This is a genomic window from Peristeroidobacter soli (genome assembly GCF_004138485.1).
Lineage (GTDB): Bacteria > Pseudomonadota > Gammaproteobacteria > Steroidobacterales > Steroidobacteraceae > Steroidobacter > Steroidobacter soli.
Genome location: NZ_RYEV01000010.1, coordinates 115,344 through 230,686 on the forward strand (window position 1 = coordinate 115,344; position 115,343 = coordinate 230,686).

At 63.3% G+C, this 115,343-nt stretch carries 91 protein-coding genes (2 of these 91 cut by a window edge); 36 read left to right on the forward strand and 55 right to left on the reverse strand.

Annotation, left to right across the window (positions count from 1 at the left end; all coding sequences use genetic code 11):
• The 4 genes from thrC to EKO19_RS35175 all read right to left on the reverse strand — a co-directional run.
• Positions 1-830, reverse strand: the 5' portion of a protein-coding gene (gene thrC, locus EKO19_RS35160; protein WP_129782104.1) for a threonine synthase. The gene continues 472 nt to the left of window position 1, outside the view; only the first 830 of its 1,302 coding nucleotides appear in the window; its start codon is at positions 828-830; its stop codon lies off the left edge, out of view.
• A gap of 43 nt (positions 831-873) precedes the next feature.
• Entirely contained in the window at positions 874-1,797 is a 924-nt protein-coding gene (locus tag EKO19_RS35165) for a homoserine kinase (protein WP_129782285.1), read from the reverse strand.
• Between the two features lie 14 nt (positions 1,798-1,811).
• Positions 1,812-4,295, reverse strand: coding sequence for a bifunctional aspartate kinase/homoserine dehydrogenase I (gene thrA / locus EKO19_RS35170; protein ID WP_129782105.1), 2,484 nt, complete (start codon positions 4,293-4,295; stop codon positions 1,812-1,814).
• 265 nt (positions 4,296-4,560) lie between these two features.
• Positions 4,561-5,874 carry an AAA family ATPase gene (locus tag EKO19_RS35175; RefSeq protein ID WP_129782106.1) on the reverse strand — a complete coding sequence of 438 codons (1,314 nt, stop codon included), beginning with the start codon at positions 5,872-5,874 and terminating at the stop codon, positions 4,561-4,563.
• Between the two features lie 163 nt (positions 5,875-6,037).
• On the opposite strand from EKO19_RS35175, the gene EKO19_RS35180 reads away from it, so the two are divergent.
• Positions 6,038-6,976, forward strand: coding sequence for a 2-hydroxyacid dehydrogenase (locus EKO19_RS35180; RefSeq protein ID WP_129782107.1), 939 nt, complete (start codon positions 6,038-6,040; stop codon positions 6,974-6,976).
• On the opposite strand, the gene EKO19_RS35185 is transcribed toward EKO19_RS35180, so the two are convergent.
• The 3 genes from EKO19_RS35185 to EKO19_RS35195 form a co-directional block, all read right to left on the reverse strand.
• Positions 6,977-7,222: a hypothetical protein gene (locus tag EKO19_RS35185; protein WP_129782108.1), complete on the reverse strand. Its 246-nt coding sequence runs from the start codon at positions 7,220-7,222 to the stop codon at positions 6,977-6,979. It abuts the gene before it with no gap.
• Positions 7,223-7,377: 155 nt separating this feature from the next.
• Entirely contained in the window at positions 7,378-8,184 is an 807-nt protein-coding gene (locus tag EKO19_RS35190; protein WP_129782109.1) for a metallophosphoesterase family protein, read from the reverse strand.
• Entirely contained in the window at positions 8,181-9,125 is a 945-nt protein-coding gene (locus tag EKO19_RS35195) for a diacylglycerol/lipid kinase family protein (protein ID WP_129782110.1), read from the reverse strand. The genes EKO19_RS35190 and EKO19_RS35195 overlap by 4 nt, the downstream gene beginning before the upstream one ends.
• A 147-nt stretch (positions 9,126-9,272) precedes the next feature.
• On the opposite strand from EKO19_RS35195, the gene ligD reads away from it, so the two are divergent.
• The 4 genes from ligD (at position 9,273) to EKO19_RS35215 (ending at position 14,130) form a co-directional block, all read left to right on the forward strand.
• Positions 9,273-12,002 (forward strand): DNA ligase D, encoded by a 2,730-nt coding sequence (ligD, locus tag EKO19_RS35200; protein WP_129782111.1) that lies wholly within the window; start codon positions 9,273-9,275, stop codon positions 12,000-12,002.
• Positions 12,003-12,042: 40 nt separating this feature from the next.
• Positions 12,043-12,915 carry a non-homologous end joining protein Ku gene (ku, locus tag EKO19_RS35205; RefSeq protein ID WP_129782112.1) on the forward strand — a complete coding sequence of 291 codons (873 nt, stop codon included), beginning with the start codon at positions 12,043-12,045 and terminating at the stop codon, positions 12,913-12,915.
• Positions 12,916-12,990: 75 nt separating this feature from the next.
• Positions 12,991-13,827, forward strand: coding sequence for a tetratricopeptide repeat protein (locus EKO19_RS35210; RefSeq protein WP_129782113.1), 837 nt, complete (start codon positions 12,991-12,993; stop codon positions 13,825-13,827).
• A gap of 90 nt (positions 13,828-13,917) precedes the next feature.
• Positions 13,918-14,130, forward strand: a complete 213-nt coding sequence (locus EKO19_RS35215) for a hypothetical protein (RefSeq protein WP_129782114.1) — start codon at positions 13,918-13,920, stop codon at positions 14,128-14,130.
• Between the two features lie 316 nt (positions 14,131-14,446).
• Here EKO19_RS35215 and EKO19_RS35220 read toward each other — a convergent pair whose 3' ends face one another.
• The 3 genes from EKO19_RS35220 to EKO19_RS35230 all read right to left on the reverse strand — a co-directional run bounded on the left by EKO19_RS35220 (position 14,447) and on the right by EKO19_RS35230 (position 18,852).
• The gene (locus EKO19_RS35220) at positions 14,447-16,081 is read right to left on the reverse strand and encodes a M28 family peptidase (RefSeq protein ID WP_129782115.1); all 1,635 of its coding nucleotides are present in this window, start codon (positions 16,079-16,081) and stop codon (positions 14,447-14,449) included.
• A gap of 88 nt (positions 16,082-16,169) precedes the next feature.
• Complete coding sequence (locus EKO19_RS39625) at positions 16,170-17,828, reverse strand: methyl-accepting chemotaxis protein (protein WP_281281151.1); 1,659 nt, start codon at positions 17,826-17,828, stop codon at positions 16,170-16,172.
• Positions 17,829-17,967: 139 nt separating this feature from the next.
• Positions 17,968-18,852, reverse strand: a complete 885-nt coding sequence (locus EKO19_RS35230) for an NAD(P)-dependent oxidoreductase (protein ID WP_129782116.1) — start codon at positions 18,850-18,852, stop codon at positions 17,968-17,970.
• 288 nt (positions 18,853-19,140) lie between these two features.
• On the opposite strand from EKO19_RS35230, the gene EKO19_RS35235 reads away from it, so the two are divergent.
• The 4 genes from EKO19_RS35235 to EKO19_RS35250 are packed head-to-tail and all read left to right on the forward strand — an operon-like array spanning position 19,141 to position 24,526.
• Complete coding sequence (locus EKO19_RS35235) at positions 19,141-21,138, forward strand: TonB-dependent receptor plug domain-containing protein (RefSeq protein ID WP_129782117.1); 1,998 nt, start codon at positions 19,141-19,143, stop codon at positions 21,136-21,138.
• Positions 21,139-21,162: 24 nt separating this feature from the next.
• On the forward strand, positions 21,163-21,723 hold the full coding sequence (locus tag EKO19_RS35240; RefSeq protein ID WP_157995586.1) for a YfiR family protein: 561 nt from the start codon (positions 21,163-21,165) through the stop codon (positions 21,721-21,723).
• On the forward strand, positions 21,720-24,005 hold the full coding sequence (locus EKO19_RS35245) for an ATP-binding protein (protein ID WP_129782119.1): 2,286 nt from the start codon (positions 21,720-21,722) through the stop codon (positions 24,003-24,005). Before EKO19_RS35240 ends, EKO19_RS35245 begins: the two co-directional genes overlap by 4 nt.
• A 14-nt stretch (positions 24,006-24,019) precedes the next feature.
• Positions 24,020-24,526: a low affinity iron permease family protein gene (locus tag EKO19_RS35250; RefSeq protein ID WP_129782120.1), complete on the forward strand. Its 507-nt coding sequence runs from the start codon at positions 24,020-24,022 to the stop codon at positions 24,524-24,526.
• A gap of 18 nt (positions 24,527-24,544) precedes the next feature.
• Here the strand turns inward: EKO19_RS35250 and EKO19_RS35255 are convergent, their stop codons facing one another.
• The 4 genes from EKO19_RS35255 to EKO19_RS35270 are packed head-to-tail and all read right to left on the reverse strand — an operon-like array spanning position 24,545 to position 26,800.
• Positions 24,545-25,831 carry a phospholipase D-like domain-containing protein gene (locus EKO19_RS35255; protein WP_129782121.1) on the reverse strand — a complete coding sequence of 429 codons (1,287 nt, stop codon included), beginning with the start codon at positions 25,829-25,831 and terminating at the stop codon, positions 24,545-24,547.
• 55 nt (positions 25,832-25,886) lie between these two features.
• Entirely contained in the window at positions 25,887-26,153 is a 267-nt protein-coding gene (locus EKO19_RS35260) for a DUF5985 family protein (RefSeq protein ID WP_129782122.1), read from the reverse strand.
• A 3-nt stretch (positions 26,154-26,156) separates the two neighbouring features.
• Complete coding sequence (locus EKO19_RS35265) at positions 26,157-26,426, reverse strand: DUF5985 family protein (protein ID WP_217705805.1); 270 nt, start codon at positions 26,424-26,426, stop codon at positions 26,157-26,159.
• A complete protein-coding gene (locus EKO19_RS35270) occupies positions 26,426-26,800 on the reverse strand; it encodes a hypothetical protein (protein ID WP_129782123.1) in 375 nt (124 codons plus the stop codon). The genes EKO19_RS35265 and EKO19_RS35270 overlap by 1 nt, the downstream gene beginning before the upstream one ends.
• Positions 26,801-27,179: 379 nt before the next feature.
• On the opposite strand from EKO19_RS35270, the gene EKO19_RS35275 reads away from it, so the two are divergent.
• From EKO19_RS35275 to EKO19_RS35285, 3 genes are read left to right on the forward strand one after another with little or no spacing between them, the layout of a single operon-like run.
• Complete coding sequence (locus EKO19_RS35275; RefSeq protein ID WP_456107280.1) at positions 27,180-33,968, forward strand: HAMP domain-containing protein; 6,789 nt, start codon at positions 27,180-27,182, stop codon at positions 33,966-33,968.
• 29 nt (positions 33,969-33,997) lie between these two features.
• Positions 33,998-35,662, forward strand: a complete 1,665-nt coding sequence (locus EKO19_RS35280; RefSeq protein ID WP_175597313.1) for a response regulator — start codon at positions 33,998-34,000, stop codon at positions 35,660-35,662.
• A gap of 36 nt (positions 35,663-35,698) precedes the next feature.
• Positions 35,699-36,349 carry a sensor histidine kinase gene (locus EKO19_RS35285; protein WP_129782126.1) on the forward strand — a complete coding sequence of 217 codons (651 nt, stop codon included), beginning with the start codon at positions 35,699-35,701 and terminating at the stop codon, positions 36,347-36,349.
• Positions 36,350-36,359: 10 nt separating this feature from the next.
• On the opposite strand, the gene EKO19_RS35290 is transcribed toward EKO19_RS35285, so the two are convergent.
• From EKO19_RS35290 to EKO19_RS35320, 7 genes are all read right to left on the reverse strand, one after another.
• On the reverse strand, positions 36,360-37,256 hold the full coding sequence (locus tag EKO19_RS35290) for a formylglycine-generating enzyme family protein (protein WP_129782288.1): 897 nt from the start codon (positions 37,254-37,256) through the stop codon (positions 36,360-36,362).
• Positions 37,257-37,290: 34 nt separating this feature from the next.
• The gene (locus tag EKO19_RS35295; protein ID WP_217705808.1) at positions 37,291-40,059 is read right to left on the reverse strand and encodes a TonB-dependent receptor; all 2,769 of its coding nucleotides are present in this window, start codon (positions 40,057-40,059) and stop codon (positions 37,291-37,293) included.
• 89 nt (positions 40,060-40,148) lie between these two features.
• The gene (locus EKO19_RS35300) at positions 40,149-41,261 is read right to left on the reverse strand and encodes a FecR family protein (protein ID WP_129782127.1); all 1,113 of its coding nucleotides are present in this window, start codon (positions 41,259-41,261) and stop codon (positions 40,149-40,151) included.
• Positions 41,258-41,755 carry an RNA polymerase sigma factor gene (locus EKO19_RS35305; RefSeq protein ID WP_157995587.1) on the reverse strand — a complete coding sequence of 166 codons (498 nt, stop codon included), beginning with the start codon at positions 41,753-41,755 and terminating at the stop codon, positions 41,258-41,260. The genes EKO19_RS35300 and EKO19_RS35305 overlap by 4 nt, the downstream gene beginning before the upstream one ends.
• A 64-nt stretch (positions 41,756-41,819) precedes the next feature.
• Positions 41,820-43,469: a sulfatase family protein gene (locus EKO19_RS35310; protein WP_407676680.1), complete on the reverse strand. Its 1,650-nt coding sequence runs from the start codon at positions 43,467-43,469 to the stop codon at positions 41,820-41,822.
• A 32-nt stretch (positions 43,470-43,501) separates the two neighbouring features.
• Positions 43,502-45,394 (reverse strand): sulfatase-like hydrolase/transferase, encoded by a 1,893-nt coding sequence (locus EKO19_RS35315; RefSeq protein ID WP_129782130.1) that lies wholly within the window; start codon positions 45,392-45,394, stop codon positions 43,502-43,504.
• Entirely contained in the window at positions 45,394-47,157 is a 1,764-nt protein-coding gene (locus EKO19_RS35320) for an arylsulfatase (RefSeq protein ID WP_129782131.1), read from the reverse strand. Before EKO19_RS35320 ends, EKO19_RS35315 begins: the two co-directional genes overlap by 1 nt.
• 178 nt (positions 47,158-47,335) lie before the next feature.
• Between EKO19_RS35320 and EKO19_RS35325 the strand changes: the two genes are divergently transcribed.
• Together EKO19_RS35325 and EKO19_RS35330 are read left to right on the forward strand one after the other, a co-directional pair.
• The gene (locus EKO19_RS35325; protein WP_129782132.1) at positions 47,336-49,546 is read left to right on the forward strand and encodes a beta-glucosidase family protein; all 2,211 of its coding nucleotides are present in this window, start codon (positions 47,336-47,338) and stop codon (positions 49,544-49,546) included.
• Positions 49,547-49,831: 285 nt separating this feature from the next.
• Entirely contained in the window at positions 49,832-50,290 is a 459-nt protein-coding gene (locus EKO19_RS35330) for a YybH family protein (protein ID WP_129782133.1), read from the forward strand.
• Positions 50,291-50,717: 427 nt separating this feature from the next.
• Here EKO19_RS35330 and EKO19_RS38985 read toward each other — a convergent pair whose 3' ends face one another.
• The 3 genes from EKO19_RS38985 to EKO19_RS35345 form a co-directional block, all read right to left on the reverse strand.
• Positions 50,718-51,143, reverse strand: a complete 426-nt coding sequence (locus EKO19_RS38985) for a glyoxalase superfamily protein (protein ID WP_129782134.1) — start codon at positions 51,141-51,143, stop codon at positions 50,718-50,720.
• A 206-nt stretch (positions 51,144-51,349) separates the two neighbouring features.
• The gene (locus EKO19_RS35340; RefSeq protein WP_129782135.1) at positions 51,350-51,577 is read right to left on the reverse strand and encodes a DUF3562 domain-containing protein; all 228 of its coding nucleotides are present in this window, start codon (positions 51,575-51,577) and stop codon (positions 51,350-51,352) included.
• A 107-nt stretch (positions 51,578-51,684) separates the two neighbouring features.
• A complete protein-coding gene (locus EKO19_RS35345) occupies positions 51,685-51,993 on the reverse strand; it encodes a hypothetical protein (protein WP_129782136.1) in 309 nt (102 codons plus the stop codon).
• Positions 51,994-53,099: 1,106 nt separating this feature from the next.
• On the opposite strand from EKO19_RS35345, the gene EKO19_RS35350 reads away from it, so the two are divergent.
• Both EKO19_RS35350 and EKO19_RS35355 read left to right on the forward strand, forming a co-directional pair.
• Positions 53,100-53,432, forward strand: coding sequence for a helix-turn-helix domain-containing protein (locus EKO19_RS35350; RefSeq protein ID WP_129782137.1), 333 nt, complete (start codon positions 53,100-53,102; stop codon positions 53,430-53,432).
• Positions 53,429-54,676 (forward strand): type II toxin-antitoxin system HipA family toxin, encoded by a 1,248-nt coding sequence (locus tag EKO19_RS35355; RefSeq protein WP_129782138.1) that lies wholly within the window; start codon positions 53,429-53,431, stop codon positions 54,674-54,676. The genes EKO19_RS35350 and EKO19_RS35355 overlap by 4 nt, the downstream gene beginning before the upstream one ends.
• Before the next feature lie 133 nt (positions 54,677-54,809).
• Here the strand turns inward: EKO19_RS35355 and EKO19_RS35360 are convergent, their stop codons facing one another.
• The 4 genes from EKO19_RS35360 to EKO19_RS35375 form a co-directional block, all read right to left on the reverse strand.
• Positions 54,810-56,285: a hypothetical protein gene (locus EKO19_RS35360; protein WP_129782139.1), complete on the reverse strand. Its 1,476-nt coding sequence runs from the start codon at positions 56,283-56,285 to the stop codon at positions 54,810-54,812.
• Between the two features lie 301 nt (positions 56,286-56,586).
• Positions 56,587-57,057 (reverse strand): hypothetical protein, encoded by a 471-nt coding sequence (locus EKO19_RS35365; RefSeq protein ID WP_129782140.1) that lies wholly within the window; start codon positions 57,055-57,057, stop codon positions 56,587-56,589.
• A 40-nt stretch (positions 57,058-57,097) separates the two neighbouring features.
• Positions 57,098-57,916, reverse strand: coding sequence for a DUF2182 domain-containing protein (locus tag EKO19_RS35370; protein ID WP_129782141.1), 819 nt, complete (start codon positions 57,914-57,916; stop codon positions 57,098-57,100).
• 20 nt (positions 57,917-57,936) lie between these two features.
• The gene (locus tag EKO19_RS35375) at positions 57,937-58,569 is read right to left on the reverse strand and encodes a DUF1326 domain-containing protein (protein ID WP_129782142.1); all 633 of its coding nucleotides are present in this window, start codon (positions 58,567-58,569) and stop codon (positions 57,937-57,939) included.
• A gap of 208 nt (positions 58,570-58,777) precedes the next feature.
• On the opposite strand from EKO19_RS35375, the gene EKO19_RS35380 reads away from it, so the two are divergent.
• Positions 58,778-59,587: an FkbM family methyltransferase gene (locus EKO19_RS35380; RefSeq protein WP_129782143.1), complete on the forward strand. Its 810-nt coding sequence runs from the start codon at positions 58,778-58,780 to the stop codon at positions 59,585-59,587.
• Here EKO19_RS35380 and EKO19_RS35385 read toward each other — a convergent pair.
• On the reverse strand, positions 59,584-60,168 hold the full coding sequence (locus EKO19_RS35385) for a HupE/UreJ family protein (protein WP_157995588.1): 585 nt from the start codon (positions 60,166-60,168) through the stop codon (positions 59,584-59,586). The two genes, EKO19_RS35380 and EKO19_RS35385, sit on opposite strands and share 4 nt — an antisense overlap.
• Before the next feature lie 100 nt (positions 60,169-60,268).
• Here EKO19_RS35385 and ureG point away from each other — a divergent pair, with 100 nt between their 5' ends.
• Entirely contained in the window at positions 60,269-60,892 is a 624-nt protein-coding gene (ureG, locus tag EKO19_RS35390) for an urease accessory protein UreG (protein ID WP_129782145.1), read from the forward strand.
• Between the two features lie 19 nt (positions 60,893-60,911).
• Here the strand turns inward: ureG and EKO19_RS35395 are convergent, their stop codons facing one another.
• On the reverse strand, positions 60,912-61,835 hold the full coding sequence (locus EKO19_RS35395; RefSeq protein ID WP_217705817.1) for a response regulator: 924 nt from the start codon (positions 61,833-61,835) through the stop codon (positions 60,912-60,914).
• On the reverse strand, positions 61,825-65,187 hold the full coding sequence (locus tag EKO19_RS35400) for a hybrid sensor histidine kinase/response regulator (RefSeq protein ID WP_129782147.1): 3,363 nt from the start codon (positions 65,185-65,187) through the stop codon (positions 61,825-61,827). Before EKO19_RS35400 ends, EKO19_RS35395 begins: the two co-directional genes overlap by 11 nt.
• Positions 65,188-65,514: 327 nt before the next feature.
• Between EKO19_RS35400 and EKO19_RS35405 the strand changes: the two genes are divergently transcribed.
• The 12 genes from EKO19_RS35405 (at position 65,515) to EKO19_RS35460 (ending at position 76,579) form a co-directional block, all read left to right on the forward strand.
• A complete protein-coding gene (locus EKO19_RS35405; RefSeq protein WP_129782148.1) occupies positions 65,515-66,609 on the forward strand; it encodes a porin in 1,095 nt (364 codons plus the stop codon).
• Between the two features lie 28 nt (positions 66,610-66,637).
• Positions 66,638-67,927, forward strand: a complete 1,290-nt coding sequence (gene urtA / locus EKO19_RS35410; protein ID WP_129782149.1) for an urea ABC transporter substrate-binding protein — start codon at positions 66,638-66,640, stop codon at positions 67,925-67,927.
• A 109-nt stretch (positions 67,928-68,036) separates the two neighbouring features.
• On the forward strand, positions 68,037-69,629 hold the full coding sequence (gene urtB / locus EKO19_RS35415; RefSeq protein ID WP_217705818.1) for an urea ABC transporter permease subunit UrtB: 1,593 nt from the start codon (positions 68,037-68,039) through the stop codon (positions 69,627-69,629).
• Positions 69,630-69,631: 2 nt separating this feature from the next.
• A complete protein-coding gene (gene urtC, locus EKO19_RS35420) occupies positions 69,632-70,759 on the forward strand; it encodes an urea ABC transporter permease subunit UrtC (RefSeq protein WP_129782150.1) in 1,128 nt (375 codons plus the stop codon).
• Entirely contained in the window at positions 70,756-71,583 is an 828-nt protein-coding gene (gene urtD / locus EKO19_RS35425) for an urea ABC transporter ATP-binding protein UrtD (RefSeq protein WP_129782151.1), read from the forward strand. Before urtC ends, urtD begins: the two co-directional genes overlap by 4 nt.
• Positions 71,584-71,597: 14 nt before the next feature.
• Positions 71,598-72,290 carry an urea ABC transporter ATP-binding subunit UrtE gene (urtE, locus tag EKO19_RS35430; protein ID WP_129782291.1) on the forward strand — a complete coding sequence of 231 codons (693 nt, stop codon included), beginning with the start codon at positions 71,598-71,600 and terminating at the stop codon, positions 72,288-72,290.
• On the forward strand, positions 72,287-73,108 hold the full coding sequence (locus EKO19_RS35435; RefSeq protein ID WP_129782152.1) for an urease accessory protein UreD: 822 nt from the start codon (positions 72,287-72,289) through the stop codon (positions 73,106-73,108). Before urtE ends, EKO19_RS35435 begins: the two co-directional genes overlap by 4 nt.
• 12 nt (positions 73,109-73,120) lie before the next feature.
• Positions 73,121-73,423, forward strand: coding sequence for an urease subunit gamma (locus EKO19_RS35440; RefSeq protein WP_129782153.1), 303 nt, complete (start codon positions 73,121-73,123; stop codon positions 73,421-73,423).
• A 20-nt stretch (positions 73,424-73,443) separates the two neighbouring features.
• Positions 73,444-73,749, forward strand: coding sequence for an urease subunit beta (locus EKO19_RS35445; protein WP_129782154.1), 306 nt, complete (start codon positions 73,444-73,446; stop codon positions 73,747-73,749).
• Positions 73,746-75,449 carry an urease subunit alpha gene (ureC, locus tag EKO19_RS35450; RefSeq protein WP_129782155.1) on the forward strand — a complete coding sequence of 568 codons (1,704 nt, stop codon included), beginning with the start codon at positions 73,746-73,748 and terminating at the stop codon, positions 75,447-75,449. Before EKO19_RS35445 ends, ureC begins: the two co-directional genes overlap by 4 nt.
• 13 nt (positions 75,450-75,462) lie before the next feature.
• Positions 75,463-75,924 (forward strand): urease accessory protein UreE, encoded by a 462-nt coding sequence (gene ureE / locus EKO19_RS35455; RefSeq protein WP_129782156.1) that lies wholly within the window; start codon positions 75,463-75,465, stop codon positions 75,922-75,924.
• On the forward strand, positions 75,911-76,579 hold the full coding sequence (locus EKO19_RS35460; protein WP_129782157.1) for an urease accessory protein UreF: 669 nt from the start codon (positions 75,911-75,913) through the stop codon (positions 76,577-76,579). The genes ureE and EKO19_RS35460 overlap by 14 nt, the downstream gene beginning before the upstream one ends.
• Positions 76,580-76,745: 166 nt before the next feature.
• Here the strand turns inward: EKO19_RS35460 and EKO19_RS35465 are convergent, their stop codons facing one another.
• Positions 76,746-77,690 carry a S1C family serine protease gene (locus EKO19_RS35465; protein ID WP_129782158.1) on the reverse strand — a complete coding sequence of 315 codons (945 nt, stop codon included), beginning with the start codon at positions 77,688-77,690 and terminating at the stop codon, positions 76,746-76,748.
• 130 nt (positions 77,691-77,820) lie between these two features.
• On the opposite strand from EKO19_RS35465, the gene EKO19_RS35470 reads away from it, so the two are divergent.
• Both EKO19_RS35470 and EKO19_RS35475 read left to right on the forward strand, forming a co-directional pair.
• Complete coding sequence (locus tag EKO19_RS35470; protein ID WP_129782159.1) at positions 77,821-78,714, forward strand: S1C family serine protease; 894 nt, start codon at positions 77,821-77,823, stop codon at positions 78,712-78,714.
• Positions 78,715-78,734: 20 nt separating this feature from the next.
• A complete protein-coding gene (locus EKO19_RS35475; RefSeq protein WP_129782160.1) occupies positions 78,735-79,262 on the forward strand; it encodes a helix-turn-helix transcriptional regulator in 528 nt (175 codons plus the stop codon).
• A 28-nt stretch (positions 79,263-79,290) separates the two neighbouring features.
• Here EKO19_RS35475 and EKO19_RS35480 read toward each other — a convergent pair whose 3' ends face one another.
• The 10 genes from EKO19_RS35480 to purU form a co-directional block, all read right to left on the reverse strand.
• Positions 79,291-80,166, reverse strand: coding sequence for an amidohydrolase family protein (locus EKO19_RS35480; protein ID WP_129782161.1), 876 nt, complete (start codon positions 80,164-80,166; stop codon positions 79,291-79,293).
• Positions 80,163-81,563, reverse strand: a complete 1,401-nt coding sequence (ligM, locus tag EKO19_RS35485; RefSeq protein ID WP_129782162.1) for a vanillate/3-O-methylgallate O-demethylase — start codon at positions 81,561-81,563, stop codon at positions 80,163-80,165. The genes EKO19_RS35480 and ligM overlap by 4 nt, the downstream gene beginning before the upstream one ends.
• Positions 81,560-82,864: a LysR family transcriptional regulator gene (locus tag EKO19_RS35490; RefSeq protein WP_129782163.1), complete on the reverse strand. Its 1,305-nt coding sequence runs from the start codon at positions 82,862-82,864 to the stop codon at positions 81,560-81,562. The genes ligM and EKO19_RS35490 overlap by 4 nt, the downstream gene beginning before the upstream one ends.
• 13 nt (positions 82,865-82,877) lie before the next feature.
• The gene (locus EKO19_RS35495) at positions 82,878-84,995 is read right to left on the reverse strand and encodes a 3-hydroxyacyl-CoA dehydrogenase NAD-binding domain-containing protein (protein WP_129782164.1); all 2,118 of its coding nucleotides are present in this window, start codon (positions 84,993-84,995) and stop codon (positions 82,878-82,880) included.
• Between the two features lie 15 nt (positions 84,996-85,010).
• Entirely contained in the window at positions 85,011-87,206 is a 2,196-nt protein-coding gene (locus tag EKO19_RS35500) for a TonB-dependent receptor (protein ID WP_129782165.1), read from the reverse strand.
• Between the two features lie 65 nt (positions 87,207-87,271).
• A complete protein-coding gene (locus EKO19_RS35505) occupies positions 87,272-88,600 on the reverse strand; it encodes an MFS transporter (RefSeq protein WP_157995589.1) in 1,329 nt (442 codons plus the stop codon).
• A 4-nt stretch (positions 88,601-88,604) separates the two neighbouring features.
• Positions 88,605-89,786, reverse strand: a complete 1,182-nt coding sequence (locus tag EKO19_RS38990; protein ID WP_129782167.1) for an alpha/beta fold hydrolase — start codon at positions 89,784-89,786, stop codon at positions 88,605-88,607.
• Positions 89,783-91,558, reverse strand: a complete 1,776-nt coding sequence (locus EKO19_RS35515; RefSeq protein WP_129782168.1) for a feruloyl-CoA synthase — start codon at positions 91,556-91,558, stop codon at positions 89,783-89,785. The genes EKO19_RS38990 and EKO19_RS35515 overlap by 4 nt, the downstream gene beginning before the upstream one ends.
• A gap of 118 nt (positions 91,559-91,676) precedes the next feature.
• Positions 91,677-92,594: a methylenetetrahydrofolate reductase gene (locus EKO19_RS35520; protein WP_129782169.1), complete on the reverse strand. Its 918-nt coding sequence runs from the start codon at positions 92,592-92,594 to the stop codon at positions 91,677-91,679.
• 15 nt (positions 92,595-92,609) lie between these two features.
• Positions 92,610-93,455, reverse strand: coding sequence for a formyltetrahydrofolate deformylase (gene purU, locus EKO19_RS35525; RefSeq protein WP_129782170.1), 846 nt, complete (start codon positions 93,453-93,455; stop codon positions 92,610-92,612).
• A gap of 95 nt (positions 93,456-93,550) precedes the next feature.
• On the opposite strand from purU, the gene EKO19_RS35530 reads away from it, so the two are divergent.
• The 3 genes from EKO19_RS35530 to EKO19_RS35540 all read left to right on the forward strand — a co-directional run bounded on the left by EKO19_RS35530 (position 93,551) and on the right by EKO19_RS35540 (position 97,799).
• Complete coding sequence (locus EKO19_RS35530) at positions 93,551-94,477, forward strand: LysR family transcriptional regulator (protein WP_129782171.1); 927 nt, start codon at positions 93,551-93,553, stop codon at positions 94,475-94,477.
• Positions 94,478-94,710: 233 nt separating this feature from the next.
• Positions 94,711-97,185 carry a catalase gene (locus tag EKO19_RS39630; protein ID WP_129782172.1) on the forward strand — a complete coding sequence of 825 codons (2,475 nt, stop codon included), beginning with the start codon at positions 94,711-94,713 and terminating at the stop codon, positions 97,183-97,185.
• 14 nt (positions 97,186-97,199) lie between these two features.
• Entirely contained in the window at positions 97,200-97,799 is a 600-nt protein-coding gene (locus EKO19_RS35540; RefSeq protein ID WP_217705810.1) for a hypothetical protein, read from the forward strand.
• Positions 97,800-97,869: 70 nt separating this feature from the next.
• Here EKO19_RS35540 and EKO19_RS35545 read toward each other — a convergent pair whose 3' ends face one another.
• The 11 genes from EKO19_RS35545 to EKO19_RS35595 form a co-directional block, all read right to left on the reverse strand.
• On the reverse strand, positions 97,870-98,670 hold the full coding sequence (locus tag EKO19_RS35545; RefSeq protein WP_129782174.1) for an enoyl-CoA hydratase-related protein: 801 nt from the start codon (positions 98,668-98,670) through the stop codon (positions 97,870-97,872).
• Positions 98,671-98,711: 41 nt separating this feature from the next.
• Positions 98,712-99,923, reverse strand: coding sequence for an acyl-CoA dehydrogenase family protein (locus tag EKO19_RS35550; RefSeq protein WP_129782175.1), 1,212 nt, complete (start codon positions 99,921-99,923; stop codon positions 98,712-98,714).
• A gap of 55 nt (positions 99,924-99,978) precedes the next feature.
• Positions 99,979-100,926: a hydroxymethylglutaryl-CoA lyase gene (locus EKO19_RS35555; protein ID WP_129782176.1), complete on the reverse strand. Its 948-nt coding sequence runs from the start codon at positions 100,924-100,926 to the stop codon at positions 99,979-99,981.
• A complete protein-coding gene (locus tag EKO19_RS35560; RefSeq protein WP_129782177.1) occupies positions 100,923-102,101 on the reverse strand; it encodes a CaiB/BaiF CoA transferase family protein in 1,179 nt (392 codons plus the stop codon). The genes EKO19_RS35555 and EKO19_RS35560 overlap by 4 nt, the downstream gene beginning before the upstream one ends.
• Before the next feature lie 12 nt (positions 102,102-102,113).
• Complete coding sequence (locus tag EKO19_RS35565; protein ID WP_129782178.1) at positions 102,114-102,491, reverse strand: nuclear transport factor 2 family protein; 378 nt, start codon at positions 102,489-102,491, stop codon at positions 102,114-102,116.
• 3 nt (positions 102,492-102,494) lie between these two features.
• Positions 102,495-103,505, reverse strand: a complete 1,011-nt coding sequence (locus tag EKO19_RS35570; RefSeq protein WP_129782179.1) for an NADPH:quinone oxidoreductase family protein — start codon at positions 103,503-103,505, stop codon at positions 102,495-102,497.
• Positions 103,502-104,662 carry an aromatic ring-hydroxylating oxygenase subunit alpha gene (locus EKO19_RS35575; RefSeq protein WP_175597315.1) on the reverse strand — a complete coding sequence of 387 codons (1,161 nt, stop codon included), beginning with the start codon at positions 104,660-104,662 and terminating at the stop codon, positions 103,502-103,504. Before EKO19_RS35575 ends, EKO19_RS35570 begins: the two co-directional genes overlap by 4 nt.
• A 43-nt stretch (positions 104,663-104,705) precedes the next feature.
• Complete coding sequence (locus EKO19_RS35580) at positions 104,706-105,851, reverse strand: acyl-CoA dehydrogenase family protein (protein ID WP_129782181.1); 1,146 nt, start codon at positions 105,849-105,851, stop codon at positions 104,706-104,708.
• A 15-nt stretch (positions 105,852-105,866) separates the two neighbouring features.
• Complete coding sequence (locus EKO19_RS35585; RefSeq protein WP_217705811.1) at positions 105,867-106,403, reverse strand: VOC family protein; 537 nt, start codon at positions 106,401-106,403, stop codon at positions 105,867-105,869.
• Entirely contained in the window at positions 106,400-107,611 is a 1,212-nt protein-coding gene (locus EKO19_RS35590; protein WP_129782182.1) for an alpha/beta hydrolase family protein, read from the reverse strand. The genes EKO19_RS35585 and EKO19_RS35590 overlap by 4 nt, the downstream gene beginning before the upstream one ends.
• Before the next feature lie 104 nt (positions 107,612-107,715).
• Positions 107,716-110,430, reverse strand: a complete 2,715-nt coding sequence (locus EKO19_RS35595) for a LuxR C-terminal-related transcriptional regulator (protein WP_129782183.1) — start codon at positions 110,428-110,430, stop codon at positions 107,716-107,718.
• Positions 110,431-110,598: 168 nt separating this feature from the next.
• On the opposite strand from EKO19_RS35595, the gene EKO19_RS35600 reads away from it, so the two are divergent.
• Entirely contained in the window at positions 110,599-112,437 is a 1,839-nt protein-coding gene (locus tag EKO19_RS35600) for an AMP-binding protein (RefSeq protein ID WP_129782184.1), read from the forward strand.
• A gap of 16 nt (positions 112,438-112,453) precedes the next feature.
• Here the strand turns inward: EKO19_RS35600 and EKO19_RS35605 are convergent, their stop codons facing one another.
• Positions 112,454-113,785, reverse strand: coding sequence for an MFS transporter (locus EKO19_RS35605; RefSeq protein WP_157995590.1), 1,332 nt, complete (start codon positions 113,783-113,785; stop codon positions 112,454-112,456).
• A 12-nt stretch (positions 113,786-113,797) separates the two neighbouring features.
• Positions 113,798-115,343, reverse strand: the 3' portion of a protein-coding gene (locus EKO19_RS35610) for a TonB-dependent receptor (protein WP_175597316.1). 740 nt of this gene lie beyond the right edge of the window; 1,546 of the gene's 2,286 nt are visible here — the last part of the coding sequence; the start codon falls outside the window, past its right edge; the stop codon is at positions 113,798-113,800.

Sequence of the window (115,343 nt, forward strand, 5' to 3'; positions counted from 1 at the left end):
TTGGTCGCGAGCACGATCTCTCCGATCGGCATTCCGACATGGCGCGCCCAGACGCAAGCCATGGCATTGCCGAGGTTGCCGGTCGGAATGATGTAGTTCGGACGCCGACCGAGGTCTCGCCACAGCTGCAGGCTGGAGGCGGCGTAGTACACCATCTGCGGCAGCAGGCGGCCGATGTTGATGCTGTTCGCCGAGGACAGCTGATGCGATTCCTTGAGGGACGCATCGAGGAACGCCTCTTTCACCATGCGCTGGCATTCGTCGAAGGTGCCGTTTACCGCGAAGGTGCGCACATTGCCGCCCCAGCAGGACAGCTGCTGCGCCTGGCGCTCGGAGACGAGCCCCTTCGGATAGAGCACGACGACATCGACCCACGGCTTGTTGTGGAACGCCGCGGCGACCGCGCCGCCCGTGTCACCCGAGGTCGCGACCAGAATGGTGAGCTTCTTCGGCTCGTTGCGACGAATCCGCTCCATGGTCGCAGCGAGGAAGCGCGCACCGAAATCCTTGAACGCGCAGGTCGGGCCATGGAACAGCTCCAGCACCGAGGCCGGCTGTGGCGCCTGCTCGAGGTTCACCAGCGGCGCCGGGAAGTTGAAGGCTTCGCGGCAGATCGCGCCAAGCTCGCTCGCAAGCGGATCGCCCTCGAAGAACGGTGCGAGCAAGCGCTCGGCAATGTCCGGCAACTCCGTCACGCCGTCGAATTGGCGTGTGTTGAAGTGAGGGAAATCGCCGGGAACATACAACCCGCCGTCGGGCGCGATGCCACGGGCGATCGCTTCGCTCAGCGAAGCGGTCAGTGAGGAATCTCTGGTGCTTATGTAATGCATGGAACGGAAAAGAATTCGTTGAGGCCCGCTACTTTCTGTTCCGTTAGTCCACTACTCTCGCACCCACGGCGTCGAGCGTGGAAATCCACGCATCGCTGTCCATTTGCTCGCCGCGGAAACCCGCCACCATCGCGTCGCGGACGCGCTCGGCATGCTCGTGCTCGCACCACGCGAAGACCGTGGGCCCCGCGCCCGAGATGGAGCAGCCCAGCGCGCCATTGCTCATGGCGCCCTGCTTCACCGCCTGGAAGCCGGGAATCAATACCTGGCGCTGCGGCTCGATGATCACGTCCTCGAGCGACTCGCGAATCAATTGCAGATCGCCGGTGAAACAGCCGGTGATGAAGCCGGAGATATTGGCGGTCTGCCAGATCACATCCGACAGCGACACCGTCTTGCTCAGAATCGAGCGCGCCTCGCGCGTATTCAGAACCATGTGCGGATGAACCAGTACGCAGCGCACCGTCGGCGGCACGGGAATCTGTTTGACGTTCGGATTGTCGATACCAACCGTCAGCACCAGTCCGCCAAACAACGACGGCGCGATGTTGTCGACGTGGCGTGAGCCGCTCGCCACCTGCTCGCCCTTGAGCGCGAACTTCAATTGTTCCAGCAGCGTGAGGGATTTCGGCAGCAACGCATTTGCCGCGACCACGCCCGCCACCGCCGAGGCGGCCGAGCCACCGAGGCCCGAGCCGAGCGGAATGCCCTTCTCGATGGTCAGCTCGATACCGAAATCGAGGTTCAGGTCCTGAACCATGCTCAACACCGCCATGCCGGCCGTGTTCTTCTCGGCATCGAGCGGCAAATTCACCGTCGTACCGGTGATCGCGGTGATCTTCACGCCAGGCATTGCGACGCGACGCGCGGTGACCTTATCGCCGATCGACTGGAAGCTGTGTCCGAGCACATCGAAGCCGACGGCCACATTGCCGATGCTCGCGGGCGCGAACGCCGTTGCCGCCATTCTCAACTGGCTGCTCAAAGCCGTGCTCCCAAATACGCGCACACGCGCAACAGATCGCCGAACACACCCCCCGCGGTCACTTCAGGACCGGCGCCAGGACCCTGCACCACCAGAGGATTCTGGTTGTAACGCGCGGTCAGGAAGCGCACCACGTTGTCGGTCAGATTGATGTTCGCGAAGGTGTGCGAACGCTCCAGCTCGACCAGGCCAACCGACGCCTTGCCGGTGGCCGCATCCAACGAGCCTACGTAACGCAGCACGCGGTCGCGGCTGCGTGCCGCCTTCAGACGCTCGGCCATCGGCGCGTCGAACTCGGGCAGACGATCCAGGAACTCCTGCGAGGAGCACTTCGTGAGCGCCGGCGGCACGAGGCCTTCGAGCTGCACGTCGCCCAGCTCCAGACGCAGCCCCATCTCGCGGCCGAGAATGATGAGCTTGCGCGCGAAGTCGAGACCAGACAGATCGTCGCGCGGATCCGGCTCCGTGTAACCCTTTGCCTTCGCCGTGCGCACGACGGATGAGAAGGGCTCGGAGCCGTCCCACACGTTGAACAGATACGCGAGCGTGCCGGAGAGAATGCCTTCGATCCGCCAGATCTGATCGCCGGTATCGCGCAGATCCCGCAGCGTCTGGATCACCGGCAGGCCGGCGCCGACGGTCGCTTCATACAAATAGTGAGCATTGCCCTGACGACGCGCCTCGTGCAGCCGCGCATACAGCTCGAGCTCCGAGCTGTTCGCCTTCTTGTTCGGCGTCACGATGTGGATGCCGCTTGCGAGCCACGCCGGATAACGCGCGGCAACTTCGGAGCTGGAAGAGCAATCGATGATGATGGCATGCGGCAAATGATGGGCGCGCACGTGCTCGGCGAAGCGCGTGAGATCCGCCTCCTCGCTCTTCGACTTGAACGCCTCGCGCCAGCCATTGAGCGGCACTTCCGCATCCGACAGATGCATCTGTTTGGAGCTCATGATGCCCCGCACGCGCAGATCCAGCTTCAGATCGCGCGACAGGCGCTCGACCTGCGAGGCCATCTGATCGAGCAGCACGCCACCCACGGTGCCCGGCCCAATCAGGCCGATCGAGACCGTGTGCGGCGAGAGATAGAAGCTAGAATGCACCGAGCGCAGCGCGCGCGATGAGTGCTTGCCATCGATGACCGCGGAAATGTTTCTCTCGGAGGCGCCCTGCGCGATCGCGCGCACGCTCACGCCCGCCGAGCCGAGCGCGCCGAATACCTTGGCGGCGACACCGTGCGAGCCGGCCATGCCATCGCCGACGACGGCGAGGATGCTGCAGCCCGTATCGACTTCGACGCTCTGAATCTGCCCTTCACGCAGCTCACGATCGAACGCCTGACGCACGACCGACTCCGCTCGCGCGGCCTCGGCCTCGGGGATCGCGAAGCAGATGGAATGTTCCGAGCTGCCCTGGGAGATCAGGATCACGGAGATGCCATGGTCACGCAGCGCGCCGAACAGGCGATGCGCGGTGCCCGGCACGCCGATCATGCCGGCGCCTTCCAGGTTGATCAGCGCGATCTTGTCGATGCAGGTGATGCCCTTCACCGCGATCTGAGAATTCGGCTTCTCGCAAATCAGCGAGCCGGCCTTCTCGGGGGCGAATGTGTTGCGGATCCAGATCGGGATGTTCTTGCTGACCGCCGGCGCCATGGTCTGCGGATGGATCACCTTGGCGCCGAAGTACGCCAGCTCCATCGCCTCGTTATAAGAGAGCGAGTCGATGACCTTGGCGTCGGGCACGAGGCGCGGATCGGCGGAGAGCACGCCGTCGACGTCGGTCCAGATGTGAATTTCTTCCGCGTTCAACAGCGCGCCGAAGATGGAACCGGAGAAGTCGCTGCCGTTGCGACCGAGGGTGGTCTGCAGACCGTTCGGGTCGCGGGCGACGAAGCCGGTGATGATCAGCGTCGCGGGATCGGCCGGCGTGATGCGGTCCATGTTCGCCTGCGAGACATCCCAGCGCACGGCGGGACCGAGCGGGCCCCACTCGACCGACACCACATCGCGCGCATCGACCCACTGCACCGAGCCGGGACGACGACCGCGATGACGCAGGTAGGCGCTGAACAGGCGCGTCGACCAGATCTCGCCGTAACCGGCGATCAGGTCGCGAACGGTTTGCGATGCCGAGCGGATCAGCTGCACGGTCTGCAGAATGCCGGCGATGTCGCGGCACTCCTGTTCGAGCTTGGCCATGTATTCGACGCGCGCGCCATCGGGCAGCAGCGTGTCGGCAATGACTTGATGCCGATGGCGCAGCTGTTCGATGCGCTCGGCCAGTGTTGTTTCCTGTTTCTCGGCGGCAATGACCAGATTCAGCAGCGCGTCTGTCACGCCGCGGCACGCCGAAAGAACCACGCCCAGTCGCGGATGCGGATCCTGTTCCAGGATCCGAGCCACGCGCTCCATGCAAACCGCATCGGCGACGCTCGAGCCGCCGAATTTATGTACGCGCCAGCGCTCCACTTGTCTCATCTCTTCTAGCTTGAGGATGCCAATCCCGCGCACGCACACCCTCCCGTCTGCCTGACCGGCACAGGATCAGTGGACTTCGAAGGGGCGGCGTATGGGAGGGCGACACTCTACTGACAGCAGAACAATGGCGCAAGCTGCCGTTTGGCCGGCATTTTTTGGCGTCAGGATAACCACTGAAGATCGCGCCGGGGGAGGCCGTAGTCCGGCAAGAGTCGCGCCTTTGCTGGACGTGTCGAAAGGGCCTCGGCCACTTTCGACCATTAAATCAGGTAGACGGGTCGGCGCGGCCGAAAGCCAGCAGCGTGGTGCCATCGTCCTCACCCGCGGCCGCCGGGAACCCTGGCCGCGCGAAGCACAGCGTCTCGCCTGGGTCGGGCTGCGCATTATTGGCTTGTTCGTTGACGTACATGACGCGGGCCGGGCCGACCTGAATGAGGTCGCGATGCCGCAGCGCCCGGCGCAGAATCCGCCGTGAATTGACCACCAGGCCGTTGGTGCTGCCCAGATCGAGCAGCAGGTCCCGGTTGCCATCGCGCACGATGAGCGCGTGATAGCGGCTGATGAACACCGAGTCGATGCGACAGTCGGCTTCCTCGCCGCGGCCCACCAGCACCCGGTCGGACTTCAACGGCACTTCGCGGTCCGGCTCACCCTGCATGGTGATGACCAGCTTGCCGGTGCTCACCGACGGAGCGAGCGATGCGACCTGCTCCAGCACCGTGTTCTCGGCGCGCAACCGGCGGCGGACCCAACCCAGGTCCTCGATGGCCTTATCGAGCGCCGAGGCCGTGACCTGCCCGGCTCCTTCCTCGCGCGCATGCACGAGCGCGCGCTGACACAGCTTATTGATGTTCGCGGGAATGCCGAGGCTGCAGGCGTGAATCTGAGGCAGCAGCGTGTACGGCATCAGCCCGTCGGGATTCGGCGCACCGGCAGCGCGCAGTCGATGCGCGACGTAGGCCGCCGTCTGGTCCTCGGAGAACGCGGCGAGCGAGAACCGGGAGACCGCGCCCGTCATCAGCTCCACCATGCGTGGGGACTCCAGCACCAGATTGAGCGAGGGTTGTCCCAACAACAGCATTTTCAGCACGCGCACGCCGTCATGCTCGATCGCCGCGAGACAGCGCAGCTCTTCGAGCACCGAGGGGTGCATGCTCTGCGCGTTTTCGACGATCAGCAGACACAACCGGCCGGTGCCGGCCTGGTGGGCCAGGAAGCGCTCGAGCAGGCGGCGACGATCCGTCTTGTCGTCATCGCCGAGTGAGAAACCGAACTGCCGCAGGATCTCCAGCAGGAATTCGCGCGGGCCGATGTGCTCGCGCTGGACCGTGGCGACGTTGACCCGCTCATCCAGATCCTTCAGCAAGCGCTTGATCAGCAGGCTCTTGCCGCAGCCGTTGTCGGCCGTGACCACGCCCAGGCGCGATTTGGTCCACAGCGAGTGGCCCATGAACTCCAGCGCCCGCAGGTGCTGGTCGCTCGGGAAGAAGAAGGTTTCGTCCGGGGTATCGACGAACGGCTCGGTCGCGAGACCGAATCCGGTGGAGATGGGCAATACGGCGACGTCGGATGCGGTCATGTATCGGGGCTAAAGTGTCCGTAACTCGCTGACTTAGTTAAAATTGGAGGCATGGCACGCATCCCTCGCGCCGGATCGGACAATAATCCCTGTGACGCTGCAGTACAAGCGATCCTACGGACCATGTATTGCAGAAGTGTGTTCAGCCCTGCCCAATACCCCCATGCGAATCGTCGTCGTTTACGGAAGTCACAAGGCGCAAGGCTGGCGTGACGCCCTCGGCGCGCAGTTGCGCGAGGCTCAGATCGATATCTGGCAGCCCGGATTCACCGAGCCTGCGGACTTCGCGGTCGGCTGGTCGCCGCCGCCGCGCTTCTTCATAGATCAGCCGAAGCTGCGCGCATTCTTCTCGACCGGCGCCGGTGTCGAGCATGTGCTGAACAATCCCAATCTCCCGGCCGAGCTGCCGATCATTCGGGTCGAGGATGCCGGCATGGGCGAGCAGATGGTCGACTACTGCCGGTTCGAGGTGCTGCGATGGATGCAGCGGCGAGACGAGTACGCCGCTCAACAGGCCGCCGGCGTCTGGAAGCCCTTGGATGAGTCGCATCGCGAGCAATGGCCGGTCGGCATCTTCGGGTTGGGCGTGCTCGGTCGTGAGGTGGCGAAGGCGTTCGCCGCGGACGGCTACCCGGTGAATGCCTTTACCCGCTCGAACACCACGCGCGATCCGAACGTGCGTTTGTTCTCCGCAGTGAATGGCGCGGATCAGTTCGCCGCGTTCATGCAGGCCACCCGTGTGCTCATGATTTTCGCGCCACTCACGCCTGCGACCCAGGACAAGTTCGATCGCCACACCCTGCGACTCCTGCCTCGGGGCGCCTATGTGATCAACGTGGCGCGCGGCGGACTCATCGTCGATGAGGGACTGCTCGAACTGCTGGACGACGGGCATCTAAATGGCGCCGCGCTGGACGTGTTTCGACAAGAGCCCCTGCCCGCTCAGCATCGCTACTGGACGCATCCGAAAGTCAGGATGACGCCGCATACCGCCGCCGTGACTCCGATGGGTCCGGCCGCAAAGCAGATGGCAGAGAAGCTGCGACGGTATGCGGCGAATCAGCCGGTCACGGGCCTCGTCGAGCGCGCCCGCGGTTATTGATCAAGTGTCGCCGCCGTCGGGAGGTTGCTGCTGATCATTCGCGTCATTCGCGTGCTGGATCGCAGCCACTTGATCGGGATTGGGCGGCAACACCGGCGCCGTGTTCTGTGGCTTGAACTTGTGATAGCCCACAGCACCCACGGGTGTGATCAACGCATGCGTGTTGCCGTAACTCACACAGCCGCTCATCGCGGCGGCGATGCCAACAATGCCCACGATACTCAACCATCGTACTTTCATCATCATGCGACCCTCGCGGGTGACCTGACTGCTAGTACAACGCATGAAGCTGACTCGGGGCTGACGTTCGCGGGCGTTTTTATGCTGAATCGTGGCTGAATTGTGGGCGACATCACCACGCGCGCTGTCTTCGTTGCCCCACAGGCGCGCAGAAGTTCCGTTCAGCGCGCGCCCCGATCCAAATTTAATCGCTCCACTTTTACACAATGGAACTTATTGCGGTCGGCGCTGTAATCCCAGCGTTCCGCGAGACAGGTCTGCGCATCCTCGCGCCTGATCAGATTCACTGAGTTGGGGTGTCGAGCGCGCACGCGTGTAGATACCGCCGTGCCCGCTTGCACCACCCAGCATCGTCGCTGCAGCTCGGGGTAATGCTCGTGCAGAGGCGCGACGTAGGGAAGATGAATGTGCCCGCCCATGATCACGTCCGCGCCCGCGTTCGACCACGCGGGGATCGCTTCGGCATGCCCGTGCAGCCGGTTGTGAATTTCGCTCCCCCGAATCACATGCACCGGTTGATGGGTGACCACGATTCGCAGCTGATGCGCAGTGGCGGTCGCGAGCCGTTTTGATACTCGAAGGATTTGCTCACGGGACACTTCGCCATCCTTATGCCGGGCAGGCCGCGTCGTGTTCACGGCGATCACCATGACTTCATCGCTCTGCCACTCGGGCTCCAGGTTCGTGCCGAACGCGCGCTCGAAGCCCGCGTACGGATGAAACATTCGCGCGGGAAGATTGAACAATGGAATGTCGTGGTTGCCGGGAATCGCGACGACGGCGGGCGGCGCCAGGCGTGATACGAAGTCACGCGCCGCCTCGAACTGTGCCCGCCTCGCCCGCTGAGTGATGTCGCCCGAGACCACCAGGACCGCTGGCCGAACCTCCTCCGAAAGACGCAACAGCGCCTCGACCACCGCCGGCTGCTCCGTGCCGAAGTGCGGATCGGAAATCTGCAGCAGGGTCATTCGTCAGCCGAGGGCGTCAGCAGCATCAGCGGATGATCCGCGACTCGAAACGTGAGCGGCGGTTTGCACCAGAAGATCTCACCATCCACGGCCACTTTGAGTTGCCGCTGCCGGCCATTCAACAGGCGCACCGTCATGCTCCGGAATGGGAAATCGCGGATGCGCTCATCGTCGCCGAGTCTGCCCAGCATGCCACGCACGCCCAGCCACACCAGCTGAGCGGTCCCCACCGGCTCGACGATCACGGCCGCGAGCCGATGACGCTGGATGTCTTTGGCTTCATCGAGGCCCACCTGCTCCAACTGCAGCGCGTTGTTGCCGACAAAGATGCTCGGCGTGAGCAGGTGCTCGCTGCCCTGCTCGTGCTCGACTTCGACCAGCAACTGCCGGTGCTCGCGTAACAGCGTCTTCAATCCGGCCCACATCGCGACCGAACGGTGCCGTCCGTACTGACGTTTGTAGACTTCCCGATCCTGGAGCAACTCCGGATACAGGCCCAGGCTGGCATTCACCAGGAACGCCCGATCGTTCACCAGCCCGACCTGCACGGGCTTGAGCCGGGCGGTGAGCAGCGCGCTGGTCGCCGCCGTGGCATCGAGCGGAATGTCGTGTGCCCGGCTCGAATAGTTGAAGGTGCCTTGCGGAATGATGCCCAACGGCCGCCTCGAGGGCAGCACCGCCTGCACGACCGCATTGATGGTGCCATCGCCGCCCGCCACCACGACCGCACCGTCACTGCGAACCGCCGCGTCCGCCGCCTGCTTCGCAACCCTGCTGAGCTCGCCTGGATTCTCGATCAGCATGAACTCGTGCGGCCGATGCGCGGCGCGCAGGATGGCCTCGATTTGTTGCCGGGCTTCGTGCGCGTCCTTGGAGCCCGAGCCTGCATTGCTGACGATGTGGAGCGGCGCGTCTGGGGCAAGATTGGGGGCGGCGGCCATGGGCGGTGAGGCAGTTGTTGCGGAAGATCGCCCCGGATCAATGCGCGATCCAGGCCCGAAGTTCACAGCGCTGCACGTTCTACGAGGCGAATGTCGGTCGTGGGCCTGCTTCCGCGTCTTCATCGAACAGGACAGAATCAGTGCAGCATGAAACGTTCCGCGGACAAGCCGCTCGAGAAGTACGGGCAGAAGCGCGCTTTTACCAAGACGCCCGAGCCCGCCCCCGCCGTGCCGACGAACCGGCAGGGCCCGCTGCTGTTCATCGTGCAGAAGCATGCGGCGCGTCGTCTGCACTACGATTTCCGGCTGGAGCTGGATGGCGTGCTGAAGTCCTGGGCCGTGCCCAAGGGGCCGTCGCTGCAGCCTGGCGAGCGACGCCTCGCGGTCGAGGTCGAGGATCATCCGTTCGACTATGCGTCGTTCGAAGGCGTCATTCCCGAGAAGAACTATGGCGCCGGCAACGTGATCGTCTGGGACTGTGGCGTGTACTCACCCGATGAAGGCAGCGAGTATTCGTTCGACGATCGTGCGCAGGCCGAAGAGCGCCTGCGCCGTGAATATAAACAAGGCAAGCTGAGCTTCTTCCTGCGCGGCATCAAGCTCAAAGGCTCGTTCGCACTGGTTCGCACCAGTACCGATCAGCAATGGCTGCTGATCAAACACAAGGATCGGTTCATTGGCGGCGACGATCTGCTCGCCCACAACACTTCGGTGCTCACCGGCGACACGCTGGATGATGTGGCCGGGAGCACCAATCGCGAGCGGTTGTCCGCCAAGGAGCTCGCGCCCTCGGGGCCGTTCGAGAAGCTGCCGAATGAAATCGAGCCCATGCTCGCCGAGCCCGGCGACAACCTGGCCTCCGACGATCGCTGGAGCTTCGAGCCGAAGCTGGATGGTTACCGCATCATCGCATTCATCGACGGTGAGTCGGTGCATCTGCAGTCACGCCGCGGTCAGGATTACACCGCGTTGTTTCCCGAGGTGGTCGCGGAACTGAAGGCTCAGTGCGTCGGCTCGATGATCCTGGACGGCGAGATCGTCGCACTCGACGCCGAGGGTCGCCCCTCCTTCAACGCCATCCAGAATCGCGCGCAGATCAAAGGCCCGAAGGAGCTGGCCGAGGCGCAGCGCCAGACCCCGGTCATCTTCATTTGTTTCGACCTGCTGCATTTCGCGGGCATGAATCTGCGTGGCTCGACCTACGAGCAGCGCCGACGCTATCTGTCCCAATGTTTGTTGCCCGGCAGGCATCTGCAACTCATCCACGCCTCCGACAATGGCGAGGAGCTGCACGAAGCCGCGCTCGCCGCGGGCTTCGAGGGTACGGTCGCCAAGCGCAAGGACAGTGCTTATCAAGCCGGCCGCCGCTCGCCGCATTGGTTGAAGTTCAAATCCTTCACGACCCATGAATTCGTCATCGGCGGCTTCACCGCCGGCAAAGGCCAGCGCCGCTCGCTCGGCGCCCTGCTCCTGGGCTTCTGGAACAAAGATCAGCTGCAGTACGTGGGACACGTCGGCTCGGGCTTCAACGACGCCTCGCTCGCAAGCGTCTACAAACAGGTGACGGCGCTCGCCACCAAGACCAATCCGTTCTCGACCCAACCGCCGTTGAATGGACCGGCGACCTGGATCGAGCCGAGGCTGGTGGCGGAAGTGAGTTTCGAAACCTGGACCGCAGAGGGTTACTTACGCGCGCCTGTGTTTCATCGGCTGCGCGATGACGTGGCAGTGGCCAGCGTCACGACGGGCCCGCCAAAGAAGAAAAAGACCAAAGCCAGGGCGACACCGCAGAACGACATCCAGCTGGTGCTCGAACAGCTCCAGAGCCCCTCGAACCGGCTCGATCTCGCCGTGCCTCACGGTAATGGCACGACGAAGATTCGTCTCACCAATCTGGATCGCGAATACTGGCCCGCCGATCCGGACACCAGATCAGCCGCGGTGACCAAGCGCGAATACCTGCGTTACCTCGCCGGCATCTCGCCCTATATGCTGCCGCATTTGCGCGACCGCCCGCTCACCCTGATCCGCATGCCCGAAGGCATCGGCGGCGAGCGATTTTTTCAGAAACATTGGGATCAGGAACGCCCCGAATTCGTCGAGGTCGTCACCACGTTCTCCGAGCATGTCGGTGGCGCGCACGACTACATCCTCGGACACAACCTCGCGACGCTGCTGTGGCTGGGACAGCTCGGCACGTTGGAATTCCATGTCTGGCACTCGCGCGCCAGGGTCGCCAGGGACTGCCTCAGCCAGAGCGATGACTACGCAACTTCGCTCGAATCCATGCAAGCCTCGGTGCTCAATTATCCCGACTATCTGGTGTTCGACATCGACCCCTACATCTATTCGGGGCTCGAAGCCAAAGGCGCGGAACCCGAATACAACAAGAAAGGATTTGCGATGGGCAAGCGCGTCGCGTTCTGGATCAATGACCTGCTCAAGGAGATGTCGTTGCGTGCGGTGGTGAAGACCTCCGGCAAGACCGGCCTGCACGTGTTCGTGCCCATCGAGCGCACCGTGACCTTCGATGGCGCCCGCGAGATTTGTGAAATGGTCGGACGACACATCCTGCAGCAGCATCCACGCGATGTGACGATGGAATGGGCCACCCAGAAACGCACCGGCAAAATTTTCATCGACTACAACATGAACGTGCGTGGTAAGACACTCAACGTGGCGTATTCGCCCCGGGGGGTAGCGGGGGCGCCGGTCTCGATGCCGCTCACCTGGGATGAACTGGAAGCCGCCGAGCCGGGCCACTTCACTTTGCGGAATGTGCTGTCGCGCTTGGAAAAAACCGGGGACCGGTGGCATGATGTTCTCTCGGCGAAACAGAGCCTTGCGAAAGCCTTCAGAAGTAAAGCCCGAAAGTGAGAATCGACCGAGGTTGAAGCCGGTCGAAAAGGTACCCCTCATGGCCATGCGCTCCATCGGTTCATTGACGATTTCGTTCGGTCTGGTCGCGATCCCGGTCAAGCTGTACACCGCGACCCAGACGGCGAATTCCATTTCCTTCAACCTGTTACACAAGGGTTGTGGCTCGCGGCTGAAACAGCAGTACGTCTGTCTCAAGGACGGCCAGACGGTCGAGCGCGACGACATGGTCAAGGGCTACGAGTTCGCCAAGGACCAGTACGTCCAGTTCTCGAACGAAGAAATCAAAGCGATGGAGGAAATCGGCACCCACTCCGTGGACATCGCCGAGTTCGTGCCCATCGAATCCATCGATCCGGTGTATTTCGACAAGACCTACTACCTCGCGCCCGACAAAGGCGGCGCGAAACCCTACGGCTTGTTGAACGAAGCGCTGAAGGACACCAAACGTTGTGCCGTCGCGCGCTGGGCCGCACGCGGCAAGTCCTATCTGGTGGCGCTCCGCCCTGTCGGCGATGTGCTCACGATGCAACAGTTGCACTTCGCGACCGAAGTGCGCGCTGCCACTGAAGTCGATGTGACCAAGCCCGACGTGAAAGCTCAGGAGCTGAAGCTCGCCAAACAATTGATCGAGCAGCAGACCACCGAGAAGTTCGATCCGACCGCGTACGTCGATGACGTGCGTGCCCGCGTCGAAGCGGCGATTCAGAAGAAGGTCGAGGGTCAGGAGATCTCCATTGCCGAAGGCCCGGTCGAGACGGGCGGCAAGGTCATCGATCTCATGGAAGCCCTGCGCGCCAGTCTCACCAAGACCGAAACCGCCAAGGCGAACGTCGCCAAGCTCGGACCACGGAAGGCGCCGAAGAGAGTCGAACAGGCGGAGAAGCCTGCGCGTAAGGCCAGCAAGCGCTGAGGGCTGAGGTGACGCGAACGGCCGGTCGTCCATGAGACGACCCCGTCGCAGTCATCGCCTTGGGCATGCTATCCCGTGCAGACATTCAGTCTCCAAGATGTAGAGCGGGTGCTGCGCCTGTCACCCAGCACCATTCGCGGCCTGATCAAAACCGGCTTCGTGCAGCCCGCGCGGGGCCCGAAGAGACAACTGCGCTTCTCCTTCCAGGACCTCATCGTGCTGCGTGCCGCCCGTGCGCTGCTCGAGGCGAAGATCTCCCGCCGTCGCATCAATCGCTCGCTCGAAGATCTGCGTCGTCACCTGCCGGAGCAAATGCCGCTCTCGGGCCTGAGCATCAGTGCCATCGGCGATCGGGTCGTGGTTCGCGACGGCAAGAACCATTTCCAGGTCGATGACGGTCAGTATGTGCTGGGGCTGGACGTGAGCGTCGAGAACGGCGTCATTCGCGTCGTCGAGCACAAGGAGCCTGCGCCCGAAGCACTGCCCGCCGAGACGGCCGATGATTGGTTCGACAAAGCGCTGCAACTCGAAGAAGCCGATGGTCGAGCCGCTCAGGCTGCGTACGAGCGAGCCGTGGAGCTCGAGCCGGATTACGTGGGCGCGTGGATCAACCTGGGCCGCCTGCTTCATGCGCGTCACGATGAGAAGAAGGCGGAGATCGTTTATCGCCGCGGCTTGCAGGAGTGCGGTGCCAATCCAGTGCTGATGTTCAATCTGGGCGTCGTGCTGGAAGACCTCGGCAAGATCGACGACGCCATCGAAGCGTATCAAGCCGCGATCAGTGAAGATCCAAACATGGCGGACGGACACTTCAACCTGGCGCGATTGTATGAAGCGCAAGGGAAGGAACAACACGCCATTCGTCACCTCGGGCAATACCGACGTCTGGTCAGCACTTCGGACAGTCGCTGACGTCCGAGCCGGTCTCGACGTATTGAGCTGCGTCGCTCAACGGACGAGACCGAGCGACTGCTGCGTGAGCATGGCGATCAACGCTTCCTGGTGCTGCTCGCCTCGCCGCGTTCAGCGCTGAGCGAACTGTTCCCGCATCTCGATCTGAGCCGGTTGCATGCCAAGCCACCGCGATCGGTCCAGCGTCTCACCGAGCTGCAGACGCTGGGCCTGCAACCGCTGACGCAGTGGTCAACGCCGGGCGGTCGGAAGTACGCGCGCTATGGTCGTGCGTCTACGGATGTCGAACCGTCCGCCGAATGAGTGCATGCAACTTACGTAGGTTGCTGGCCGACGTGACAATCCACGACCCCAGGCCAGCCGTTGAAACAAATCCTTCCCGGAACCTTCGCGCACGCTCACGCGTCACAGCATCGGAAGCAGATAAGTTATCGGTGGAATGAAGCTGAGCAACGGTGCTCTAACGCAGGAGCTGGCATCCGAGTCTCTTCCATCGCCGCGTCATCTCGTGAGCGCCATCCCGCAGCATGTGGGGTTGCCCTCCAAGTTCGATAGAGATGCCGGCACGAAGCCCCGCCCTGTGCGGGGCTTCGACTTTATGGCGCCCGCAATTTTCCCATCAGGGCGACGGCGTCTCGACCTCGTATTCAAACGGATCGGTCTGTAGCGGCTTGCTCGGCAGCGGACGCTTCGGCAGCGGCTGATCGCGTTCCGCCGACATCCACAGCATCGAGGCCATGATCACCGCGGCCTGTTTCAAATCTTCCATGCGCAGGTGATCGTAGCTGTCGATGCTGGTGTGATGAATGCGGCTGCTGTAGTCGAGAGGATCCTGCACGAACTGGAAGCCCGGGATGCCGACCGCCGACATTGGTACGTGATCGGTGCCGGACGTCGTCATCGCGACCACCGAGTCAGCGCCCATGCTCGCGAACGGCGCCAGCCAGGTCTTGAGTATCGGCGTGGCCGCGATGTTGCCTTCGGCGAAGATGCCGCGAATCTTTCCCGAGCCGTTGTCGAGATTGAAATAGGCGGCGAGCGCGTTGTAATCCGGACCAGGTGTGACGGGCCAGCGCAGATTCCAGGTCGAATACGCAGGCAGCGCGGCGCGCGCTGGATCCGTCAGCGGCGGACGCGACACCAGATGGCGCTCGGTGTAGTTGAACGAGCCGTACAGGCCCTGCTCTTCACCGTTCCACAACGCGAATCGAATGGTCCGCTTCGGCTTGAGGCCGAGCCTGGTCAGGATGCGAGCCGCTTCCATCACGACCGCGCTGCCCGCCGCGTTGTCCTGCGCGCCGTCGGAGGCGATCCAGCTGTCCAGATGCGCACCGGCCATCACATAACCGGCCTTGGCATCGCGACCGGGCAGATCAGCGAACACGTTATATGCATTCGAATCTTCGTCGTGATAGCGCACCTCGCTGATCAGCTCCAGCGTCGGCACCGCGTCCGTCTTCGCGAGACGCGCGAGCTGACGGTAGTGCTCGGCGGCGAGTTCGAAGCCCGGCAGTTTCGGCGACTGACCGCGACGATGCTGATAGCCCTCGCCGTGCACCAGTCCGCCTTCGCGATACGACTTGCGTACCCACGCGAGCGCGCCTTCGGCCGCGAGGAATTCATCGCGCCTGGCTTCGAAGCGACCACGCTCCAGACGCTTCTCCAGCTCCTCTTCCATCGAAACGACGGGCTGCTTGTACGTGTCGTAGCGGCCGATGTCGTCCCGGCTCAAACGCACGAACGGAGCGACCAGCGGCTCGCCCCCCGTGTCCGGCTGCGTCACGAGCACGATCTGCCCTTTGAGCTTGCCGCGCCATTTCTCGAAGTCGGCGACCTTGGTCATGGGCGCGACCACGATGGTCGCGGTAATTGCGCCATTGGTGGGCGCGGTCCAGGCAACGGGAATCGCGTTGTAAGTCGCGATACGCGGCTTCAGCAACCGCACGCTGGATCTTTCGATGGACCAGCCGCGACCGAACTCGAAGCCCTCGGTGCGCACGTTCTTCAAGCCCCAGGCGCGATATTGCTGCTGAGTCCAGCGCTCGGCCTCGCGCATCTGCGGGGAGTTGGTGAGCCGACCGCCGATACGATCGGTGAGATACGCCGCGGTCAGCGGCAACTCGCTACGATTGAAGCCTTCATCGGCGATCCGGTTGATGGTCGCCAGGTCGGCCTGATCCGCCCCCTGCGCCAACGCGGTCCCGAACACACAAACCAGCGACGCCGCACAGACGCGCCCCACTCTTGCCACCATGCCTTGCTCCGTTGTTGGAATCAGTCACGATCGCAGAGTGTAGCCGTCTCACCGACGCAGTGCGCTTATTACGCGTTAACACCGAGATCTAGAACTCCTCCCACTCGCCGCCACCACCGCCCGCGCGCTTCAGCGGCACGGACTTGGGCGCTGCGGCTCGCGCCGGAGCGGCGGGACGCGAGGGCATGGGGATGACGGGTGCCACGGAGCGGCCGGCGATACGGAAGAATGCGATGGAATCGATCAGCTCGCGAGCCTGCATCTGCATGGCCTTGCTGGCTGCGGCGGCCTCCTCGACGAGCGCGGCGTTCTGCTGAGTGGTCGTGTCCATCTGGGTGACGGCGTGGTTGACCTGCTGGATGCCCGAGGACTGCTCTTCGCTCGCGGCGGAAATTTCGGCAACGATGTCGCTGACACGCTTGATGGCGCCGGTGATCTGATGCAGCGTCTGGCCGGAGGCCTCGACGAGATCCGAGCCGGCTTTGACCTTGCTCACCGAGTCGTTGATGAGATCTTTGATTTCCTTCGCGGCCGTGGCGCTTCGCTGGGCGAGCGAGCGAACCTCGGAGGCGACGACGGCGAAACCACGGCCCTGCTCGCCCGCACGGGCGGCCTCGACGGCGGCGTTCAACGCGAGCAGGTTGGTCTGGAATGCGATCTCGTCGATGACGCCGATGATGTCGGCGATGCGACGGCTGGAGTCGTTGATCTCGGCCATTGCGGAAACCGCGCGAGTGACGACCGAGCCGCCCGACTCCGCCTGATTGCGCGCGCTCAGCGCGAGTGAGTTGGCCTGGCGTGCGCTATCCGCGTTACGGCGCACGGTCGCAGTCATCTGCTCCATGCTGGACGCCGTTTCTTCCAGCGCAGCGGCCTGCTCCTGCGTGCGCTGAGACAAGTCATCGTTACCTTGCGTGAGCTGATCGGCCGCCTCACCCACGGTATTGGCGGCGCTGCGCACGCCATGGACGATCTCACCCAGCTTGCCGTCCATCGACTTCAGCGACTCGAGCAACACGCCCAACTCGTCATGACGTTCGATGAGAACTTCACCGCCCAGCTCGCCCCCGGCGATCTTGCGCGACACCTTCACCGCCTCGGTCAACGAGCGCATGATCGATCTCACCAGCAGCGTCGATAGTACGATGGCTGCGAGAATGCCGAGGCTGGCGAGGCTGATCACCAGAATGCGGTTGCTCTCGTACATGGCCTGCGACTCGTCGCGCATCTTCGCGGCGTTGTCGAACTGAAATTGCAGAGAGCTCGCGATGTTTTCGCTGAACGCGGCAAATGCCGGCTCCAGCTGATCCATACGAAGCTGGTTGGCACGATCCATCTCGCCGGCACGCACCGCGCTGCGGATGGCCTCGATGGCGGTGAGCACGGGCGCCCGCAGATTCAATGTCTCATTGTGAAGCTTGCGGGCACCCTCGGTCGTGATGAGCGCCTCGCGGTCCTCGATGCGCTTGTCGATCTGCTTCATGTCCAGATCGATCTGCCGTTCGGCGGCGGCGAACGAGGCCGGCGTCCGCTGTGCCAGCGCGAGGTCCAGCACCTGCACGATATGCAGCTGCAGCGTGTGGATCTCACCGATCCAGGCCACCGGCTGGGTACGACGCTCGAACATGTAGTTGACGTTGTAATTGATCTTGCTCAAGGCCATCAGGCTCATGAGCGAGATGGCGACCAGCACGGCGACCAGGGCGCCGGTGGTGGCAATGAGGCGGGCTTTGACGCTGAGATTCATGGAGCACTACCGAGACAGAAACACTCGGTGGGCTATCGGCCGCGCGCTCCACTTACTGGAGTCGGCAGCGCCTCGATCAGGGTTTGCCTGCGCGCGCCCTACAGACATTCGAGGCAATCCGCATCGAAACAGTGCGGCGCTAGTCGGGCAGCCGGGTGCGCGCGACGGCAATGATTTTACTTTCGTTACTGTGCGCGTGACCGAGTTCGCACAACTTCGCGTACGCGGCGCTGGCCGTCGCTCCAAAGGGCACACCGATGCCGAGCTTGCGAGCGAGACGCAGCGCGTAGTCGACATCCTTCAGCCGAAGCTGCGGTGTGAACAGGATGTTTCGATCGTGATCGTCGGCGACGATGCGTCGAGCGGTGCGTACCACTTGGGGGCTCGCGGCCTGGCCGGTGGCGAGGGTCTCAGCGACGGAGTGCAGATTCAATCCGGCGCGCTCGGCGAGCGCCATGCCTTCGGCGATCGAGGCGATTTGAATCGCGCCTTGCAGATTGATCATCAGCTTGTAGACGGTGCCCGTGCCCACGGCGCCGAAATGAACCGTTTGTTTCGCCAGCGCATCGAGCACAGGTCGTGCCCGTGCGAGGTCTTCGGCCGCCGCCCCGACGAGCAGCGTCAATTCGCCGGCTGCCGCCATGTCCGGCAAGCCCGTCACCGGAGAATCGATGTAACGAAGCGAACGACGTTCAGCTTCCGCGGCAAGCTCGAGCACCCAGTCGTGCGACAAGGTGGAACACTCGATCACCATCGTGCCGGCCGCGAGCGCGGCGCTGAACGCACCGGTCGCACCCAACCACACCTCGCCAGACGCGGCATCGTCCGCGACCATCGAGAAAATCAGCTCCGCGCCCTGTGCAGCCTCTTTCGGTGAGGGGCAGAACCTCGCGCCCTGCGCTACCAATGACGTGGCACGCTCGGCCGTGCGGTTATAGACGCGCAGCCGGTGCCCGGCGGCGAGCAATCGGTGCGCCATGCCGAGTCCCATTCGGCCCAGGCCCAGGAAAGTTACATTCATCATGTCATCCGTGCGTGAGGCGAGCTGAGAACTCGCCGGCTGCGCCCGCCAGCTCATAGGCCGGCGGGCCGGGCTCGGCGCTGCCGACGACACAGATTTGTGGGGCTCTGGATTTCACGGGGGAAGCTGCCGCGTTCATGTGACGACACTAGCAGACCGCCGGCGCCTTGCTATAGAGCGCGCGACGATTGGCAGAATCGCCGACTCCGGTTTGTCCCTAATTCCGCGCCGTCAGGGGCAGGCGTACGGTCGCCTGTCAGCTCAGCGGCAGAATACGATGCGGGCCCGCGCGTGAACGCTCGAACGACAACCGTCGGTGTCGCGATCGCGATCCACTCGATCGCGGCGAGCGGCAGCGCGCAGGCGGCGGACAACGTCATCATTCGCAACCCGACCTTCGAGCAACTGGCCAGTCTGACGGTCACTTCGGTCACGGGCACGGCGCGCCCCCAATTCACCTCAGCCGCCGCCACCAGCGTCCTGACCGCCGAGGAAATGAACTACATCGGCGTCAGGAATATTCCAGACGCCTTGCGCTATGCCCCAGGCATGCAGGTGTCGCAATTCAACGCGCCCCGCTGGTCCATTTCCTCCCGAGGCTTCAACACCATCACCGTCGACAAACTGCTGGTGCTGGTCGATGGCCGCTCGGTGTACACGCCGCTGTGGTCGGGCACGTATTGGGAACAGCATGCGTGGCTCGATCAGGATCTGGATCGCATCGAGGTCATCAACGGGCCAGCCGGTTCCGTATGGGGCGCCAATGCAATGAACGGCGTCGTAAACATTCTGTCGCGGTCCGCGCGTGACACGCAGGGCATGACGCTGTGGGCGGGCACAGGAACGGAAGAAAAGGCGTTCGGCAGCTTCAGATACGGCGGCACGGCGGGACAGAACGCCTGGTACCGCGCGTACGTCGACTACGCCCAGCACGATGACACCGAGTTGGGCGACGGCAGTCCCACCGGCGACGCATGGGACATGACACGCATCGGTTTTCGATACGACCGTGACGACGAGCTGAATCGAATCTTTGTAAAAGCCGAAGCGCAGTCCGGCCATTTCGACGAGCCCGGCTTCATCCCCTCGCCCACACCGCCTTACCGGACACGCCCGCCCGATGGTTTCAATCGCGGTGGCTTCATCCAGGCGAGCTGGGCACGAAATCTGGCGGAAAGCTCGGAGCTCGCGGTCGGTGCGTGGTACGAACGACTCGAACGCCGGCTGCAGCCCACCGATGAGCAAAGCGACACGGTCGATATCGGCGTTCGTTACAGCCGGCAGGCGGCTCGCATTCACTCGATCATGGCGGGCGCGCTCTATCGTTATATTCAACACGACACCACATCGACGTTCCAGCTGACGTTCACGCCGCCCGATCGCACGCTGCATCAATGGTCGGTGTATCTGCAGGATGAAGTGCAGCTCGCCAGGCAAGTCGGGCTGACGCTCGGCGTACGCGCGGAAGACAACCCATTCACCGGAACCGAATGGCAGCCCGACGTACGCTTGGGCTGGAGTCTCACCGACTCACAGCTGCTCTGGGCCGCGGTGGGCCGCGCGGTGCGCACGCCGACGTTCGCCGATGAGTCGCGAACTTTTGTCAATCAAGTCTTGCCGCCAGGAACGCTCGGCCCGGGAACGCCGCCGGTCATTCGGGAAGTGTTGGGTGCCCGGGATCTCTTATCGGAAACGTTGATCGCCTACCAGGCAGGCTGGCGCGGTCGCTGGAGCAATGGCGCGATGCTGAGCGCCTCGGCGTTCTATAACGATTACGACCGCTTGATCCTCTATGTCCCGCTGCCGCTCGACACCGTGACGCGGGCGCCAGACTTCTGGACGCTCTCGTTGCTGCCAGTCAATAACGGTACTGCGCACGCGCATGGCGCGGAGCTGAGTGGCGCGTGGCAGTCCAGGCCGCGCTGGCGGCTGTTGGGCGAGCTCTCCTACGTGGATCTACAAGTGCTGCCCTCGGAGTCCCTGCTCGCGAAGAACATCACAGGATCGTCGGCACAACTGCAGGCGTCGCTGCGTTCCTACCTGGATCTGGGCAAGGACTGGCAGATCGGTGTCGGCCTGCGCTATGTGGATCAGTTGCCGGCGTTGAATGTCAGGGGCTACGTGGCAGCGGACGTGCGCGTGGCCAAGGCATTGGGTGGCGGTGTGCAGCTTGCGCTGGTGGGCCAGAATCTGTGGGACGACCGGCACGCGGAGTTTCGTACCGCGTCCTTTCCCATCGATCCCTACATCGAGCGCAGCGTATATCTCGCCTTGACGTGGCGCCGGTAGACCATGCGCTGGCTGCGATCGCTAATGTTTCTTTTCGCCGCGCTGCTCGCGGCGCCCGTCCATGCCGAGCCCGAGTACAGCATCAAGGCAGGTTACATTCTGCTGTTCACCCGGTATGTCGAGTGGCCATCGAGCGCCTTCGCCACACCGACCGCACCTATCGTGATCTGCGTGCTGGGTGCCGATCCCTTCGGCACGGTGCTCGATGAAACGATGGCCGGACAGGAGAGCCAGCAGCGGCCGTTGAGCGTGCGCCGTGTGTCTGACGCCGAAGATGCCGAGAACTGTCACGTCGTGTTCATCGCCACCTCGCCGAACGGCCAGCCGATGAGCGAGCGGACGACCCAGTGGCTGCAACTGCTCGCCCATCATCCGGTGCTGATCATCACCGAACATCTGGCCGCTCTGGATCGCGGCGCCATGCTGAGCTTCGTCAGCGAGTTCGAGGGGGGGCAGGCGCGCATTCGCTTCGAAGCGAGCCTGCCCCCGATGCATCGTGCGGGTTTGACCGCGAGCTCACAGATGCTGATCGCAGCTCGTAAGGTTCATCGCCGCCGGCTGCCCGGCGACGAGGAGCCGCAATGAAACTCCCCGTCTTCCGCCATCTGCCACTGCAGCGCCGGCTGCTGTTGCTGGTGGGTTTGGCCGCGGTGGTCTCGTTGTTGCTGGCAGTGGCTGCCGCAGCCATTTATGACTTCAGCACCTATCGGCCGCGAGCCATCGAGGATGCCCGTGCCCAGGCGCAGAGCATCGCCGCCATCGTGACCGCGGCGGTGGAATTTCAGGATGCTCGCACGGCGACGGAATACCTGAGCGCGCTCGGACGCGATCCAAACATCGAGGCACTCGCGATCGTGCTGGAGGACGGCTCCGTCTTCGCCGAATATCACCGTCCCAACACCCAGCGCGTGGATCTCTCGGATGCCAGGATCCAGCAGCGTCTGGTCGGCACGGGACGGATTCTCACTCAATATCACATCGATTCACGCGGTCCGCTCGATGCCGATCTGTGGATTGCCACCGCGTTGACGCCCTTCGCCGACCGCGTCTGGGAATATGCGCCGTTGCTCGGGGCGGTGGCCCTGTCGCTCTTCGCGCTCGCGATGATGCTGTCCATCACGCTTCGTCGTTCCATTTCCGAGCCGGTGCAGGCGCTCGCGGCGACTGCCCGCGACGTGACGCGCCTGCGGGACTATCGACGCCGCGTCGCAAGCGACAGCACCGACGAAGTCGGGCAGCTCGCGCGCGACTTCAACGCGATGCTCGAGACCGTCGAGGAGCGCGAGCGCGCCCTGCGGCACAGCGAGGAAACTGCGCGTCGACAGCTGATCGAGATCGAGGCGATCTATGCCAATGCGCAGGTGGGCCTGTGCGTGATCGATCGCGAGCTTCGCTACGTCCGCATCAACAAGCAGATGATGGAAATGAGTGGCCACGCGGCGGACGCTTTGATCGGCCGCACGATCGCGGCGGCGACACCGGAGCTTGCGACCGTGCTGGTGCCGATCTGCCAGCAGGTGCTGACCACCGGCAAGCCCATTGTCAATGTCGAATACAACAGCGTGGTGCCGTCGACGGAAGAGCCGCGCTATTGGGTCGGCAATCATCACGCCCTGCGCGATCAGGTGGGCAATATCATCGGCGTGAACGTCGCGATCCACGACATCACCGAGCGCAGGCGTGCCAACGAGGAGCGCGCGGCGCTGGAGGGACAGTTGCGTCAGTCGCAGAAGATGGAAGCACTGGGCACGCTCGCGGGCGGCATCGCGCACGATTTCAACAATGTGCTGACCGCGATCTCAGGCAACGCGCAGCTCGCCATCGAAGATCTCGCGCCGGACCATCCCGCGACCGCCTCGTTGTATGAAATCAAGCGGGCCACGGGGCGTGCCAGGGATCTGGTGCGCCGGATCCTGGCCTTCAGCCGTCCGGAACAGAACATTCAACATCTGATCGATCTGCGTCCGGTGGTCGAGGAGGCGCTGCGCCTGTTGCGGGCGACCGTCCCCAGAATGATCGACATTCGCCTGGAGGCCGACGCCCACCCGCCGCAGGTGATGGCCGATGCCACGCAAGTTCATCAAGTGCTGATGAATCTGGGCAAGAACGCCTGCGATGCCATGCTGAGTCATGGCGGCACACTGACGATTCGAGTGGCGGGCGAGCACATCGACTCGGTGCCGGACAGCCCCTCTCCCGATCTACATCCCGGCAGCTATCTGCGCATTTCGGTGGCGGACACCGGCACCGGCATTGCGCCGGAGCTGATCGAGCGCGTGTTCGAGCCGTTCTTCACCACCAAAGGACACGGCGAAGGCACCGGCCTCGGCCTCTCGGTCGTGCACGGCATCGTCCGAGGCCATCACGGCGCCATTCTGGTTCACAGCCAGCCCGGCGCCGGCACGGTATTCGACTTGTATTTCCCCGCCGCCGAACGCGAGGCCAGCGACGCCACCAAATCGTCCTTCGCTACCCCCTCGTCTACCGGCCAGGGCGAGCATGTGCTCTATGTCGACGACGAGGAACAGCTGGTGCACCTGGTCACTCGCATGATGGAGCGCATGGGCTACAGCGTCACCGGCATGACCCGCCCCACCGATGCGATCGATGCCGTGCGCGCCAATCCCCAGGGCTTCGATCTGGTGCTGTCCGATCTCGGCATGCCCGGTATGAGCGGCCTGGACCTGGCCGAAGAACTGCTGAAGCTGCGGCCCGATCTCCCCATCATCATTACTTCAGGCTACGTGCGCGCCGAGGATGCCAGGCGCGCGGAGCAAATCGGCGTGCGGGACGTTGTGATGAAGCCGAATACCGTCGCCGAGATCGGTCAGCTGATTCGTGACCGTCTGGACGCGCTGAAGAAATAGTGTTGGAGCTGAGCATGGCTGGAAGTACCGATCCCAAGCGCACCTGGTTCACGCGTTTCGCCAAATCGACGGCCCGCGCCGCCGGTCACCCCGCTACTTTCTGCGCGGCCCTCGCCATCATCGTGATCTGGGCGGTGAGTGGCCCGGTCTTCGGTTTCAGCGACACCTGGCAACTGGTCATCAACACCGGCACCACCATCATCACCTTCCTGATGGTGTTCCTGATCCAGAACACCCAGAACCGCGATTCGGAGGCCATCCAGGTAAAGCTCGATGAGCTGATCCGCTCCATCGATGGCGCGCACCTCGCGCTGCTCGATCTGGAGGAGCTCGAGGAAGAGGATCTGGCGCGCATCAGCAAGGGCTATCGCGAGCTCGCCCGCCAGGCCCGCAAGGAACTGGACGAAGGCAAATCCGATACCGACGTGCGCGAAGTGGGCGCAACCCGTCGCAAGGAGCTCAGCGAGCGACAACGCTCTCACTCGCGCAAGCGCCGCCACTCGCAACCTCCAAAGAATTAACTCATGTTAGCGGCGACGTCACAGCTGCGATGACAGCGCCGCCGCCGCGTTCTCCATGATCTTCTCGGTGAGCGGCCGATCCCGCCACGTTTGTAGCGTGATCCGCCGCGTTTGTTTCAAGTCCCGCTCGAAGACCTCGGTCAGCGCCTGCGCGAAGGCGGCGTCGTAGACGTTCAGGTTCGCTTCGTCATTCAGACGAAACGAGCGCGTATCGATGTTGGTGGAGCCCACCGAGACCAGCAGGCCGTCGACGATCACGGTCTTGCAATGAAACATCGTCGGCTGGTACTCATGAATCTGCGCCCCCGCCGCCAGCAATCCTCCCCACGAGGCGCGCGATGCTTTGCGCACGATCTCGGTATCGATGTCCTCGCCCGGCACGATGACCCGCACGCGCACGCCCCGCTTGAGCGCATCGATCAGCACCCGTAACGTCAACTCATCGGGCACGAAGTACGACGCCGACACGTCGATGGTCTTCACGGCCGAGGAGAACGCGAGCAGGTACATCAACAGCATGCTGTCGGCGCCGCCCGTCGGTGAGCTCGTGAACACCTGCCCGGCCGCTTCGCCCGCGGCCTCGAGCGATGGGAAATAATCCTCCCCGCGCAGAACGCCACCGGTCGCCTTGATCCAGTTGTCCATGAACGCCGCCTGCATCTGCGCGACCGCGGGGCCTTCGATACGATAGTGCGAGTCGCGCCAGTGCTCCTCGTCCTGGGCGTTCCCCGCCCACAGATCCGCGATGCCGACGCCGCCGGTGAAGCCAATCCTGCCATCGACCACCAGCAGCTTCCGGTGCGTGCGATTGTTCATGCGGACCAGGTGATACCACTCCAGCGGGTGATAGCGCTCGATGCGCACGCCCGCCTCGGCCATTTCGTGGACCAGCACTTCGTCCATCTTCTGGCTGCCCACCCAATCGACCAGCACGTGCACCGGTACCTTGGCATGGGCACGCTCGATCAGCGCATCGGCGAACTCGCGACCGATGTCGCCCGACCAATAGATATAGGTTTCGAAGTTGATGCTGTGGCGTGCGCCGCGGATGGCCGCCAGCATGGCCGGAAATATCTGATCGCCGTTCTCGAAGTGCGCGACCCGATTGCCCTCCAGGATGGGTGGCCCGAGCAGCGTGCTCAGCTCGTGCCGGAATCGTGGATCGTCGGTGCTGTAGCGATGCTCGACCTGCCGCTGGATGCGGCGTTCAGGCTGCACGAAGTTCAGCGCGATGATAGTGAGTGCAGCGGCGAGCAGCGCGCCAGTCACGCCCGCGGCAACGATCTGCCTTCGACTCCAGGTCATGACAACAGAAACGCCGTCGCACCGGCGCCCGGTTCCCCTGGACCGAGTCCGGCGTCTATTTCCGGGAGGTGTCCCGGTTCTTGGCCACGATGGCGCCGAGGAGTAGCAGGAAGGCCACGAGGCGCACCATGTAGATGATGGGGCTGCCCTCGCTTGGCTTGTCCACCAGCAGAAAGGCCATGCGATTGAAGCCTTCGATGGCGAAGGCGGCGGCGAAGGCGAGGAACAACTTGTCGCGCGTCTGGCGATAGAAGCGCCAGAAGAAGCCGGCGGCGGTCAGCGACGCCGTCACGATCACGCCCAGTAAGAAACCCTCGACCATGGGTCACTCGCTCTCGAAGACCAGCCCGTACACCAGCAGCAACATCGCGCCCGCGGCCGTGCTCAACCGCCACATATAGAGACTGTGATCGGCCGGCAGCAGCACCAGGTCCACGAACAACAACCCGTTCGACAGCGTGAGCCCCGCAAAGCACAGCCCGCTCCACAACAGCAGCCGGCTGCGCGAGCGCATGAAGCCTCTCAACAACAGCACTGCGCACATCGCGGTGACGATCGCACCCAGCAGGTATACGAGTTTGGGCAGCATGCTCATCAGTCCTTGTCCTTGAGCCGGAACGCCCGCGCGAAATCGCGCACCGAGCCCGACGCGTTGGAGTGAATGAATCTTGTCAGTTGCACCAGCTGCGTTCGATAGGTCTGTGCCACTCTGTCGAGCAGCGCGCTCTGCTCGGGCGAGCGCGGGAGGTATTGGTATTGCGGTGGGTTCTGCTCGTTACGCGCAATCAGCGAGCGGCGCGTGAGGTCTTCGAGAATGCCGTTGGCCTGCTTCTCCTGGACATAGATGCGGGCCGCCAGCGCCGCGACGGTCCACGCGGTCGTGGGCGACTGAAAGAGCAACAGCAGAGCCTCCAGATGAGGCACTGTGTCGATGCTGTCGAGAAGAAATCTCTCGACCGCTGGATCCATTGCTCCCGCCGTCATCTCCTGTACGTCGACCTTTGCTGCTCTTGCTCGTTATAATCGTGACCCGCTGAACCGGGTGAAATGACTACCTACACAAGAAAGTTCCGGCTGTCAGGAACTTTCTTTCAGGCGTAGGAGTATTCGACGTGTAAGGGTTGCACGTGCCGCATCGAATGGATAGCTTCCGTCCCGCCTCTGTAGCAACAACAACAGATACTTGGCCTTGCGTGCGCAGGTTCGCGATCCCTCGCCTGTCGATCAGGCCCGCCAGTAACTCGGAGCTTTAATGCAACCCCCCGCGAGAGTTCGTCGTCGGATCGCCAAAGCACCTGTGAAAAAAATACCTGCCGCCCGAGCGGCTGCCACTGCCAAGGTCAGCAAGCTGAGCCGGGCCAAAGCCCCGGTCCCGTTCGATCTGAAAAACCTGCTGCTGACTCTGCAGGCGGTTCGCGATGGCAACTTCTCGGTGCGGATCGCCGGCGACCACGAAGGCATCGAAGGCAAGATCGCCGAGACGCTCAACGACATCATTGCTTCGAATCAACGCCTCTCCGAAGAAATGTCCCGCGCCGGCCAGCTGGTCGGCAAGGAAGGCAAGACCCGCCATCGGGTGGGCATCGATCGCCGCTCCGGGGCCTGGGGCGACATGGAAGGCTCCATCAACACCCTGATCGACGACCTGCTCTGGCCGACCACCGAAGTCACCCGCACCATCACCGCGGTCGCCAAGGGCGATCTGTCCCAGACCGTGCGGCTGGAAACCGATGGCCGGCCCTTGAAAGGTGAATTCCTGCGCTCGGCGACCATCGTCAACACGATGATCGAGCAGATGGGCCTGTTCACGTCCGAAGTAACGCGCGTGGCCCGCGAGGTGGGCACCGAAGGCAAGCTCGGCGGCCAGGCCGTGGTGCCGGGCGCTGCCGGCACCTGGAAAGACCTCACTGAGAATGTGAACTCCATGGCCGGCAATCTCACCGGTCAGGTGCGAAACATCGCCGAAGTGGCGACCGCCATCGCAAGCGGCGACTTGTCCCGCAAGATTACCGCCAACGTCCGCGGCGAAATTCAACAGCTGAAGGAAGCCATCAACACGATGGTGGACCAGCTGCGCTCCTTCGCCTCCGAAGTGACGCGCGTGGCCCGGGAAGTGGGCTCCGAAGGCAAGCTCGGCGGTCAGGCGGTCGTGCCGGGCGTCGCCGGGACCTGGAAGGATCTCACCGACTCGGTGAACTCCATGGCCGCGAACCTCACTGGCCAGGTGCGTAACATCGCCGAAGTGACCACCGCCGTGGCGCGCGGTGACTTGTCCCGCAAGATCACGGTGGACGTGAAAGGCGAAATCCTGCAGCTGAAAGAAACCATCAACACGATGGTCGACCAGTTGAACGGCTTCGCCGCCGAAGTGACGCGCGTGGCGCGCGAAGTGGGTACCGAAGGCAAGCTCGGCGGTCAGGCGACCGTGCCCGGCGTCGCAGGCACCTGGAAGGACCTCACGGACTCCGTGAACTCCATGGCCTCGAACCTGACCGGTCAGGTGCGAAACATTTCCGAAGTGACCATCGCGGTCGCGAACGGCGACTTGTCGCGCAAGATCACGGTGGACGTGCGTGGAGAAATTCTGCAGCTGAAGGAAGCCATCAACACGATGGTGGATCAGCTGCGCTCCTTCGCCTCGGAAGTGACGCGCGTGGCTCGCGAGGTGGGCTCCGAAGGCGAGCTTGGCGGTCAGGCCATCGTGCCGGGCGTCGCAGGCACCTGGAAAGACTTGACCGACTCGGTCAACGCGATGGCCAAGAACCTGACCGGTCAGGTTCGTAACATCGCCGAAGTGACCACCGCCGTGGCTCGCGGTGACTTGTCCCGCAAGATCACCGTGGACGTGAAAGGCGAGATTCTTGAGCTCAAGGAAACCATCAATACGATGGTGGACCAGCTGAACGGCTTCGCCGCCGAAGTGACGCGCGTGGCGCGCGAAGTGGGTACCGAAGGCAAGCTCGGTGGCCAGGCCATCGTGCCCGGCATCAGCGGCGTGTGGAAGGATCTCACCGACAACGTGAACTCCATGGCCGGTAACCTGACCGGTCAGGTCCGAAACATTTCCGAAGTGACCATCGCGGTCGCGAACGGCGACTTGTCGCGCAAGATCACGGTGGACGTGCGCGGTGAAATTCTGCAGCTGAAGGAAGCCATCAACACGATGGTGGATCAGCTGCGCTCCTTCGCCTCGGAAGTGACGCGCGTGGCTCGCGAGGTGGGTTCCGAAGGCAAACTCGGCGGCCAGGCGCTCGTGCCGGGCGTCGCGGGCACGTGGAAAGACTTGACCGACTCGGTCAATGCCATGGCCACCAACTTGACCGGTCAGGTTCGTAACATCGCCGAAGTGACCACCGCCGTGGCGCGAGGCGACTTGTCTCGCAAAATCACGGTCGACGTGAAAGGCGAAATCCTGCAGCTGAAAGAAACCATCAACACGATGGTGGACCAGTTGAACGGCTTCGCGGCCGAAGTGACGCGCGTGGCGCGCGAAGTGGGTACCGAAGGCAAGCTCGGCGGTCAGGCCGAAGTGAAAGACGTGTCGGGCGTGTGGAAGGACCTCACCGATAACGTCAACGCGATGGCCTCCAACCTCACCGGCCAGGTCCGAAACATCGCCGACGTGGCGACCGCCATCGCAAGCGGCGACTTGTCGCGCAAGATCACGGTGGACGTGCGCGGCGAAATCCTGCAGCTGAAGGAAACCATCAACACGATGGTGGACCAGCTGCGCTCCTTCGCCTCGGAAGTGACGCGCGTGGCGCGCGAAGTGGGCTCCGAAGGCAAGCTCGGCGGTCAGGCGAACGTGACCGGCGCGGGCGGTACCTGGAAGGATCTCACCGACTCGGTGAACTCCATGGCCGAAAATCTCACCGGCCAGGTGAGAAACATCGCCGAGGTGACCACGGCCGTGGCGCGAGGCGACTTGTCACGCAAGATCACCGTGGACGTGAAAGGTGAAATTCTGCAGCTGAAGGAAACCATCAACACGATGGTCGACCAGCTGAACGGCTTCTCCGCCGAAGTGACGCGCGTGGCCCGCGAGGTGGGCACCGAAGGCAAGCTCGGCGGTCAGGCTGAGGTGAAAGGCATCAGCGGTGTGTGGAAGGACCTCACCGACAACGTGAATTCCATGGCCGGCAACCTGACCGGTCAGGTGCGTAACATCGCGGAAGTCGCGACCGCCATCGCGAACGGCGACTTGTCGCGCAAGATCACCGCCGACGTGAAAGGCGAAATTCTGCAGCTGAAGGAAACCATCAACACGATGGTGGATCAGCTGAACGGCTTCGCCGCCGAAGTGACGCGCGTGGCGCGCGAGGTCGGTACCGAAGGCAAGCTCGGCGGTCAGGCCGAAGTGAAAGACGTGTCGGGCGTGTGGAAGGACCTCACCGATAACGTGAACTCGATGGCCTCGAACCTCACCGGCCAGGTGAGAAACATCGCCGAGGTCGCAACCGCCATCGCGCGTGGCGACTTGTCGCGCAAGATCACGGTCGACGTGCGCGGCGAAATCCTGCAGCTGAAAGAGACCATCAACACGATGGTCGACCAGTTGAACGGCTTCGCCGCCGAAGTGACGCGCGTGGCGCGAGAAGTCGGCACCGAAGGCAAGCTCGGCGGTCAGGCCATCGTGCCGGGCGTCGCGGGCACGTGGAAAGATCTCACGGACAATGTGAATTCCATGGCCTCCAACCTGACCGGCCAGGTGAGAAACATTGCCGAAGTGACGACCGCCGTGGCGCGAGGCGACTTGTCTCGCAAGATCACGGTCGACGTGAAAGGTGAAATCCTGCAGCTGAAAGAAACCATCAACACGATGGTCGACCAGCTGAACTCCTTCTCCGCCGAAGTGACGCGCGTGGCGCGTGAGGTGGGCACCGAAGGCAAGCTCGGCGGTCAGGCCGGCGTGCCGGGCGTGGCCGGCACCTGGAAGGACCTCACCGACAACGTCAACACGATGGCGAACAACCTCACCAACCAGGTGCGCGGCATCGTGAAGGTGGTGACGGCCGTGGCGAACGGCGATCTGCGTCAGCGGCTCACCGTGGAATCCAAGGGTGAAGTCGCGGCGCTCGCCGAAACCATCAACAGCATGACGACCACGCTTGCGACCTTCGCCGATCAGGTGACGAGCGTGGCGCGTGAAGTGGGCGTCGAAGGCCGGCTTGGCGGTCAGGCGAACGTGCCGGGCGCCGCGGGTACCTGGCGAGACCTCACGGCGAACGTGAACCTGCTCGCCGCCAATCTCACCACCCAGGTGCGCGCCATCGCCGAAGTCGCGACCGCGGTGACCAAGGGCGACCTCACCCGCTCCATTCAGGTCGACGCGCGTGGCGAAGTGTCCGAGCTCAAGGACAACATCAACGCCATGATCGGCAACCTGCGCGGCACCACCGAGCGCAACACCGAACAGGACTGGCTCAAGACCAACCTCGCGAAGTTCAGCCGCATGATGCAAGGTCAACGCGACCTCGTGACCATGGGCGAGATTCTGCTGGCGGAGCTCGCGCCGCTGGTCGGCGCGCAGCAGGCCATTCTGTACATCGCCGAGATCGACAACGACGAGAAGGTGCTGAAGGAGTTCGCGACCTACGCCGACGCGAATCGCGGCGAGCGACGCCAGTACGCCCTGCGCGAAGGCTTGGTGGGTCAGTGTGCCGCCGACGGCCGACGCATCCTGCTCGAGAACGTCCCGATCGATTCCATCCACGTGCGCAGCGGCCTGCTCACCGCGCGTGCCCGCAACATCATCGCCCTGCCCATTCTGTACGAAGGCCAGGCGAAGGCCGTCATCGAGCTCGCCTCGCTGCACGAGTACACCGCCTCGCAGCTCGCGTTCCTCGAGCAGCTCGCCGGCTCCGTCGGCGTGGTGCTCAACACCATCGAAGCGACGATGCGTACCGAGGGCCTGCTCAAACAATCGCAAGAGCTCGCCGGCGAATTGCAGACTCAGCAGAAAGAGCTGCAACAGACCAACGAGGAGCTGGCCAACAAGGCGCAACTGCTCGCCGAGCAGAACGCCGAGGTGGAGCGCAAGAACGAGGAAATCGAGCTGGCCCGTCGCGCGCTCGAGGAAAAGGCGACCGAGCTGGCGCTCACGTCGCGTTACAAGTCCGAGTTCCTCGCGAACATGTCGCATGAGCTGCGCACGCCGCTCAACAGCATTCTGATCCTGGGTCAGCAGCTGGCCGAGAACGCCGATCAGAACCTGTCGCCGCGACAGATCGAGTTCGCGAAGACCATTCACGGCGCCGGCACCGACCTGTTGAATCTGATCAGCGACATTCTGGACTTGTCGAAGATCGAGTCCGGCACGGTGACGGTGGAGTCCGAGGATCTGTTGTTCTCGCACCTGCGCGAGACCGTCGAGCGCAACTTCCGTCACGAGGCCGAAGCGCGCGCTCTGCAGTTCACGGCGGATTTCGATCCGGCGCTGGGCCGGCAGATCTCGACCGATCCGAAGCGACTCTTGCAGGTGTTGAAGAACCTGCTGTCGAACGCGTTCAAGTTCACCGCTCAAGGCAGCGTGACCCTGCGCGTGCGCACGGCGCAGTCGGGCTGGAATCCCGATCATCCCGTGCTCAGCCAGGTACAAACGGTCGTCGCGTTCTCGGTCACCGATACCGGCATCGGTATCGCGCCCGAGAAACAACGAATCATTTTCGAGGCGTTCCAACAGGCCGACGCCGGTACCTCGCGCAAGTACGGCGGCACGGGCCTGGGTCTTGCGATCAGCCGCGAGCTGGCGCACCTGCTCGGCGGCGAGCTGCGACTGGTCAGCGCACCGGGCCAGGGCAGCACCTTCACGTTGTATCTGCCGCTGACGTTCGTGGGCTCCGCCTATCGGCAGGCGAAGGCCCTGCCCGGCAGCAGCTCGACCCCAAATACTCCGTTCCAGCCGCTGCCCCTGCCGCTGCGGGCCGAGGAGCTGGTCGACGATCGCAACGATCTGGAATCGAACGATCGGGTGCTGCTGATCATCGAGGACGATCCTCACTACGGCAAGGTGCTGCTCAACCTGGCACGTGACAATGGCTTCAAGGTCATCGTCGCGAAGACCGGCGCCGACGGCCTCGCCCTGGCGCGCAAATATCATCCGACGGCGATCTCGCTCGATGTGTTCCTGCCCGACATGCTGGGCTGGACGGTGCTCAATCAGCTGAAACAAAGCCCGGGCACCCGCCACATCCCGGTACAGATCCTGACCGTCGAGGAGGAGCGTCAGTACAGCCTGGAGCGCGGCGCGTATGCCTTCATGAACAAGCCCGCCACCACGGATGAGCTCGCGGCAGCGCTGCAACGGATTCGTAACTTCGCGGCCGCCAACGTTCGTGAGCTGCTGGTGGTCGAAGACGATCCGGCCGAACAGCTCAGTATCGCCGAGCTCATCGGCTTCGACGATGTGACCATCACGGCGGTCGACAGCGGTGAGCAGGCGCTGCAGGCGATGCGCACCAAGCAATTCGACTGCGTGGTGCTCGACCTGCGCCTGCCCGATGTTTCCGGCTTCGAGCTGCTGGCCGAGATTCAGACCGACGCGAAACTGCGAGAAACCCCGATCGTCGTGTTCACCGGCCGCGACCTGTCGCAGGCCGAGGAACAGGAGCTGCGCACCAAGGCCAAGAGCATCGTGTTGAAGGGCGTGCGCTCCCCGGAGCGGCTGCTCGATGAGACCGCGCTGTTCCTGCATCGGGTGGTCACCAACCTGCCGCCGGCCAAGCAAAAGATGATCGAAGCCCTGCACGAGGGCGATGAGCCGTTGCACGGGCGCAAGGTGCTGGTGGTGGACGATGACGTGCGTAACATCTTCGCGCTGAACAGCGTGCTGGAACGGCGCGGCATGCAGGTGATCAACGCCAGCAATGGCATGGACGCGATCAAACTGGTGGAATCCACCGACGACCTGTCGCTGGTCCTGATGGACGTCATGATGCCCGAGATGGACGGCTATGAGACCATGCGGCGGATCCGCGAGAACACCAAATTCCGGCTGCTGCCCATCATCGCTTTGACCGCCAAGGCCATGAAGGGCGACCGGGAAAAATGCCTGGAAGCGGGGGCATCCGACTATGTTGCGAAACCCGTCGATACAGCACAGCTATTGTCTCTGGTAAGAATGTGGCTGCAGCCGTAGGCGATAAACCCGCCACCGGGCGAACTAATGTGAACGGCATCCCCTTCAACGAACGAGTCAACATCCTGCTGGTCGACGACCAGCCGAGCCGGTTGCTCTCGTATGAATCGGTGCTGGCCGACCTGGGTCAGAACCTGATCAGCGCCCGTTCCGGCGAGGAGGCCCTGCAGCGGCTGCTCGATGACGACTTCGCCGTCATCCTGCTGGACGTGAGCATGCCGGGCATGGACGGCTTCGAAACCGCGGCCATGATCCACGATCACCCGCGCTTCGAGAGCATCCCCATCATCTTCGTCACCGGCGTGCACGACTCGGAGTTCGATGCCTTGAAAGGCTATCGGCTCGGCGCGGTCGATTATGTCTCGATCCCGATCGTGCCCGAGATCCTGCGCAGCAAGGTCTCGGTGCTGGTCGAGCTGTACATGCAGCGCCGGGAACTGCAGCGCCTGAACCGCAGCCTCGCCGAGGCCAACGCCACGTTGCAGGCCGAGAAAGCTCGGGAGCTGGAGCGCGCCAATCACAACCTGGAACAAGCCAACGCCGCCTTGCGCGATGCCGACCGTCACAAGGACGAGTTCATCGCCATCCTGGCGCACGAGCTGAGAAATCCCCTCGCCCCGATCCGGGCGGCGGTCGATGTGATGTCGCTGATGCCGCTGGAACATACCCAGTTGCGCTGGGCCCGCGAGGTGATCGATCGCCAGACGACGCATCTGAGCCGGCTGGTCGATGACCTGCTGGATGTGTCGCGGATCTCTCGTGGCACGATCAAGCTCAACAAGGAGCTGCTCTCCTTGCGCACCATCCTGGATCGCTCGGTGGAAGCGGCGCAGCCCATCATCTCCGCGCATCATCATGAACTGCAGATCGAATGCCTGGCCGAGACCGCGACCGTCCAGGGCGACCCGACGCGCCTGGTCCAGATCCTGAGCAATCTGCTGAACAACGCCGCCAAATATATGCAGGCGAGCGGCACCATCCTGCTTCGTGCCAGCGTCGACGGCGGGCACGCGGTGTTCGCCGTGAAAGACTCAGGCATCGGCCTCACCTCCGAGGCGCTGCCCAAGCTGTTCAATCTGTTCTCGCGCGTGCACGAGGATGAGGGACACTTGCCCAGCGGTCTGGGCATCGGCCTCGCCCTGGTTCGTCAGCTCGTCGAGCTCCATGGTGGCGCGGTCAGCGCCACCAGCCCCGGTCCCAATCGCGGCAGTGAATTCACGGTGCGTCTGCCGTTGTCCGACACCCTCGCCCCGATCGCCACCCTCGGCGAGGCGCCGCCGGCTCAAGCTCAGATGCAGGCCCTGCGAGTGCTGGTCGCGGACGACAATGCCGATGCGTTGGAAAGCCTCGCGCTGCTGCTCGAGGTCTGCGGCCATGAAGTGCGCAAGGCCTCCGACGGACAGGAGACATTGCAGGCCGTGACCGCCTGGCGTCCCGACGTGGCGCTGCTCGACATCGGCATGCCCCTCCTGGATGGCTACGAAGTCGCGCGGCGAATTCGCGGCGAACCTTGGGGCGCGCAATTGTTCCTGGTCGCCGTCAGCGGTTGGGGTCAGAGCGAGGACCGCCAGCGCGCCACCGACGCCGGCTTCGACCTGCACTTCCGCAAGCCCATCGGTTTACCTACCTTGGAAGGGATTCTGGAAAAAGCGCAGCGACTGAATGCCGAAACAGTCGTAAAGTCCGACACCTGAGTCACGCCCCTGCTACTGTCGGCACAGACCTTACACGTGAACGATCTCTCTTTGCTGGAGGACGCGCTGCGTGCGTACCTCAATCGTCGCTGTCGTCGTGCCTATGCGCATGACCTCCGCAACGGCCTGCAAGGCATCTTTGGCGGTGTCGATGCGCTGACCCGGGCGGCGCGCACGACGCTGACCGGCAAGCCCCTTCACGTTCCGCTCGAACAGCTGACCACCTTCGTTCAGCAGGCCATCACCAATCACGAGCGCGGACTGGAACGCGTGATGGAGAGCCTCGCCCCGGAGGCGCAGCCACCCTCGGCCGTTTCGGGCCGCGAACTCCTGATCGAGCTGGCCCGCTTTCTGACCAACGACGCGGCTCGTAACAGCATTCGCATCCGCCACGACTTCTCGGACGATCTGAAGACCACGACGGTGGTCGCACGACTGCGCCTGATCGCACTCGCCCTGCTGACCGACAGCATCGATGCTCTCGCCGGCGGCGGTGAGATTCGGATCGGCGGACAAACCCGCGACGGCCGCGTGCAATTGGATATCACCGACACGCGCATGCAGCCTCCGGAGGTGTCCTTCATGACCAATACGATCGAGCGGCTCGCAGCCGAACTCTCCGGCCACATCGAGAGCAAGCGAGGCGATGGCGGGCACAGGGTGCGGATCGACCTGCCGGCGGTTTGATCACGACGCATCAGGTTCGATCGCCATCCCGCAGGATGCAACGAAATCCGATGTGACTCGTCGAGGTGTCGATCGGGTGCGGGTAGCGCGCCGCCGGTCGATAGCGCTGACAGTAGTTGGCTGCGCACAAATGCGAGCCGCCCTTCAATACTTTGAAGCCGATGCCCGGCACGGCCGGCGTTGAATCGTCGCGCTGCCGGACACAGCAGCTTCCTGAACGTTTCTTTTCGGTGACCGGCGGCGCATGCCAATCGCACGTCCATTCCCAGACGTTGCCGATCATGTCGTACAGCCCGAAGGCATTGGCGGGGAAGCTGCGCACCGGCGAGGTCCGTTCCCAACCATCCAGCATGCGATTCTCATGTGGAAACTCCCCCTGCCAATAGTTCGCCAGCATGCGCCCCTCGGGCGCCAGCTCATCGCCCCACGCAAATTCCGTCTCGAGCCCGCCACGCGCTGCATATTCCCATTCGGCCTCGGTCGGCAGCGACTTGCCGGCCCACGCTGCGTAGGCTTGCGCATCCGCGTAGGCGATGTGCACGACCGGGTGATCTTCCAGTGCCGCGATGGAGCTGCCCTCGCCCAGCGGCTGCAACCAGCTCGCACCCAGAACAAAAGGCCACCACTGTCCGAAATCATCGAGGTCCAGGGCGCCTCGCGGACGCTGGAACACGAATGAACCGGCCCGCGCCATTGACGCAGGCAGGCCGGGATAGTCAGCGGGATCGGGCGGTGTCTGCGCGACCGTGCGATAGCCAGTCGCGGCCACGAATACCGCGAACTCGCGATTGGTCACCGGCGTCTCGTCGATCCAAAAACCCTCGACCCGCCTGCAGCGACGCGGTCGCTCCTCGGCATAGAACCGATCCGAGCCCATGACGAAGTCGCCGCCGGGCAACCGGCGCATGCCAGAAGTGCGTGCGCCGGCCCGGTTCACGTCGTCAGAACGACACACCGAAAGTCGCACCGAAGTAGCGGTTCGCTTCCTTGGGAACCGTCGCCTGCAGATTGTTGGGCGTGACCAGCGCCGTGGTGAGCGTCGCCATGCGTCCCATCGACGTGACGTAATGCTCGTCGAACAGGTTCTTGACGAAAAACGTAACGCGGTAACGCTCACTCGGATCGCGCAGACCAATGCTGGCATCGACGATGGTGTAGCTGTCGTGCACCGTGAGCGGATCCTGCTCGATGACGAAGTTCATCTTCGACTGCGCATTGCCCGCCAGCTGCACGAAGCTGGTCCAACTCGTGCCAGGCACATCGAAGTCATAGCGCGCCGTGAGATTGCCGCGCCACTGCGGTGAGCTTGGCAAGTCGCCGCCGCGGACGTTTTGAATCGGATTCGCGCCCGTCGCCGGACGATAGCAAACATTGATCGGCCGCGAGCCGGTGATGACCGGGGCCGCCGCCTGTGCGGACAGCGGGCAGTTCAGTCCGTCGATATCGACGCTGCTGTCGAGATACGTCACTCCGCCGCTCAGAGACAGGCCGCCGAGAGGACGGAACGCAAACTCCACTTCCACGCCCTGCGTGGTCGAGCTGCCGGCATTGGTGGTCGCGAATCTCACGATGCCGAGGTCCGGATTGCCGCGATTGGCCTGCACCTGCAGGTCTTCATATTCGGCATGAAACAACGCAGTGTTGAGCGAGAGCAGGCCGTCGAACAGCTGCGACTTGAAGCCCAGCTCCCATGACGTGGCTTCCTCGGGCTTGATGGGCTCCTGGTTCTCGAAAATCGTCGCGAACTCCACTTCGTAGCCGGCGCCCTTGTAGCCGGTGGACCAGGTCACATAGGCCTGCGCGGCGTCGCTGAATTCATATTTCAAACCGAGCTTGCCGGTGATCGCCGTGTCGTCGGACTTGCCGGTGCCCGCTGACGGCGTGAACCCCGGCAACGGTAGATCGCCTGCGACCACGCGCTCCGCCGTGCGCCGCCCGTCATAGGTGATCTCTTCATACTGGACGCGCGCGCCGGCGAGCGCGGATAGATTGCCCACGATGTTGAAATCCGCCTGACCGAACAGCGCGACGTTGCGCGTCGTCGTGTTCGCGAGGAAGCCGGCTTGCGAACGATACAAAGAGACGTTGCATGGCTGGCCGAATGCCGCCGGCTCGCCGCCCGGCGCGCAATTGCCGACCCGGCGCTCGAACCTGCGATCCAGATTCAGGTCCAGGAAATACAGGCCTGCCACGTAGTTGAAGCGCTGGTGGCCGGGCGAAGTGAGCCGGAACTCCTGCGTGAACTGCTGAATGTCGATGCTGCCGTCGTTGATGTCGAACCAGCCGTTGGTCACCGGCAGATACAGCGGCACCGGCGTATTGATACGGTCGACCGGCTGATCGTTCTCGACGAAAAAATCCTGGTAGGCGCTCAACGACGTGAGCGTGACTGCGTCCAGCTCATAGTTCGCTTCGAGCGACAGCGTGGTCTGGTCGGTGCTGGAGGTGGCGATGCGATTGTCGGTTTCGAGCCGGTTGTTGAAGCTTGCGACCGTCGGCAACATCAGTTGCGCGAGCAGCGGATTCTCCACCGCGATGATCTGGCTGGAGCAGCACGTGGTTTCGTTCTCGCGATAGTCCGCCATGAACAGCAGATTCAGCCGGTCGGTCGGATCCCATTCCAGCTTGCCGCGAAAGCCCAGATCCTCGTGGCCGTTCACGTCGCGGCCCACGGTGATATTGCGAATGTGGCCGCCCACGTCGTTGTAGTAACCGGTGAGCCTCGCGCCCACGGTGTCGCTGAGCGGCCCGGAAACCGAGCCTCGCACGCGGTATTCATCATCCTCGGCCACCGTCACGTCCATGTTTGCTTCGAACGAGCTGGACGGCCGCTTGGTGACGACGTTCACCACGCCACCGATCGAGTTCTTGCCGAACAGCGTGCCCTGCGGCCCACGCAGCACCTCCACGCGCTCGATGTCGGCGAGATCGGAGAAGCCCTGCGCAGCGCGCGCGAGCACGATGCCATCGACGACCACCGAGACCGAGGGCTCCAGGCCCTGGCCGAACACGGCCGTGCCGATACCACGAATACGAAAGTTTTTATTGGCCGGATGCGCGCCTTCGGTAAACGTGAGCGATGGCGTCATGTTGGTCAGACTCGCGGTGTCGTTGACGCCGGCGCTTGCGAGCTGCTCGCCGGACAACGCGGTAACCGCCACCGGCACGTCCTGAAGACGCTCCTCGCGCTTCTGCGCCGTGACCACAACTTCTTCCAGAGCCGGCTTGTCTTGTGCCGCCGCCGTCATCGCCGCCGCGGACATGAGCGCGCTCGAGAGCGTCCTCATGCGCCGTAACCTGCGACCGTTCCCCGCCAGGTACACGCTCGAATGCTGTTTCATTTCTGTCTCCGGATTGGGTTGAGCTCCCGAGCACAGCGGCGAGCTCCGCAGACAGATCTCGATGGTGTTGGCACTGATCTGGCGGAACGTGAGCTGCGAATCGATGAGCATCTGCTCGAGCGCTGCCGCGATCGTGAACCGCCCGACCAGAGGCGATGCCTCGCGGCCGTCGGCGACATCCGAAAAGAAAATGATCTGGATACCGGACTGTTTGGCGAATGCCTGCAGCGCGCGCGCCAGCGGCTGGCGCTCGATCTGCAGGTCGTGCTCGCGACTGGTGGCATCGTTCGTCGCGGCTGTCGCCACGGGCTGCAGCCAGGCAGCCACGCAAGCCACCGCACCGACCGTGAAACTGGTCTGTCGCGGCATATCCCCCTACCGTCTGTTATCGATCATTCTTCGTCGTCGCCTGTCGTGTCCGGTGAACCCGACTGTTGCGCTCTCCAACCCGTAGAGCGCTACCGTAAAACTTTGGGCCCCTCCCCCGCGTCGGCCAGCGACACCACGTGATGTCCCGCCGCGTTGGTCGTTACCCGCACGCCCGGAATGTTGCTGATGAATATCAGAAACGACGCCGAGTCGTTGGCTTGAAACACGCCAGTGACCGATTGCGCGCGCAGGCGCGGCGACTCGATCAGGATGTGCTGGCGATTGTAACGATTGAACTCCTCGGCGACCTCGCCCAAGCTGCGACTCTCGAATACCAGCTGACGCTGGGTCCACGCAGTCACCGGCGCGATATCCGCAATGTGCTCAGGTTCGCTCATGCCGGCCTCCGTGACCACCAGCCGCTGCGCTTCGATCAGGACTTCCATCGGCGGTGCGGCCGGCGCGGCGGCGGCACGACCTGGCGCTCGATCGCCCTGCGGCGGCTGCTCGGTCATGACCTGCACCTTGCCTTGCACGACCGACACCGTCGTGTGATCGGCGCGCCGGTCGATGTTGAATCGTGTGCCGACCGCACGCACCACGGCCTTGCCGGTGTCGACATCGAAGGGCCGCTGCGGGTCGTGGGCCACCTCGAACAGAGCCTCGCCGCGCGCCAGACGAACGAAGCGGCGCCCATCGGTATATTTCACTTCGATCTCCGAGGCGGTATTCAACGTGATCAGCGAGCCATCGTCCAACAGCACCGAACGCTGCTCGCCGATGTCGGTCCGGAAGCGTTCGGGCAACCACAGCAGCCAGGCCACGACGAGAACGCAGCCGATCGCCGCCATGCTGGCGTACGTGAACATGCGGGTACCTACGAGGCGATTCGGTGCAGGCGCAGGCGCCACCGGCACAGCACGCGGCAAGGGAATGATCTCTGCCGAAGACGCACGCGCCCTGCGGATCAACTCATCGGCCGGTATGTCCGACCACGTGCGCTGTTTCGATTGCAGCGTGCCCATCAGCATGTTCACGCGCAGATAGGCTTCGACGCGCTCGGGCGAGCGACGCACCCAGGCGGAGAAAGCGTCGCGATCCTCTTTCGTGCAGGCCTCTTCATGCAGCACGATCCACCAGTGTGCTGCCTGCTCCGGCATCGTGGCCGCTTCGATCGCATCCGCGGAGGGCAGGCGCTTCATGACGGCACGTCCTGTAGCGCCCGACGAAGGATTTCGTAACCGTGCGCCAGCTGCCGCTTCACCTGCCGCTCGCTGAGGCCGAGGTCACGCGCGATATCCTTGCAGCTGCGGTCATCGCGAAGTCGCAGTAACAAGACAGCGTGCATCATCGGCGCGACGCCGGCCAGTGCCTCGTCGATACGACGCTGCGAGGTGCGCGCGTCCGCCTCCGCTTCCAGATCGATCCGTTCGGCGGCCAGGCTCGTTTCATCGAAGCTCGCGCTGTCGAAGGGCTGCTGCCGCTGTTTCCATTCCGAGATCACATGGCTCGCGACGCTGATCAGATAGGCCTCGGGGTTGTGCACGTCATCCAGATCCCGGGCCCGCAACAGCCGCAGGTAGGTTTCCTGGGCCAGGTCCTCGACGTCCTGTTTGCGGGCGCGGCTGCCCAGGAACCGCAACAAGTTGCGATTCCAGCGCGTCCGCCAGGTCATTAGTAAGGTGCCGTTGCCCATAGTGTCCCGCCCTTGCCTACTGTAGAGCGGAAATCGCGAATTTTGGGCCCCGGCGCTCGACTTGTCAGCGTTTCGGTGCGGCGTCCACCGCGTTCGTGCCCCGCCCGACGACAGGCAGCGGCATGAAGGGCTGGCCCCGATCATGCGCCGACTGCTTGGCGCGGCTGTCGGGCAGAACGTCATCGAGCCGATCGAGTCGATTGGGCTCCACTCGCCATGCCTCCGGATACGGCGCGGCACCGGTGCCTTCCCTATTGCGACGAACGCTGCCGATCGACAGACGCTGCGTGTAGGGGATGGCGTGACGGCCATTGCGGTCGGCCAGTTGCTCGTACAGCGCCTTGCGCAGTTCGATCCTGGCGTCCAGGTACGCCGGATCGTTGATCAGGTTGCGCATCTCCTCCGGATCCTTGCCGACATCGTACAGTTCATCGGTGTCGTAGATGCCGTAGTACTGGATGTACTTGAGGTCGCCGCGCTGGATCGCGAACGTGCCGGGCGTCATGGGGAACGTCCATTCCCAATAGTATTCGTAGACGAAGTCCTGCGGCTGCCAGCGCGCCGCTGGCACGCTGCCGTTGATCAGCGGCCAGGCGCTGCGCCCCTCGAACTGCGGCGGACTCGCGACACCCGCGATGTCGAGGAACGTCGGCGCGAAATCGAGATTGCGGATGCGCCCTTCGTTGGTGACGCCGGCCGGCACCGTGCCCGGTCGATACATGATCATCGGCACGCGCACCGAGGGCTGATAGGCGTTGCGCTTGTCGATGAGGCCATGCTCGCCGATCAGAAAGCCGTTGTCGGCGGTGAACACCACCAGCGTGTCCTGCTCCAGCCGGTTTTTCTTCAGCCACCCGAGCAGCCGACCGACGCCGTCGTCCACTGCCGAGAGCGTCGAATAGTAATAGCGCAGGTACTCCGTCATCTTCATGTCGGAGTTGTAGAAGAAATCGATGCCGTGCCAGGTGTTGCGCTGGTTGTAGACCCACATCGGCTTGCCGGCGTAGTTCTCCGGCGTGTTGGCGGCGCTCGCCGGGATCTTGAACTCGACGTCATCGTACTGATGCGCATGGCGCGGCGCCGGCAGCGGATCGGAATGCACCGCCTTGTGACTCAGATACAGGAAGAACGGTTTGCTCCGGTCGCGCTCCTTGTCGAGCCATTGCAGCGCATAGTCGGTCAGCTCGTCGGTGATATACCCTTTCTGCGGCACTTCCCGACCGTCGACATTGAGCATGTGCGTGCGCCCGGCTTGCACCGCCTCCGGCGACAGACCCGTGGTCGGATAGTACGAGCCCTGGCCCTTGAAGCTGATCCATTTGTCGAAGCCCGGGCGCGGCGCATCCGAGCTCTGCCCCATGTGCCATTTGCCCATGAAGGCGGTTTGATAGCCGGCCTTCTGCAAATAGCTCGGAAAGAAAGTCAGCCCCGCCTCGGAGGCGTCGTTGTTGTCCACGATCGTGTGATTGCGCGCCGTCTGCCCGGTGAGGATGGTGGCGCGACTCGGTGAGCACAGCGCGGAGGTGACGACGGTGTTCGGGAAGTAACTGCCACCGCGCGCCAGTTGGTCGATATTCGGCGTCTTCAGGCCCGGCTGCAGGAATCCCATGCCATCGTAGCGCAGGTCGTCGACCAGGATGAAAATGACATTGGCCGGTGGCGCAGGCTGCGCCGCGTGCGCATTGAAGCTCAGCATGGCGGTAACGCCGAGCATCGCGCCCAGCAGGGTGGTCTTCGTGGATCTGTTCATCGCGTGCCTCGTAACAGCCGCGCCAGATCGAAGATCGGCCGGCGCGGATCGTAGCTGCCTTCGAGCGTCTGGATCAGATACGTCGCGGCATTGTTGAGATATTCATTTCTGTCATCCCCCGCCGTCATCCTGCGCAGGCCGGGCAAGGCGGCGCGTGCGGCGGGACCGATTCGAGTCAGTGCGTTCACTGCCTGCAGTCGCACCGGAATGCTTTCAGTCGGCTCCAGCAGCGACGCAAGCACCGCGACGCTCTCCTCCTTGTCACTCAGCACGGCGCTCGCCTCCGCCGCGACGATGCGCACCTGCTTGGAAGGATCCGAACGCATCGTCGCATCGAGTGCTCCCGCCGCAGGCGCCGCTGTCTCTCCCAGCATGAGCAGTCCCATGGCGGCCCAGTAACGAACGACTTCGTCGCGATCTGCCAGTGCTTTTCGCAGGCTCGCAAGCTTGCGGGGATCGCGACGCGCAGCCGCCTGTGCCACGCGCATCACGCGCCGAATCGGATACGCGCCTTTGACGCGACTGGCCTCGTAGCCTTCGAGCGCCGAGCCTTCGGGAATGAAACCGTTGTCGTTGATGTGGATCATGTGCGCATCGAGCGCCGCGCGCAGGGCCGCGATGCAACCGGCCAGTGCGACATCGCCGATGCGATTGTCGATCTCATCGGGATCCGCGCTCAGATCGTAGAGCTCTTCGTATGCGCGTGCCACGAACGCTCTGCGCTGAACCGGCGTCAGCTCGTCCGCGCGTTCGAGCGCGTCCCAGTCCTGATAACCGCGCGCCAGCCACGCGAAGGCCTGATTCTGCACCGCCGGCAGAAATGGCAAGTAGTTGCGGATGTAGCGATAGCGACCGTCCGTCACGGTGCGCACGAAGTCATAACGCTCATCCATTCGATTGCGCATGCCAAAGGCATAGTGCTGAGGTTGAGTCGCCGCTGGCCCGAGGAACGCCCGCCCGTGCATGGTGGGTGGAATGGCGAGCCCCGCGAGGGAAAGTAACGTCGGCGCGAGATCGACGAAGGTCACCGGCGCATCCAGCGCGGTGCCTGGCGCGGCGGGTGCGAGATGTGCCCACCTGGCCGGCACATGCACGACCAGCGCACAACGCAGCCCCTCCTCGTAACAATAACGCTTGGACCTCGGCAATACGCCGCCGTTATCGGAGTAGTAGAAAACAATGGTGTCCTCCGCATGCCCGGCTGTAGCGAGTTCGGCGAGTTTCTCGCCGACCTGCGCGTCCATCCGCTCCATCAAGTTGTAGTAGCTCGCGTAGTTCTCTCGCAGGCCCGGCGTGTCCGGCAGATACGCGGGAATGCGCACATCCTCGGGCTTGATTCGGCCTGGCGTCGGCTTGAACACCTGCGACTCGTGCGTGGTCTCGAAATTGAACACCGCCATGAACGGTCGCCCTTCCGGACGGTGCCGCCAATGCGCATCACGACTGCTTACATCCCACAGCGTGATGGGATCAGCATCGCAGTTATAGTCGGTCTTGGCGTTATTGGTGCAGTAATACCCGGCCGAGCGTAACAACTCTGGATAGGTCCGCAGCATGGCGGGCAGCTTCGCGACCGCGCGCATGTGATTGGCAGGCGCGCACGCCTCCGAATACAGGCCCGTGAGTATGGTGAAGCGCGATGGCGCGCACACCGGTGCATTCGAATAGACGTTCCGATACAACAATCCCCGGCTCGCCAGCGCATCGATGTTCGGGGTGTGGGCCAGCCGATCGCCGTACGCGTGAATGAACGGGTTGTTGTCTTCGCTCACCAGCCACAGGAAATTGGGGAACGCGCGCTCTCGATCGTCGGCAAAAGAAATATTCGACGCCAGCGCGGCCGCGCCCAGCGCTCCTCGCTTCAGGAACTCCCGACGCGAGGCGGGCATCAATTCGTCCCCTTTGTCGCGGTGGGTTCGGGCGGCGGCACCAGATGGGGCGGCATCGGTGCGCGATCGGCGCTGTCATCGAACCGCTCGCGCACGCGAAAGCGCTCCGGTGCTTCGGCGAGCGGCGGCGTGCTGTATTTGCGCGCCTCGCTCCACCACAGCGCTTTCAGCTCTTCGAGTTTTTCGGGATGACGAGCGGCGAGATCGGTCGTCTCCGAGAAATCGGCTTCGGTGTCATACAGTTCCCATCGGTCGGTCGCGAAGTCCGCAAGCTGCTTATGGACCGCTAGCGCACGCCACCGCCCCGAGGTAATCGCGCGATTGCCACGCAGCTCGAAATACTGCACTGAGCGCGCACTTGGCGCATCGGCCGATTTGAAGCTGGCCTGAATCGACTTGCCAGCGACCGGAATCTCGGCGCGCCCCTCGAGCGACGTTGGAAAACTCGTGCCCGCCGCTTGCGCAAGCGTCGGAGCGATGTCGACGACATCCACATACTGCTTGCGAATCGCGCCACCGTCATGAATGACCTCGGGCCAGGACACGATCAACGGCGTACGCACGCCACCGAGATGCGGCCAGAGTTTGTAGCGCCGGAACGGCGTCACGCCGGCCATCGCCCAGGGCCGCTGATATTCCGACTGTGTCTTGACCGTGCCCAGCTCATCCAGACGCGCCAGCATCTGCTCGGGGCTGAGCGTATTGGGTCGATACAGCTGTTCGAAAGATCCCTTCTGACCCGCTTCGGAGGCCGCGCCATTGTCGGAGAAGAACACGATGAGCGTGTTGTCGTATTGTCCGGCCTTCTTCAGGTGCGCGACCAGGCGGCCGATCTGCTCGTCGGTGTGCGTGATGAATCCCGCGTAGACCGCCATGAAACGGGCGAAGACTTTTTTCTCGGTGTCGGTCAGATCGCTCCAGGCACGATCTCCCGGATTGCGCGGCGGCAGTACGGTAGTTGCCGGCACGATGCCCATTTGTTTCATACGCGCGAGCCGCTCCTCACGCAGCGCATCCCAGCCCTTCTCGTAGACCCCCGCGTACGCATCGGCGTATTGCCTCGGCGCCTGGATGGGCGCGTGCCCGGCGCCATACGCAAGATAAACGAACATCGGCTGTCGCGACTGGCCCGGCCTGGGCGTCAGCGCGGCAATCGCGTGATCGGTGATATCGGTCGAGAAGTGATAGCCGGCGGTCTCCGGCGCGGCGATGCGCCGATTGCCGTCGATGAGATTGGGACGATATTGATCGGTCCAGCCCAGAAAAAATCCATAGAACTCATCGAAGCCGCGCTGCAGAGGCCACGACGCATTGTTGCCAGGCGAGCCGTCCTCGCTTTCAGGGGCGAGATGCCACTTGCCGTAGCCGCGCGTCGCGTAGCCCGCGCGCTGTAACACTTGCGCGATGGTCTGCGCGTTCTGCGGCAACTCACCTCGATCGCGCGTCAGATCGCTCGCGTCGAGTCTGGTGGCTGGCAGATCGGCCATGCGCACGGTTTGCGGATTGCGCCCCGTCATCAGTGCCGCGCGCGTCGGTGAGCACACCGCTTTGGTATCGAACCGGTTGTAACGCAGCCCACTCGCTGCGATGGCGTCGATCGCGGGCGTACGAATTTCCGAGCCGAACGAGCCGATGTCCGAGTAACCCACGTCATCGAGCAGAATGACGATGATGTTCGGCCGTCGATCCTCGGCAGCCGGCGCGGCCGCCGGACACAGTTGGATGAGGAACAGCAAGGCCAGCGATACCACGGCATGACGCATCGATCCCCCGAGCAAACATTCGTTGGTCGGCGCAAATTCGTGCGAGCGGCGTTGGAAGTCAACCCCGGGGGCCCAAAGTTCTCGCACCGGCACTCTTCCCCGTTTGGCCCTGCCGGTTACGCAGGCACGAACAAATATTCCTCGATCCATTTCGGGTCAGCTCAGGGGCAGAACACACATGCAATTCAAGCCGTTTCCGGTACTGATTGCCGCGCTCGGCCTGTCGACCGCGACATCGACGCAGGCCGACGGCCCCTCGATCGAGGCGCGCTGGGCGGAGGCGTCACGACGCGCCGCTGCCACGGTCAAGCAAATGACCGCTGCAGAGAAGACCGTGCTTACTCACGGCATCATGCCGCTGCCGGTTGGACCCAACCCGCCGCCGATTCCTGCCGATGCCATTGCAGGCGCCGGTTATGTATCTGGCATCGATCGACTCGGCGTGCCGGCGCTCAAGGAGTCGGATGCAAGTCTCGGCGTGGCCTACGTGTTCGGGCTGCGCAAGGACGGCGCGACTGCCCTGCCCTCGGGGCTCGCGATGGCCTCGACGTGGAATCCGGAGCTGCTGCGCGAAGGCGGTCGCATGATCGGCTCGGAGGCGCGCGCCAAGGGCTTCAACGTGCTGCTCGCAGGTGGCGTCAACCTGATGCGCGATCCGCGCAATGGTCGCAACTTCGAATACTTCGGCGAAGACCCGTTGCTCGCCGGCACGTTGGCGGGCGCATCGATCGCGGGCATCCAGTCGAACAACATCATTTCCACGATCAAACATTTCGCCCTCAACGGCCAGGAGACCGGCCGCAAGTTCGTGGACGTGAAAATCAGTGAAGGCGCGGCCCGCGAAAGCGACCTGCTCGCTTTTCAGCTCGCCATCGAGCTCGGCCAGCCCGGCTCGGTCATGTGCGCCTACAACCGCGTGCACGGCCAGCAGGCCTGCGGCAGCGACTGGCTGCTCAACAAGGTCTTGAAACGGGACTGGGGGTATCGGGGCTTTGTGATGTCCGATTGGGGCGCGGTCGCGGACCTTCAGGCGGCGCTGCACGGTCTGGATCAACAGTCGGGTGCGCAACTCGATCCGCAGGTGTTCTTCGCAGCGCCGCTTGCCGAAGCGATGAAGCGCGATCCGGCGTACGCCGAACGTGTCGATGACATGAATCAGCGCGTGCTCACGGCGATCTATGCAAATGGTCTGGATTCCAATCCGGCCACTCGCGGCGGCGCCATCGATCTGCAGGCCAATGCGGCCATCGCCGAGACCGTGGCGAAACAAGGCATCGTGTTACTTCGCAATCAGCGCAATGTATTGCCGCTTCGCTCCGCCACCCAGCGGATCGCCGTGATCGGTGGCTATGCCGACGCCGGAGTGATGTCGGGTGCGGGCTCCAGCCAGGTGCAGGGTGAAGGCGGACCGGCGGTCTCGATACCGCTCGGCGGCAGCGGCCCCTTTGCCGCTTTCCTGACTCAGTCCTACCACCGATCGGTGCCTCTCGCCGCAATCAAAGCGTCCGCGAAGCAGGCCGACGTGCGCTTCCGCGATGGGCGCTATGTTTCTGAAGCGGTCATGCAGGCCAAGCAGGCCGACGTCGCCATCGTGTTCGCGACACAGTGGTCGGCCGAAGGCTTCGATCAGCCGGATCTGACGTTGCCCGACGGGCAGGACGCCTTGATCAGCGCCGTGGCCGAAGCAAACCCCAACACCATCGTCGTGCTGGAAACCGGTGGGCCCATTCTGATGCCCTGGCTGGAGCGCACCGCCGCCGTCGTGCAGGCCTGGTATCCCGGCGCGCGTGGCGCTGAAGCGATTGCCGCCGTGTTGTTTGGCGAGGTGAATCCATCGGGTCGACTGCCCGTCACGTTCCCGGCGAGTGAGCGGGATCTGCCGCGCCCGCAACTCGATGGCTTCGACAGTCTCGAGCCGAACTTCATGGGCAGCGCCCCGGATCCGCAGGCCCGCCTCACCGCCGACTATGACATCGAGGGTTCGGACCTCGGCTATCGCTGGAACGCGCGCCGGCACCACGTCGCGCTATTCCCATTCGGCTTTGGGCTCTCGTACACGAGCTTTGTGACATCGGGCTTGAAGACGAACGGCGTGACCGCGAGCTTCGATGTGAAAAACACCGGCGACCGTGCCGGGGCGACCGTGGCGCAGCTCTATCTGGTCTCGCGCGGTGGTGAAGCCAAGCAACGACTGGTCGGCTTCCAGCGCGTCGAGCTCGCCCCGGGTCGGTCTCGCAAAGTCTCGCTCACGATCGATCCTCGTCTGCTCGCCGACTGGCTCGATGGTTCGTGGCAGATCCCGGCGGGCGAGTATCAGTTTGCGCTCGGTGAACACGCCGAAGCCCTGGGCACACAGGTGACGGTGAAAATGAAGCCGTCGCGCTGGTAAGACTGAACCCATGCAGCACCTTTTCGTGCTCGATCAGGGTTGCGGTCGGCGACAGCTTGCCGGAGCACGCGCTTTTCCCGGACTGGAGCATGGCGGGAGTGTCGATCTCCCGGCTTCCTGATCCAGATCAGTTGTCCACCGACTCCCCGCCACGGATCGCTCGCGAATTCCCCCCGGGGAAGGTCGGGGTTGTTTCCTGGACGGACGATGGCACACCGACTTCGGTCTATTTGATCGCAACGACGTTGCAGGTATCGTTCACCCGCATCGCTCCAGGAACCTCGCATGACTCTCAAGAAGCTCCTCACCTCCTTCATCGCCCTCCTCGCATTCGCCGGTGTGGCTGCCGCCGATCAGGCGACACTCACTCAACAAGTGCGCGAGGCAGAGCAGGCCTTCGCCGCTACCATGGCCGCCCGCGATCACGACGCCTTCACACGCCATCTCGCGCAGGACGCCATCTTCTTCGACGGTGAGAAAGCAGCGCGCGGTAAAGCGGCGGTCGCGGCCGCGTGGAAGGCCTACTTCGATGGCCCGAATCCGCCCTTCTCCTGGACACCCGAGAACGTAGAGGTTCTCGACTCCGGCGCGCTTGCTTACAGCAGCGGCCCGGTGTTCGATCCCAAAGGCAAACGGGTTGGAACGTTCAACTCCGTCTGGCGTCGCGAAGCGGACGGCACCTGGCGCGTCGTATTCGACAAGGGCTGCAGTGCCTGTGAGTGTAAGAAGTCGCAGAGCCAGTAGAGGCGCCAGAGACCCGCCGCCTTTCGAGTTCTACCTGTAGCAAGCCTTGAAATCCCCGCTCGCGCCGCCATTCCGCTCGTTATAAAGTAACGACAATGAGCGCGCGGCTTCGGTGGGCGGCACGCGCAGTCGAGAAGCCCACGGCAACTGAAGGAGGTGATCCAAGTGGCACATACATACGTTGGCTCGGCCGCGTCTCTAAAGGCGCTGGTTGGTAGCGAGGCTCATCGGCGTTAGTCGGTACCTCTTGCTGGCCAGGAGGCCCTGGAGAATGCGCGCAGGCTTTCGTCACGCGCGCGACCGAGTCCAATGGATGGACGCTCCGATGCAGTTGCCTCGTGGATGCCCTGGATCCACAGGTGGTTTTGCTCGAGCAGGGATGGCGGAGCTCGCAAGGGCTCCGCCATTTTCTTTGGACCCGCCCTATCTAGTCGCTCGTGACATGAGCAGACTCCGTGGCGTTACCGAGCGCATCGACATTGATCTGCGCACCGAAGGCAACGCATTCATCGCAGATGAAAACGCACGGTGATGTTCCGCGGTTGGCGCATGCGCCTTCAATGAGGCTTCGCACTTCGTCTTGGGATTTACCGCAGAACGTACAAGACAATGGCTCCGGCGCGGCGATTGGAGATGGCTGGCGGGTTCGGCGGGCGGCTTGCCTCGGTTCCCTGGCGAGCTTCGCCGAGAGCGTGTTCCAGTCAGCGAAGCCAAGCTGCTTCGCCACGACTTCGAGACACTCGCCATACGACAGTAAAACGCTTCTGGCAGCGAGCGAGACGCGCAGAGACTTCGCCATTGCTTTGGCGTCTTTGCAGGTAGACATGACTGATCCTCCGTTCGAGACGAACATGATTGATCAGCGCTTGCATTGCTGATCCATTCGCCGTTCGATCAGGGATCAGAGATCGATCTGAGCGCATTCACCGTACTTCCAGGGGAAGCGCAAGCGGCAGGCTGCACCGAGCCCGGACACAACGTACTGCGAGCGAGTCTTCGGTGTCAAATGTCGTCTGCCTGCTCGCTGACCGGATCGAAAGCCAGCGCACCTTCAACGTATCAGGCGTGGTGCTGATGGCGGTACTGTTGCAACTTCATGCGTGCTCGCCGACTCGCCAGCACATTGACGAATTGCGTGATGCGCGCGTCGCGCACCAGAATTCGCAGCTCTTCTCCGTAGATGCGCGATGCCAGCTCGACTGAGGCGCCCGTCTCGCGCGCGATGGTTTCGGCGACCTGCTCGTCGAATACCCTGGCATGGACTGGAGCAAGTGAAAGGGGTTGCATGATCGGGCTTTGCTATGACGACGTCCATAACGTAGCTCCAGGGTCGGTACGATCATATCGGGAACGCCGCTTAAGCCCTCTCGGGAAGACCTCGCGCTACTTCTGGATCAAGGCTCTGTGGTAGCGCCTGGGTGGACCTTGCCCGGTGCATTCCCGCCGAGCAACGCATCTATGGACCGCCCCGAGCCGCGGCCCGCGTCGGTCCATTTCCGAACGAGCGCCAGGCATTCGTCGCTGTTGCGAGCCTCGTCAAACTGCACCAGCCATTCCGGCGATGAGCGGGTCTCGCTGTTCTGGCCGATCAACTTGATCGTCAGGGGCGCCGCGAGCATGCAGGCGACATAGCGGATCTGACTGCCGTACTGAGTGTCTTCCTCGTCGGTGACAGACCGCTGCGCCTTGCCCGGCAGAATCATCCCGTCAGTTCGATACTCCCATGACACGGATGCGCGGCTACTGCATTCCGAGGGACTGGTCGAGCAGGACGCGAACACCAGGCCCACCGGGCCACCGCACTCATTTTCTATTCTCCACCGGGTGAGATCTGCCGGATCGGGATTGAAGGCGACAACGCAGTTTGTAGCGGCCCAGGGATCCGCTGCCGTGAATATGAGACCGGCACTATCGGACGTCGCCGCATCTCTCTTGGCCTCCAATGATGCTCGAGAGGGCTGCGAACTCAGCGCCGACGCCATCTCGATCCCACCGCGATGCTCGGAGTAGCCGTGCGCATCGGATCGGCCCGACGCAGGACTGACGTCACGTTCTGTCCGTGCACGTGATCTGCTCGTTGCCGCCGATGTTTCTTCCCGATCGCGCACCTCCTCTGCTGCTCCGCTGCCCGGTTGCGCAGATGTTCGTATCGGCTCCGACTCGATGCCTGGCAACAGCCCCAGCTTGGGCAGCAACCCCACCGCAAGCACGACTATCGATGCCGCTGCCAGCAGCAGGGTGATACCTATGCTGGTTGCAACCCAGCCGATGCCTCTGTTGCTGTTGCGAATGGAGCTCCACTGGCTGAATAGATAACTGGCCAGGGAGGTCGCGCTGAGGAGCAGAAAAACGACGACCAACGTAGCAGCGTCCACGGGCTCTCCGAGCTGTGACACCGGACTGTGAAGGGGAATATCAAACGCTCCTGCAGTCGCTGCACGCGTACCCGCGCGGATAGCGCAGGAACAACGCAATTCTTCCTGCGACTGGGAACTTGCGAACAACCGGGAGCAATACTGGCATTACCAGTTCGTCACCTCTGTGTTGCTTGTCATGACTCGCGATCGAGGCCAGGTCGAGGCGGAGTTGACCGATATCCTCATGATCGCCGAGCCCCTTTGTCGACCGCTGAAGCGAACGGTGCTGCCCGAGAAATGGGGGCGCTCGATGCGGCGCGGCTAACTCATTGACTACGCGCGCGTTTTTCAGAGCATGAGGCGGGGTGGCGCCGTGTGTCGATTGCCTGGCAATTAGAAAAATGTAAGCTTCATGCTACATATTGAGCAAATCTGTAGCACGAAGCTTTCAAATGCCCACCCCACATCAGCCCCCTGCCAGCACGCGGCGCGCGCTACGAAAGCTCGGGGCCGACATCCACGACGCCCGGCGACGCCGGCGCCTGCCGATGGCGGTCATAGCCGAGCGCGCCTTTACATCGCGATCGACATTGCAACGGGTCGAAGCTGGCGACACGAACGTCAGCATCGGCATCTACGCCAGCGTCCTTCAGGCGCTCGGCCTGCTCGACGGCTTGAGCAAAGTTGCGGACATCGTCAACGACCCGCTCGGCCAGGCTCTCGCCAAAGCTGAGTTGCCCAAGCACGTTCACCTCAAACGTTCGACGCGGAACCTCTCGCGATGACAGACATCGAGGTGCATATCGATGTCGACGGCTGCACATGCTCGGTTGGGCTGGCGAGAAGCAATCGCGTCCGTGGCACAGAGACCATCCTGTTCGAATACGACCAGTCTTGGCTAGAGGCCCCGGACCGGTTCTCATTGGAGCCCGCTCTCGCCTTGACTCGCGGCGCTTTCGCGCCGCCTGCCGGTCGGGCAACTTTCGGATCGATTGGCGATTCTGCACCAGAGGCCTGGGGACGCCGCCTCATGCAGCGAGCGGAGCGCCGTCTCGCCGCACGCGAAGGCCGCGCAGTTCGCACTCTCACAGAAAGTGACTATCTGCTGGGTGTCGCCGACGAGACGCGACTCGGCGCACTTCGATTCCGGAGATTCGGCGAAGAAACATTCCAGGCACCGACCCGTGCTGGCGTGCCCGCATTGATCGAACTCGGCAGGCTGCTGCAGATCACCGAGCGCATTCTCCGCGATGAGGAAACCGACGAAGATCTCCAACTCATTTTCGCTCCCGGATCCTCCCTGGGCGGTGCGCGTCCGAAAGCATCGGTCATCGATCAGCATGGCCGACTTGCCATTGCAAAGTTCCCGAAAGAGACCGACGACTACAGCATGGAGACCTGGGAAGAGATCGCCCTGACATTGGCTGGGCGGGCCGGCATCGTTACTCCTGAACACAGGCTGATCGACGTCGGCGGTAAGGCGGTCATGTTATCGCGGCGTTTCGATCGTCGCGGCGCGATCCGCATTCCCTTTCTATCGGCGATGGCAATGATGAGCATGGAAGATGGGGAGCGTGGTAGCTACCCGGAAATCGTCGATGCACTCGTCCAGCATGGCGCGCGGGGACGAACGGACGCCCATGCTCTGTATCGACGTGTCGTCTTTAACGTGCTGATTTCGAATGTCGACGACCATCTGCGCAATCACGGCTTCCTCTGGGATGGGAAAGCAGGATGGTCGCTCTCCCCGGCCTATGACCTCAATCCCGTGCCGACCGATCTCAAAGCGCGGGTGTTGACGACCAACATCGATCTCGATGAAGGCACCTGTTCGCTCGACCTGTTGGAATCCGCCTCGCAGCTCTTCGGACTCACCTTGCCAGGCGCACGTGCCATCATCAAGGAAGTCGCAACGGCGACCGCGGCTTGGCGCGATACCGCCAAGGCGTGCGGCGCCCGATCGGCCGAGATCCATCGCATGGCCAGCGCTTTCGAGCACGACGATCTCAAACGCGCGCTCGCGCTGTGATGGGAAACACATGAATGAGCACTCGATTGAGAGATTCAGCGTCATGCGTTCCATTGAACACCGAGCACTCCACTGACATCGTCGTGATCGACTCGCCGGCGCGAGCCCGGACGCTGTTCGTCGTGCCGCCTGCTCACTCGAACAAACTGACGATGCTCTGATACTTTTCGATGTACCAGCGGTTTTCGTTGTTGTATCTCGGGATCGCCACCGGATGAACCTCCGTGCCGACGATTTTCCAGACACAGGGACAGGCCACTGACGTGCTGGCGAGCTGCACGGTTGCCGGGCGGCTCAGTTCATCGAGCCGCACCTTCATTCGAGTCAGCGAGCGATAGAGCTTGGTGACATTGCGGGGGCCGCCGTTGTACGCGGCGACCGGGAAGATGCCGAGCACGGCCGGGTTGGTTCGATACGCCTGGCGAATGTCCGAGCGCATGCCGGCCAGTTCCAGATCCAGCAGGCACACAGCCGCTTTCATGGCGTTCAGCAGATTGGTCGCGCCTCGTTCGAAGACCGGGTCGATCTTCGCCCCCGGGCAGCGCCTGACCACCAGCGAATACGTGCCGTTGCCCCGGCGGTTGGTGAATTGCATGGGACCGAGCGCATTCGCGCTGGAGACGCTGTATCGATAGGCCTCCTCCTGCTTCAGTCCGTACTGACTCAGGACCTCATCGAACGCACCGGTCTGCTTTGCCACGTAATCGGCGTCGTCGGTCTGCTCGATGACCGCGAGCGTCGTGACGACCTCCAGAGGAATGGAGTCGGCGAGCAGCGTTCCAGGAAAGGCCGCGCTCGGCACGCGCGCGTGACGCAGCTCCTCGATCGCCTGGCGTGCGGTGGCGGTGAGGAACTCCTTGCCGCCGTTGACGAACGCCGCGTCGAACGTGTCCTCGGTGAATGGCAGATACACGATGGGTTTCGCCGTCTGGGCGACAGCGCGCCACTGCCTGCGTTTGATCAGGTTGTTGTCGAACACAGGGAACTTGCGGCCGTAGACTTTCAGGGGAGCGCCGTCCTGCGAGAAGGCGAACATCAACCGTTCGGCACCGGTGCCTTTCACGTGCTTGGCCTGGATGCCGGGCGTGAGCGATCGAAAAGGCAGGGGCTTGCGCCCAGGCGACCACTTGATCGGCGGCCGCGGCAGCTCGATGTGCGCGACGGACCACTCCTCCTTCGCTTCGTTCCACAGCGCAAAGGCGACGGGGCGACCGCGCAGCACCTGATTCTTACCCTTGCCGGTGAAGAAGTATTGGAGCTCGACGTCGCGAAGCACGGTCTGCGCTTCGGCCACGAGATCGTGGATCACCTGATGACGGTTCAGATTGCGGCCCTGGACGATGACCTCCTCGGGCTTCTCGCCGGGCTGCTCGGGGGCCGGCGCCGTCTCGGCAACGGCGAGCGGGACTTCGCCCTCTTCTTCCTTCGACTCCCCTTTCGAGGTGGGCTCCGCCAGCTCGAGCGACGCCGCCACCTCCGCCGGAGCGATCTGCCCCGCGTCGATCAGCGTCGGTTCCTCTTCACCCGCGGCGCCCCCGGTCATCGCGCATCCCGAACAGATCAGGGACACCAGCACCAGGGCCAGCGCCCCCGTTTTCCTCATGCTCATCGTCCAGTTTCTCGATTCTCGATCGTTGCCTAGCCTCCGATAGTGAATTGGTCGGTGGCCTGAGCGCAATCGGCACTCGGCCGTAACTGTGAACGGGCCGACCTGCCCAACGACGCAATCGAGTTCCTACGCCCTCTGCAGTGGGGCCGGCCTCGAGGCCCGGCCCCACTGCTGCCGCCGGAATTTCAGAAACAGGCCCTCCACGATTTGGGCTTGCCGTCGCTGCCCGGCTCGATCCGGCCGGCCCTGACGAATGCGGCATTCAGATTGATCGTGGCTCGACCGGCAGAAAGCCCCTGGCCTAATGCGTACGCATGACCTTGATCATTCGCGACGCGCCCTCGACATACATTCTGTAGCCGCCGAGCTTGCCGCGCTCGATACGGGCGGAGTAGCTCTTGCCCGACTCGAGGCGCTGCGTGTTCGGCGTGCTCTCGGTCGCCTTCCAGACCTGACCGTCAGCCATGCGAAACAGTCCCATGCCATCGAATCCATAGCTGACATTCTCGATCTTGACGGTCACGTCCTCGATCGTTTCCTGCGGGCGTTTCGTCTTGACCTGCTCGGCGCCGAGACCGGGGGGCGCGACTTCCGGACGCGCGCCACTCACCGCACGCAACTCGCGTTCCAGGCAGGCGATATGCTCGGGTGGGTTGTCAGCATGCTTCGCGCGACAATCGGCGATGGCAGCGCTGGGATCTGCCGCGGCGTGCGCGAGGATGGCAAACAGAAACATGCCCTGAGCCAGGACACAGCGAATCACAGTATTCATCGACTCGATGATGCCCCGTGACCCTGCGACACTCAACATGTCAGGCTGGCACGAGCGCCATCCAGGCTCCCGCCGCGATACATGCGACGCCGGCGATGCGGGCCACCCATCGACCCCACGGCGTCAGCTTCTCCAGCAGAACGAGCAGCGATAGCAGCGCAATCCAGAGCACGTTCATCACGCCGACCACGAACAGCAGTGCCATCAGGATCCAGCAACAGCCGACACAATAGATGCCATGGAGCAGTCCGAGGTGGATGCAGCCGCGACGATTGTTGCGAAACCCGCCGTGACTCATCAGGAATCGAAACGGCGACTGACACTGGGCGAGGCAGGCATCCTTGAGCGGCGTCCATTGGTAGAGGCCCGCGGCAATCAGAACGACCGCTCCCAGCGCGAGACTGGTGCTTGCCATGCGTGCATTCAGCAGCGCCTGCCGCTCCAACAGCCATTGCACCAGCGTCGCCGCCAGAGAAAAGCCGCTCCAGGCCAGCAGATAACCCGCGACGAACCAACCGGTCGCGGCGAACGGCTGGCCCACGAGCGTCTTCTGCCGGGCCACACGGGCATACATCAGAATCATCGGCGCGGCTGAAGGCGCCATCATGCCGATCATCATCACCGCCCACATCAGGAACACGAAGGCGAACTCGACTGCCCTCCAGGGCGCGAGGATCGGCGTCATCATCCCCACGCCGGCGGGCACCATGCGAAACCCGCTCATATCCATGGACTCCATGTCCATGTCCGCGGCGAGCCAGAGCAGATACAGCCAGGCCAGCACGGCGATGCCGACGAGGGCACTCGCAACGACGCGCCGATCCCGTCGCAGCACCCCATCCAGGACGTCGTCGCTCATGTCGCGTTTCGCGACGGCGCTCAGGAAACGTTCGACCAGCGAATGGGCGCGTAGAGACCGTTCCTGCCGGAATTATCCCAATGCATGCCCTGATCGTTGAACGTATTGCCGGGCGCCCCGACGGCCATCGCCATCCGGTCGGCACTCACCGGATGGCCGAGATTTACCCACATTTCCCCGCTCGGATGCATGGTTGGCAGCGGCTCGACCGACATGTGCAAAATGTTTGGAATGTCCGCCGAGCGTGTCTTGCCAGTGATCGCAAAGCTGATGGGGACCTTGGTGACCCCGAGGTTCCTGCTGATCAGCGGCGTGAACGCCGCCATGGGACCGCCGGCCGCGCCGGTGAAGATCGCGGTCAGAGCATCGGTCTGCGCATCGCTGGCGCGCTCATCGATATACGTGGCCTGCGACCAGTCTCCGTCCGCCATGACGCCCGGTGCGTGGAGGATGACCAGAACATTGAGTCCATCGAGCTCAACCTCGCCGTAGCGGCCCCGGTCGATGTGAAAGATCAGCGGGACATTACAAAATCCCTCGGTCGGTCGCGCCGTCAATGGGGCGGCGGCCGACACCAGGCACGGACACACCACGCTGCAACTGCAATTCTCGAAATAATCACCGGAAAGCTGCCATGCGACTGAGTCTGCCATCACTCTCTCCCAGGTCGCCTCTGAATCCGCCTCATCCTACCGCGACTCGGGCTCAAACGACCGTTCCGCGCCCGAGTTACGTATTCTTAAGGTGCCGCAGGAAATACGCCTTCATATAATGCGTTGCACTGTCCCTGCGTGTCACCGTGGGGTCATCGACCGCTGGCATTCTGTCTACTGTTAGTAATGTGGTCAGGGCGCGAACTCCATGGTTCTCGTGCTCAAGCGCATCGCTCGAAGACTGGTGAGCCCATCGCAGTGGTCCTGGCTGAGCTGGTACCGCGGTCGATTCGGAATCCTGCGCGCGCTCACCGGCTATTTCGCCCTGCTGTTGCACCCGGACATTTGTTTCATTTCGGCGGCCGAGGCCGATACGCGCCATCCGATCGCCATTCGCCCGGGCACGGCGGACCAGAGCGTGTTCGATGAAGTGTTCCTGAAACGCGAATACGACATTGATGTCGATTCGCCGACCGTCATCATCGATGCGGGCGCTCACATCGGCCTCGCCACGGTGTTCTTCGCCGAGCGCTTTCGAGACGCAGTGGTGATCGCGATCGAGCCGGAGGCGACCAACTTCGCCGTCCTGTGCAGGAACGTCAGCGCCTATCCACAGGTCCGTGCGATTCGCGCCGGGCTCTGGAGCCGCAGCACGTGGCTGCGAATCGAGAACCCCGACGCCGCGACCTGGAGTTTTCGCGTGCTCGAATCGGAGCAGCCCACGGACCTCCGGGCCGTGTCGATTGCCGATGTGATGCAGCTGCATGGCATCGATCACATCGACATTCTCAAGATGGACATCGAAGGCGCGGAGCTGGAAGTGTTGACTCACAACGCCGGCTGGCTGAGCACGGTGAGCAATCTGTTGATCGAGCTGCACGACCGCTATCGTCCAGGCTGCACGGCGGCGCTCGAAGCGGCCTTGAGCGACTACGACTACGAGCGCTCCAAACACGGCAGTACCGTCATTCTGCAGAACATTCGCCGCAGGTCCGCCGCCATGCTCGCGCTCTCCTAGCTTTGGAGCAGCGTGCCGAGCACCACGATCCCAAGAAGAGAAATCGCGCGACCACTCCATTTGAGTAGGGTCGGGCGCGCAAGCACGACACCGATGGCATGCAAGGTTGCGGTGGTCAGAATCAACCCGAAGATGAAGGGCAGCGTTGAAACGTCGCCGGCCCTCTCCGTCCCGTGCGCGAGACCGTGCACGAGTGCAAACACCGCGGTCGACACGATGAGAGGCGTCGCTCGCAGTGACCGCTTCGAATGCAGCGCCAGTCCGAACGCGATCAGAGATAACGCAAGCCCGATCTCAGTGAACGGCTGAGCCGCGCTGCCCGCGCCGAATGTCGCCCCTGCTGCCATCGCCGTCACAAAACAGGTCGGCAGCCAAAGGCGCATCGCTCCACCGTAGTGCCCTGCCAGCAGGCCGACCGCCAGGATCGCGACGAGATGATCGAGCCCCAAGAGCGGATGCAGTACGCCCGCCATGAAGCTATGCGCTTCACCGCCCGCGTGCGCCATTACCGTGGCCGGCATCAAAGCGCACAGAGAGGACAAGATCAGGCGCGGTGTGCGAGGTGACATGCGTGCCAGCATGCCCGCGATTTCATTGGTCTGCCCTGGGGTAAATGACGTAGGCGGCATCCGTGAGCGGAACCGTATGATGGATAACCAACGGCGTGCGCGAGGAGAACAGATGGCCAAGGCTGAAGTACTGAGGCTGGGCGTTGGCGGCCCGGTCGGCTCGGGTAAGACGGCGCTGGTCGACAGCCTGTGCAAGCGCATGCGCGAGCGCTTCAACATCGCGGTCGTCACCAACGATATCTACACGCGCGAGGATGCCGAATTCCTGATTCGCAGCCAGGCACTGTCGCCGGATCGTATTCGGGGCGTCGAAACCGGGGGGTGCCCGCATACCGCCATCCGCGAAGATGCCTCAATGAACCTCGCGGCCATCGACGATCTGATGCAACAATTCGCCGGGCTGGACATGATCATCGTCGAAAGCGGCGGCGACAATCTCGCGGCCACGTTCAGCCCGGAGCTGTCGGACCTCACGCTCTACGTGATCGACGTGGCCGCCGGCGACAAGATTCCCCGTAAAGGCGGCCCCGGCATCATCCGCTCGGACCTGTTGATCATCAACAAGATCGATCTGGCGCCGCACGTGGGCGCATCGCTCGAAGTGATGGATCGGGACGCACGCAGGATGCGCGGCGAACGTCCCTTCGTCTTTACGAATCTGAAGACGGCCGAAGGATTGGATCGGGTGATCGCGTTCATCGAACGCGAGGGAATGCTGAAGAGCCAGCTCGCTTGAGACCCGAGGCCGATCGTTCTTAGCGAGCCAACGTACGCACCGCCCGAGCGGCGGCGGCCGCGCGATTCTCCACGCCCAGTTTGATGAACACCTGCTCGAGATGCTTGTTCACCGTGCGTGGACTGATGCTCAGGATCTCGCCGATCTCGCGATTCGATTTGCCACGGCTGATCCATAGCAGGACTTCGGCCTCCCGCGTGGTCAGCGATAGTGCCCGTTGCAACAGTTGTTCTTCGCCGCGAGAGCCGACTTCGGCCAACCGAAACAACAATTCATCCGGACCGATATGACTCAGCACGGATATCTCCAGGTGTCGCGAGCCGATAGCCATGGTGACACTGCCGGACGCCTTCGCCCCCTCGCCCCGCAGCTGCATGAGTTGTTCGACCACCGCCGCCGGCAGGCTCGCCGCCTGATCGTTCTGCGCGGGAAACAGCTCAGCGAGCAGTTCTCTGGCCTTGGGCGTCGACCACAACAGGCGGCCGCTGAGATCGGTCGCAAGCAGGAATCGTCCGGTGGCGTCCAGGGCGGCATGCGTGCCATGCGCCATCCTTGCATTGGCCAGATGCACCCGGATACGAGCCAGTAGTTCATCCACGACGAGCGGCTTGGTGACGTAATCGACGCCGCCCGCCGCGAGTCCCTCGACCACGTGCTCGGTATCGCTCAAGCCCGTCATGAAGATGACCGGCAGGTGTGACAACAACTTTTCGCGCTTCAGACGCCGACACGCTTCGAACCCGCCGATCCCCGGCATCACCGCGTCCATCAGCACCAGATCGGGGGTGACCTGATCCACCAGCTCCAGCGCACTGTCGCCGTCGGTGGCGATCAGCACGGTGAATCCGGCCTGATCGAGCGTGTCGGTCAGAAAGCTCAGCGTCTCCGGCGTGTCGTCCACGACCAGCACGGTATCGCGACGCGTGCTTGCATCAGAGGTCATCATTGCGCAGGGTTTCCAGCACGTTCATGTAGCGCTTGAGGTCGAAGTTGGCCACCAGCGCCTGCAGGCGGGCAGTAAACGCTTTGCTCGCGGGATCATCCGCCTCGATCTGGCGCAGCTTCGCCTGAATGCCACGCACGTGTCCGATGCGGCCGAGCTGATACAGATCGTTGATGTGATGTCGCGACTGCAGTGACAGTTCACAGGCTGCGCCAACCTCCTCTTCGGCCTCGCCATCAGCCTGGTAGGTCCATTGCACGCCGAGCAGCGTGCCGAAGCACTCCAGCAGCAGGCGCATATCGACGGGCTTCATCACGAAGCCATCGTGCGTGTAGTCGATGCCCCCGGGGCTGTACTCGTGGGCATTGGCCGACACCATGACGATCTTCATCGATCGCAACGAGGCCGTTTCGCGCAGCTGCTTCGCGACCTCCCATCCCGACAGATCCGGCATCGAGATATCGATCATGGCGAGCGATGGCCGCTGTTCGATGGCTGCGGCGAGACCCGCTCTGCCATTCGACGCCGTGACAATATCGAACCGCAACGGCTGCAGCAGTCGCTGGACCATGTCGAGATGCGCCGGATCATCGTCGATGAGCAGCAGCTTCAAACGCGGTCCCTCGTAGCCCGCGATGTGTCCAGGCACGGTGGATTGATGAACGGCGTGCATGGCCTCGGACAACAGCATCCGCACGGTGAACGTGGTGCCCTCGCCCAGCGTGCTTCGCGCGAGCAGCTCACCACCCATGATCTGCGTCAGCAGCTTGGTGATCGTGAGCCCGAGGCCAATGCCCGGAATCGCGCGCACGGTCGGCGTCTCGCCACGCTCGAAGGGGCGAAACACACGCTCGAGATCGGCCTCGGCGATCCCCACGCCGGTATCGGAGATCTCGAACTCGGCAACCTGATTTCGATAGCGCACCACCAGACTCGCCTGCCCCCGCTCGGTGTACTTGATCGCATTCGAGAGCAGATTGATCAGAATCTGCCGCAGCCGCTTCTGATCGGTATGGACATGCGCCGGCAGGTGCGGCGGGCGCTGGTAGCGAAACTCGATGCCACGATCGGCCGCCTGCAGCCGGAACATATCGACGATCTGATCCAGAAACTCCACCAGCTGCACCTTGTCACGGGTGAGTCGCAGCATTCCGTTTTCGATCCGGGAGATGTCGAGCAGGCCATCGATCAGATTGGTGAGATGCTCGGCGCTGCGACGGATCACACGTGCCGCGTTGTCGGTCGGCCCCGCGGTGCCCCGCTCGAGCAACTGCGCATAGCCGAAGATCGCATTCAGCGGCGAGCGGATCTCGTGACTGATGCCGACGATGTATCGGGTCTTGGCGACGTTGGCGGCTTCGGCGACTTCCTTGGCCTTCTGAAGCGCGGCGTCGGTGCGCTTGTGAGCTTCGATCTCATCCATGAGCATCGCGGTCTGCCGCTGCGACTCCGCCTCCGCGCTGCGCCGGCTTTCGTGCGCCAGCACGATCAGCCATGCGGCCACGCCGGTCAGCATGAACAGGCTCACGAACACCAGCCACAGCGAAGTACCGATCGCCTCGCGATCCGCGCTCGCGACGCCGCTGTACTGATGATAAATGAGGGACAGCAGCAGCCCGATGGCGAGATTGAATACCAGTAGCAGCCCGAAGAAATGTCCGGCGCGCGTGTTCAGCGCCAGTGCGACGCGCTTGGGCAGGATGCTCGCAAAGAAGCCGTACAGCTGATCAGTGAAGCGGCTGTCGGTCTTGCACAGATCGTGACAGCGCGCCTCCAGCGTACAGCACAGCGAACAGATCGGGCCGGAATATGCCGGGCACATCGCCATGTCGTTGCGCCCGAACACGTTCTCGCAGATCGTGCAGCGAATCTCCGGCTCGTCAGGCAATCCTTCGGGTTGACGCGCCAGGTAGTAGCGGCCCTTGGTGCCCCACGCAATCAGGGGGGCCGCGACGAAGGCCACCACCAGCGCGACCAGCGGCGAGAGAATCTGGGGCAGCTGGCCGAACATGCCGAGAAACGCACAGCTCGATGCGACGATCGACAGCAGCAGCGCGCCCACGCCGACGGGATTGATGTCGTAGAGATGAGCGCGCTTGAACTCGATGTACGGCGGGCTGTAGCCCAGCGGCTTGTTGATGACCAGATCGGCGGTCAAGGCACCGATCCAGCCGGCGGCAAAATTGGCATAGATGACCAGAATGCTTTCGATGGCATTGAAGATGCCGGTCTCCATCAGCAACAACGCCAGCAGCACGTTGAAGACCAGCCACACGACCCGGCCCGGATGGCTGTGAGTCAGGCGCGAGAAAAAGTTCGACCACGCAATCGAACCCGCATAGGCATTGGTCACGTTGATCTTCAGCTGACAGACGATGACGAACAGTCCGGTCAGCACCAGCGCGACGGTCGGCGACTGGAACGTCTCGCGAAACGCGAGAAAGTACATGCCGGTGGGCTCATCGGCCTGCGCCGGTGCGACGCCATGGCGAATGGCGAGGAACGCGAGCAACGAGCCCGCGAGCAGCTTGAACCCGCCCATGAACACCCATCCCGGCCCCGACGCGATCAGCGCGGTCCACCACGCCACGCGGTTGCGTCGATCGCGGTTCGGCAGGAACCGCAGATAGTCCACCTGTTCGCCGATCTGTGGCAGCAGCGACAACAGCATGGAGAGCGCCATCCCGAACAACAGCAGGTCCACCGAGCCATCGGCGGAGCCGTGCGTGCCGGGATAGCCCGTCCAGGCTTCAACCTCGGCGGGACTGCGCCAGGCGATGTAGACGATGGGCAGAAACTGCAGCACCAGCCACACCGGCTGGGTCGCCAGCTGCATCTTGCTGATCAGGCTGAATCCATAGATGGCGATGGGAATCACGATCAGCGAGCTGATCAGATGTCCCAGGGCGAGCGGAATGCCGAACAGCATCTGTAACGCGAGCGACATGATGCTCGCTTCGATCGCGAACAGCAGGAACGTGAAAGATGCGTAGATCAGCGAGGTGATCGTCGAGCCCATGTAGCCGAAGCCCGCGCCGCGCGTGAGCAGATCGATGTCCACGCCATAACGGGCCGCGTAGGAGCAGATCGGCAGTCCGATGAGAAACATCAGCACGCAGAACGCCACGACCGCCCAGGCCGTATTGGGAAAGCCATAAGCGATCGTGAGCGCGCCGCCGATTGCCTCGCAGGCCAGAAACGCGATCGGACCGAACGCGGTATTGCCGACGCGGAACGCGGACTTGCGCGCGCGATCTGCCGTGTAGCGCAGCGCATAGTCCTCGAGCGTCTGACTCGCCACCCATTGATTGTATTGACGGCGCTCGCGAACGATCCGTTGTCGTGCAGCCATTGTTTGCTGTTCTGAAATCGATTTCCCCTCGCCGCCGTACCAGCAGAAGCAAGCGATATGCCAGCGACGCTCCGCAGCTGCGATGAGTTCGCGGCGTCGGGTCGGTGCCACTTCGAGGTGCAACGCGCCTCCGCGCCTGCACAGGGTTGGATCATGCCTGGCTCACGCCGGCTGTCTCTACGTCAAACGCCCCAGGGGGAGCGGCACGAGTACGTCAAATGACGCGTACCCCCATCAGCCGAGCGCGCATAGCGTTGGTTGCAAGGAAGTCGACCCCCAGCCCTCTGGCCAGGGCAAACAATCAACCAACGAAGCAGGGAACCGTCCATGCGACTGACATCGATCCACTACCAAACCGCTGCGAGCTTGCGTGCCGCCGCCATCGGCGCCGCGCTGACAGCGGTACCTGTGAGCAGCGCGCTCGCGGCGGAGGTGAATTTACCGCCCGTCTCCGTCGGCGCCGGGGTGCGCTCGAGCTTCACCTACACCAATCCGGATGTCGGCGAGGACATCAGCGATTTCGAGCTGAACAGCGCGCGCATCTACATCAGCGGCAAGGTGACCGAGAACATCAGCCTGATGTTCAACACCGACTACAACGCCGGCGGCGCGACGCCGGAATCCATGCGTGTCATCGACGCCGTCGCGCAGTTCTCGTTCTCGGATCAATTCAACATCTGGGCCGGCCGCTTCCTGCCACCGAGCGACCGCGCCAACCTCTATGGCCCCTACTACGCCAGTCATTGGGGCGTGTACCGCGACGGCGTGCAGGATGGCTATCCCTTCGAGACCGAAGGCCGCGACGACGGCGTGATGTACTGGGGTCAGTTCGGCATCGCCAAGGTCTCCGCCGGCGCCTTCGACGTCCAGGGTCTCACCAAGGGCAGCTCGGATGTGTTGTATGCCGGACGCGTGCAACTGGATTTCTGGGATCCGGAGTCAGGGTATTACCTGAACGGTACTTACTACGGCGAGAAGGATCTGCTCGCGGTCGGTGTCGCCGCTCAGACCGCCGCGGGCGACAACGCCTACTCCGTCGACTTCCTGCTCGAGAAGAAGCTCGGCAACAGTGGCGTCGTCACGGTCGAGGCGGAGTACGCCAGGTACGACGGCCTGGGCGGTTATCCCAGCCCGCTTGCGACCGCCTATGAGTCGAGCGACGGCTACTACCTGCTCGGCGCGTATCTGTTTCCACAGACCGTGGGCATCGGCAAGTTCCAGGTGCTGGCCAAGGTTGGCGAGTCGACCTACGACTACCAGTTCGGCAGCGACGTGGATCAGACCACCACCGAGCTGAACCTGAACTATCTGATCAAGGACTTCAACGCGCGCGTCAGCCTGTTCTACATCGACTCCAGCTTCGATCCCAACCTGGGGCGCGACAACACCCAGATCGGCGTCGGCCTGCAGGTCCAGCTCTAATCGCATCGCTCTCGCGGAGAAAATATTCATGAACAAATTCAAAGTGGGCGGACTGGCGAGCATCGCTGCCGCCGTGGCTCTCCTGGCTGCAACGGCCGCGCAAGCCGCCGACACCATCAAAGTCGGCGTGCTTCATTCGCTGTCGGGCACGATGGCGATCTCGGAAACCACCCTCAAGGACACCGTGCTGATGCTCATCGAGGAGCAGAACAAGAAAGGCGGCATCCTCGGCAAGAAGCTCGAAGCGGTCGTGGTCGACCCCGCCTCCAACTGGCCGCTGTTCGCCGAGAAGGCCGAGCAGTTGCTGGTGAAGGACAAAGTGTCGGTCGTGTTCGGCTGCTGGACGTCCGTCTCGCGCAAGTCGGTGCTGCCGGTGTTCGAGAAGAACAACGGCCTGCTGTTCTATCCGGTGCAGTACGAGGGCGAGGAATCCTCGAAGAATGTGTTCTACACCGGCGCCGCGCCCAATCAACAGGCCATTCCCGCGGTCGACTATCTGATGAACGACGTGGGCGTGAAACGCTGGGTGCTGGCCGGCACCGACTATGTCTATCCGCGCACCACCAACAAGATCCTCGAAGCGTACCTGAAGGCCAAGGGCGTGAAGTCCGAGGACATCATGATCAACTACACGCCCTTCGGTCATTCCGACTGGCAGCGCATCGTCGCGGACATCAAGAAATTCGGCTCAGCGGGGAAAAAGACCGGCGTGGTCTCCACCATCAACGGCGACGCCAACGTGCCTTTCTACAAGGAGCTCGGCAATCAAAAAATATCCGCCGAGGACATTCCGGTGGTGGCCTTCTCGGTCGGCGAAGAAGAGCTCTCGGGCATCGACACCAAGCCGCTGGTCGGACACCTCGCGGCCTGGAACTACTTCATGAGCGTCGACACGCCGGCCAACGCCGAGTTCATCAAGAAGTGGCGCGCCTTCATCAAGAACAACAAGCGCGTCACCAACGATCCGATGGAAGCGCACGTGATCGGTTTCAACATGTGGGTCAAGGCCGTGGAGAAGGCCAAGACCACCGACGTGAACAAGGTCATCGACACCATGGTCGGCATCGAGGTGCCGAACCTGACCGGCGGGGTCGCGAAGATGCTGCCGAATCATCACCTCACCAAGCCGGTGCTGATCGGCGAAGTGCGCGCCGACGGTCAGTTCGACACCGTGTGGCAGACCCAGGGCCTGGTACCGGGCGACGCCTGGTCGGACTTCCTGCCGGGCAGCAAGGACATCGAGGCCGACTGGGTCACGCTCAAGTGCGGCAACTACAACACCAAGACCAAGAAGTGCTCCGGGCAGAACTACGAGTGACGAGTTGGCAGTGACATTCTCGAGTCGCACGATGCAGGCGGTCCCGGGCACACGTCCGGGACCGCGCTTTGTTCCCCCTTCCGGCCTGGGATGGCTGGTTCTCGTCTTGATGATGGGAATGCTCTGGCGGCCGGCGGCGGCTGCTGAAACGCCGAGCTTCGAGCAGGCGCTCAGCGGCCTCGCCACCAGCAACTTCAAGGAGAAGGAGCGCGCCGTGGGCGACGTCATCGCCGTTCGTCACGCGAACACGCGCGTCGTGTTGAACGCACTGCTCGAAGGCAATCTGTACTATCGAAAGTCCGATCGACGCGTGTTCATCGGCACCGCGCAGGACGCGAATCTGCAGCTGCAGGATCCCGTCACGCTGTCTCCGGCCGGTACGACGGAGCCGTCGGAATATTCCAAGATCACGACCAACAATCAGTTGCGCAAGACCTTGAAGAGCGCGCTGGCGAGCTTCGATCTCGCCGACGCCGACCCGCAGGTTCGCCTGGCTGCGGTGAGCGAGATGCTGCGCTCCCTGGACGCGGATGGCGTCTCCATCCTGCGCGCTCGTGAAGGCACCGAGCCGGATGAGGCCGTTCGAGAGGCCATCCGCACCGGCCTTGCCATTGCGGATCTGGACGGCGAGGACGCTGCGATCCGGCTCGCGGCGGTCGAACACCTCAAGGGCAGCTTGAACCCAGAAGTGTTCAACCGGCTGACCGCCATCGTCACGCCGACCGACGCCGGCAGCTATGCGGAACCCGATGAGAAAGTACGCAGCGCTGCGCGGGTCGCGCTTGCCAGCATCGAGCGCTGGCGCAGCTTGTTTGGAACGCTCGAAACATTGTTCTTCGGCATGAGCCTGGGATCGGTGCTCGTGCTCTCCGCCATCGGCCTTGCCATCACGTTCGGCGTCATGGGCGTCATCAACATGGCGCACGGCGAGCTGATGATGCTCGGCGCCTACACCACGTACGTCGTGCAGCTGCTGATGCCTCAGCACATCGGGGCGTCGGTCCTCGTGGCCATTCCTGTCGCGTTCGTCGTGGCCGGCGGCGTCGGCGTCGCGATCGAGCGCGGCATCGTCCGCTTCCTGTACGGGCGCCCGCTGGAAACATTGCTCGCGACGTTCGGCGTGAGCCTGGTGCTCCAGCAGCTCGTGCGCGACATCTTCACCGCCAACAACCGCCCCGTGGAAACACCGCAGTGGATGGCGGGATCGCTGCAAGTCAACGAGGCGCTGTCGATCACTTACAACCGTCTGTATGTCGTGCTGTTCATGGTGATCGTGTTCGTGATCCTGCAGCTGGTGCTGAAGAGGACCTCGCTGGGCCTGAAAGTCCGTGCCGTCGCTCAGAACCGCGCGATGGCGAAATCCATGGGCGTGCGCACCGAATGGGTGGACGCCCTCACCTTCGGGCTCGGCTCGGGCATCGCCGGAGTCGCGGGCGTGGCCTTGAGCCAGCTCACCAACGTCGGTCCCAATCTCGGCCAGAGCTACATCATCGACTCCTTCATGGTCGTCGTGTTCGGCGGTGTGGGCAATCTGTGGGGCACGCTCATCGGTGGCATGTCGCTCGGCGTGGTGAATCAGGTGCTCGAACCCTACGCGGGGGCGGTGCTCGCCAAGATCCTCGTGCTGATCGCGCTGATCCTGTTCATTCAGCGACGCCCACGCGGCCTGTTTCCGCAGAAAGGCCGGGCGGCCGAGGGTTGAGCATGCGGATATCACAGAATCCGGGGACTGCGCTCATCGCCGGCGATCGCGGCACGCAATTGTTTCTTGCGTTGCTGCTCACCGTTGGCGTGGCCGCGCCCATCATGCATCTGGCCTTTCCCGAAGACTCGGCGCTGCATCTGTCCACCTACACGATGACTCTGCTCGGCAAGTACATGACCTATGCCCTGCTCGCCATCGCCGTCGATCTGGTGTGGGGATACTGCGGCATCTTGAGCCTCGGACATGCGGCGTTCTTCGCGCTGGGCGGTTACGCCATGGGCATGTATCTGATGCGACAGATCGGCACACGCGGCGTCTACGGCGATCCGGTGCTGCCGGACTTCATGGTGTTCCTGAACTGGAAAGCGCTGCCCTGGTTCTGGCACGGCTTCGACCTGTTCTGGTTCACCGCCGCCATGATCATCCTCGTGCCGGGACTGCTGGCACTGGCCTTCGGCTGGCTGGCGTTCCGCTCGCGCGTGACCGGCGTGTATCTGTCCATCATCACGCAGGCGCTGACCTATGCGCTGATGCTCGCCTTCTTCCGCAACGACATGGGCTTCGGCGGCAACAACGGTCTGACGGATTTCAAAGAAATCCTCGGTGCCGACATCAACGCCCCGGCAACGCGAGTCGCCCTGTTCGTGGCGTCGGCAATGGCACTTGGCCTCGGCTATCTTTGCTGTCGTTACCTCGTCCTGTCGCGTGCCGGGCGTGTCGTGCAGGCCATTCGGGATGCCGAAAGTCGAACGCGATTCATCGGCTATCGCGTCGAGACGTACAAATTGTGGGTGTTCGCATTCTCCGCGGTGCTCGCGGGCATCGCCGGCGCCTTGTATGTCCCTCAGGTCGGCATCATCAACCCCAGCGAATTCCAGCCGATCAATTCGATCGAGGTTGTGATCTGGGTGGCGGTAGGCGGCCGCGGCACGTTGTATGGCGCGGTGGCCGGTGCACTGATCGTCAACTACGCGAAAACCTACTTCACCGCGGCCATCCCGGAACTGTGGCTGTATGCCTTGGGTGCGATGTTCGTGATCGTCACGTTGTTTCTACCCGGAGGCGTCGTGGGACTCGCCGATCGATTCTCGCTGCGTCGACGCGACGCGCGCACGGTGACCGCATGAACGCCAGCGCCGTGCTTCGTAACGGCTGGCAGAAAGTGTTTGGCGCCGGCGCCCGCAGCGCCCGTCCCATTCCGGGCGACGCCTCGCACGGCACGATCCTGTACCTGGAAGACATCAGCGTCAGCTTCGATGGCTTCAAAGCCCTGAATGCGCTGACGCTGTACATCGATGCGGGCGAGCTTCGCTGCATCATCGGACCGAACGGCGCCGGCAAGACCACGCTGATGGACGTGATCACCGGCAAGACGCGTCCCGATGCAGGCTCGGCCTGGTTCGGCCAGACCACCGATCTGCTGACGCTGACGGAGCCGCAGATCGCCGAAGCCGGGATCGGTCGCAAGTTTCAAAAGCCCACAGTGTTCGAGCAGCACTCCGTCCTGGAGAACCTGGCCCTCGCGGTGGCGGGCAACAAGACGATCTGGACGACGCTCGTCTCCCCGCTCAGTCGCGTGCAACACGAGCGTATCGAAGCGGCGCTCGAGACGATTCATTTGCAGGATCGTCGCGACATGCGCGCCGGCATGCTCTCCCACGGTCAGAAGCAGTGGCTGGAGATCGGCATGTTGCTGGCACAGCAGCCGCAGCTGTTGCTCGTCGATGAGCCCGTCGCCGGGATGACGCCGCAGGAGGTGGAGCGCACGGCCGAGCTGCTGCTGTCCCTGGCAGGCAAACATTCGGTCATGGTGGTCGAGCACGACATGGACTTCGTTCGCTCCATCGCCCGCAAGGTCACGGTGCTGCACGAGGGACACGTGCTCGCGGAGGGCACGATCGATGAGGTCCAGAGCGATCCGCGCGTCGTGGAAGTGTATCTGGGCGAGTGAGATCAATGCAGACCCTGTTGGAAATCCGGCGCCTCAATCAGTTCTATGGCGGCAGTCACATCCTCTGGGACGTGGATTTGAGCATCCACGCAGGCTCGCGCCTGTGTCTCATGGGGCGCAACGGCATGGGCAAGACCACCCTCCTTCGTTGCATCATGGGACTGCTGCCGGCCAGCGGCGAGTTGCTGTACGAAGGTCAAAACATCACCCGCCTCGCCGCCGACCGTCGTGCCACGCTCGGCATCGGCTATGTTCCTCAGGGCCGCGAGATCTTCTCTCAACTCACGGTGGAGGAGAATCTGCGCATCGGTCTGTCCGCGCGTCGTCACAGGCTTCGCGATATTCCGGAGCAGATCTTCGAGCTGTTTCCGGTGCTGAAGAAGATGTTGCGCCGGCGCGGCGGCGACTTGTCGGGCGGCCAGCAACAGCAGCTCGCCATCGGCCGCGCACTGGTCCTCGAGCCGCAGTTGCTGATCCTGGATGAGCCCACCGAAGGCATTCAGCCGAACATCGTGCACGAGATCGGCGACATCATTCTTCGTCTCAACCAAGAGGCGAAACTCACGGTGTTACTGGTCGAGCAGAAACTGCCGTTTGCCCGACGCGTCGCCAGTGAGTTTCGTATTCTCGACAAAGGTCGGGTCGTCGCAGGCGGTGACATCCCGCAGCTGACCGACGATCTCGTGCGACAACACCTCACCGTATGAGCGCCGAGCAAGAAGCGCTCAGCACGCCGGGATGGCGCGCGCACCTCCAACTCACCTTCGCTCGGCCCGCGCAGCGCACCTGCCTCATCGAGCGACAGCATCGAGGCCCGCTGCTCGTGCAGCGGCCGTTCTATCCCGAGGGTGAGGTGTGCCATGCCTACATCGTCCATCCGCCCGGCGGCATCGTCGGCGGCGATGAGCTGCAGCTGGACGTAGACGCACGCGATGCGGCTCACGTCCTGCTGACCACCCCTTCGGCCGCAAAGTTTTATCGCAGCGACGGCCGCACGGCCCGGCAACGGCAAACATTGCGAGCGGACGAGGCGACGCTGGAGTGGCTGCCACAGGAGAGCATCTTCTATCCACAGGCCCGGGTTCGCAGCACGACACGCATCGAACTGGGAGCGCACGCGAGGTTCATCGGTTGGGAGATCGCCTGCCTGGGCCTGCCGGCACGGCATCAACCGTTCGATGCCGGCGAGCTGCGGCTGACGCTGGAACTGTGGAGAAATCGAGCGCCACTGCTGATCGACAGGCTGCGCATCGACGCCGGCAGCCATCGGTGGGGCCTGGGCGGTCACGAGGCAATCGGAACGCTGCTTGCCTGCCCGGCGACGCGCGCGATGGCGGATGCCGTCCGATGTTTACAACCATCCGGGGTCGAGTTGGGCGTCACGCTCGTAGACCAGGCGCTGGTCTGCCGCGCGCTCGCCGCGCAGGCGGAGCCAATCAAACGCGCCTTCGTCGAAAGCTGGCAGCGCCTGCGACCGCCACTGCTCGATCGCCCGGCGGTGCTGCCGAGAATCTGGGCGACCTGAACGAGACACGACATGGAACTGACGCCGAGAGAAAAAGACAAACTGCTGATCTTCACCGCCGCGCTGCTCGCCGAACGGCGCCGGGCCCGTGGCTTGAAATTGAACTACCCCGAGGCCGTGGCGCTGATATCGGCGGCGATTCTGGAAGGCGCCCGTGACGGCAAGAGCGTCGCCGAGCTCATGAGCCATGGCGCGACCCTGCTCACGCGTGAGGATGTGATGGAAGGCATTCCCGAAATGATTCCCGACGTGCAGATCGAGGCCACATTCCCCGACGGCACCAAGCTCGTGACCGTTCATCAGCCCATCCCCTGAAGCTTCCGAGGCGAGCGCGCATGACACCCGGTGAGATGTTTCCTGAGGCGGGCGAGATCGAGCTCAATCGCGGCCGCGCCACGGTCACGGTCAACGTGGCCAACGCCGGCGACCGACCGATCCAGGTCGGCTCGCACTATCACTTCTTCGAGACCAATTCGGCATTGCACTTCGATCGCGCAGCGACACGCGGCTATCGTCTGAACATCGCCTCGGGCACCGCGGTCCGTTTCGAGCCCGGTCAGGAGCGTGAAGTCGAGCTCGTGGCGTACGACGGCGAGCGCGTGGTCTACGGATTCAATCAACGGGTGATGGGAAAGTTATGACCTCCATCAGCCGCTCTGCTTACGCCGAGATGTACGGCCCCACCACCGGGGACCGCGTGCGCCTCGGCGATACCGAATTGATCGTCGAGGTCGAGCGCGATCACACGATCTATGGCGAAGAAGTGAAATTCGGCGGCGGTAAGGTCATTCGCGACGGCATGGGACAGAGCCAGCGCACTGCCGCCGACGTGGTCGACACCATCATCACCAACGCGCTGATCCTCGATCACTGGGGCATCGTCAAAGCCGACATCGGCATCAAGGAGGGCCGCATCGTCCGCATCGGCAAGGGCGGCAATCCGGACGTGCAGCCTGGCGTGGACATCGTGATCGGCGCCGGCACGGAAGTGATCGCGGGCGAAGGGCTCATCGCCACCCCCGGCGCCATCGATTCGCACATCCACTTCATCTGCCCGCAGCAGGTCGAAGACGCCATGATGTCCGGCGTCACCACCATGATCGGCGGCGGCACGGGGCCCGCGACCGGCACCAACGCCACCACCTGCACCTCCGGTCCCTGGCACATCGAGCGCATGTATCAGGCCGTCGAAGCGCTGCCCATCAACTTCGGCCTGCTCGGCAAAGGCAACGCCAGCCTGCCCCGAGCGCTCGAGGAACAGATCGAAGCGGGCGTGATGGGACTGAAGCTGCACGAAGACTGGGGCACGACGCCCGCCGCCATCGACAACTGTCTGGCGGTCGCCGATCGCTACGACGTGCAGGTCGCGATTCATACCGACACGCTGAACGAATCCGGCTTCATCGAGGACACCCTCGCCGCCTTCAAGGGCCGTGCGATTCACACCTATCACACCGAAGGCGCCGGCGGTGGCCACGCACCGGACATCATCAAGGCCTGCGGTGAAGCCAACGTGCTGCCCTCCTCCACCAATCCGACGCGGCCGTATACGGTGAATACCATCGATGAGCATCTGGATATGCTGATGGTGTGCCATCACCTCGACCCGGGCATCGCCGAAGACGTGGCGTTCGCGGAGTCGCGGATCCGACGCGAGACCATTGCCGCTGAAGACATCCTGCACGACCTCGGCGCCTTCTCGATGATCTCCTCGGACTCCCAGGCCATGGGCCGCGTGGGCGAAGTGATAACGCGCACCTGGCAGACCGCGCACAAGATGAAGATACAGCGTGGATCGCTCGCGCCGGACACCGCGCGCAACGACAACTTCCGCGTGCGTCGCTATCTCGCCAAATACACGATCAACCCGGCGCTGACACACGGCGTCGCGCACGAGGTCGGCTCCATCGAAGCGGGCAAGCTGGCCGACATCGTCCTGTGGCGACCGGCCTTCTTCGGCGCCAAGCCTGCGATGATCATCAAGGGCGGCATGATCGTCGCTGCGCCCATGGGTGATCCGAATGCGTCGATTCCCACGCCGCAACCGGTGCACTACCGGCCGATGTTCGGGGCGCTCGGTCGGGCGCGCACGGCCACCTCCGTGAGCTTCGTATCGAGCGTGGCGCTCGAGAACGGCATGGCCGCGCGCCTCAAGCTCGACAAGAGACTGGTCGCCGTCCGTGGCACGCGCACCGTTCGCAAGCGCGACCTGATCCTCAACGACTACCAGCCGAGGATCGACGTGGACTCACAAACCTATGAAGTGCGCGCCGACGGCCTATTGCTGACCTGCGAGCCCGCCACGGTGCTGCCGCTGGCGCAGCGCTATTTTCTTTTCTGATTCGAAGCCGCCTGTGCTCACTATCACCCGCAAACTGTCCGATGCCAGTATCGCCGCCGACCTCGAGCTCGTGCTGCCCTTTCAGCTGCGGACCAAGAGTCGCCTGCGAACCGCGCTCGGCAGTGGTGAAGAAGTCGGATTGATCCTCGAACGTGGCTCGATCCTCCGCGGTGGCGAATTGTTGCTTGCCGACGATGGCCGTATTGTCAAAGTCGTTGCGGAGCCGGAGATCGTTTCGACGGTCCATGCACCCGATCCTTTGGCCTTGTGCCGGGCGAGCTACCACCTGGGCAATCGTCACGTCGCCTTGCAGATTGGCGAGGGCTGGCTTCGTTATCAGCACGATCACGTGCTGGATGAAATGGTCCGCGGCCTCGGCCTCGTCGTCACGGTGGAAGAAGCGCCGTTCGAGCCGGAGGCTGGCGCCTACGGCGGACACTCGCACGCCCCGCTCGCCCCGCATGCGCACGGATAGCACGCGCCTGCTTCGCATCCTGCATCTGGCCAGCCCGGCCTTACCCATCGGCGCATTTCATTTCTCGCAAGGCCTGGAATACGCGGTCGAAGCAGGCTGGGTGCAAGACGAGCACGGCGCGCTCAGCTGGATCTCAGGCGTGGCGCGAAATGCGATTGGCACGCTCGATCTGCCTGTACTACTTCGTCTGTATCGTGCCGCCACCGCAGGCGATGACGACGGCCTGCAACGTTGGGATCAATTTCTCCTGGCGGCACGAGAAACCGAAGAGCTGCGCGCGGAGGACCGCCACATGGGCTCGGCACTCGCGCGCATTCTCAAAGAGCTTGGCGCCTTGAGCTCGAGCCCGAACGCGCCGCCTGGCTATGCTCGGATGTTCGCCGTCGCCTGCGCTCACTGGCAGATCGCTGAGAGCGAAACGTTGCAGGCTTACGCATGGACGTGGACCGAGAATCAGGTACTCGCTGCCGTCAAACTCGTGCCACTCGGCCAGAATGCCGGACAGCGCCTGCTACATGCCCTCGTGCCGCTACTGGAGCAGATTGCGATCCAGGCGCTCGCCATCGACGATGAAGACATCGGCGCCTGCGCGCTCCTGCAAGGGCTCGCGAGTGCTCGCCACGAGCATCAGTACACGCGGCTGTTCAAATCCTGAACCCGCGTTGGATTCGCGCGCGAGAGCTCCTACAGCTCCTGCGCGGATAAGCTCAAACTCTGCCCGCGTCCTCAGCACGGCGTGTTTGATGACCGGCTCGCGCGAATAGAAATCGATCCCGCGCGCATCCGTCAATATCACACCTCAACGAGCGCAGTCCGCGCGCTCAACCGAGATTCGGCCTGATTGCCAGATCGAGCAATTTCCCGCGCCGAAGTACACGGATGCGGATCTCGCGCGCGGCAAGCTCCGCCGTCAGTAACCGATGCAGATGGTCGAGGCCTGCAATCGACGCGCCATCGAAGTCGAGCAGCACATCGCCGCGTTCGAGCTTGGCACTCGCGGCGGCTCCGTCCGACTGAACCTCGAGCACGAGAATGGCCGTCTGCACCTGTCGTTGCAGCGTGCGTTGAATGCGTCGATCGAGTGTGATTGTCTGGCCTGCGAGCCCGAGACGACTCCTGCGCACGCGCCCCTCGCGCATCAGCGTCGCCGCGACGTTCGCTGCGATGTCGATGCCGATCGCGAAACAGATTCCCTGCGCTCCACCGGCGATGGCGGTGTTGATACCGACCACCCGGCAAGCGCCGTCGACCAGCGGACCGCCGGAGTTTCCTGGATTCAGCGGCGCATCGGTTTGAATCACGCTTTCGACGAGTCGCCCCGAGCCGGTTCGCAAGCTGCGACCGAGCGCGCTGACGATTCCAGCAGTTACCGTGGCCTGATAGCCCAGCGGATTGCCGATCGCGACCACGAGTTGCCCGACACGCAATGTCGACGAGGTGCCGAGCGTTGCATATGCGAATCCGCTGCCCGTCAGACGCAGCACCGCGATGTCGGTTTCAGGATCGTCGCCGACGAGCGTGGCACTGACTTCCCGGCCGTCCGTGAGCGTGGCGGTGAGTTGGCTTGCGCTGCCGGCCACGTGACTGTTCGTCAGCAAATATCCATCGGGCGTGTAGAGCACGCCAGAGCCCACACCGAGCGGACGGCCATTCGATGCGCGAGCCGTGATGCTCGCAACGGCCGGGCTCACGCAGTCAAACGCCTGCGCGACGAGCTCAGAGTAGGGATCGAGCGCTTCCGGCTCGATGCGAGGTGCGGGAATCATGGTCCGATGTTCGCGCGCCTCGTGGAGGCAAGCACCTGGCCAGATGACCGGTCTCCCCGGTCATCCGACCGATGGGCACGACCGCTCACTCGCGCGCAGGCTTCTACCCTGATCTCCCGAAGGCCGCGCCATGAACCTAGAACCAAACAGTCTGCAGCTACACTCACAGGCCATCGAAGCGATCGTCGCGGCGGCGAAGACTCGCGTGGTCGCGATTCGAAATGCCAGCCATCGACACGTCACCGGCCTCCTCTGGCAGCCGGATGTGATCGTTGCATCCGAGCAGGCCATCGGCGAGCGCGACGAGTATGAGGTCGTGGCCACCGGCCATTCCTCACGCGCGCAGATCATCGGGCGCGACGCCGGCACGAACATTCTCATCCTGCGAACGAGCGAGCGCATCGACGTGAGCCCGTGGAGCCCGGCAGTACCGGCAATCGGCGGCGTGGCGCTGGCGCTGGCAGCGAACAGTGACGGCACACCGGCCGTGCGCGCCGGCATCGTGCGTAGTGTCGGCGATCGCTGGTTCAGTCGCGCTGGCGGGCGCATCGATCAACGGATCACCCTTGATATTCGGCTCCATCGCACCGAAGAAGGAGGACCTGTCGTCGATGCATCGGGTGCCTTGATCGGCATGTCGACGCTCGGCCGCCCCGGCGAGGTACTCGCAATTCCGACGGCGACGCTGAACCGCGTCGTGCCTCAATTGCTGACGAACGGACGAGTCGCGCGCGGCTGGCTCGGCGTTGCCCTCCAACCGATTGCCGTGCCCGATGCGCTCGTCGACCAGGCCGGCCAACGAGTCGGCATGATGGTCATGTCAGTCGCGGAGCGAGGGCCCGCCGCGACAGCGGGCGTGACCGCGGGCGATATTCTATTGACGGTCGATGGCATCGCCCTGCGAGGCATGCGCCCGCTCGCGGCACGACTGAGTGAGGAAAACATCGGCCAATCCGTAGAGGTCAGACTCATACGCGGCGGACACATCCAAAACCTGGCAACGCAGATCGGAACTCGGCCATAAGCGTCCCGGCGAGCGACGCAATGCCGCTTCTCGTCGGCGTGCTGGCCACGGACGAGACGCGGCGCGCGGTGCTCACAAAGCTCGTCGAAGGCGCTGGTCATCGCGTCGTCGCGACTGCTCAACCGGACGTGCTTGTCTGCGATACGAAACAAGCATCGGCCCCGCGACCGACTCTGCTGTTCAGCGACCAAAGCTCACCCACCGAAAATCGGCTGCCGTGGGATGCCTCCCCGCGCCAGATCGATGCGGCGCTTCGTGCTCTCGCCGCCGGCCTCTCGATCCGACTCGCCCGGTCAGCGTCACGCCGCGGCTTCGAGGAACTCACAGAGTCCGCGGTTCAAAGCATCCTCACGCCGCGCGAGCTCGACGTGATCGACGCCATCGGCGCGGGCCTCAGCAACAAGGCCATTGCGCGCGAGCTCGCGATCTCGCTTCACACCGTCAAATTTCATATCGAGTCGCTGTTACGCAAGCTCGGCGCACGCACCCGGGCAGAGGCCGTCGCCAAGGCGCTGGAACGGCGCAGGAAAGAGACCGTCGAGCTGTGAGCGGCCGCCTGCGCCGGCGAGCCGGCGCTCACCTCAGGCGCAGCGCCTGAATCGCGTTCTCTTTCAGGATCAGCGGCCGCACCTCCGGCTTGAAGCCGGCCTCCGCGAAATCTTTCATCCATCGATCCGGCGTAATCAACGGGTAGTCCGAGCCGAACAGCATCTTGTGCTTGAGCTGGCCATTGGCGTACTGGATCAGCTGCGGCGGAAAATACTTGGGCGACCAGCCCGACAGATCGATATAGACGTTCGGCTTGTGCAGACAGACCGACAGTGCCTCGTCCTGCCACGGCCAGGAGGGATGCGCGATGATGACGTTCATCTCGGGGAAATCCGCCGCGACGTCGTCGAGATGGATCGGGTTGGAATATTTCAGCCGCAGTCCGCCGCCGCCCGGCATTCCGGTGCCGATGCCCGAGTGGCCGCTGTGAAAGATCGCCGGCAGCCGGTGCTCGGCGATCACCTCGTATAGCGGATATGCCAGGCGATCGTTCGGAAAGAAGCCCTGCGCGGTCGGATGGAATTTGAAGCCGCGTATGACACCGTCCTTCAACAGCGCCCTGGCCTCGCGCACGCCCATCTTGCCCTTGTGAGGATCGATGCTGGCGAACGCGATCATCATGTCGGCATTCTCGCGAGCGGCGTCCGCCACTTCTTCGTTGGGAATGCGACGCGCGCCGATCTGATGTTCGGAATCGACCGTGAACATCACCAGTCCGATCTTGCGCTCACGATAGTAGGACACGGTCTCGGCGATGGTCGGCCGGCGGCTGCCGGCCTTGAAATAGACGCTGGCGGCTTTCTCGTACTCCTGCCACACCTCATCTACCGGACAGCGACAGGACACCTCGGCGTGGGTGTGCACGTCGATCGCAATCAGTTCATCGATGTTGAAGGACGTCATGACTGCTTGCTACGCCAGCCCTGGTGATAACCCTCACGGGCATCGCGAGCGTAGGGAACCGGGGCGACTTTCACACGCACTTCGAGCTGCGTATGACGTTCGACCGTGGCCTTGTTCGTGCCGCCGTTCTCCTCTCCCCACAGTAGCGTGAGCTCCTCGCCCACGTTGATGTCCGCATCGACCACACCCAACGACAGTGCGCGGCGCTCGTTGAAGCTGGTGCCGCCAAACATCGAGAAACCCACCACCCTGCCGCCCTTCAGCACCGCATCGTAAGACGAGGAGCCGTAGTTGAAGTTCGGAATGTCCATGTACTTGTAGCTCGGCATCGAGGGATCGAACATGGAACGATAGATCTTCGCCAGATCCTCGGGATGCCATTCGAACGTGACCTTCTTGCGCTGAGGCTCGTGCTGCAATTTATCCAGCGCCTCGCGCCCGACGAAGTCGTGATCGAACTTCACGAACGGGCCGTAGCCCAGCGCATAGGGTGTCAGGTAATAGTCTTCGATGTCGTTGGAGACGAAACTGCCCGCGATGGAACCGGTGGCTTCGTAACCGGTCGCGGGCAACCACTCTCGATATGCCTTCATCTTCTCGCCGGAGTAAACGGCCGGCAGCGGCGACGGAATCCAGCCGGATTCCAGCGTATTGGTCGAGTAGGCACGCGCGCCCACCTGCACCAGACCAAACTCCTCGCCCGCCGCCAGGATCACTTCGCGAATCTCATCGTACTGCTCGTACGGCCCCCACAGCTCCAGGCCCGGCTCGCCCGCCATGCCGTGACGCAGGCACCGTACCGCCTGGCCCTTGATGTTGATGCGATCCATCGAGAAGAACTTCACCTCGGGCAACGGTCCGCCATTCAACTTCGCGAGGATCTGCGCCGCCTTCGGTCCCTGGATCTGGTAGCGATAGTGCCGGCGCGTCACCGCCTTGCCCCGCGGATAGGACGGCGAGCGATCGTCGCGAATCGTGGTGACGTTGAAACCGCCGGTCTCCGCGTGGAACTGCATCCAGTTCACCGTTGGCGCGCGACCGACGAACAGCAGCTCGTCCTTGTCGAGATAGAACAGAATGCCGTCGCCGATCACGTAGCCATCATGGCTGCAGGGAACCATCTGCTTGGCGCGGTTCGGCTGGAAATTGTTGAAGCTGTTGATGGTGAGATAGGAACACAGCTTGAGCGCGTCAGGTCCCTTCACCGTGAACTCGGCCATGTGATGCGTCTGATCGAACAGCACGGCGGTCTCGCGCCAGCCGCGCTGCTCATCGCGCCAGTTGCTGAACTCATACGGGACGACGGGGTAAACATACGCCCCGATCTTCGAGTTACGCAGCAGCTGCACCGGATTGCCTGCCTGCTTCAAGACCCCTTCCAGATTCGTCGGCTTCATCGTCTGGTCTCCACAGTGTGTCCGTCTTTCATTTCATCGCCCACGGCGCGCAGGTGACGCAGCAGTGCCTGCAAACCCACCGAGCGTTTGGCGTCGGCGCGCGTGGTGATACCGATCGGGCGTTCGCTGCCGCGCATGTCGATGGGCAGCACCGACAACATGCCGTGCAGCTCCTCATAGTGAATCTGGTTGCGCGAGAGAATTGAGAGCCGGTCGCTTTCGATCAGCAACGCCCGTAGCGCAACCAGTGCATTGGACTCGATGGCATGCTTCGGCAGCGGCAAACCGGCCGCGAGCATGACCTGCTCGAACGCCTTGCGCGATGGCGCAGCCTTGTACGGCAGCACCCACTCGCAATCGATCACGTCGGCGAGCTTTAGGGACCCAGCCTGAGCGAACGGATGTCCTTTGCGGCCAACCACCGAGAGCAGGTCTTCGAACAGCTTCTCCTGCACGATGTCGCTGCAGGGAATCGGATAGCGCAATACCCCGACCAGCAGATCCACATCCCCGCAGCGCAGGCTCTCGAGCATCGACTCGTACGTGCCTTCCAGAAGCGTGATCTGCAGGTCCGGATATTCCTGCTTCAACCTCGTTACCGCGCGCGGCACGAGCAGCGTGCTCGCGAGCGGCAAGGCGCCGACCACGATGCGGCCGCTGATGGTGCCGAACTGAGCCGCGATGTCGTCGCGCGCCAGTTGCAGCTCATGAAACATCAGCTTCGTTCGCCGGAGCACGATCTCCCCGGCCCGCGTCACCAGCATGCCACGCGCCGTTCTGATGAACAGGTTGGTTTCGACGATGCGTTCCAGCTGACGAATCGTCTGGGTCACCGAGGGCTGTGAGATATCGAGTTCCTGTGCGGCAGCGGTTTCCGTGCCATGAAGATCGATCGCCACCAGGGTTCGCAAGTGTCGACTGGTCACCTTCGCCCCGATGCTCGCGGTCGAGCGGCGCGATACACCGAGGTCGCTCAACTCCTGTTCGATGTGCGTCAGTTGCGCGAAGGCGCGCTGAGTGCGCTCGACGAGAATGGCGCCGACGGTGGTAGGAACCATTCCCTTCGGCGTTCGTGCGAACAGTTCGAGGCCGAGCGCCTGCTCCAGCTCATGAATCGCCCTCGTGACGGCGGGCTGCGTCAGATGCATCAAAGATGCAGCCTTGTGGACGGAGCCGCCTTGCGCGACGGCAACCAGCGCTCGCAGCTGTCTCATGTTCGGATCGATGCGAGCCGGCAACGGCCGCGACTGTTCGCGCACGGCATTCGGATGCAAGAGGATCGAGGCCACTTTGTTGCTCATGGCGCGTTCTCCTTCATCGTCCGGCACGCTCCCGGTCCCAATCGGCAAACGAGCGAACGTTCCGCGCGAGAGTTTCGATGAGCGGTGCGGGCCGCCAGTAGTCGCTGCGATTGTTCATGCGCGCGCCGTAGTGCCCGATGCGATCCAGGACATGCTTGAGGCCCAGGCTGTCGGCATGAAACATCGGACCGCCGAGGTGCCTCGGAAAGCCATAGCCATGTACCCACACCACATCGATGTCGGCCGCGCGCATCGCGACGCCTGATTCGAGCACCTGCGCTCCGACGTTGATGAGTTGCAGCAGGCATCGCTCGACGATTTCAGCAGGCTCGATCGCTCGGCGGACAATCCCGCGCTCCGAGGCCAATGTTTCAATGAGCGTGGCCACCGCCTCATCGGGCAGTGCCTGACGCTCGCCCGGCCGATATCGATAGAAGCCGGCGTGCGTCTTCTGCCCGAGCCGATTCATCGCCGTCAGCGTATCGGCAATCACAAAGTAGGGTTCGGGACGCGTCTCGCGTTTGAACAGCTCGATGCGCGTCTTGGTCCCGACATCGGTGCCGCCCAGATCGCTGACCCGGGCCGGCCCCATCGCAAACCCAAACGACTCCATGGCGCCATCGACCTGATCGGGCGTCGCGCCCTCCAGCATCAACAACTCCGCCTCGCGCCAGTAGCCGTCCAGCATCATCTTGTTGCCGATGAAGCCGAAGGCATCGCCCGCGACGACGCCAATCTTCTTCAACTGCTTGGCCAGCGTCAGCGCCCGCCCGAGCGCTGCCGGATCGGTCGCAGGCGCGCGCACGATCTCCAGCAGTTTCATCACGTGCGCCGGACTGAAGAAATGCAGCCCAACCACGCGCTGCGGATCTCGACAGGGCCGTGACAGCTCGGTGATGGACAACGTCGAGGTATTCGACGCCAGCACCGTCGACGCCGGCGTCAGCGCGGCGATCTTCGACAAGAGGGCCTGCTTGAGCGCGAGGTCCTCGAACACCGCCTCGATCACCACCTCGGCCTCGGCTGCGGCACCGAGGTCGAGCGAGTCCACGATGCGACCCCGTCGGCGCGCCGCCTCTTCATGCGTCAGTCGACCACGCGCCACGCTCGACTCGTAGTTCGAGGCAATCAACGCGAGCCCGCGTTCGAGCCCTTCGGCATGCGCATCGATCAGCGTGACGGCGATACCCGCATCGGCGCACGCCGTCGCGATCCCGCTGCCCATCGTCCCGGCGCCAATGACCGCAACCCTGCTGATCGAGGGCTCCGGCCCGACCCCAGGCACCTTGGATACCTGCCGCTCGGCGAAGAACAGGTGTCGCAACGCCTGGCTCTCCAGCGTCGCGATCGAGCAGTCGGCGATGCGACGTTCGATGGCGAGCCCGGCGTCGAAATCCGAGTGCGTGGCGGCGGTGAGCGCGTCCACCACGAGCTGCTGTGTCTTCCGTCCTTTCAGAGCCCGGGAATGTTTGCTCAGGACGGCGGCAATCCCCGCCTCATCAAAGCCTGTCACATCAACCATGCGAGCCCCGGTCGGACGAGGCGGTGCGCCCTGCCCGATCAGCTGCTCACAAAAGCGCTGTGCTCCCTGCATCAGATCCGCCTCGACGACCGCATCGACCAGCCCGAGCTGCAACGCTACGCCCGCCTCGACGGGAGCGCCAGACACAATCATGTCGAGCGCCGCCACCGCACCGATGACTCGCGGCAAACGTTGCGTGCCGCCGGCCCCGGGAATCAATCCCAGGGCGATTTCCGGAAACCCGAGCTTTGCATCCGCCGTCGCCACTCGATAGTGACAGGCCAGCGCAAGCTCCACACCACCGCCAAGCGCAAGGCCGTGCATCGCTGCGACGACCGGCTTGGTCGACGCCTCGATGGAGGCGAACACCGCCTGCAGGCTCGGCTCTGCCATTGGCCCGTCGAACTCGCCGATATCAGCGCCGGCCGAGAATGTCTTGCCGGCGCAGGCAATGACGATCACCCGCACCGACGCGTCGGCAAGCGCGGCACCGAGGGCATGTGACAGCCCGGCGCGAACCGGGGCTGCCAGCACGTTCACGGGCGGATGGTCGATCAGCAGGAAAGCGATCTGATCCCTGCAACGATACTGAACGGCCTCGGTCGGCATCGATCCGTCGCTCCTCTAGAACTTATAACCTGCCGTCACGCCATACGTGCGCGGCGGCAGATACGTGCCGGTGATGGTGCGTGCCGTGGACGTTACATAGATGCCGGACACGATCATCTCATCCGAAAGATTCTTGCCCCAGAAATTGAGCGTGAACTTGCCGCCGGCGCCGGTGTACAGCAGGTTCGCGTCGTACAGGGTGTAGCCGTCCTGGCCAGTGACCTCGTCATTGAACTCCGTGTAGTACTGTTTGTCCCGGCTCGACACCACGCCCGTCAACGCAAGCGAGGCGCCACTGGTCAGCGGCCACTCGTACGTCGCTGACACCTCCGCGGTCCAATCCGGCGTGTTGCGAGGACGATTGCCGGTCAGGTCCTCCGGCGGCAACGTCGAGCCGCCGGGCCCGAACAGCGCCGGATTGATCGGGTTCTGCGACAGGAACTTGTCGAAACGAATGTGATAATAGGTGCCGGCGAACGACATCTTGAAATGATCGGTCGCGATCCAGCGGGTCTCGAGCTCGACCCCTTTGCCGTCGGTGGTGGCCGCGTTCTCGAGTCGCGCCGCATAGAACGGCGGCGCCGTGATGGCGTAAGTTCGGTCGTACTGTGCGTCCTCGACTTTGTATTTGAACGCGGCGATGTTGAGCATCAGCGAGTCCTTCAACAGCCAGCTCTTCAACCCCGCCTCCACGTTCTGGATGGTCTCGGGATTCACGAGGTTGGGCACGCGCTCGCCCAGGTTCGCGGTGCCGCTCTTGAAGCCTTCGGAGTACGTCGCGTACAGCATGACCGCATCGGCGGGACGCAACTCGATACCGAGCTCCGGAGAGAAGTCGGAATAGTCTCGCGACGCCCGTCGCACCGGATCGTAGATGGCGGCCGGATCCACCGGGCTCGCCACCGCGAAATGATTCTCCATCGTGCGCTTCTCGGCGCTGTACCGAGCACCGGCCTTGATGGAAAACATCTTGGTCAGGTCATACGTGAAGTTCGTGAACAACGCCCACGCATCCACATCGAGCGTGGCTGGCACGATCACGCGAGAACGCGCCGGCTGTCCCACCGGGTCGCGACCCAGCAACACCAGGCTGTCGATGGCCTCGTTGAGGTAATAGGCGGCGGCGATGCCATGCAGCCGGTCGCCGTCATAGATGAGCTGCAGTTCCTGGGAGAACTGATCGTCGCCAATGGCCTGCAGCTGCGTCGTCGAAGTGGGCGCCGGCGGGAAGTTGCCATTGACCGTGTCCGAGACATCGAAGTCCTGGGTCAGCTGATCGTCGAACTCGCGATAGTTGGTCAGCGACTTGAACGAGATCGCATCGCTCATGCGCACCGTCAGCGTCGCGGTGGCCGCCCAGGTCTCGCTTTCGAACGTCGGCCGGAAGTCGCCGCCGGCATTGCGCGAGTGCGGCGACACGTTCGGCAGACCCGTCGCCCGCAGGCTCGGTAGCGGCGGATTGGGAAACATCGGCGCAATGAAGTGCACCGACTTGGTGTGATCGTCTTCCTTGGCGTACTCGCCACTCAACAGCAGATCCACGCCGTCGCCGAACTTGAACTGCAGGTGGCCGCGTGTGCCGATCACGTTGAGATCGTCGATGTCCTTGCCGGTGCCGGTGTGCTTGCCGTAACCGTCGTGATGTTGATAGTGAACGGCGACTCGGCCGAGCACGCTGTCGGTCAGCGGCCCACTCAGCGCGGAGTCCAGGCCGTAGCTCAGATCGCTGCCGCCAACCGACACATTGGTGTATCCGCCAAAGGTCTGCGTTGGCTTCGCGGTCACGAGGTTGATCGATCCGCCGGTGGCATTGCGCCCATACAAGGTGCCCTGCGGGCCGCGCAGCGCTTCGACCCGTTCGAGGTCGAACAGCGAGGCGAACTGCGCCGCCGCCTGCGCGACCACAGCGCCATCGACGTGCAGCGCGACCGACGGATCGATGCCCGCGAACGAGCTGTTCAAACCGACGCCACGAATGAACAGCTTCGCGAATGCGAAATCGTTGCCGAAAGTGACGCCCGGCACGCGGTGCTGCAGGTTCTCGAGGCTCGTAATGTTGCTGCGAAGAAGATCGTCCGCGGATACCGCCGTGACGGCGAGGCTCACATCCTGCAGCGACTGTTCGCGTTTCTGCGCCGTCACGATTATTTCTTCCAGCTCGGCGGCACGCGCCGTCAACGGCAGCGTCAACGTCAATGCCACAGCCATCATCGGAACTCGTCTTGATGAATACACGGCAGCCCCCCTGTCGTATCGACCCTGTTTATTCGACCTCTCTAGCGACTCAGCGCCAGCCGCGGTGGCGCGGCCAGCATCGATCCTCTTAACAACCAGATGGATATCGCGGATAGCGCCGCCCCCAGCGCCATGATCGCGGCGACGCTCGGCCGGCTCGTGCCCGCCGCCATCAGCCAGCCGCCGAGCACCGGCCCCAACATGCCGCCGAAGCGACCGAGGCCGATGGCGAGGCCCGTGCCCGTCGCGCGCAGGTGTGTCGGGAAGACACGAACGAACGTGGCGTAGAACCCGACCGCCGATGAATACAGAAACGCGCCGAGCACGAACGCGACGGCCTTGAGTGCAAACAGGTCGGGTTGCGTGCGGCCGAAGACGGCGAGCGACAGCGCGGTGAACAGCATCGCGCCGCTCGCAAGCGGCTTGAGATGAATGTGACGGGCCAGATAGCCGAGCAGCGCGCCCCCAAGGATTCCGCCCAGATTGGTCCACACCGACACCTCAGCGCCGACACTTGCGGTGAAGCCAAGCGCCGTGACGATGGACGGAATCCAGCCGAGCACGTAGTAGCACGTCATCATGTAAAGGAAATACGCGGCGCAGATCAGCGCCGTCTGCGCGATGAGCTCTTTGTCGAACCCAGCCCAAACATTCATGCGCGGCTGCCGCGAGCGAGCGGGCAGCTCAGAAATGGATGCTCGCCCCATACGGCCAAGAATCGCATTCACGCGGCTCACTGCATCCGGCGAACGTTGGAACACCAGGAACTCGATGGACTCCGGCAAGCGCCACCCCACCACGATGAGGATCAGGGTCGACACCACACCACCAAAGACGAAGACCGATCGCCAGTCGAACTCGGCAAGCAACCACGCCGAGGCCATGCCACCCAGCATGCCGCCCAAGGGATAGCCGATGGTCATGAGACTGACGCAGAAGTCCCGACGCGCGTCGTTGGAATATTCGGCGACCATCGCGTTGATGGACGCGAGCATGCCGCCGATGCCGAGCCCGGTAACGACGCGCCAGAGCGACAGTGCGATGACGTCATCGGCGGTCGCGGACAACAGCATGCCCACCGTCATGAGCATCAGACACAACAGGATGATGGGACGACGTCCCACTGAGTCGGCGAGCGGGGCGAGCAGCAGCGATCCCACCGACATGCCGACGAGGCCCGTGGAGATGACGATGCCGAGCCCGCCCGGCCCCAGGCCCCATTCACGCGCGATGCCGGGACCGGCGAACGTGATCGCGAGAATGTCGAAGCCATCGAGTGCGTTGAGTGCCACGCAAATCGCGACCGCCACGATCTGGAACGAGCTCATGGGCTCGCGACGCAGCTGCGCACTGGGATCGGCTGGCGTCATGTCTTCACCCACCGCTCTCGACGTGCAGAAGAAAACGCGCCTGACGGTGCGCGATACGCCAGCGTCCGTCAGAGCATAGGCGCAGGGTATCCTCGAACTCGCCGACCACTTGCCGGGACTGCGCACGCCGTCCGAAATCGCCGATCTCATGATCCGTGCTGCCGGTCCACAGCAGCACATTGCTGATGGCGTGCGCTTCATCGGGCGCGCGCAGATCGACGACACTGCCGGACACCAGATGACGCGTCAGATAGGACGCTGGCCGGGATCGGTAGGACGCGAGCAATGCGTCGACACCGCACAGTGGCTCCTTGCCGGGCCGCACGACCACCGCATCGCGCGTGAAGAACTGAGCGAAGCCGTCGAGATCGTTGGCGTCGAGTGTGAGCGCGGCCCGACGCACCACGTCGCGACACGCGGACTCGGCCAGCTCTCGTTCGAGCAGCGCGATGGGTCGCTGCCCCACCGCGATATCCCCCTTGCCGCTCAGCCATTCCGCCAACGCGGCCGTCACGGCCCCCGGTTGTTCGAGCGTACTCATGTGACCGCTTTCCTCGATGATGCGCAGACGTGCGCCGCGCACGATCACGGCCATCTGCAAGTGTTGCGATAACGGACTCCAGCTGTCCTGGCGCCCGCAGGCCACGAGCGTCGGACAATCGATCGCGAGCAGTTGCTCCATCGCGTTGGGTCTCGCCAGCAGCGCCCGGATCTGCGCGGCGAAGATGTCTGGCGTCTTGCGCTCGACCATGTCGACGACGGACTCGAACAATGGCGAGTCGAGTCGCTTCGGATGCACCATGCCCTGCGCCCATCGCCTCCCCATGGCACGCATGCCATCGCGACGCGCCTCCTCGAGCAGCGCCATCCGCGATGTCTGTTCTGCTTCGCCCCCGGAGCCGGACAGACGTGGCTGCCAGCCGGAATCGAGCAAGGCGAGCCGCTCGATGCGATGAGGCGCGAGGCGCATCACTTCGAGCGCGACTCGCCCGCCCATCGAATGTCCCGCGAGCGCGAAGGTCGCGGCCGGCGCATCACGCAGGACGGCCTGCGCCATCTCGGTGAGCGAGCTGATCGAACCATGATCCGCCACCCAGATTCGTGCGTGGCTCGCAAGCGCGCGGCGCTGTTCCGACCACACGAACTCATCGCACAGCAAGCCGGGAATCAGCACGAGCGTGGTCATGACAGCACCACCACGCCGGGCTCGTGATGAGCGGCATACAGCTGCTCGACCATTGCCTGGCGCGCAAGGATTACGGCGCGCTGATTGATCGTGCCTTTGTCGGTGATTTCGCCGGCGGCCATCGAAGGCGGCTGTGTCAGCACGAGCGCACGTGTCACGCGCTGTGAGCCACCGCCCGCTCGCTGCGACAATGTCCTCAGCAGCTCGGCGAGCCACGCCTGCACGTCGGAAAGCCGTTCGGCGGCGACACTCGGAAACACCAGCATGCCCAGCTCATCGCGATCCTGCCCGACGAACACCACGTCGTGGAGATATGGAGAGCCGGCCGCCAGCGCCGCCGCACGCATCGCGCCGACATTGACCCAGGTGCCGCTCGACAGCTTGAAATCCTCAGCGATACGACCATCGAAACGCAGCCCGAGCTGAGGCTGTGCCGGATCGATGAATACCGCGGCATCGCCGCTACGGAAGAAACCCTCCTCATCGAACGCCTCGCCACTGAGCTCGGGCTGACGCCAGTAACCCGGTGTGATGCTCGGCCCGCGATAGCGCACTTCGAGCTTCTCCGCGACAGGTGCCAGTTTCACTTCGACACCCGGTGCGGGCAGGCCGATCACGCCCGGCTGCCACGTCGGCAGATGCGCGGAGATGGCGAACGGCGCGGTCTCCGTCATGCCCAGTCCCATGGTCATCGGCGTCTTGCGACCGCGCACCTGGATCGACATCTCATCGATCGCGTCCTGTACCGGTTTCGGCAGACCGGCGCCGGCGGGAAAGATCAATTTCATGCGGCTGAAGAAACGCGTACGCAGCGGCTCGTCACTGCGCATCGCGTCGGCCAGCATTTCCAAGCCTTTCGGCACGGTGTAGTAAACGCTGGAAGCGACCTCGCGAAGATTCGCCACCGTTTGCGCCATGCCCGCGGCCGTGGGCTTGCCGGCATCGATGTAGAGCGAGCCCCCGTGCGCGAGGACCGTTCCCATGTTCGCGTTGCCACCGGCCGTGTGATGCCACGGCAGCCAGTCCACCAGTACCGGCGGTTCCTCTTCGAGAAACGGATAGCACTGCGCATACATGCGCTGGTTGCACGAGAGCATGCGATGCGTGTTGATCACCGCCTTCGGCATGCGCGTGGAGCCGGAGGTGAACATGAACTTCGCGATGGTATCGCCAGTCACGGCCTCGTGAGCGCGCTCGACCGCGTCGCTCGTCTCGCCCATCAGCGCTTCAAACGGTGTGTGATCTCGCGAAGTGAAACGGCCTTCGAGTGCGACCACTTCCGTCTGCGCCGGTACGGCCAGGGAGACCGGACGATCGAACGCTCGTGCATCCTCGGCATATACCAGCCCTGGCGTGAGCAGCGAGATGGCATGCAGGACCCGTCTTGCTTCGGGATCGATGAGCGAATATGCCGGCGACAGCGGCGCGACCGGCACGCCGACATGCATGGCGGCGAAAGTGAGCAGCGCATGCTCGATGCTGTTGCCGGAGAGAATCGCGAGCGGCCGCTCGGCACTCAAGCCCCGTTGCAGCAGGCCGGCGGCGATTCGCTGGATCTGTGCGAAGCCGGCAGAATAGCTGAGCTTGCGCCATTCGCCGAGGGCGTCGCGCTGAGCGAGCCAGATGGCCTCGGGACGTTCCCTTGCCCAGCGAGTGAGATATTCGGTGAAGCGACGCGGATAGGCACGCAGCGGATCGAGGGAACGCAGCAACCAGCATCCATCGATGCGTCGCTCAGCCACTCCTGCGTAGGGACCCAGCCGTGTGTCCACTCCATCCCCGCAAACTGTGATTCGTTATATTCGATCTCGTCGCCTGATTATTGAAATACTCCGGCGCCTCGCGCCAATACCGAACCGCGGCCAAGCGATAAACTTTGTTGATAGAGCGCTAGCCGACCTCGAAACCGCCGTGCTGATCGAGCGTAAACTCACCGTCGCCTACGCGCTGGAGCCATTCACACGTTCGCAAGAAGCCGCCGAACGTGAAGAAGTGCAGTCCGTCATACAGATCGGGCCGCGACACGCCGGCCAGCGTGCGCATGAGCGGCTCCGGCCCGTGATCGCCAATGAGCTTGGCAAGCGACGTCGGCCGGGCACCGAGCGCGCGAATCGAGGGACCGACGCCACAGCGCACGGCGTAGCGAAGCAGCGTCGCGATACTCGCCGGGCCCGACAGGCCGCCGATGAGTCTCGCGGTGACACCGTCGGCGCGCAGGTTCGCGGCCCACTCCAGAAACGGCGGCGCTTCGAAGAAGAACTGTGTGAGCAATGTGACTTCCAGCCCCGCCGCCTGCGCCAGCGTCACCTTCTCTCGCTCCGCCCGACGGATTTCGACCAGCGGCACTTTCGGATGGCCTTCGGGATGGCCCGCCATCGAGATCCGACTCAGTCCGTGGTTGCGAAGCTTTCCTGCATGCAAGACGTCGGCGGCGGCCGAGTACGGCCCCCTTGCCAGCGGATAATCGCCTGCGATCAGCAGAATCTCCGTCACTTCGGCGCGGCTCGCAGCGTCCAGCAGGAACGCATCGAGCGTGCGCTCGCTGTCCAGCAGACGCACCGGCACGTGCGGCACGGGCTCCCATCCCATCTCCCTCACGTCGCGACACGTATCGATCGTCTGCTGCCAGGTTTGTTTCGGCAGATGACTTACGTAAACCTTCTTCCCAGCTGGCAACAGCACGCGTGCCCGAGGCAGCAGCCGCGCGTCCTGGACGTTGATTTCGATGGAACACTCCCTCGCCAGCCGCGCAATGGTGGCGGGATCGACGACGGAGGGCGCCATGGCCTCGACCTTCGGTTGTGTCATGCTCAGGTTGCGTTTTCAGCGAAAGATGACAGTGCGATGGCCGTTCAACAGGATGCGGTGTTCGACGTGCCACTTCACGGCACGTGCCAATACCGCACACTCCACGTCGCGCCCGGCGGCTGCGCAGTCCTCCACGCTCATGGCGTGATCGACGCGAGCCACGTCCTGTTCGATGATCGGCCCTTCATCGAGATCCTGCGTGACATAGTGAGCGGTGGCCCCGATCAGCTTGACGCCACGATCGTGCGCCTGCTGATGCGGTCTCGCTCCCTGAAAGCTCGGCAGGAACGAGTGATGGATGTTGATGGCGCGACCTTCGAGCGCCTGGCACAAAGCCGGCGAGAGAATCTGCATGTACCGCGCCAGCACGACCAGATCGACCTGCGCCTCGCCCACGATCTCCAGCAGCTGTTGCTCCTGGCGCGGTTTGTTCTCCGGGTTCACTGGCAGGTAATGAAACGGAATGTCGTGAGCCGCGGCCAGCCGATAGAAGTCGCGATGGTTCGAGACGATGGCCGGGATCTCGATCGGAAGCGCGCCGATCCGATAGCGATACAGCAGGTCGTTGAGGCAGTGGCCGAAGCGGGAGACCATCAGCACGACCCGCTGCTTGCGCGCGACGTCGTAGCAGTTCCACTGCATGGAAAACTTCTCGGCGATGGGCGTGAACGCCGCCTGCAGAGCCGCCACCGAATGGCCCTGCTCGCTGTCGAAACAGACCCTCATGAAGAATCGCTGCGCCTGGTCGCCGAACTGCGCGCTCTCCACGATGTTGCAGTGGTGCTCGAGCAGGAAGCTCCCCACGGCGGCGACGATGCCCCTGCGGTCCGGGCAGGAAAGCCTGAGGATGTAGCGCGACATGCGGTGGATCTTCTCTCGAGGTCTCCCCCAACGCAGGCTATGCTCCCGCCCCTGGCCCTCATTCGGCAACACGATCTGGTGTATTGTCTCTATCCATGAAACAAATAGAACACGCGCTGGATCTGAACCTGCTCTATGTGCTCGTGGCGCTGGACGACTGCCGCAGCGTCAGCGACACCGCCCTGAAGCTGCATCGTAGCCAGCCCGCCGTGAGCGCCGCCTTGGGCAAGCTGCGTGGCTTCTTCGACGATCCCTTGTTCGTGCGCATCGGTAACAGCATGCAGCCCACCCCTCGCGGCCGGGGCATCGTGGAGTCGGCTCGCGGCATTCTCAGAAGCGTCGGCACCGATATCATCGCCGCGCCGGTCTTCGATCCGGCGGCCCTGACCGGACCGATCTCCCTCGCCATGTCCGATGTGGGCGAAATCGTCTTTCTGCCGAAGCTGCTGAAGAACCTGCGTCGCCTCGCGCCCCAGGCGAGCATCAGTGCGGTCAGCCTGCCGGCGGCCCAGATCGCCGAAGGGCTCGAAGCCGGCAGCGTCGATCTGGCGATGGGCTATTTTCCCGATCTGAAGAAAAACAATTTCTTTCAACAGGTGCTGTTCACGGATGGCTTCGTCGGCCTGTTGCGCGCCGACCATCCGTTGGCGGCGAAAAAACTCACCTTGAAGCAGTTCCTGCAATTGGAGCACGCGGTGGTTCGTGCCGAGAGCCGCAGCCAGGAGGTCATCGAGGGTTACCTCAAGCGCAAACGCATTCAACGCCGCGTCGTGCTGACGACACCCCACTTCGCGAGCGCCCCGGTGCTCGTCGCTCAGTCCGATCTCATGGTGACGGTACCGGAGCCGCTCGGCAACTATCTCTCATCCGCTTCCTCCGAAGTCCGCGTGGTCGGCCTGCCCTTCCCGTCACCGCGAATTCCCCTGCGCCAGTTCTGGCATCGCAAGTTTCATCACGACCCGCGCAGCCGCTGGCTGCGAACGCTGACCGCAGAATTGTTTCAAACGCCGGGCCGCGCCTGACGGGCGCTCGTAGAGCGAGAGGGTGATGTTGCGCACCGCTGTTGCCGGCGGCGGCCCTCGTTGCAGGAGTTTTCATTAGCCGCGCCTCCGCAGTCGCGGCCGATGTCGAACATTCCTCGACAAAACCTGCTCGGCAGGTCGCGAGATGCGCCGCGATGCGGGTGAAGCGGAACAACGCTCGGCAATCCACGTTGTCTCTTGCCTCCCGCAATCAACCTCATCCCAGGTGTTTCATGCCGAAGCGCAAGCCCACAGCGACGCGATCATCCAAGTCATCGGTGCGATCGACCCCGTCGACGCCACCGACCAAGCAAAAGAAGGCCGCGCCCAATCCGGTCAAGTCTTCCTCTCGCGCCACCGTCAGTGGCCCCTCGTTGCAACCGGCCACTGCCCGCGCGATGGAGAACGACGTGCTGGCGAAGAAGGCCGCGGCGACGGCGGAGCTGGCGGCAGCCTTTCCCTACAACCGCGCCAAGTCGGCCGAATTCGATCCCGAGGAAGCGACGAATCCACCCGCGGGGCAGACGCAGACGCCCAGCTTCGAAGGCGTCCTTGCGAGCACGCTCACCGAGGCGAGCGCCTCCGCAAAACTTGGCAATGGCACACCAGCACCGGGCAGCAATCCGACCAATGGCCCGCTCGACCGAGTGCGTGTCGACTCGAGCGGCCAGGCACTCACGACGAATCAAGGCGTGCTGGTCGCCGACAACCAGAACACCCTCAAAGCGGGGCTGCGCGGGCCTTCGCTGCTGGAAGATTTCATCCTCCGCGAAAAGCTTACTCACTTCGACCACGAGCGAATCCCCGAGCGGGTCGTGCATGCCCGCGGCTCAGGCGCCCACGGCTATTTCGAGTGTTACGAGCCGCTCACCCGCTACACCCGCGCCTCGATCTTTGCCGAAAGAGGCAAGCGCACGCCGGTTTTCGTTCGCTTCTCGACCGTCGCCGGCGAGCGCGGCTCCACGGATACGGCCCGCGATGTGCGTGGCTTCGCGGTCAAGTTTTACACCGATGAAGGCAACTGGGATCTGGTGGGCAACAACATCCCGGTCTTCTTCATCCAGGATGCGATGAAATTTCCCGACGTCATCCACGCGGTGAAGCCCGAGCCCCACCACGCCATGCCGCAGGCGGCGAGCGCGCACGACACGTTCTGGGACTTCGTCTCGTTGATGCCCGAATCCATCCACATGCAGATGTGGGTCATGTCCGACCGTGCGATCCCCCGAAGCTATCGAATGATGCAAGGCTTCGGCGTACACACCTTCCGCTTCGTCAATGCCGACGGCGAAGCCACGTTCGTCAAGTTCCATTGGAGCCCGGTCGCGGGCACACATTCGCTCGATTGGGACGAGGCGGTGAAGATCAGCGGTGCCGACCCCGACTTTCATCGTCGCGACCTGTGGGAAGCCATCGAGGCCGGCGCCTACCCGGAATATGAGCTGGGCGTGCAGTTGTTCACCGAGAAGCAGGCGGAAAAGTTCAGCTTCGACGTGCTCGATGCCACCAAGCTCATCCCCGAGGAACTGGTGCCGTTGCTGCCGGTGGGCCGCATGGTGCTCAACCGGAATCCAGACAATTTCTTCGCTGAGACCGAGCAGGTCGCGTTTTGTACCGCGCACATCGTGCCGGGCATCGATTTCTCCAACGACCCGCTGCTGGCCGGACGCATCCATTCGTACGTGGACACGCAGATCACCCGCCTGGGCGGCCCGAACTTCCACGAGATTCCAATCAATGCGCCGGTTGCGCAGATTCACAACAATCAGCGTGATGGCATGCATCGTCAGGCGATTCCCCGCGGTCGGGTCGCCTATGAGCCGAATTCGTTGGGTGGGGGCTGTCCGTTCCAAGCCGGCGCGCGTGGCTTCGTCTCCTTTCCTCAGCCTGTGCAGGAAGACAAGGTTCGAGGCAAGCCCGAGAAATTCGCCGAGCACTACACGCAGGCAACGTTGTTCTGGAACAGTCAGTCGCCGGTGGAAAAGTCGCACATCATTCGAGCATTCCGCTTCGAGCTGACGCGCGTGCAGACCCCTTCCATTCGCGAGCGCGTGGTCTCGATGCTCGCCAACGTCGCGACCGAGCTTGCCGAGGGCGTCGCGACCGGGCTCGGCATCGAAGTTCCGACACCGATGCCCATGGTGGTTCCAAAAATTGCAAAACCCGAGGTGAAGGTATCCACGCCACTGTCTCTATTGGCGCGGCCGGGTGATGGCAGCATCAAGACACGGCGCATCGCCGTCCTGGTGGCCGATGGCGCTCACACGCCATCGATCGTAGCGCTGCATACCACGCTGGGCGGCGCTGGGGCCGTGCCCCGACTCATCGGCGTGCGCCTCGGGACAATCACCGGCGCCGACGAAACAAACGTCGACGTTGAAGTGACGCTGGAGGCAATGCCAGCCGTGCTGTTCGACGGGCTGATCATTCCCGACGGCGCCGCCGCCATCGAGGCCCTCGGTCGATCGGGACATGCGCTGGAATTCGTCAAGGACCAGTATCGCCACTGCAAACCGATTCTGGCGCTGGGCAAAGGCGCTGAATTGCTGGTCCAGGCTCAGATTCCCGAGACGTTGCCGTCGGGCGAACCCGATCCCGGCATTCTGCATTTCGAGACGACGCAGGTCGATGCAGCCGTGGCGGCCTTTGCCGCCGCCCTCGGCAAGCATCGGCACTTCGAGCGTCAAACCGACCCGCCTGTCGTTTAATCATGGAGACCCGCATGGAAAAGTCGCAACTGACAGAGCTTTTGTTACAAGCCTACGAGCACGAGAAAGGCGGTGTCCTGGTCTATGAGACCGCGTTGAAGTGTGTCGTGAATCAGGATCTCGGCCGCGAATGGTCGGAATATCTGGAGCAGACTCGCAAGCACGTGCGCGTGCTCGGCGATGTGCTGACCGCGCTCGAGATCGATCTGTACACCGAGACGCCCGGCCGCCAGGTTGTACGCTATCTCGGTGCCTCACTGGTCCAGGCCATGCAAATGGCGCTCACGTCGGCGCCACGCGAAGCGGCCCAATTGGTGGCCTGCGAGTGCGTCGTCAACGCCGAGACCAAGGATCATCTGGATTGGGAATTGATCGGTCGCTGCCTCGATCAAGTGACGGGCACGCAGCGTGCGGCGCTGGCAAAGGCCTACGAAGAGATCGAAGACGAGGAAGACGAGCACCTCTACCATTCAAAGGGATGGTGTCGTGAGCTCTGGCTGGAATCCCTCGGATTGGATGCTGTGCTGCCGCCGCCGGAGGAGACTCAGCACGTGACTTCCGGTGTGAAAGCCGCCGAGGTGCAGAAACAGCGAACGCAACCCAGGAAGAACTGATCCGGTAGCGAGGGTCGGACGAAGAAGCCGGTCATTCGACTGGCTTCTTCCCTTTGAATCCCGTTCCCGCTCAGACCTCAATCTTCCACGATACCGCGCGCTCGGCATAGCGCGGCTCACGGCGTTCACGGAAAGCCGTCAGAGCCTCTTTCGAATCGGGGTGCCCGCTCATCCTGACGGTGTATCCCTGCTCGAACTCGTAGCCGGCGCGCAAATCCATCCACTCGATGCGATTCAGGATTTGTTTGCCGAGGCGAACGGCGGTCGGGCTCAGTGTGGCAATCCGTTGAGCGAATCGATGCGCCGTGGCATGCAGCTCGCTGCCTTCGCACACCGTGAGCGATGCGCCCGCGGCGGCGAAATCTGCTGCCAGAATGTGCTCCCCCGTGAAGAACATTCGACGCACGAGAGGCTGCGGGGCGATCCGCGCCAGGTGCCTCGCTCCGCCCATGACACCAACAGTCAGCTCCGGCAACGCGAAGCGCGCATCTTTGGTGGCAACGATGAAATCGCAGGACGCGGCGATGGCCAGGCCTGTCCCGAGCGCGGCGCCGTGGACGGCGGCGATCACGGGCAGCGGACATTCCTGAATCGCGAAGAAGGCCTCGCGCACTCGCCACATCCGTTCCGTGCCATTCGCCGGCGTCATCGAAGCGAATTCATCCAGGTCGTTGCCCGCACAGAAATGTGGTCCCACACCGGACAACACGATCGCCCGCAGGTCTCCACCCGCGCGGTCGGGATGAGTAAACAGCTCAGCCAGCTCGATGTACATGTCACGATCCACGCCGTTGACCGGCGGACGATGCATCGCGACGCTCAATACACCCGACTCGATACTCAAACTCAGATACTTGAAACTGGCGTTCATCTGCCTGCCTTGTAATGCGATCTGCAATGGGATGTCGGCGGCTAGTCCGGAAGTTCGAGCAACCGCTTGGCAATGATGTTGAGCTGGATCTCGCTGGTGCCGCCCTCGATGGAGTTGCCCTTCGATCGCAACCAGTGCCGCGTGATGTCCAGTTCGGTGGCCGTGAAAGGTTCGTCTTGCCAGCCGAGCGCACGCGTGCCCATGATTTTCATCATCAGCTCATGGCGCTCCTTGTAGAGCCTGGCGCCGTAATACTTGAATACCGAGGCCATGCTGCCGTCGTCCACGCCGCTCGCCCGGGCCCGCTCATCGATCCTCAGCAGCGTCGCCTGCAGAGCCATCTCATCGATGTCATGCGCGATGAGCTCGGCGCGAATGGCCTCATCAGCGATTCGGCCTGCCGTTTCGCCGAGATACTCTTTGGCAAGCGCCGGCAACGCGACGCTCGCTCCACCGACACCGACGATGTGGCCGATGCGGCTCTGATCGAGCTCGGAGAACCATTTGCGCTCGTATTCGAGCAGCCGTTTGGCAATGCTCCAGCCCTGGTTCGGCCGACCGACCAGCTGATGCTTCGGCACTTTCACGTCGGCCAGGAACACCTGGCAGAACGGCGAGGCACCGCTGATCAGACGGATCGGCGCGACACTGATGCCGGGCGACTGCATATCGATCAACAAAAATCCAATGCCTTCCTGCTTGCGTACGGACGGATCGGTACGCACCAGACAGAACATCCAATCGGACTTGTCGGCATACGACGTCCAGATCTTGCTGCCATTCACCAGATAGTGATCTCCGCGATCCTCCGCGCGCGTCTGCACGGCGGCGAGATCAGAGCCCGCTCCCGGTTCGGAATAGCCCTGGCACCAGCGGATCTCGCCGCGTGCGATGCGCGGCAGATGAAATCGTTTCTGCTCCTCGTTGGCGAACTCCAGCAATGCCGGCCCGAGCATCCATAATGGAAACGCGATGAGCGGCGGACGAGCATCGATGCGATCCAACTCTTCGCGCAGCACCTGCTCGTGGGCCGCATCGAGGCCGGCACCGCCATACTGCTTCGGCCATCGCGGCACGGTCCAGCCCCGCTCCACCATGCGTTCGAGCCAGAGCCTCGCCTCTGGATTGATAAAGCTTTCGTGACGACCGCCCCACACCACCTGTTCCGCCGTCAGCGGCGTACGCATCGACATGGGACAGTTGCATTCCAGCCATGCACGCACTTCGGCTCTGAACGATTCGAGCTCGCTCATGCGGTCTCCTCGACCACATGTCGACGCCACAGCTTTTCGAACAGCGTCTTCGCGGTCATGCCGGCGTGCCAGTGCAAACGTTGGCCGGCAACGGATAGCGGCGGGTCCAAGGCCCTGCCTTCAGCACCTGGCCAGGAATGTCATGCCCGACGAGCGCCGGCAAGCCCGCCGCCACACCGAGCAACCTGATGAGATCGACCCCGGTATTCCATCCCATGCTGTCGAACATGTGCACCAGATCTTCCGTGCAAACGTTCCCCGTCGCGCCGGGAGCAAACGGACATCCGCCCAGGCCGCCGAGCGACGCATCGAAGTAATTCACGCCCACGCGCAAGGCAGCGGCTGCATTCGCCAGTCCCATGCCGCGGGTGTTGTGAAAGTGCGCCGTGACCTGCAACTCCGGCCACTGCCGCAGGACGGCGCCGAAGATATCTTCGACTTGCGCCGGATTCGCCATCCCCGTGGTATCGCACAGACTCACCCGTGCGATCCCCATGTCGACGAAGCGCGCCACCAGCTCGAGGACTCGCCGCTTTGGAACGATGCCTTCGAACGGGCAGCCGAAGGCTGTCGACAGTGACGCATTGACCGCGGCGTGCGCCCGTGCGAGGGGGACGATCCTGGCGAACTGTCCGAGTGAATCATCACAGCCCATCGCCAGATTGGCGCGGTTGTGACTTTCACTCGCGGACATCACCAGATTGATCTCATCGACGTTGCACGACAGTGCGCGCTCGCAGCCGCGCAGATTCGGCACCAGCGCGGCGTATTCGACGCCCTCGACTCGCTCGATGCCTCGCATCACTGCTTCGGCATCCGCCAGCATCGGGATGGCTTTGGGTGAGGAGAACGAGGTGACCTCGATCTTGCTCAGACCGCATCGGCTGAGCCGATCGATCAACGCGATCTTCTCCTCGGTGGGCACGAAGCGCTGCTCGATCTGGAAGCCGTCGCGGACCGCCACCTCCTGGATGAAAACGCGCGACCCAGCTGCATTGCTCACTTCGACTTCTCCTCCAAATCAGTCAGCACCTCGGCGGTATGCTCGCCGAGCGTGGGCCCCAGCCAGCGGGTTCGACCGGGCGTTGCACTGAGCTTGGGAACGATGCCGGGAAGCATCACACGCTGCCCATCCGCCAATACGTGCTCCTCGAGCATGCCGCGTGCCTGATAGTGCTCGTCAGCCGCGATGTCGGCCGCTGAATAGATCTTTCCTACCGGGACCTCGGCACGTTCCAGAATCCGCACCACCTCGTCGATGTCGTATCGCGCCGTCCACGCGCCGATGGCCGCGTCCAGCTCGTCATTGCGCCTGACGCGTCCATCGTTGTGGGCGAGCGCCGCATCGGTCGCGAGATCGTCACGACCGATGGCTTGCATGAGACGTCGAAACAATGCATCGCCGTTGCCAGCGATCACGACATGCTGTCCGTCGCGGCACTCATAGGTATTGGAGGGTGAAATGCCCGGCAGACTCGCACCGGATCGCTGCCGTACGAAGCCCTGCGCCGAGAACTCGGGCAGCAGACTTTCCATCACGCCGAACACCGCTTCATACAGCGCGACATCGACGACCTGTCCCTTGCCGCCATTGTTCTTGCGATGGTGAAGCGCCATCAGCGCACCGAGCGCCCCGTACATGGAGGCCAGCGTGTCACCGATGCTCACGCCCGAGCGCACCGGCGGCCGATCCGGAAATCCCGTGACGAACCGCAGCCCACCCATGGCCTCGGCAATCGCGGCGAAGCCCGGCAAATCCCGGCGCGGGCCGGTCTGACCATAGCCCGAGATACGAACCATGATCAGCCCCGGATTGTCGGCCGACAGCGTGTCCCAGCCGAGCCCCCATTTCTCCAGCGTACCGGGCCGGAAGTTCTCCACCAGGATGTCCGCCTCGGCGGCCAGCCGGCGCACGATGCCCCGGCCCTGGTCGCTCTTCAGATCGAGCACCACCGACTTCTTGTTCCGACTCTGCACGTACCACCACAGCGACGTGCCCTGATGCAACTTGCGCCATTTGCGCAGCGGATCGCCCTGCCCCGGCGGCTCGACCTTGATCACGTCTGCACCGAACTGCGCGAACAGTGCGGCGGCGTAAGGACCGGCGATCAGCGATCCCAGCTCGAGAACTTTGACTCCCTGCAATGGCAGTGGCGTGGCTGAGTCAGTGGGGGTCATGCGGCACTTCTCCTAGCGCCGCAACAGCGGCGCGATATGAGCACTATCCATGTATTCGTGCAGCCTGAAAACCTTGCCGTCGCGCACCTGCCCCACCATGCAGGTCGGCGCCTCGATGGTCTGATCCGCCACGGTTCCACGCAGCACATGCCGCTGCACGAACCCCCCCTCGAAACACGTGCGCTCGACGGCGTCGTACTCGAACCCGGTGACGGTGCGATTCAACCACCGCAACATCTTCAGGTTCTCGTCCCGTCCTTGAACGCGCCCGGAATAGTTGTGCCAGATCTGGACTTCCGGGTGGTAGCAGGCGGCGACCGCGTCCGTATCGCCGGCGGCGATAGCGGAGAACAGTCGTTCAGCCAGCGCATCGACTTCGTGGGGACTCATGATTCAACGCTCGCTGAGGACGACGACTGACTTGCCGATCGTGGCTCGACGGGCCGTGGCGATCAGTGCTTGCGGTGCGGACTCGAAATCGAACTCGCGCCCGACTCTCGGCTTGAGCGCACCGCTCGCAAGCAATGTCGCCAGATGTTCACGACATCGCTCGGCCGTCGCCCGATCGTTAGTGCGAAACCAATCGACCTGCATGCCCATGACCGAGCAGTTCTTCAACAGCAGCCGGTTCACCGCCAGCGACGGAATCTCACCGCTGCTGAAACCGAGCACGACGACGCGGCCTCGATTGGCGATGACACGTACGGAATCGCCGAACACCTGACCACCCACCGAGTCGAGCACGATGTCCACGCCGCGTCCGTCGGTCGCCTGCTTGATCGCATCCACGAAGCTGTCGTGGAGATAGTCGATCGCGAGATCGGCGCCGAGCTCCCGACACACGCGCACTTTCTCCGGGCCGCCGGCCGTGACAAATGTTTTGAGTCCAGCGGCACGTGCCAGCTGGATCGCAGCCGCACCCAGTGCACCGGCACCGGCGTGAATCAGTACGCTTTCACCGGCCTGGGCCTGGGCCCGATCGAACAACGCGAACCAAGCGGTCTCGTAACTGATGGTGAGCGCTGCAGCCTCCGCATCCGTCATGCCCGCAGGCACGCGATGAATCTGCGATGCCGGCACCAGACAGAACTCCGCGAGCCCGCCGCTCGGCAGCGCCGTCGGTCCGGCAATCCTCGTATCGATGAATGACTCGAAGCCCGCTGCCGCATCGATGACCTGACCGCAGACCTCCAACCCCGGTGTGAACGGCAGCGACGCGCGCCATTGATAGCCACCCCGGCACAACAGCACATCGGCGAAGTTGATACCGCAGGCACGGACCCTCACGAGCAACTGGCCCGCCGTGACAACCGGTGTCGGCGCGGCGATCAATTGCATCGCTTGCGGCAGCTCTCCCACGGCATGGACCGACCAACTGCGCATCTGCCCCGCCAGATCGATCATTCGGCCCGCGGCAGATCCGCGTCGCGATGCTGTTTCAGGCAGCGGTGGAAATGCTGTAACGGATATTCGTTGCGTCCGATCAGGAACGTCTCATTCGCACCGGAACGCAGCGTGGCCTGAATGCGGTCGGCCGCGAGATAGTCCTCATCGCGAATGACGGCCTGAATATAGTCCGCATACTTGCGCATGCGCTCGCGCTGCCTGTCATCGTTGTCGACCGGCTTGCGGCTCAGAACGGTCATCAGCGTAAGCGACGTGTCCATGGTGTCGCCCGGCAGCACTTGCGAGATCAGCATCTGATCCTGGTAACCGCCAGCGATCGATACGTTCGGATAGATGATGTGCACGGGGAACACCGCGTCGGCGACCGCAGGTAACGCCTCAGGATCGGAGAGTCCGCGCAGGCCTTCGCGCGCAAAGATCAGCCGCTGATGCAAGCCGAACTGATCGCCGAGCATCGTGCCCTTGGTGTCCTTGCCCACCGACGGTCGATGCAATACGTTGAAGTGGTAGCCTTCCATGTACCCGTCGAAGGCCACCTTCCAGTTCGGCCCTGGCAGCGAGCGCCGCTCGGCCACGTGCCAGTCGGCGATCTGCAGCGATTCGAGCACCGGCGCATAAGTGCCCAGCCACGCATCGATGTCCAGCGGCACGCCGGGCGTGAGAACGCCCCAGATGATTCCGGCGCGTTCGACGCAGCTGAGCTGAGTCAGGCCGCGCTCGCGCTTGTCCAGGTCGCCAAATTGCTTCTCCAGGTAGACGCCGACCAGCGCACCTTGCGAGTCGTAGGTCCAGGCGTGATAGGGACAGGCAAACCTCATCGCATGCCCGCAACCGTCGGTGAGCAACTGTGTGCCTCGATGCCGGCATGCGTTCAGAAATGCGCGTGCCACGCCATCCTTGCCTCGGACCAGCAGCAACGGAATTTTGCGAATCGTGAGCGCGCGATAGTCGCCCGGTGCCTTGAGCTCGGCGCTGTAGCCCAGCACCAGCGGACGACGCATGAAGATGGCGTCCATCTCCCGACGCCAGATCGCCTCATCGAGGTAATCCGACACCGGCAATTCCATGGTTGCCTCGGATTGGTCGGTGGTGCGCTCGCTCAGGTGGCGCATCGAACGCTCGACCAGCGTGTTCAGGGTCGCGGTAGTGCTCATCGGGCGGGTCTCGAATGTCTGCTCACTGTTCGGGTCGAATCCATCAATGGCCGTGCAACGTTCCATAGCGATCGCGATGAAAGCGCACATCGCCCAGCAACACGTCGGCGACCGCGGCACGTTTCAGAAACAGGCCGATATCGAACTCATCGGTCATGCCGTTGCCGCCGTACATCTGTATCGCCTCGAGGGCAACCTGCCGAAAAGTGTCGCCCGCCTTGGCCTTGGCGGCGCTGGCGAGCGGAGCGATGCGATCGATCTGGCGCCGGTCGTCCAGCGCGGCGAGCGCGTTCATCACGCAAGAGCGCGACAACTCCACGTCGCAGTACAGCCTGGCGGCCCGATGTTTCAGCGCCTGAAACGAGCCGATAGGCACACCGAACTGATGCCGCTCGCGCAGATAGGTCATCGTCCGGTCGAAACATTCCTGCAGGCTGCCGAGCATCTCGGCGGCAAGGCCGATGCGGCCCGCGTCGAGTATCCGATCGAGCAGATCGGCGCCTGCATCGATGTCGCCGAGCACGTCGTCGGCACTCACCAGAACGTTCTCGAAGAAAACCTCCGCGGCGTTACGTGAATCGATCAGATGCATGCGCCGTACTGACACTCCGCGCGCGGCTCGATCGACCAGAAACAACGTCAATCCCCGCCGCTCCCCGCCGGCGCCCGCCGTCCTCGCCACGACGATGAGCTTGTCCGCGACATGCCCATCCATGACGAACGTCTTGCAGCCATTGAGCCGATAGGCATCGCCGTCTCGACGTGCCGTCATGCTCGAGCCATAGGGCTGATGGTGATGAGACTCCTCCAACGCCAACGCCATGAGGAGCTCGCCGCTGGCGAGCCTGGGCAGCAATTCGCGACGCCGCGCGTCGTTGGTATCGAGATGACATGCGGTGCCGCCGATCCACACCGTCGCGTGCAGTGGGCTCGCCATCAGCGTCCGCCCCGTCTCCTCGGTGATCACCCCAAGACTGCGATACCCGAAATCCAGCCCGCCCAGCTCAGTCGACCAGGGAATCGCCGCCCAGCCCAGCTGCACCATCTCCCGCCAGGTGTCGCGATCGAAACCGTCGGGACTCGCCGAGTCGCGCAGCTGACGCAGCTGTCGCACCGGTGCGCGCTCGGTGCAGAACACCCGCGCGCTTTCGGCCGCCATCAACTGCTCTTCGCTCAACAGCATCGACATGATCGCGCTCGATGGCTACTTCGTGCGCTGGACGGGCTCGAACATTTCCGCCGGATACTCCGGAATGGTCGCAGGCGTGTCGTCGCCGACCAGGCGGTGCGCCTCGGCAATGTCACCGGGCGTCAGGTCGAGCGTCGGCAGGGTGAACTCCACCATGTTCTTGTCCGGATCGAGCGTATAGATCGAGGTGATGAACTCGTGCTTCACCTGGCTCACGCGCAGGCCATGATTCAGCCAGCGCTGTTTCTTTTCTTCGAGCTGCTCGGGCGTATCGACCTGGAACGCGATGTGATTGATCCAGGTCGGCAGACCGAGCCCCGAGGACCACGACGACTGCCATTCGACGCCTTCCAGCTCGGTCAGGTGCAGATCCCACAACGCAAACAGACTGCCGCGGCCGGTGTCGTAGAACACATGCTTGGTCCAGCCGGCGGCCGCTCCGCCCATGGCCTGCCGCTTGACCACTTTCACCAGCGGAAAGCCCATCACCTCGGTGTAGAAGTGATGCGAGACTTTGAAGTTCTTGGGCGCGATGGCGATGTGATGAATCATGAGCGTGCTCCCGAGCGGTCGACGCCGGAACCGAGGTGATGCTTTGCGAGCCAGCCGTTGACCAGGGTAACGGTCTGCTCCAGCTTCGCTTTCTGTCCGGGGCCGCTGAAGTAATGATTGGCGCCCGCGATCATGTGACGTTCCTTGCCGTCGTGGCGGATCGCGGCGTAGATCGCATCGGTGTGTGTCGTCGGGCAGGCATCGTCGGCGCCGTTGACGACGACGAGGATGGGCGTCGTGATGCGTGAGACTGCGTCGACGGCGTCCACCTGCGCGTGGTCGTAGCTCCATTGAGACAACCAGCTGCGCAGCGAGGAATAGCGCGCGAGCGCGGCGGGACTATTGTTGGCTACGCGGGGATCGCCGATGTAGCTGCCGGCCTTGCGCTCGTTCGGATCGATGGAAATATCCAGCCAGCGCGGATCGGCCATCGTGCCGTGGACGACGAACGCGCGTTCGTCCTGCTCGCGCCCCTGTCGGCGCAATGCCTGCAACTGTTCGAGCACCCACGCGGTGATTTTCCGATTGCGCTTGAGCTGTGCGGCTCGGTAGCTCTCCAGGAAGCCGCGATCATAGGGCGGCTGGTGCGGATTCTGCGCATCGTACAGATCCAGCTGCCGGTCGCGACGCTCTGGATCGCGCTCATCGAGAATGGACGCGTCGAGAAAATCGGTGAGCAGGTGATGTCGGCTGCGATGAGATGCGAGCAGCATCAAGGCATCGGCCTTGGGCAATTGAGTATCCACCAGCGGCGTGTACTCATCCGCGGCGGTCCTGACGATCCGGCGCTGCTCCGCCTCGGCCTGATAGCCCGCCATCAAACTGCCGCCACCGCTCCAGCCCGCCAGCACGATCTGCTCGTAGCCCAGACGCTCGCGTGCATCGCGAATGCAGGCCGCGAGATCGAGCAGCAGGTTTTCGAACTGGAGCGCGAAATCGCCGTTGGAGTAACGGTTCGCGCAGCAGATCACGTGATGACCGGCCCGCGCCAGCGCCGGGAACATCGGCAGATAGGCCTGCGAACCGATGGGATGCATGGCGACGATGACGGACTTGGATTCCGCCGGGCCGCGCAGCAGTTGAGCCTGCAACGCGACGTGCTCACCCACCGAGCCATAGACCTCTTTCGCAGCGCCTCGGGGCACCTGATACACGACCAGGTATGGCGTGCGGCTATAGGAAGAAGCTGCGGAATCCTGCGAACTCATCGTGTTCCCACCGACCCTCCGGCGCGCGAGCCAATTCGCGAGCTGCGGTGTCAGGCAGGAGTTTGCGGGACCGGCCGCGGAATCTCGTCGTCAAAAATGACGATTCATGAGATCAGGCCGTGCCGGCGGGCCACCGCGATGGCCTGCGTCCGGCTGTGCACGTCGAGCTTGGTGTTGATATTCCGCATGTGGGTGCGGACCGTGGACTCGGAGATGAACAGGCGCTCGGAGATCGCCCGATTCGACAGGCCCTCGTTCGCAAGCCGCAGGGCTTCGATCTCCTTGGGTGTGAGCAATTCGCTCGGCGCCGGGGTCGTCGTCGGCACGACCGGTTGCGCGGGAGCGCCGCCCAGCAGTCCCTGGGCGAACTCGGCAAGTGCCCGTCCTTCGGGCAAGTCACGACAGCGCTGCAGCCACTCCTCCACCACCGACAACACGGTCGGGCCTTCGTCAAGAAACGTTCGGCGAAAGCCTTCCGGTGCGGCGAGCGACAATGCCTGGCCGATGTGCAGCTGAGCGAGCTTCTTCTGTCCCGTCGCCTGCGCAGCCTCCGCGAGCAGAATACGAAGCTTCAGCACGCGCCGGCGCCGCTGCAGGTATTCGGCCTGTTCCAGCGCCTGATCGAGCCGGGCCATTGCACTCTCAGCCCGTCCACTGCGAATCAGATATCGCAACTCGCCGATCTCCAGCGTATCAGCGTCATTGCCCGCCATGGCGGAGCGCGAGACCCGCGCCCACAGCAGGTCATCCTGGGCCGCTTTGAGCTCGGCCGCGGCAACATCGACATTCCTGTCGCTCAAAGCGAACCGGGCGCGCTCGAGCTTGGCGCTTGCCACCGCGCGCGGCAGCTCCAGACGATGACCCAGATGCTCCAGCTCCTTGGTCAACTGAAAATGCCGTTCCTGGTCGCCGCCGATACCGGCGATGCGTGCCATCAGGACATGTCCGCTGATGATCTGATCGGCGAGCCCGCCATCTTTGATCAGCGGCGCATAGATGTTGAGCAGCCGCTCCGCCTGCCCCAGCTCGCCGGCCTCGTAGAGCGCTTCGGCCATCAGGATGCCGGCCATGGCGTTGGCCTTCACGTTGCGTGACTGTGCTCGTGTATCAGGATTGAGTGCGGCTCGCAGGCGTATGGTGGCATCGCGTAAGCGGCCGCGCATGAGCGCCATCGCCCCTTCGATCGATTCGGTGACTGCAACGCTGAACATGGCGACCGCCGCGGTCTGCGTGCGACGCGCCTCCTCGATGTAAGCCTGCGATTCATCGAAACTGCCGCGAATCATCGAGACCGTCGCGAGCGCAATCAGCAGCATGTGTCGGGAAAAGGCCGCATGCTGAGGCAACAGCGGCAGATTCTGCTTGCCACGCTCATATGCGTCGTCGGGACGATCCATCAGAGACAGCAACAGAGGACGCAGGCCAAGCAGATACTCCGCGAACTCCGCACTGCTCGGGTTGCTTTTCTCGACATCGTCCAGCAGCGTCAGCGCTTCGCGGGGCGAGCGCACGAAGCTCAACACCCATGCATGAATCAGCCGCAGTTGCGGATAGGCGACGAGCGCGGCCGGCGGAATGCTGCCGAACCATCGCGCGAGCATCCGCATTCGCGCGTCCGCCAGCAGTTGAGCCGCATGTTTCGCGAGCAGCGGCACTGCGCGTTCCAGATCTCCGGATTGCAGCGCATGTTCGATGGCTCGCACCGGACGCTGCTGCCGCTCGTACCAATACGATGCGGCCAGATGGATGGCACGGGCGCGCGACGGCTGCTCACGCTCCAACTGCCCCCGCAGAAACTCGGCAAACAGGCTGTGATAACGATAGATATCGCGTTCGCGATCGACCGGAATCAGGAACAGATTGGCACGCTCCAGCCGCTCGATCATCGTCCGGCTGTCGTCGCGTCCGCACACCTCGTTGCACAACGCGGGAGTGAATTCGCTCAGGACGCTGGTCTCCAGCAAAAAACCGCGCAGCTCCTCGGGTTGCCGGCCCAGCACGTCCTCCGCGAGAAAATCCGAGATGGCCGCATCCGACCCCGAGAAGTCCTCGATCAGTCGAGGATCGCCAGTGCCGCGCTCGAGTGCCAGCGAGGCCAGCGACAAGCCCGCCGGCCAGCCTTCGGTGCGCTGATGCAGACGCGCCAGTTGCTCGTCGCTCAACGGCAAGTGTTTCTGACGACGCAGCAGCTCGCTGGCTTCATCGATGGAGAAGCGCAGTTGACCGGGCTCGATATCGAGCAGCTTGCCCTGGGCCCGCAACCGTCCCAGTCCGAGCGCGGGAATGCTTCGCGAGCCGATCACGATCTGCGCGCCGGGCGGCAAATGATCGATCACCTGTCGCACCAGCCCGAGCGCCGCCGGGTTGACCAGCGATTCGAATTCATCGAGGAATAACAGGAATGGCTGGCGATGCGAGCCGATGTGTTCGATGAGCTCGACCAGCGCCGAGTCCGCGCTCGATTCGATGCTGCCCACGTCGAGTGCCGGAATCGCCGCAGCCAAAGCAACGGCCAATGCCGCCAGAAAGCGGCCCACGTCGTTGTCGGCGGCGTCGAGTGTGAGCCAGGCGCACGGCAGGTTACTGCTCACGCAGCGCTGGTAAACCTGTCGCATCACCGTGGTTTTGCCAAACCCCGCCGCTGCACGGATCACGACGATCCGCGCCCCGCCGGCCGCGAAGATCTCATCGCACAGCTGTGAGCGGCTGACCTCGTGCGCCCCCGGCAGCGGCGGCCGGCATTTCAAAGCCAGCACCGGCTGCTGTCGGTCCGCGGTATTCAGCCCGCTGACTGCGGTGAACTGACTCTCGTCTTTCATTATCGCCAGACCATACCCGTTGGCCCCGTTCGTGTTCAACACGGTCGTCATTTTTGACGACGACGGTCACGAGCGTCAGCCGTATGATGTCACTCAACCGCCGGGTAGTGCATTTGCGCACAGGCTCGACCTGGCGTTGCGAAGTCATTGCTGTCATCCGAGGGATGCGTGGATAACGCCCAGCTACATCGAGAATCGCCGCCCGCATCGAATCCTCTCGCCGAGCGGCTGCCCTCGCCCGCCGTCGATTGCCGGATCCTCCGCGATGGCTCGTTCCTGCTCCGATCGCGGCTGCCGCTGATCAAGCCGCGAGCCTCAGTGATCGCGATGCTCGAAGAAGCGGCACAACGCCATCCCGACCGCGCTTTTCTGCGTGCCAAGACCAGCGCGCACGAGTGGGCCGAGCTCACCTTCGGTGACGCCGAGCGGTGCTCACGAAGCATGGCGCAGTGGCTGTTCGATCAAGGCTTGCGACCGCGAGATACCGTGGCCGTGCTCTGTGGAGCCGGCATCGATCACGCCCTCTTTGCGCTGGGAGCGATGCGCATTCACGTCGGTGTGGCTGCGTTGAATCCCATCTATCTGCGCGCTTCCGACTCGCGCCGGCTCGGGCATTGTCTTGCCATCGTGCGGCCCTCCTTGCTGCTGGTCGATGACGAACCCGCAGCCCGAGCGGCGCTGAACGCGCTGGGATTGAACATTCCGCTGCTCTCGATTCGAACCGCGCAGTCGCGGGGACAAGCGCCGTTCGATGAAGCGCTGCAGACGATCCCGAAACAAGATATCGCAACGCTCGAGCGATCCATCCCGCCGGACTGCGCCGCGCGCATCGTGTTTACGTCAGGCTCCACGGGGTTGCCCAAAGCCGTGCCGCAGACCCATCGGATGCTGACCGCATCGATGGCACAGACCGAATCGATGGGATTGTTCGACTTCTCATCGGAGCATCCCCGGCTGCTCGATGGCCTGCCGTGGCATCACATCTTCGGCGGCAACCACAACTTCAACGCCGCCCTGCGCACGGCGGGAACCATCACGCTCGACGATGGCCGCCCGACGCCCGAGCTGTTCGGCCGCACGCTCGAGAACCTCAAGAGCGTCCGGCCTTCCTACATCGCCACCGTCCCACTCACCCTCACTCTGCTGTGCGACGCGCTGGAAACAGATGCCGAGCTGCGCAATCTCCTGTTGCCCGACCTCGAATACCTGCTGTTCGGTGGCGCGGGCCTGCAGAGCAGCGTCGTCTCACGATTGCACAACGTCACGCGCAGCGCTGTCGGCCGCCCGCTGCCTGTGCTCGCGACTTACGGCGCCACCGAGATGCAACTCGTCGGTGCCGTGCATTGGGTGACCACTCGCACCGATCTGCTCGGCGTGCCCGTGCCCGGCACGGAGATCAAGCTCACGCCCGTCGGCAACAAACTGGAGATCCGGGTACGCGGGCCCAGCGTGATGCCGCGCTCGGGTTATCTCGACAACCCGGACGCCACCGAAAAAGTCTTCGACGAAGACGGGTTCTACCGGACCGGCGACACCGCCGTGCTCGCCGAGCCCGATCGGCCCGAAGCGGGGCTGATCTTCGACGGTCGCCTCGCCGAGGAATTCAAGCTTGCCTCCGGCACCTGGGTGTCCGCCGGCACCGTGCGCGAGAATGTTTTGACCGCCTGCTCTCCTCTGCTCCTCGAAGCGGTAGTCTGCGGACTCAACCAGGACGAGCTGGGTCTGCTGGCATGGCTCAATTTCAATGCAGCGGACGCCACCGGTGAGAGCGTGCGCGAGGCGCTGCGTCAGCGCATCCAGCTGCACAACGCTCGCTGGAAAGGCTCCTCCATGCGCATCGGTCGAATGCTTCTGGCCACCAGGCCGCTGGCGACCGCCGATGGTGAGATCACTGATAAAGGCAGCGTGAATATTTCCAAGGTGTGGCAATCGCGCGGTGACGACATCGAAAAGATGTTTGCCAGCGTTCCCGGTGAGGACGTAATGATCTTCGCCCCCGGCGAATGACCCGGCGAGTCGCGCTTCAGTGCGACTCCAGTTCGCGCACCATCGCCCGGTAGTGTGGCAATGCACCCGCCAGCATCCACGTCCCGAATGCCGCGCTACCGGCGCAAACCAGGGCGAGCGCCAGATGAACCAGGTGTGGATCGCGGAACACATAGTCCGTGAGCAATGCCACCAGCGTCGGCGCGACTCCGATACCCAGCACGGACGCCACGAATACATAGATCGAGGCTGCGACACCTCTCATTCGATTGGGGGTAACTGTCTGCAGCGCGGCCGCAGCCAGCGCGAGCGGCAGGTTGTGAAAGAACATTGCACCCACGGCCAGAGCGACGATCGCAACCGGCGTCGGCGCGATGGCAATGCCCGCACACAGAAACGTCACTGCCACGCCCACCATCACTTCCAGACGAAGCGGCGCATCGACATGGCCGCGCGCAGCCAATTGGCGCCCGACCCAGGGCCCCGACAGCACCGCCGCCGAACCGAACAATAGCACCGGCATGCCATACATCAGCCCGACCGATCCCGGGCTCACGGCATGATTTCGCATCAACAATGCCGGGATCCACGCAGCCAAGGCGTAAGTGATGATGGCGAGCGACGATACACCGAAGTAGAAACGTCCGTAGAACGCGCGCCGCGCCATGAAGAAGGTGGATGTCTCACGCAACGTGAAGTGCTCAGCCGCCACGCTGCGAACCGAGTTGGTTCGTGGCGGCTCTTTGAGCGAAGCCAGCAACACCAGGCCCAGCACGATGCCGGGCAAGGCGGTCAGCACGAAGACCAGTTGCCACGCCGACAGGTGCGCGAACACCGGCACCGCTGTAACCAGATCCGCGGAGAAGCTGATGATGGCGCCGCCCGCCACCAGCGCCAGGCCACCGCCGAGCGACGGCGCGATCATGAACAGGCTCATGGCACGTGGCAGACGCTCGCGATCGAAGTAGTCGGCGATCAACGACCATGCAACGGGCGATAGACAGGCTTCGGCGGCGCCCACACCGGCACGAGCCAGAAACAACGACCAGAAGCTGTCCGCGAATCCACAGAGCGCCGAGCAAACGCTCCACGCAATCACGCCAAACACCAGGATGTTCCGGCGATTGCCGCGATCCACCCAGCGACCGAACAACGGTCCGAACGCGACGTACGCCGCCATGAAGGACAGCCCCTGCAACAGGCTGACCTGAGTATCGCCGAGCAACAGATCCCGTTTGATGGGATCGACCAGCAGGTTCAACACCTGCCGGTCGACATACGCGAGCGTGTAAGCGAAGGTGAGCAGGAACAGCGCGTAGGAGGTCCCGGTGCGGAGCGTCGTTCCCGCGCGCTCCGCGCTTTCAGTCACCGCCGCCACTGATCAATAGCGATAAGAGAAGTTGATGCCGTACGTGCGAGGCATGCCGGCATAGCGGATCACGCTGTCCGTGCGGCGGTTCGCAGTGAACCAGTAATACTCGTCCGTGATGTTTCTGCCATAGAGCGTGGCACGCCACTTCTCATCGGCGCTGGCCACCCCGAGTCGCACGTCGACCAGCGTGTAGGCATCGATGTCGAGGCGCGGATCCGGCAGGAAGTCGCCGTTCGTCCCGCTGCGATAGTTGGCGCCGACACCCACGAAACCATCGAGAGCGCTGTTGAGACCGAACGAGTACTCACCATCGGCGCTGATCTGCCACTTCGAGGCGTAGGGAAAGGCTTGTCCCTTCAAGTCCGTCCGCACCGAGCCGCCGAAGACCGTGTAGTTGCCGCCCGGCGAGCCTTCGGTGACTTCGGTATCGAGATAAGTCACGCCCGAGGTCAACCGCAGGCCCGCCACCGGTGCCCAGTCGAGCTGCAACTCCGCGCCCTGCACTTTCGATTTCGGAATGTTGACCAGCGCCTCCAGCGGCCCGAACACAGGCACGATGGTGCGGCCTTTCAACTGCTTGTCGGTGTAGTCGTTATAGAAAATCGCGCCGTTCACCTGCAGCGTGCGCGCGAACAGCGTCGACTTCACGCCAATCTCGTACGCAGTGATCTTCTCCTGATCCACCGGCGCATATTGAGGCGCATTCGTGCCCGGCAGCGTCGGATAGCCGCCGGCCTTGAAGCCTCGGCTGACGTTCGCGTATAGCAACGTGTCGGCCGTGACGTTCCAGTCCAGACCCGTGCGCCAGGAGACATTGCTCTCCGACTTGCTGTCCACCACCATCTGCGGCACCGGCGGCGTATCGGTGCTGAAGGTCACGCACTCTCCCAACGGAATGACTCCGGTATAGCCGAGCGAAGTAGAGAAACCGCGCGCGAAGGTCTGATTGCCCGCGTTGAGCGAGCAACCCTCGAAATCGATGTCGGTATCGGTATAGCGGGCGCCGAGCTGCAGATTCAGGTTCGGCACGAGCTCATAGCTTGCGTTGGCGAACACCGCCGCGCTTTCAAACGTTGTTCGGCCGACCTGCGGCACCACCTCGGTCGGTGGCAGGCCCAGACGCGAGAACGCATGCCCGGAGCTGGACTCCGACAGACGTTGATCGTCCTGCTCGAACGCCTTGTCGCGGCTGTAGTTGACGCCGACGACCCAATTTCCCTTGTCTATCGTGCCCGCCACACGCAGCTCCTGCGTGAAGCTCTCCACCTGCCCGACGATATACAGATCGGCGATGGTCAACGCCGTGCCATCGCCATCCTGGCCGAACTCCTGATCGAAATCCGAGTACGACGTGAGCGACGTGAGCGTCACGAGGTCAGTGATCTCGTAGTCCGCGCGCAGGGTCGACTGCCACAGCTTGTTGTCGCGATCGAGATCGTACTCGCTGTGATACCCCCAGTCGGCCTGGCGAGCATCGCTCGACGCGCGTGGATACGTCGGCAGCCGCGGATCGAGGAATGCCCCTGGCGTCTGCTGGAACGTCTGCACGAACTGC

What these genes read in the sequence shown, in the direction of transcription:
- EKO19_RS35165 (WP_129782285.1), bottom strand. Translation starts at nt 1,797, where the DNA reads ATGGCGGCAACGGCGTTCGCGCCCGCGAGCATCGGCAATGTGGCCGTC.
- thrA (WP_129782105.1), bottom strand. Translation starts at nt 4,295, where the DNA reads ATGAGACAAGTGGAGCGCTGGCGCGTACATAAATTCGGCGGCTCGAGC.
- EKO19_RS35175 (WP_129782106.1), bottom strand. Translation starts at nt 5,874, where the DNA reads ATGACCGCATCCGACGTCGCCGTATTGCCCATCTCCACCGGATTCGGT.
- EKO19_RS35180 (WP_129782107.1), top strand. Translation starts at nt 6,038, where the DNA reads ATGCGAATCGTCGTCGTTTACGGAAGTCACAAGGCGCAAGGCTGGCGT.
- EKO19_RS35185 (WP_129782108.1), bottom strand. Translation starts at nt 7,222, where the DNA reads ATGATGATGAAAGTACGATGGTTGAGTATCGTGGGCATTGTTGGCATC.
- EKO19_RS35190 (WP_129782109.1), bottom strand. Translation starts at nt 8,184, where the DNA reads ATGACCCTGCTGCAGATTTCCGATCCGCACTTCGGCACGGAGCAGCCG.
- EKO19_RS35195 (WP_129782110.1), bottom strand. Translation starts at nt 9,125, where the DNA reads ATGGCCGCCGCCCCCAATCTTGCCCCAGACGCGCCGCTCCACATCGTC.
- ligD (WP_129782111.1), top strand. Translation starts at nt 9,273, where the DNA reads ATGAAACGTTCCGCGGACAAGCCGCTCGAGAAGTACGGGCAGAAGCGC.
- ku (WP_129782112.1), top strand. Translation starts at nt 12,043, where the DNA reads ATGGCCATGCGCTCCATCGGTTCATTGACGATTTCGTTCGGTCTGGTC.
- EKO19_RS35220 (WP_129782115.1), bottom strand. Translation starts at nt 16,081, where the DNA reads ATGGTGGCAAGAGTGGGGCGCGTCTGTGCGGCGTCGCTGGTTTGTGTG.
- EKO19_RS39625 (WP_281281151.1), bottom strand. Translation starts at nt 17,828, where the DNA reads ATGAATCTCAGCGTCAAAGCCCGCCTCATTGCCACCACCGGCGCCCTG.
- EKO19_RS35230 (WP_129782116.1), bottom strand. Translation starts at nt 18,852, where the DNA reads ATGATGAATGTAACTTTCCTGGGCCTGGGCCGAATGGGACTCGGCATG.
- EKO19_RS35240 (WP_157995586.1), top strand. Translation starts at nt 21,163, where the DNA reads ATGTTTCTTTTCGCCGCGCTGCTCGCGGCGCCCGTCCATGCCGAGCCC.
- EKO19_RS35245 (WP_129782119.1), top strand. Translation starts at nt 21,720, where the DNA reads ATGAAACTCCCCGTCTTCCGCCATCTGCCACTGCAGCGCCGGCTGCTG.
- EKO19_RS35250 (WP_129782120.1), top strand. Translation starts at nt 24,020, where the DNA reads ATGGCTGGAAGTACCGATCCCAAGCGCACCTGGTTCACGCGTTTCGCC.
- EKO19_RS35255 (WP_129782121.1), bottom strand. Translation starts at nt 25,831, where the DNA reads ATGACCTGGAGTCGAAGGCAGATCGTTGCCGCGGGCGTGACTGGCGCG.
- EKO19_RS35260 (WP_129782122.1), bottom strand. Translation starts at nt 26,153, where the DNA reads ATGGTCGAGGGTTTCTTACTGGGCGTGATCGTGACGGCGTCGCTGACC.
- EKO19_RS35265 (WP_217705805.1), bottom strand. Translation starts at nt 26,426, where the DNA reads ATGAGCATGCTGCCCAAACTCGTATACCTGCTGGGTGCGATCGTCACC.
- EKO19_RS35270 (WP_129782123.1), bottom strand. Translation starts at nt 26,800, where the DNA reads ATGGATCCAGCGGTCGAGAGATTTCTTCTCGACAGCATCGACACAGTG.
- EKO19_RS35290 (WP_129782288.1), bottom strand. Translation starts at nt 37,256, where the DNA reads ATGCGCCGGTTGCCCGGCGGCGACTTCGTCATGGGCTCGGATCGGTTC.
- EKO19_RS35295 (WP_217705808.1), bottom strand. Translation starts at nt 40,059, where the DNA reads ATGCCGCGACAGACCAGTTTCACGGTCGGTGCGGTGGCTTGCGTGGCT.
- EKO19_RS35300 (WP_129782127.1), bottom strand. Translation starts at nt 41,261, where the DNA reads ATGAAGCGCCTGCCCTCCGCGGATGCGATCGAAGCGGCCACGATGCCG.
- EKO19_RS35305 (WP_157995587.1), bottom strand. Translation starts at nt 41,755, where the DNA reads ATGGGCAACGGCACCTTACTAATGACCTGGCGGACGCGCTGGAATCGC.
- EKO19_RS35310 (WP_407676680.1), bottom strand. Translation starts at nt 43,469, where the DNA reads ATGCTCGGCGTTACCGCCATGCTGAGCTTCAATGCGCACGCGGCGCAG.
- EKO19_RS35315 (WP_129782130.1), bottom strand. Translation starts at nt 45,394, where the DNA reads ATGCCCGCCTCGCGTCGGGAGTTCCTGAAGCGAGGAGCGCTGGGCGCG.
- EKO19_RS35320 (WP_129782131.1), bottom strand. Translation starts at nt 47,157, where the DNA reads ATGCGTCATGCCGTGGTATCGCTGGCCTTGCTGTTCCTCATCCAACTG.
- EKO19_RS35325 (WP_129782132.1), top strand. Translation starts at nt 47,336, where the DNA reads ATGCAATTCAAGCCGTTTCCGGTACTGATTGCCGCGCTCGGCCTGTCG.
- EKO19_RS35330 (WP_129782133.1), top strand. Translation starts at nt 49,832, where the DNA reads ATGACTCTCAAGAAGCTCCTCACCTCCTTCATCGCCCTCCTCGCATTC.
- EKO19_RS38985 (WP_129782134.1), bottom strand. Translation starts at nt 51,143, where the DNA reads ATGTTCGTCTCGAACGGAGGATCAGTCATGTCTACCTGCAAAGACGCC.
- EKO19_RS35340 (WP_129782135.1), bottom strand. Translation starts at nt 51,577, where the DNA reads ATGCAACCCCTTTCACTTGCTCCAGTCCATGCCAGGGTATTCGACGAG.
- EKO19_RS35345 (WP_129782136.1), bottom strand. Translation starts at nt 51,993, where the DNA reads ATGATTCTGCCGGGCAAGGCGCAGCGGTCTGTCACCGACGAGGAAGAC.
- EKO19_RS35350 (WP_129782137.1), top strand. Translation starts at nt 53,100, where the DNA reads ATGCCCACCCCACATCAGCCCCCTGCCAGCACGCGGCGCGCGCTACGA.
- EKO19_RS35355 (WP_129782138.1), top strand. Translation starts at nt 53,429, where the DNA reads ATGACAGACATCGAGGTGCATATCGATGTCGACGGCTGCACATGCTCG.
- EKO19_RS35360 (WP_129782139.1), bottom strand. Translation starts at nt 56,285, where the DNA reads ATGAGCATGAGGAAAACGGGGGCGCTGGCCCTGGTGCTGGTGTCCCTG.
- EKO19_RS35365 (WP_129782140.1), bottom strand. Translation starts at nt 57,057, where the DNA reads ATGAATACTGTGATTCGCTGTGTCCTGGCTCAGGGCATGTTTCTGTTT.
- EKO19_RS35370 (WP_129782141.1), bottom strand. Translation starts at nt 57,916, where the DNA reads ATGAGCGACGACGTCCTGGATGGGGTGCTGCGACGGGATCGGCGCGTC.
- EKO19_RS35375 (WP_129782142.1), bottom strand. Translation starts at nt 58,569, where the DNA reads ATGGCAGACTCAGTCGCATGGCAGCTTTCCGGTGATTATTTCGAGAAT.
- EKO19_RS35380 (WP_129782143.1), top strand. Translation starts at nt 58,778, where the DNA reads ATGGTTCTCGTGCTCAAGCGCATCGCTCGAAGACTGGTGAGCCCATCG.
- EKO19_RS35385 (WP_157995588.1), bottom strand. Translation starts at nt 60,168, where the DNA reads ATGCTGGCACGCATGTCACCTCGCACACCGCGCCTGATCTTGTCCTCT.
- ureG (WP_129782145.1), top strand. Translation starts at nt 60,269, where the DNA reads ATGGCCAAGGCTGAAGTACTGAGGCTGGGCGTTGGCGGCCCGGTCGGC.
- EKO19_RS35395 (WP_217705817.1), bottom strand. Translation starts at nt 61,835, where the DNA reads ATGACCTCTGATGCAAGCACGCGTCGCGATACCGTGCTGGTCGTGGAC.
- EKO19_RS35400 (WP_129782147.1), bottom strand. Translation starts at nt 65,187, where the DNA reads ATGGCTGCACGACAACGGATCGTTCGCGAGCGCCGTCAATACAATCAA.
- EKO19_RS35405 (WP_129782148.1), top strand. Translation starts at nt 65,515, where the DNA reads ATGCGACTGACATCGATCCACTACCAAACCGCTGCGAGCTTGCGTGCC.
- urtA (WP_129782149.1), top strand. Translation starts at nt 66,638, where the DNA reads ATGAACAAATTCAAAGTGGGCGGACTGGCGAGCATCGCTGCCGCCGTG.
- urtB (WP_217705818.1), top strand. Translation starts at nt 68,037, where the DNA reads ATGATGGGAATGCTCTGGCGGCCGGCGGCGGCTGCTGAAACGCCGAGC.
- urtC (WP_129782150.1), top strand. Translation starts at nt 69,632, where the DNA reads ATGCGGATATCACAGAATCCGGGGACTGCGCTCATCGCCGGCGATCGC.
- urtD (WP_129782151.1), top strand. Translation starts at nt 70,756, where the DNA reads ATGAACGCCAGCGCCGTGCTTCGTAACGGCTGGCAGAAAGTGTTTGGC.
- EKO19_RS35435 (WP_129782152.1), top strand. Translation starts at nt 72,287, where the DNA reads ATGAGCGCCGAGCAAGAAGCGCTCAGCACGCCGGGATGGCGCGCGCAC.
- EKO19_RS35440 (WP_129782153.1), top strand. Translation starts at nt 73,121, where the DNA reads ATGGAACTGACGCCGAGAGAAAAAGACAAACTGCTGATCTTCACCGCC.
- EKO19_RS35445 (WP_129782154.1), top strand. Translation starts at nt 73,444, where the DNA reads ATGACACCCGGTGAGATGTTTCCTGAGGCGGGCGAGATCGAGCTCAAT.
- ureC (WP_129782155.1), top strand. Translation starts at nt 73,746, where the DNA reads ATGACCTCCATCAGCCGCTCTGCTTACGCCGAGATGTACGGCCCCACC.
- EKO19_RS35460 (WP_129782157.1), top strand. Translation starts at nt 75,911, where the DNA reads ATGCGCACGGATAGCACGCGCCTGCTTCGCATCCTGCATCTGGCCAGC.
- EKO19_RS35465 (WP_129782158.1), bottom strand. Translation starts at nt 77,690, where the DNA reads ATGATTCCCGCACCTCGCATCGAGCCGGAAGCGCTCGATCCCTACTCT.
- EKO19_RS35470 (WP_129782159.1), top strand. Translation starts at nt 77,821, where the DNA reads ATGAACCTAGAACCAAACAGTCTGCAGCTACACTCACAGGCCATCGAA.
- EKO19_RS35475 (WP_129782160.1), top strand. Translation starts at nt 78,735, where the DNA reads ATGCCGCTTCTCGTCGGCGTGCTGGCCACGGACGAGACGCGGCGCGCG.
- EKO19_RS35480 (WP_129782161.1), bottom strand. Translation starts at nt 80,166, where the DNA reads ATGACGTCCTTCAACATCGATGAACTGATTGCGATCGACGTGCACACC.
- ligM (WP_129782162.1), bottom strand. Translation starts at nt 81,563, where the DNA reads ATGAAGCCGACGAATCTGGAAGGGGTCTTGAAGCAGGCAGGCAATCCG.
- EKO19_RS35490 (WP_129782163.1), bottom strand. Translation starts at nt 82,864, where the DNA reads ATGAGCAACAAAGTGGCCTCGATCCTCTTGCATCCGAATGCCGTGCGC.
- EKO19_RS35495 (WP_129782164.1), bottom strand. Translation starts at nt 84,995, where the DNA reads ATGCCGACCGAGGCCGTTCAGTATCGTTGCAGGGATCAGATCGCTTTC.
- EKO19_RS35500 (WP_129782165.1), bottom strand. Translation starts at nt 87,206, where the DNA reads ATGATGGCTGTGGCATTGACGTTGACGCTGCCGTTGACGGCGCGTGCC.
- EKO19_RS35505 (WP_157995589.1), bottom strand. Translation starts at nt 88,600, where the DNA reads ATGACGCCAGCCGATCCCAGTGCGCAGCTGCGTCGCGAGCCCATGAGC.
- EKO19_RS38990 (WP_129782167.1), bottom strand. Translation starts at nt 89,786, where the DNA reads ATGACCACGCTCGTGCTGATTCCCGGCTTGCTGTGCGATGAGTTCGTG.
- EKO19_RS35520 (WP_129782169.1), bottom strand. Translation starts at nt 92,594, where the DNA reads ATGACACAACCGAAGGTCGAGGCCATGGCGCCCTCCGTCGTCGATCCC.
- purU (WP_129782170.1), bottom strand. Translation starts at nt 93,455, where the DNA reads ATGTCGCGCTACATCCTCAGGCTTTCCTGCCCGGACCGCAGGGGCATC.
- EKO19_RS35530 (WP_129782171.1), top strand. Translation starts at nt 93,551, where the DNA reads ATGAAACAAATAGAACACGCGCTGGATCTGAACCTGCTCTATGTGCTC.
- EKO19_RS39630 (WP_129782172.1), top strand. Translation starts at nt 94,711, where the DNA reads ATGCCGAAGCGCAAGCCCACAGCGACGCGATCATCCAAGTCATCGGTG.
- EKO19_RS35540 (WP_217705810.1), top strand. Translation starts at nt 97,200, where the DNA reads ATGGAAAAGTCGCAACTGACAGAGCTTTTGTTACAAGCCTACGAGCAC.
- EKO19_RS35545 (WP_129782174.1), bottom strand. Translation starts at nt 98,670, where the DNA reads ATGAACGCCAGTTTCAAGTATCTGAGTTTGAGTATCGAGTCGGGTGTA.
- EKO19_RS35550 (WP_129782175.1), bottom strand. Translation starts at nt 99,923, where the DNA reads ATGAGCGAGCTCGAATCGTTCAGAGCCGAAGTGCGTGCATGGCTGGAA.
- EKO19_RS35560 (WP_129782177.1), bottom strand. Translation starts at nt 102,101, where the DNA reads ATGACCCCCACTGACTCAGCCACGCCACTGCCATTGCAGGGAGTCAAA.
- EKO19_RS35565 (WP_129782178.1), bottom strand. Translation starts at nt 102,491, where the DNA reads ATGAGTCCCCACGAAGTCGATGCGCTGGCTGAACGACTGTTCTCCGCT.
- EKO19_RS35570 (WP_129782179.1), bottom strand. Translation starts at nt 103,505, where the DNA reads ATGATCGATCTGGCGGGGCAGATGCGCAGTTGGTCGGTCCATGCCGTG.
- EKO19_RS35575 (WP_175597315.1), bottom strand. Translation starts at nt 104,662, where the DNA reads ATGAGCACTACCGCGACCCTGAACACGCTGGTCGAGCGTTCGATGCGC.
- EKO19_RS35580 (WP_129782181.1), bottom strand. Translation starts at nt 105,851, where the DNA reads ATGTCGATGCTGTTGAGCGAAGAGCAGTTGATGGCGGCCGAAAGCGCG.
- EKO19_RS35585 (WP_217705811.1), bottom strand. Translation starts at nt 106,403, where the DNA reads ATGATTCATCACATCGCCATCGCGCCCAAGAACTTCAAAGTCTCGCAT.
- EKO19_RS35590 (WP_129782182.1), bottom strand. Translation starts at nt 107,611, where the DNA reads ATGAGTTCGCAGGATTCCGCAGCTTCTTCCTATAGCCGCACGCCATAC.
- EKO19_RS35595 (WP_129782183.1), bottom strand. Translation starts at nt 110,430, where the DNA reads ATGAAAGACGAGAGTCAGTTCACCGCAGTCAGCGGGCTGAATACCGCG.